The 83,468-nt window shown below is 63.1% G+C and carries 77 protein-coding genes and 11 pseudogenes (1 of these 88 only partly in view); 45 read left to right on the top strand and 43 right to left on the bottom strand.

What is annotated here, in order from left to right:
• Nucleotides 1-95: 95 nt before the first annotated feature.
• A pseudogene (locus QN084_RS23370) lies at nt 96-700 on the bottom strand (IS6-like element IS6100 family transposase); the annotation flags it as partial.
• Nucleotides 701-850: 150 nt separating this feature from the next.
• Between QN084_RS23370 and QN084_RS23365 the strand changes: the two are divergent.
• Both QN084_RS23365 and QN084_RS23360 read left to right on the top strand, forming a co-directional pair.
• Nucleotides 851-2,088 (top strand): annotated as a pseudogene (locus QN084_RS23365) (IS256 family transposase).
• A 120-nt stretch (nt 2,089-2,208) separates the two neighbouring features.
• Complete coding sequence (locus QN084_RS23360) at nt 2,209-4,449, top strand: class I SAM-dependent DNA methyltransferase (RefSeq protein WP_069696669.1); 2,241 nt, start codon at nt 2,209-2,211, stop codon at nt 4,447-4,449.
• 53 nt (nt 4,450-4,502) lie between these two features.
• On the opposite strand, the gene QN084_RS23355 is transcribed toward QN084_RS23360, so the two are convergent.
• The 3 genes from QN084_RS23355 to QN084_RS23345 form a co-directional block, all read right to left on the bottom strand.
• On the bottom strand, nt 4,503-4,838 hold the full coding sequence (locus QN084_RS23355; RefSeq protein WP_139126909.1) for a hypothetical protein: 336 nt from the start codon (nt 4,836-4,838) through the stop codon (nt 4,503-4,505).
• Nucleotides 4,835-5,065 (bottom strand): hypothetical protein, encoded by a 231-nt coding sequence (locus QN084_RS23350; protein WP_069696671.1) that lies wholly within the window; start codon nt 5,063-5,065, stop codon nt 4,835-4,837. The genes QN084_RS23355 and QN084_RS23350 overlap by 4 nt, the downstream gene beginning before the upstream one ends.
• Before the next feature lie 73 nt (nt 5,066-5,138).
• Nucleotides 5,139-5,903 carry an IS6-like element IS6100 family transposase gene (locus QN084_RS23345; RefSeq protein WP_001389365.1) on the bottom strand — a complete coding sequence of 255 codons (765 nt, stop codon included), beginning with the start codon at nt 5,901-5,903 and terminating at the stop codon, nt 5,139-5,141.
• A gap of 491 nt (nt 5,904-6,394) precedes the next feature.
• Between QN084_RS23345 and QN084_RS23340 the strand changes: the two genes are divergently transcribed.
• Both QN084_RS23340 and QN084_RS23335 read left to right on the top strand, forming a co-directional pair.
• Complete coding sequence (locus tag QN084_RS23340; RefSeq protein WP_083262059.1) at nt 6,395-7,639, top strand: acyl-CoA dehydrogenase family protein; 1,245 nt, start codon at nt 6,395-6,397, stop codon at nt 7,637-7,639.
• Nucleotides 7,640-7,667: 28 nt separating this feature from the next.
• Nucleotides 7,668-8,228 (top strand): YceI family protein, encoded by a 561-nt coding sequence (locus QN084_RS23335; RefSeq protein ID WP_069694882.1) that lies wholly within the window; start codon nt 7,668-7,670, stop codon nt 8,226-8,228.
• 154 nt (nt 8,229-8,382) lie between these two features.
• Here QN084_RS23335 and QN084_RS23330 read toward each other — a convergent pair whose 3' ends face one another.
• Nucleotides 8,383-9,789 (bottom strand): IS1380 family transposase, encoded by a 1,407-nt coding sequence (locus QN084_RS23330; protein ID WP_069694881.1) that lies wholly within the window; start codon nt 9,787-9,789, stop codon nt 8,383-8,385.
• A gap of 55 nt (nt 9,790-9,844) precedes the next feature.
• Between QN084_RS23330 and QN084_RS23325 the strand changes: the two genes are divergently transcribed.
• The 4 genes and pseudogenes from QN084_RS23325 to QN084_RS24220 all read left to right on the top strand — a co-directional run.
• Nucleotides 9,845-10,858 (top strand): transposase, encoded by a 1,014-nt coding sequence (locus tag QN084_RS23325; RefSeq protein ID WP_318255052.1) that lies wholly within the window; start codon nt 9,845-9,847, stop codon nt 10,856-10,858.
• Between the two features lie 25 nt (nt 10,859-10,883).
• A pseudogene (locus tag QN084_RS23320) lies at nt 10,884-11,117 on the top strand (IS3 family transposase); the annotation flags it as partial.
• A gap of 64 nt (nt 11,118-11,181) precedes the next feature.
• Nucleotides 11,182-11,487 carry a transposase gene (locus QN084_RS23315; protein ID WP_069694883.1) on the top strand — a complete coding sequence of 102 codons (306 nt, stop codon included), beginning with the start codon at nt 11,182-11,184 and terminating at the stop codon, nt 11,485-11,487.
• 234 nt (nt 11,488-11,721) lie between these two features.
• Nucleotides 11,722-11,913, top strand: a pseudogene (locus QN084_RS24220) (IS3-like element ISAar24 family transposase); the annotation flags it as partial.
• Between the two features lie 98 nt (nt 11,914-12,011).
• Here QN084_RS24220 and QN084_RS23305 read toward each other — a convergent pair.
• Nucleotides 12,012-12,776, bottom strand: a complete 765-nt coding sequence (locus tag QN084_RS23305; RefSeq protein ID WP_001389365.1) for an IS6-like element IS6100 family transposase — start codon at nt 12,774-12,776, stop codon at nt 12,012-12,014.
• 150 nt (nt 12,777-12,926) lie between these two features.
• The gene (locus QN084_RS23300; RefSeq protein WP_001389365.1) at nt 12,927-13,691 is read right to left on the bottom strand and encodes an IS6-like element IS6100 family transposase; all 765 of its coding nucleotides are present in this window, start codon (nt 13,689-13,691) and stop codon (nt 12,927-12,929) included.
• A 491-nt stretch (nt 13,692-14,182) separates the two neighbouring features.
• Between QN084_RS23300 and QN084_RS23295 the strand changes: the two genes are divergently transcribed.
• Nucleotides 14,183-15,427 carry an acyl-CoA dehydrogenase family protein gene (locus QN084_RS23295; protein ID WP_083262059.1) on the top strand — a complete coding sequence of 415 codons (1,245 nt, stop codon included), beginning with the start codon at nt 14,183-14,185 and terminating at the stop codon, nt 15,425-15,427.
• A 28-nt stretch (nt 15,428-15,455) separates the two neighbouring features.
• Nucleotides 15,456-16,016, top strand: a complete 561-nt coding sequence (locus tag QN084_RS23290; protein ID WP_069694882.1) for a YceI family protein — start codon at nt 15,456-15,458, stop codon at nt 16,014-16,016.
• 154 nt (nt 16,017-16,170) lie between these two features.
• On the opposite strand, the gene QN084_RS23285 is transcribed toward QN084_RS23290, so the two are convergent.
• Nucleotides 16,171-17,577: an IS1380 family transposase gene (locus QN084_RS23285; protein ID WP_069694881.1), complete on the bottom strand. Its 1,407-nt coding sequence runs from the start codon at nt 17,575-17,577 to the stop codon at nt 16,171-16,173.
• Nucleotides 17,578-17,632: 55 nt separating this feature from the next.
• Between QN084_RS23285 and QN084_RS23280 the strand changes: the two genes are divergently transcribed.
• From QN084_RS23280 to QN084_RS23265, 4 genes and pseudogenes are all read left to right on the top strand, one after another.
• Nucleotides 17,633-18,646, top strand: coding sequence for a transposase (locus tag QN084_RS23280; RefSeq protein ID WP_318255052.1), 1,014 nt, complete (start codon nt 17,633-17,635; stop codon nt 18,644-18,646).
• A 25-nt stretch (nt 18,647-18,671) separates the two neighbouring features.
• A pseudogene (locus tag QN084_RS23275) lies at nt 18,672-18,905 on the top strand (IS3 family transposase); the annotation flags it as partial.
• 64 nt (nt 18,906-18,969) lie between these two features.
• The gene (locus QN084_RS23270) at nt 18,970-19,275 is read left to right on the top strand and encodes a transposase (protein ID WP_069694883.1); all 306 of its coding nucleotides are present in this window, start codon (nt 18,970-18,972) and stop codon (nt 19,273-19,275) included.
• Between the two features lie 297 nt (nt 19,276-19,572).
• Nucleotides 19,573-19,755: pseudogene (locus QN084_RS23265) on the top strand (DDE-type integrase/transposase/recombinase); the annotation flags it as partial.
• Between the two features lie 44 nt (nt 19,756-19,799).
• Here the strand turns inward: QN084_RS23265 and QN084_RS23260 are convergent.
• Nucleotides 19,800-20,564, bottom strand: a complete 765-nt coding sequence (locus tag QN084_RS23260) for an IS6-like element IS6100 family transposase (RefSeq protein WP_001389365.1) — start codon at nt 20,562-20,564, stop codon at nt 19,800-19,802.
• Between the two features lie 667 nt (nt 20,565-21,231).
• Here QN084_RS23260 and QN084_RS23255 point away from each other — a divergent pair.
• A complete protein-coding gene (locus QN084_RS23255) occupies nt 21,232-22,353 on the top strand; it encodes an acyl-CoA dehydrogenase family protein (RefSeq protein ID WP_083261919.1) in 1,122 nt (373 codons plus the stop codon).
• A gap of 332 nt (nt 22,354-22,685) precedes the next feature.
• On the opposite strand, the gene QN084_RS23250 is transcribed toward QN084_RS23255, so the two are convergent.
• Nucleotides 22,686-22,823: a hypothetical protein gene (locus QN084_RS23250; RefSeq protein ID WP_168529733.1), complete on the bottom strand. Its 138-nt coding sequence runs from the start codon at nt 22,821-22,823 to the stop codon at nt 22,686-22,688.
• A gap of 258 nt (nt 22,824-23,081) precedes the next feature.
• Between QN084_RS23250 and QN084_RS23245 the strand changes: the two genes are divergently transcribed.
• On the top strand, nt 23,082-24,281 hold the full coding sequence (locus QN084_RS23245; RefSeq protein WP_036299419.1) for an acyl-CoA dehydrogenase family protein: 1,200 nt from the start codon (nt 23,082-23,084) through the stop codon (nt 24,279-24,281).
• Nucleotides 24,282-24,604: 323 nt separating this feature from the next.
• Here the strand turns inward: QN084_RS23245 and QN084_RS24215 are convergent, their stop codons facing one another.
• Nucleotides 24,605-24,931 (bottom strand): hypothetical protein, encoded by a 327-nt coding sequence (locus QN084_RS24215; RefSeq protein ID WP_036299416.1) that lies wholly within the window; start codon nt 24,929-24,931, stop codon nt 24,605-24,607.
• 1,117 nt (nt 24,932-26,048) lie between these two features.
• Here QN084_RS24215 and QN084_RS23235 point away from each other — a divergent pair.
• A complete protein-coding gene (locus QN084_RS23235) occupies nt 26,049-26,633 on the top strand; it encodes a flavin reductase SulR (protein WP_036299413.1) in 585 nt (194 codons plus the stop codon).
• Nucleotides 26,634-26,706: 73 nt separating this feature from the next.
• Here QN084_RS23235 and QN084_RS23230 read toward each other — a convergent pair whose 3' ends face one another.
• A complete protein-coding gene (locus QN084_RS23230) occupies nt 26,707-27,390 on the bottom strand; it encodes an enoyl-CoA hydratase/isomerase family protein (RefSeq protein ID WP_069696851.1) in 684 nt (227 codons plus the stop codon).
• Between the two features lie 244 nt (nt 27,391-27,634).
• On the opposite strand from QN084_RS23230, the gene QN084_RS23225 reads away from it, so the two are divergent.
• The 6 genes from QN084_RS23225 to lpdA all read left to right on the top strand — a co-directional run bounded on the left by QN084_RS23225 (nt 27,635) and on the right by lpdA (nt 33,317).
• Complete coding sequence (locus tag QN084_RS23225) at nt 27,635-28,327, top strand: helix-turn-helix domain-containing protein (RefSeq protein ID WP_051513791.1); 693 nt, start codon at nt 27,635-27,637, stop codon at nt 28,325-28,327.
• A 125-nt stretch (nt 28,328-28,452) separates the two neighbouring features.
• Complete coding sequence (locus tag QN084_RS23220) at nt 28,453-28,839, top strand: RidA family protein (protein WP_051513789.1); 387 nt, start codon at nt 28,453-28,455, stop codon at nt 28,837-28,839.
• Nucleotides 28,839-30,221 (top strand): M24 family metallopeptidase, encoded by a 1,383-nt coding sequence (locus QN084_RS23215; RefSeq protein WP_036300216.1) that lies wholly within the window; start codon nt 28,839-28,841, stop codon nt 30,219-30,221. The genes QN084_RS23220 and QN084_RS23215 overlap by 1 nt, the downstream gene beginning before the upstream one ends.
• Entirely contained in the window at nt 30,218-31,081 is an 864-nt protein-coding gene (locus QN084_RS23210; protein WP_036300214.1) for an NAD(P)-dependent oxidoreductase, read from the top strand. The genes QN084_RS23215 and QN084_RS23210 overlap by 4 nt, the downstream gene beginning before the upstream one ends.
• A 69-nt stretch (nt 31,082-31,150) precedes the next feature.
• Complete coding sequence (locus QN084_RS23205; protein WP_036300211.1) at nt 31,151-31,855, top strand: SDR family NAD(P)-dependent oxidoreductase; 705 nt, start codon at nt 31,151-31,153, stop codon at nt 31,853-31,855.
• A gap of 64 nt (nt 31,856-31,919) precedes the next feature.
• Nucleotides 31,920-33,317, top strand: a complete 1,398-nt coding sequence (gene lpdA, locus QN084_RS23200; protein ID WP_056216905.1) for a dihydrolipoyl dehydrogenase — start codon at nt 31,920-31,922, stop codon at nt 33,315-33,317.
• A gap of 309 nt (nt 33,318-33,626) precedes the next feature.
• Here lpdA and QN084_RS23195 read toward each other — a convergent pair whose 3' ends face one another.
• Genes QN084_RS23195 through QN084_RS23145 form a run of 11 tightly spaced genes read right to left on the bottom strand, consistent with a single transcriptional unit; the run spans nt 33,627 to nt 44,326 of the window.
• Nucleotides 33,627-34,073, bottom strand: a complete 447-nt coding sequence (locus tag QN084_RS23195) for a single-stranded DNA-binding protein (protein ID WP_069696852.1) — start codon at nt 34,071-34,073, stop codon at nt 33,627-33,629.
• A 39-nt stretch (nt 34,074-34,112) separates the two neighbouring features.
• Nucleotides 34,113-34,601, bottom strand: coding sequence for a hypothetical protein (locus QN084_RS23190; protein ID WP_285751922.1), 489 nt, complete (start codon nt 34,599-34,601; stop codon nt 34,113-34,115).
• A complete protein-coding gene (locus QN084_RS23185; RefSeq protein ID WP_036300578.1) occupies nt 34,598-34,993 on the bottom strand; it encodes an HNH endonuclease signature motif containing protein in 396 nt (131 codons plus the stop codon). The genes QN084_RS23190 and QN084_RS23185 overlap by 4 nt, the downstream gene beginning before the upstream one ends.
• Nucleotides 34,990-36,804 carry a type IV secretory system conjugative DNA transfer family protein gene (locus QN084_RS23180; RefSeq protein ID WP_069696854.1) on the bottom strand — a complete coding sequence of 605 codons (1,815 nt, stop codon included), beginning with the start codon at nt 36,802-36,804 and terminating at the stop codon, nt 34,990-34,992. Before QN084_RS23180 ends, QN084_RS23185 begins: the two co-directional genes overlap by 4 nt.
• Nucleotides 36,805-36,817: 13 nt before the next feature.
• The gene (locus tag QN084_RS23175; RefSeq protein ID WP_036300576.1) at nt 36,818-38,107 is read right to left on the bottom strand and encodes a ParA family protein; all 1,290 of its coding nucleotides are present in this window, start codon (nt 38,105-38,107) and stop codon (nt 36,818-36,820) included.
• 2 nt (nt 38,108-38,109) lie between these two features.
• Nucleotides 38,110-39,720 carry a putative type IV secretion/conjugal transfer ATPase gene (locus QN084_RS23170; RefSeq protein ID WP_069696855.1) on the bottom strand — a complete coding sequence of 537 codons (1,611 nt, stop codon included), beginning with the start codon at nt 39,718-39,720 and terminating at the stop codon, nt 38,110-38,112.
• A complete protein-coding gene (locus QN084_RS23165) occupies nt 39,720-41,213 on the bottom strand; it encodes an SCO6880 family protein (protein ID WP_139128016.1) in 1,494 nt (497 codons plus the stop codon). Before QN084_RS23165 ends, QN084_RS23170 begins: the two co-directional genes overlap by 1 nt.
• Nucleotides 41,210-42,661 carry a hypothetical protein gene (locus QN084_RS23160; RefSeq protein ID WP_036300537.1) on the bottom strand — a complete coding sequence of 484 codons (1,452 nt, stop codon included), beginning with the start codon at nt 42,659-42,661 and terminating at the stop codon, nt 41,210-41,212. The genes QN084_RS23165 and QN084_RS23160 overlap by 4 nt, the downstream gene beginning before the upstream one ends.
• Nucleotides 42,661-42,957 (bottom strand): hypothetical protein, encoded by a 297-nt coding sequence (locus QN084_RS23155; protein ID WP_036300536.1) that lies wholly within the window; start codon nt 42,955-42,957, stop codon nt 42,661-42,663. The genes QN084_RS23160 and QN084_RS23155 overlap by 1 nt, the downstream gene beginning before the upstream one ends.
• 24 nt (nt 42,958-42,981) lie before the next feature.
• Nucleotides 42,982-43,593, bottom strand: a complete 612-nt coding sequence (locus QN084_RS23150; RefSeq protein ID WP_069696857.1) for a M23 family metallopeptidase — start codon at nt 43,591-43,593, stop codon at nt 42,982-42,984.
• Nucleotide 43,594: 1 nt separating this feature from the next.
• On the bottom strand, nt 43,595-44,326 hold the full coding sequence (locus tag QN084_RS23145; RefSeq protein WP_069696858.1) for a hypothetical protein: 732 nt from the start codon (nt 44,324-44,326) through the stop codon (nt 43,595-43,597).
• Nucleotides 44,327-44,710: 384 nt separating this feature from the next.
• Here QN084_RS23145 and QN084_RS23140 point away from each other — a divergent pair, with 384 nt between their 5' ends.
• Nucleotides 44,711-45,034, top strand: a complete 324-nt coding sequence (locus QN084_RS23140; protein WP_100813230.1) for an ArsR/SmtB family transcription factor — start codon at nt 44,711-44,713, stop codon at nt 45,032-45,034.
• Between the two features lie 199 nt (nt 45,035-45,233).
• Here QN084_RS23140 and QN084_RS23135 read toward each other — a convergent pair whose 3' ends face one another.
• Together QN084_RS23135 and istA are read right to left on the bottom strand one after the other, a co-directional pair.
• The gene (locus QN084_RS23135) at nt 45,234-45,977 is read right to left on the bottom strand and encodes an ATP-binding protein (protein WP_069696859.1); all 744 of its coding nucleotides are present in this window, start codon (nt 45,975-45,977) and stop codon (nt 45,234-45,236) included.
• Nucleotides 45,974-47,542, bottom strand: a complete 1,569-nt coding sequence (gene istA, locus QN084_RS23130) for an IS21 family transposase (RefSeq protein ID WP_069696860.1) — start codon at nt 47,540-47,542, stop codon at nt 45,974-45,976. The genes QN084_RS23135 and istA overlap by 4 nt, the downstream gene beginning before the upstream one ends.
• 135 nt (nt 47,543-47,677) lie before the next feature.
• On the opposite strand from istA, the pseudogene QN084_RS23125 reads away from it, so the two are divergent.
• A pseudogene (locus QN084_RS23125) lies at nt 47,678-47,995 on the top strand (TniB family NTP-binding protein); the annotation flags it as partial.
• Between the two features lie 712 nt (nt 47,996-48,707).
• On the opposite strand, the gene QN084_RS23120 reads toward QN084_RS23125, so the two are convergent.
• The 10 genes from QN084_RS23120 to QN084_RS23080 form a co-directional block, all read right to left on the bottom strand.
• Entirely contained in the window at nt 48,708-49,655 is a 948-nt protein-coding gene (locus tag QN084_RS23120; RefSeq protein WP_139128017.1) for a hypothetical protein, read from the bottom strand.
• 45 nt (nt 49,656-49,700) lie between these two features.
• Nucleotides 49,701-50,111 (bottom strand): helix-turn-helix domain-containing protein, encoded by a 411-nt coding sequence (locus tag QN084_RS23115; protein WP_083261921.1) that lies wholly within the window; start codon nt 50,109-50,111, stop codon nt 49,701-49,703.
• A gap of 509 nt (nt 50,112-50,620) precedes the next feature.
• Nucleotides 50,621-51,058, bottom strand: coding sequence for a GNAT family N-acetyltransferase (locus QN084_RS24135; protein ID WP_352231385.1), 438 nt, complete (start codon nt 51,056-51,058; stop codon nt 50,621-50,623).
• Nucleotides 51,059-51,572: 514 nt separating this feature from the next.
• On the bottom strand, nt 51,573-52,460 hold the full coding sequence (locus QN084_RS23110) for an AAA family ATPase (RefSeq protein WP_264398802.1): 888 nt from the start codon (nt 52,458-52,460) through the stop codon (nt 51,573-51,575).
• Between the two features lie 10 nt (nt 52,461-52,470).
• Nucleotides 52,471-53,934, bottom strand: a complete 1,464-nt coding sequence (locus tag QN084_RS23105) for a TnsB C-terminal domain-containing protein (protein ID WP_139126891.1) — start codon at nt 53,932-53,934, stop codon at nt 52,471-52,473.
• A 16-nt stretch (nt 53,935-53,950) separates the two neighbouring features.
• Entirely contained in the window at nt 53,951-54,529 is a 579-nt protein-coding gene (locus tag QN084_RS23100; protein ID WP_069696357.1) for a recombinase family protein, read from the bottom strand.
• Between the two features lie 128 nt (nt 54,530-54,657).
• A complete protein-coding gene (locus tag QN084_RS23095) occupies nt 54,658-54,879 on the bottom strand; it encodes an SOS response-associated peptidase family protein (protein ID WP_259362790.1) in 222 nt (73 codons plus the stop codon).
• 317 nt (nt 54,880-55,196) lie between these two features.
• Complete coding sequence (lgt, locus tag QN084_RS23090; RefSeq protein WP_069696356.1) at nt 55,197-56,087, bottom strand: prolipoprotein diacylglyceryl transferase; 891 nt, start codon at nt 56,085-56,087, stop codon at nt 55,197-55,199.
• Between the two features lie 121 nt (nt 56,088-56,208).
• Nucleotides 56,209-56,646 (bottom strand): response regulator transcription factor, encoded by a 438-nt coding sequence (locus QN084_RS23085; protein ID WP_083261924.1) that lies wholly within the window; start codon nt 56,644-56,646, stop codon nt 56,209-56,211.
• Between the two features lie 81 nt (nt 56,647-56,727).
• Nucleotides 56,728-56,985, bottom strand: coding sequence for a metal-sensitive transcriptional regulator (locus tag QN084_RS23080; RefSeq protein ID WP_050686490.1), 258 nt, complete (start codon nt 56,983-56,985; stop codon nt 56,728-56,730).
• 122 nt (nt 56,986-57,107) lie between these two features.
• Between QN084_RS23080 and QN084_RS23075 the strand changes: the two genes are divergently transcribed.
• From QN084_RS23075 to QN084_RS23035, 9 genes and pseudogenes are all read left to right on the top strand, one after another.
• Nucleotides 57,108-57,722, top strand: coding sequence for a rhodanese-like domain-containing protein (locus QN084_RS23075; RefSeq protein WP_069696355.1), 615 nt, complete (start codon nt 57,108-57,110; stop codon nt 57,720-57,722).
• A complete protein-coding gene (locus QN084_RS23070) occupies nt 57,719-58,477 on the top strand; it encodes a sulfite exporter TauE/SafE family protein (protein ID WP_069696354.1) in 759 nt (252 codons plus the stop codon). The genes QN084_RS23075 and QN084_RS23070 overlap by 4 nt, the downstream gene beginning before the upstream one ends.
• Before the next feature lie 22 nt (nt 58,478-58,499).
• Nucleotides 58,500-58,841 (top strand): rhodanese-like domain-containing protein, encoded by a 342-nt coding sequence (locus tag QN084_RS23065; RefSeq protein WP_069696353.1) that lies wholly within the window; start codon nt 58,500-58,502, stop codon nt 58,839-58,841.
• A 55-nt stretch (nt 58,842-58,896) separates the two neighbouring features.
• Nucleotides 58,897-59,193 carry a rhodanese-like domain-containing protein gene (locus tag QN084_RS23060; RefSeq protein ID WP_069696352.1) on the top strand — a complete coding sequence of 99 codons (297 nt, stop codon included), beginning with the start codon at nt 58,897-58,899 and terminating at the stop codon, nt 59,191-59,193.
• Between the two features lie 57 nt (nt 59,194-59,250).
• Nucleotides 59,251-59,613 carry a thioredoxin family protein gene (locus QN084_RS23055; RefSeq protein ID WP_069696351.1) on the top strand — a complete coding sequence of 121 codons (363 nt, stop codon included), beginning with the start codon at nt 59,251-59,253 and terminating at the stop codon, nt 59,611-59,613.
• Nucleotides 59,576-60,007, top strand: coding sequence for a rhodanese-like domain-containing protein (locus QN084_RS23050; RefSeq protein WP_069696350.1), 432 nt, complete (start codon nt 59,576-59,578; stop codon nt 60,005-60,007). Before QN084_RS23055 ends, QN084_RS23050 begins: the two co-directional genes overlap by 38 nt.
• A 100-nt stretch (nt 60,008-60,107) precedes the next feature.
• Nucleotides 60,108-61,520: an MBL fold metallo-hydrolase gene (locus QN084_RS23045; protein ID WP_069696349.1), complete on the top strand. Its 1,413-nt coding sequence runs from the start codon at nt 60,108-60,110 to the stop codon at nt 61,518-61,520.
• Between the two features lie 109 nt (nt 61,521-61,629).
• Nucleotides 61,630-61,761 (top strand): annotated as a pseudogene (locus tag QN084_RS23040) (MFS transporter); the annotation flags it as partial.
• A gap of 137 nt (nt 61,762-61,898) precedes the next feature.
• Nucleotides 61,899-62,477, top strand: coding sequence for a recombinase family protein (locus QN084_RS23035; protein ID WP_166842965.1), 579 nt, complete (start codon nt 61,899-61,901; stop codon nt 62,475-62,477).
• Nucleotides 62,478-62,491: 14 nt separating this feature from the next.
• Here QN084_RS23035 and QN084_RS23030 read toward each other — a convergent pair.
• The 4 genes and pseudogenes from QN084_RS23030 to QN084_RS23015 form a co-directional block, all read right to left on the bottom strand.
• A pseudogene (locus QN084_RS23030) lies at nt 62,492-62,731 on the bottom strand (IS21 family transposase); the annotation flags it as partial.
• An 845-nt stretch (nt 62,732-63,576) separates the two neighbouring features.
• Nucleotides 63,577-64,053 carry a signal peptidase I gene (lepB, locus tag QN084_RS23025; protein WP_259362791.1) on the bottom strand — a complete coding sequence of 159 codons (477 nt, stop codon included), beginning with the start codon at nt 64,051-64,053 and terminating at the stop codon, nt 63,577-63,579.
• 6 nt (nt 64,054-64,059) lie between these two features.
• Nucleotides 64,060-65,643: a multicopper oxidase family protein gene (locus QN084_RS23020; protein ID WP_259362793.1), complete on the bottom strand. Its 1,584-nt coding sequence runs from the start codon at nt 65,641-65,643 to the stop codon at nt 64,060-64,062.
• A gap of 143 nt (nt 65,644-65,786) precedes the next feature.
• Nucleotides 65,787-66,140: a hypothetical protein gene (locus QN084_RS23015; protein WP_259362794.1), complete on the bottom strand. Its 354-nt coding sequence runs from the start codon at nt 66,138-66,140 to the stop codon at nt 65,787-65,789.
• A gap of 270 nt (nt 66,141-66,410) precedes the next feature.
• On the opposite strand from QN084_RS23015, the pseudogene QN084_RS23010 reads away from it, so the two are divergent.
• Nucleotides 66,411-66,858 (top strand): annotated as a pseudogene (locus QN084_RS23010) (transposase); the annotation flags it as partial.
• 153 nt (nt 66,859-67,011) lie between these two features.
• Here QN084_RS23010 and QN084_RS23005 read toward each other — a convergent pair.
• Complete coding sequence (locus QN084_RS23005) at nt 67,012-67,455, bottom strand: SRPBCC family protein (RefSeq protein WP_166842968.1); 444 nt, start codon at nt 67,453-67,455, stop codon at nt 67,012-67,014.
• Nucleotides 67,452-68,114 carry a hypothetical protein gene (locus QN084_RS23000; RefSeq protein ID WP_166842969.1) on the bottom strand — a complete coding sequence of 221 codons (663 nt, stop codon included), beginning with the start codon at nt 68,112-68,114 and terminating at the stop codon, nt 67,452-67,454. Before QN084_RS23000 ends, QN084_RS23005 begins: the two co-directional genes overlap by 4 nt.
• Before the next feature lie 148 nt (nt 68,115-68,262).
• On the opposite strand from QN084_RS23000, the gene QN084_RS22995 reads away from it, so the two are divergent.
• The 3 genes from QN084_RS22995 to QN084_RS22985 all read left to right on the top strand — a co-directional run bounded on the left by QN084_RS22995 (nt 68,263) and on the right by QN084_RS22985 (nt 71,440).
• Nucleotides 68,263-68,898, top strand: a complete 636-nt coding sequence (locus QN084_RS22995; protein WP_166842970.1) for a TetR/AcrR family transcriptional regulator — start codon at nt 68,263-68,265, stop codon at nt 68,896-68,898.
• A gap of 333 nt (nt 68,899-69,231) precedes the next feature.
• Nucleotides 69,232-70,401 carry an ATP-binding protein gene (locus QN084_RS22990; RefSeq protein ID WP_166842971.1) on the top strand — a complete coding sequence of 390 codons (1,170 nt, stop codon included), beginning with the start codon at nt 69,232-69,234 and terminating at the stop codon, nt 70,399-70,401.
• Complete coding sequence (locus QN084_RS22985) at nt 70,394-71,440, top strand: TolB family protein (protein ID WP_166842972.1); 1,047 nt, start codon at nt 70,394-70,396, stop codon at nt 71,438-71,440. Before QN084_RS22990 ends, QN084_RS22985 begins: the two co-directional genes overlap by 8 nt.
• Nucleotides 71,441-71,501: 61 nt before the next feature.
• Here the strand turns inward: QN084_RS22985 and QN084_RS22980 are convergent.
• A pseudogene (locus QN084_RS22980) lies at nt 71,502-73,865 on the bottom strand (DUF4082 domain-containing protein); the annotation flags it as partial.
• Nucleotides 73,866-73,919: 54 nt separating this feature from the next.
• Nucleotides 73,920-74,684 carry an IS6-like element IS6100 family transposase gene (locus QN084_RS22975; RefSeq protein WP_001389365.1) on the bottom strand — a complete coding sequence of 255 codons (765 nt, stop codon included), beginning with the start codon at nt 74,682-74,684 and terminating at the stop codon, nt 73,920-73,922.
• Between QN084_RS22975 and QN084_RS22970 the strand changes: the two genes are divergently transcribed.
• The 7 genes from QN084_RS22970 to QN084_RS22940 form a co-directional block, all read left to right on the top strand.
• Complete coding sequence (locus QN084_RS22970; protein ID WP_502920613.1) at nt 74,661-75,632, top strand: ABC transporter substrate-binding protein; 972 nt, start codon at nt 74,661-74,663, stop codon at nt 75,630-75,632. The two genes, QN084_RS22975 and QN084_RS22970, sit on opposite strands and share 24 nt — an antisense overlap.
• Entirely contained in the window at nt 75,629-76,588 is a 960-nt protein-coding gene (locus tag QN084_RS22965) for a carbohydrate ABC transporter permease (RefSeq protein WP_028271804.1), read from the top strand. Before QN084_RS22970 ends, QN084_RS22965 begins: the two co-directional genes overlap by 4 nt.
• Nucleotides 76,585-77,490 (top strand): carbohydrate ABC transporter permease, encoded by a 906-nt coding sequence (locus QN084_RS22960; RefSeq protein WP_166842940.1) that lies wholly within the window; start codon nt 76,585-76,587, stop codon nt 77,488-77,490. Before QN084_RS22965 ends, QN084_RS22960 begins: the two co-directional genes overlap by 4 nt.
• Nucleotides 77,487-80,618 carry a glycoside hydrolase family 2 TIM barrel-domain containing protein gene (locus QN084_RS22955; RefSeq protein WP_166842941.1) on the top strand — a complete coding sequence of 1,044 codons (3,132 nt, stop codon included), beginning with the start codon at nt 77,487-77,489 and terminating at the stop codon, nt 80,616-80,618. Before QN084_RS22960 ends, QN084_RS22955 begins: the two co-directional genes overlap by 4 nt.
• On the top strand, nt 80,615-81,592 hold the full coding sequence (locus tag QN084_RS22950; protein ID WP_347877681.1) for an aldose 1-epimerase family protein: 978 nt from the start codon (nt 80,615-80,617) through the stop codon (nt 81,590-81,592). Before QN084_RS22955 ends, QN084_RS22950 begins: the two co-directional genes overlap by 4 nt.
• Nucleotides 81,589-82,611 (top strand): UDP-glucose 4-epimerase GalE, encoded by a 1,023-nt coding sequence (gene galE / locus QN084_RS22945; protein ID WP_166842942.1) that lies wholly within the window; start codon nt 81,589-81,591, stop codon nt 82,609-82,611. The genes QN084_RS22950 and galE overlap by 4 nt, the downstream gene beginning before the upstream one ends.
• 354 nt (nt 82,612-82,965) lie before the next feature.
• Nucleotides 82,966-83,468 carry the start of an ATP-dependent 6-phosphofructokinase gene (locus QN084_RS22940; RefSeq protein ID WP_028271809.1) on the top strand. Its footprint extends 523 nt past the window's final position, so the window shows 503 of its 1,026 coding nt (coding positions 1-503); its start codon is at nt 82,966-82,968; its stop codon lies beyond the right edge, outside the window.

Genomic DNA, 83,468 nt, shown 5'->3' with positions numbered 1-83,468 from the left:
CCGAGAGCTTGGCACCCAGCCTGCGCGAGCAGCTGTCGCGTGGCTCTGTTGCAAAGATTGGCGGCAGTCAGAGGTAGGCTGTCGCTCTGCGCCGATCAGGCGGCTGCTGCGAAATGGTGGTTGAGCATGCCCATGGCCTCCGTCAGCGCCGAGGGCCCAATGCCAAAAGCTCTCTCCACAAGGCGCACCTCGCCCCTGATGCCGGGCTGCAGGCACCAGGGGCGAGCCTGTCCTTTGCGCAGGGCTCGCATGACTTCGAATCCCTTGATCGTGGCATAGGCCGTGGGGATCGATTTGAAACCGCGCACCGGCTTGATCAGTATCTTGAGCTTTCGTGATCGGCCTCGATCACGTTATTGAGATACTTCACCTGCCGGTGGGCGTCTCCCGGTCCAGCTTTCCTTCGCGCTTCAATTCGGTGATCGCTGCACCATAGCTCGGCGCTTTGTCGGTATTGAGCGTGGCAGGCTTTTCCCAGTGCTTCAGGCCTCGCAGGGCCTTGCCCAGGAACCGCTTCGCTGCCTTGGCGCTGCGGGTCGGCGACAGGTAGAAAATCGATCGTGTCGCCCCGCTTGTCGACTGCCCGGTACAGGTAGGTCCACTTGCCCCGCACCTTGACGTAGGTTTCATCCAGGCGCCAGCTCGGATCAAAGCCACGCCGCCAGAACCAGCGCAGCCGCTTCTCCATCTCCGGTTTATGACGCGTACCTGACTTGTGTCTTTTGCCGCTCGTTGGCGACGAAATTCGATGGCTCATTGTTGGTCGAGCTGCCCAAATGGGGACTGTCTGATTAACGGTGGATCTGGTCTGGCCTGACCGAAAGGAAGGGCGATGACCGATGTCATCGAGATGATCGATCCTGTGACGGGAGAGATCATCGATGAGCAGCAGCTCGCGGAGCAGCTGCTGAAGCAGGCGAAGGAACAGGGTGTCGACCTCGTCGGCCCCGACGGGGTGCTGAACGGGCTCACCAAGCGGGTGCTGGAGACAGCGCTCGAGGCGGAGATGACCGAGCATCTTGGCTACGAGAAGCACGGCAACACGATCGCCGAGAACGCTCGCAACGGGATCCGATCGAAGACGGTGCTGACCGAGGTCGGTCCCGTCGAGATCGACGTTCCCAGAGACCGTGAGGGGTCGTTCGAACCGAAGATCGTCAAGAAGCGGCAGCGGCGCCTGACCGGCGTCGATGAGATCGTGCTGTCGTTGACCGCGCGGGGGCTGACGACCGGCGAGGTCGCGGCGCACTTCGACGATGTCTACGGGGCGTCGGTGTCGAAGGACACGATCTCGAGGATCACCGACAAGGTCATCGAGGAGATGACCGAATGGCAGAACCGTCCGCTGGATCGCGTCTACCGGTGGTGTTCATCGATGCTCTGGTGGTGAAGGTCCGAGACGGCCAGGTGCGGAACAAGCCGTTCTATATCGCCGTGGGCGTTACTGTGAACGGGGAGCGCGACATCCTCGGGATCTGGGCCGGCGATGGCGGGGAGGGGGCGAAGTTCTGGCTCGGCGTGTTGACGGAGATCAAGAACCGTGGCGCCGAGGACGTGTGCATCGTCGTCTGTGACGGGCTGAAGGGTCTGCCGGAATCGATCAACACCGCCTGGCCGCTCGCGACGGTGCAGACCTGCATCATCCATCTGATCCGCAACACGTTCCGGTTCGCGTCCCGCCACTACTGGGAAGAGATGGGCAAGGACCTGCGTCCTGTCTACACGGCGCCGACCGAAGCGGCCGCTCGTGAGCGATTCGTGGAGTTCGACGCGAAATGGGGTCAACAGTATCCGGCGATCAGCAAGCTCTGGCAGAACGCCTGGTCCGAGTTCGTGCCGTTCCTGGACTGGGACGTGGAAATCCGCCGGATCATCTGCAGCACGAACGCGATCGAGTCACTCAACGCCCGGTACCGCAGAGCAGTCCGGGCGCGCGGGCACTTCCCGAACGACGCCGCCGCGCTGAAATGCCTCTACCTCGTGACCCGCTCGCTTGACCCGACCGGGCGCGGCAGGGCACGCTGGGCGACGAGATGGAAGCCGGCGCTGAACGCGTTCGCGATCGCATTCGAAGGCCGAATCAACTAATGAACGCCAAACCAGATCCACCGTTTATCGGACACACCCCTCGCGTTCCTCGCCGGATACCAGACCCGCTCATTCGGGTCAGGTGAACAAGAAGCCGCGTCGATCAAAGCCGCCAGAATCATGGCCGACCTATACGAAGCGCTCGAAGGGTCAGGGTACGACGACCACGAAGCCTCGATCTTCCTCGTGCGCGTCCTGTTCGCTCTCTACGCCGACGACTCGGGCATATGGGAGCGTGACCTATTCACCGAGTTCATCGAGCTGCGCACCAGCACCGACGGCAGCGACCTCGGCGCACAGCTCACCATGCTGTTCCAAGTGATGAACCAGCCCAAGGAACGCCGCGCCTCCACCCTTGACGAACTGCTCGCACGATTCCCCTACGTCAACGGCCGCGTGTTCGCTGAACCACTCTCGATTCCCTCATTCGACCGAGTGATGCGTGACAAACTCGTCTCTGCGTGCGCGTTCAACTGGGCAAGCATCAGCCCCGCGATCTTCGGCTCCCTCTTCCAAGCAGTCAAGTCACCCGAGGCGCGCCGCGAACTCGGAGAGCACTACACCACCGAAACGAACATTCGGAAGACCATCGACCCGCTGTTCTTTGACGAACTCACCGAGAAGTTCGAAGCCGCACAACACGACACTAAAGCGCTCAAGAAACTGCGCGGCGAGCTGGCAGAGCTGCGGCTGCTCGACCCGGCGTGCGGGTGCGGTAACTTCCTCGTCGTCGCCTACCGTGACCTGCGCGCCCTTGAGCTGCGCATCCTGCTGCGGCTACAAGAACTCGGTGACACGTCGCAGATCCCGTTATTCTTCCAACGCGATGACCTCGCGGTGAAGCTTGAGCACATGGCCGGGATCGAGGTGGAAGAATGGCCTGCCAGAATCGCCTCGACCGCGCTGCGCCTCGTTGACCACCAAGCCAACATGCAAATGGAGCTTGCACTAGGCAAAGCCCCCGACACGTTACCGCTGGATACCATCACCGTTATTCACGTCGGTAACGCGCTGCGCATGGACTGGAACGAGATCGTTCCCGAGTCAGACGCAACCATCATTATGGGCAACCCACCCTTTATCGGCATGTCGTGGATGTCGAAAGAACAGCAAGCCGACAACCGGCACGTATTCGCACCCATCAGCGCCGCAAAAGGGCTGCGCACCGGCAGACTCGACTACGTGGCGTGCTGGTACGCGAAAGCCGCCGAGCTGGTCACCCTGCGCCCACAATCGCGGGTAGCGTTCGTGTCTACGAACTCAATCACCCAAGGCGAGCAAGCCCGCACCATGGTGCCACTGTTGGCCGGGATGGGGTGCGAAGTGGACTTCGGGCACCGCACCTTCAAATGGACTTCCGAAGCCCCCGGAGCGGCAGCGGTGCACTGCGTCATCGTCGGCTTTTCCAGCACACAACGCCCGAACAAGCGTCACCGCTTGTTCAGCTACCCCCGTATCACCGGGCAACCCATCGAGACCGTACCCGACCGGCTCAACTTCTACCTGTTCGACGGAGCCGACTACGTACCCGTGAAGCTCACCAAGCCGCTGATCGAGGGGATGCCGAACGCGCACAAGGGATCGCAACCGACGGACGGCGGGCATCTGTTGCTTGATGAAGCCGCGATGCGTGAAGCGGTGCAGATTCCCGAGGTAGCGCCCTACGTGAAGCGGTTCGTGCAAGCTCGCGACATGCTGCAAGGCTCACCCCTGCGCTGGTGCCTCTGGCTCGTTGACGCACAGCCTCAACACCTACGGCACCCGTTCATCCGGCAGCGCCTCGACCTCGTAGCCGAGTCGCGCCTGAAATCCCCCACCGTTTCGGTGCAGGAATACGCGGCCAAGCCCGCACTGTTCACCCAAAACCGTCAACCCGAGGGCAGCTACTTTGCCCTGCCCGAAGTGTCCTCAGAAAACCGGCGCTGGATACCCGGCCAGTTCTTCGACACCGACGTGATCGCAGGCAACAAGCTCATCATCTTCCCCGACGCGAAACCCTGGCACGCGGCACTCTTGCAATCGTCCATGTTCATGGCCTGGGTCGAAACCTTCGCCGGACGCCTTAAATCCGATATTTCTCTCTCGCCCGGCCTTGCGTACTTCCCGATCCCGTGGCCCGAACTCGACCAGCGGGCACAGCAGCAATTCACCGACCGCATCGACCAGGTATTCGAGGCGCGGGAGGCCTACCCCGAAGCGACGCTCGCAGACCTCTACGACCCCGCAGCGATGCCCGCGCAGCTCATCGACGCACACACCGCACTCGACCGCACCGTCGATAAAGCATTCGGTGCGGCCGCACTCCTGCGCTCCAACGACGAACGCCTTGCCCTGATCTTCGAGCGCAACAACACCCCATAGAACCGTGCTCATGTGCACGTGTGCACATGAGCACGGGCGAGTGTGGCAGCGCTCTACTCTCCCGCTGGTGTGAAGATTTCGCTAATCGGAATCATCGACCCCGCCCCGTCAAACGGGCACGCGCACGTCTCTTGCGTGAGCGCGGGAACCGGGGCAATGTAGATGCCCTTGATGCCACACGGCATACAGCCCCACAGCCGCACACCGTACCCGATAGGTTCAAGCCCGAGCTGCGCCAGACGCTCCGGCATGGCCGCGCAATCCCCCAGCGCAACCAGCATGCCCTCGTCTGCGTCGTCGGCCTCGACCTCGATCAGCACCGTCGGGTAGTGCGTTCCATCCGGAGCAACCGTGCCGCCCTCGTGAATCCTTCCCTTGCGCTCACTCATGAGTTCTCGCCCACCGGCGGCAGTGCTTCACGCAGCCGGGTAAACTCGTCAGTCTTCGCGCGCACAAGGTCTTTGTCTTGCGGGTCAACCGCGCGCACATCATCGTCGACGCGGTACTGAGCATCACGCCACCGCTGCTTCTCGGTGGCGTCCTGTGCGGCACGCTCGCGCGCCAGGTACTCCCCTTGCAGCCAGTTCGCCGCCTCACGCATCACGTCGTACACCATCGGGTTACGCGCGCTCGGAGGCTCTGTTGCAAAGATTGGCGGCAGTCAGAGGTAGGCTGTCGCTCTGCGCCGATCAGGCGGCTGCTGCGAAATGGTGGTTGAGCATGCCCATGGCCTCCGTCAGCGCCGAGGGCCCAATGCCAAAAGCTCTCTCCACAAGGCGCACCTCGCCCCTGATGCCGGGCTGCAGGCACCAGGGGCGAGCCTGTCCTTTGCGCAGGGCTCGCATGACTTCGAATCCCTTGATCGTGGCATAGGCCGTGGGGATCGATTTGAAACCGCGCACCGGCTTGATCAGTATCTTGAGCTTTCCGTGATCGGCCTCGATCACGTTATTGAGATACTTCACCTGCCGGTGGGCCGTCTCCCGGTCCAGCTTTCCTTCGCGCTTCAATTCGGTGATCGCTGCACCATAGCTCGGCGCTTTGTCGGTATTGAGCGTGGCAGGCTTTTCCCAGTGCTTCAGGCCTCGCAGGGCCTTGCCCAGGAACCGCTTCGCTGCCTTGGCGCTGCGGGTCGGCGACAGGTAGAAATCGATCGTGTCGCCCCGCTTGTCGACTGCCCGGTACAGGTAGGTCCACTTGCCCCGCACCTTGACGTAGGTTTCATCCAGGCGCCAGCTCGGATCAAAGCCACGCCGCCAGAACCAGCGCAGCCGCTTCTCCATCTCCGGGGCGTAGCACTGGACCCAGCGATAGATCGTCGTATGGTCGACCGAAATGCCGCGTTCCGCCAGCATTTCCTCAAGGTCGCGATAGCTGATCGGATAGCGACAATACCAGCGCACCGCCCACAGGATCACATCACCCTGGAAATGGCGCCACTTGAAATCCGTCATCGTTCCGTCCGTCCAATCTCCGCCAAGCATGCTCAAGCTTCACGATTTTTGCAACAGAGCCCTCGCCGCCGCACGGCGCGTCGGCGAACCCGACACCGAGGAGGTGATCGAACCCGACCTCCGAGCCCTCACCGCATAACCCCGAACACGAGGGATCACACGATCACCGATACACCCCGTCCGCGGCCTTGACCATCTGGCACGGATACGGATCTTGCGCCCAGCTCGGTTTAGCGACTGTGACATGAGTCGAGACGACGTGGCACCGCGAAGGCGAGAGTCCCACCTGGTTTGGTGGTTGGCTTCCCTCGTTAGCAGGCGTTCTGCGGCTGCTGCCCCAGCACGTTCAGCTCGCCTAACTAAATCTCGCGTTGAACACGAGATCGCCAGTAGACACTGACCGATCTGTTCATCTATCATAAACGTGATCAGTGTAGATTCATGCTGGCCGAAGATGATGGACGCGACATACTGCAGTTTCAAAGGAGAGAATGAAGATGGGATCGCCAGCCTGGACAACCGTGCCCGTAGATGTATCCGGTCCTGATTCAAGGATCTCGCAGCCGGATGCCGATCTAATGAAAAAAGCGCGGTCGCTATACCCTCTCGTTCGAGAACACGCGCTGGACAGCGATCGGGATCGCCGCGTGTCACAGGTTGTGATCGACAAGATGGAGGAGCTCGACCTATTCCAGGTTTGCACCCCGCGTCGGTACGGCGGATTCCAGGCGAACTTCCGGACCCTCTTCGACCTGACGGCGGAAATCGCGCGGGGAGACGGCGGGACTGCCTGGGCGTTCGGGTTGCTCAACTCCAATGCGTGGGACGTCGGCACCTACTCGCGACAGGCCCAGGATGAGATTTGGGGTGCCAACCCTCGCGCACGGATTACAACAGCGACCCGCCCGGCTGCCGGTCCTACTGCGTCGGCACGTCGGGTCGATGGGGGCTATCTAATCAGTGGCCGCTGGCCATATGCCTCGGGCTCGCTTCACGCGCAGTGGGCGGAGCTAGGGTTCGACGTCGAGATCGACGGTGAAACAGTGTGGATGATGACACTCCTGCCAATCAACGAAGTTACTGTCGAAGACACTTGGTACGTCGCCGGCATGCGCGGCTCGGGAAGCAACACGATCGTTGGCAGAGATCTCTTCGCGCCAGACTATCGAACTCAGACGTTCGTAGACCTGATGGAGGGTAACTACGCATCGGAGTTCGTCGACGAGGTTGAGTATCTCACGCCTCTCGCCCCCAACCACACCCTGATCCTCGTTGCGGCACAGATCGGCCTTGCGCAGGCAGCCCTCGACTTCGCCCTCGAAATCCTCCCCCAACGAGGTGTCACCAAAACGAAGTATCGAAAGGGAAGCGAAGCACCCTCCAACCAGATCGCAGTTGCCGAGGCTGCGAACGCGATCGACGTAGCACGCATGCTGGCTAAACGCGCGTGCTACGACATCGACGCGGCGGCAGTATTCAATGGCGGCGCCATCGATCTACCTACTCGCGCGCGAATTCGGATGGACACCGCATCTATCGCGGTGCAGTGTCGTGAGGCGATCGAGAGATTGTTGACCGCTGTGGGTTCGGCAGCATTCGCCTCAACAAGCCCGCTCCAGCAGATCTGGCGCGACGCAGGAACAGCGAGCCGTCATGCAATGGTCAACGTGGGTGTCTCAAAGGAGTGCTATGGAAGAACTCTCTTGGGCGACGAAGAATTCGTGATCGCAATCTGACATTCGCGTGTCTCTGAGAGGAAATAAGATGCAGAATACAGTTGGCGATCTACCCGGTTTTCGCCCGGGAGAGTGGGTTCTTGATCCCGATCACAGCGAAGTCGGATTCACTGTTCGGCACATGATGGTGTCGAAGGTGCGTGGCTCGTTCGGTGTGAAATCCGCTAGCCTGATAGCAACCGAAGACCCGCTTGTCTTCTCCCTCACGGCAACAGTCGACGCGGCGTCTGTCAACACGAATCTCGAAGCTCGCGACCTTCATCTTCGATCCGCGGAATTCCTCGATGTGGAAAACTTCCCAACCATCCAGTTTGAATCAAAGAGCGCAAGCCTTAGTAGCGACTGCTATATAGTCAATGGTGATCTGACCATCCGTGGCGTCACACGGTCTGTCGCCTTCAAGGTCGAATTCGGTGGATTCGGGCCTGACACGGACGGGCGGTATCGGGCTGGAGCATCCGCGGTGGCGACGATCAATCGAGAGGATTTCGGCCTCACCTGGAACGCAACTATCGAGACGGGTGGGCTGGTTGTAGGCAAGGAAGTGACCATCCTCCTTGAGCTCGAGGGATTCCTTTTGGAAGATTGATGACTACCACGGCTTAGCCTCGATCCACCGATGAACCTCGGTGGCGCGGTTCGTCGCGGGGGGCGCGCGGTGATGTGTTGAGGGCAGGGCTGAGTTCCGGGCATCGCATCCCGGTCGTCCACTGGGTTGTCGATCGTGCCGTGCGCGGCGATGGTCAGGTGGCTACCGATGGCGGTGGCGCGTGGGTGACGGCGAACAGTCGCGCGAACGCTGCTTCCCAGGGCCAGGTGCTCGGGAGGTGCAGTGTGATGCGGCGCGCGGAGCGCGCCAGCCGCGCCGGCACCGTGACGAGGGTGCGGCGGATGGTCGCGGTTGTCGCTTTCGCGAGCCGTCCGGCCCGGTCGGCGATGATCCCGGCGGCGCGGGTGAGGTTGAATGCGATCACGGCGAGCACGAGCCAGGCGCTGTTCGCGGTGAACACTCCGGACGGGAGGTGCGCGAGCGGGCCGGCTTTGAGGTCGGCGTGGACTTGCTCGATGATCGCGTGACCGCGGTGGGTCTTGTCTGCGACCACCGTGCCGATCGCGTTCTTCGCTGTGGTGGTGAAGAACGCGTGATGCCGGAAGACGTCGAACAGCGTCGGCTGCTCCACCCGCGTCGGGCCCAGGTCGGGGATGCGCCGGACCACGAGCCGGCCCTCGATGCGTTCGGCCTTCTTCCTCGACCGGAACGCGGTGAACGGGACCTCGGCGACCTCGGCTTTGGAGATCCACCGCCCGGTGGATTCGTCGCGGATCGCGTTCGGGTACTCGATCATCTCCCACGCATCCTCGGCGATGGTGGCGATCGCGGCTTTCACGGCCGGGTCCATCCGGACGGTGACCGACACGTCCGCGCCGGCGGTGATGGCGGTGCCGATGGTGGCGTGGCCGTAGAACGCGGAGTCCGCCCGCAGCAGCGGCCGCGCCCCGTTCCCGAGGCTCATCCGGCGCAGAGTCGCCAGGGCGTCGCCGACGATCCTCGCGGCACCCTTCGGAGACCCGGTCTTGCCCTGTCGGAGCCGCTGACCGAGGATCACCGGCGCCGACGATGACGTCGACGCTGTCGCGATCAGGGCGTTCAAGCCGCGCACGCCGGAGTACCCGAACCCCGCGCCCTGCTTCTGATACCCGTGCACCTCGATGATCGTGTCATCCAGATCCACCATCACCCGCTCCCCGTCTCGGAGCCGCAGAAGCGGCGTCTGACCGGCGAGGTTCTGAACGACGCGAGAGGAGACGGCGTCGAGCTGGCGGACGTGCCCGAAGGTGAACTCGCGCAGGAACGATCCCAGCGTCGACGGCGCATACGCCCGGTGAAACAGGCGGCCCATCCCGCCGTGGCGCAGCACGTTCATGTCGTCGATCGAGTCCGCCCCGGCGACCATCCCCGCCACCAGCGCCATCACCTTCGAACCGGCGTTGGAGCCCTTGTCCGTCGGCACGGTCAACCGCGCCTGCGCGAGCCGATCCACCCCCGCGTGCTGCGCGAGCCGGAGCATCGGGACCAGACCCGCGGCCGACACCAGATTCGGATCGTCGAAGACCGCGGACACCGCGGCCGGGGCGTGCTTGAATTGCATCTACGAGATGCCTCTCGGATCGGGCGAATAGGACCTTAGACAAGCTCTATTCTTCCTGATCAGAGGGGCATTTCCGTGTCACGGCACCCGCTCAGAACCCCGCCGCACCGGTGGATCGAGGCTTAACCACGTCGGGGCAGACGGACGGCTGATCGCCTTCGGCGTCGAGGGCACCGGCTCCTATGGTGTTGGGCTTGCCCGCTTCCTTCGCCGCCACGGCACCACGGTTCGTGAGGTTCACCGCCCACCGCGCCGCGGGGAGCGTCGCATGTCTGGCAAGAGCGACACTGTCGATGCCGAGCACACCGCCCGCCAAGTGCTTTCGGGCATGACGATGGCGCAGCCGAAGACCGCGGACGGCGAGATCGAAGCGCTGCGGTTGATCAAGATCGCCCGCGATACTGCGGTGAAATCGCGGACCACGGCGATGATCACGCTCAAAGCGACCCTCGTCACCGCGAGCGACGAACTCCGCGCCGAACTCGAGCACCTGACCGATTTCAAGCTCGTCGCCGCATGCGCGCAACTCCCGTCAAACACCTCGCTGACCGACCCGGAAGCAGCGATGCGGCACGTTCTCGGATCGCTGGCACGACGCTGGTTCGACCTCCACGAGGAAGTGAAGATCCACAGCCGGCACCTCAAGAAGCAGACCAGAGCTATCGCGCCACGCCTGGTCGAAGCCGTCGGGATCGGCCTCGACATCGCCGCCGAGATGCTCATCACCGCGGGCGACAACAGCACGCGCATCCACTCCGAGGCCGCGTTCGCGAAGATGTGTGGTGCGTGTCCCATCCCCGCCGGATCGGGCAAGACGAACGGTCGCCATCGCTTGAATCGTGGCGGTAACAGGCAGGCCAACGCCGCGCTTTATCGTGTCGTGATCGTGCGGATGCGATGGCACCAGCCAACGATCGATTACGTCACTCGACGCACTGCGGAGGGACTCTCGAAGCGGGAGATCATTCGATGCCTCAAGCGCTACCTCGCCCGCGAGATCTACCACCTGCTGCCGCCTCCGGACAGCGCGGCCACACGAGGAGAAATCGCGCTCACGTCTGCCGCCTGACAGACTTGCGAAATATAGGAGCATCAACGCGATGGCCGAGGCCGTCAACGGGCTTTATAAGACCGAACTGATCCGCCGCTGCGGCCCGTGGCGCACGGTCGAGCAGGTCGAACTCGCGACGCTCGAGTACGTGTGGTGGTGGAACAACCAGCGCCTCCACGGAGAGCTCGACATGCGCGCCCCTGCCGACGTTGAGGCCGACTACTACGCTGGCCTCGACACACCCTTGGGAACACCCGCCTCCCAAGCCGCCCGATGACGTCTAATGAGTTTCGTTCCGCTCTGTTGTGCGAATCTGGCCCCGTAGAGAGAGCCTTACGTCCATGCCTCGTCAGTACTCACCCCAGTTCCGTGAGCGCGTGCTCGCGCTTGTTCACGACGGCCGCGACGCAGGAGAGCTGGCCGCAGAGTTGCGGATCTCGGCAGCGACGATCTATCGATGGCGCCAGGAGCGCATCGATGCTGGCGATATCCCTGGCGTCGACAGCACGCTGACCGCGGAGCTGACTGATGCGCGCCGTCGAATCCGGGAGCTTGAAGAAGAGCTCTCCGCCACTCGTCTTGCCGCGTCAATATTGAAGGACGAGAGGATCCGCCCAAAAGGCGGTTCCCGGTCGTCGCGGCCCTGACCGGGCAGGGCATCAGCATCGCAACCGCTTGCCGCGTGCTCCGCGTCACCGACCGCGGCCACCGGGCAGGCGCGACAGACCGATGAGCCAGCGCACGATCTGCCACGAGATGCTCGCCGAGACGATCGCGAACATCCACCGCGCCTCCCGCGGCTGCTACGGCGCCCGCCGTGTGCACGCCGAACTCGGGCACGGGCGGAAATCCGCGTCGGCCGGGACCAGGTGGCGCGGGTGATGGCACGCACGGGCTTGCGCGGGCTGGCCGGCACCCGCAAACGGTATGTAAATCGCGAACATCTCGTAACGACCGAGGATCTGGTCAACCGCAACTTCACCGCGACCGCTCCTAACCAGCTGTGGTGCACGGACATCACCGAGCACCCCACCCGCGAAGGGAAGATCTACTGCTGCTGTGTCATCGACGTCTACTCGCGCAAGGTCGTCGGCTGGGCGATCGACATGCGCCAGACGGCTCTGTTGCAAAGATTGGCGGCAGTCAGAGGTAGGCTGTCGCTCTGCGCCGATCAGGCGGCTGCTGCGAAATGGTGGTTGAGCATGCCCATGGCCTCCGTCAGCGCCGAGGGCCCAATGCCAAAAGCTCTCTCCACAAGGCGCACCTCGCCCCTGATGCCGGGCTGCAGGCACCAGGGGCGAGCCTGTCCTTTGCGCAGGGCTCGCATGACTTCGAATCCCTTGATCGTGGCATAGGCCGTGGGGATCGATTTGAAACCGCGCACCGGCTTGATCAGTATCTTGAGCTTTCCGTGATCGGCCTCGATCACGTTATTGAGATACTTCACCTGCCGGTGGGCCGTCTCCCGGTCCAGCTTTCCTTCGCGCTTCAATTCGGTGATCGCTGCACCATAGCTCGGCGCTTTGTCGGTATTGAGCGTGGCAGGCTTTTCCCAGTGCTTCAGGCCTCGCAGGGCCTTGCCCAGGAACCGCTTCGCTGCCTTGGCGCTGCGGGTCGGCGACAGGTAGAAATCGATCGTGTCGCCCCGCTTGTCGACTGCCCGGTACAGGTAGGTCCACTTGCCCCGCACCTTGACGTAGGTTTCATCCAGGCGCCAGCTCGGATCAAAGCCACGCCGCCAGAACCAGCGCAGCCGCTTCTCCATCTCCGGGGCGTAGCACTGGACCCAGCGATAGATCGTCGTATGGTCGACCGAAATGCCGCGTTCCGCCAGCATTTCCTCAAGGTCGCGATAGCTGATCGGATAGCGACAATACCAGCGCACCGCCCACAGGATCACATCACCCTGGAAATGGCGCCACTTGAAATCCGTCATCGTTCCGTCCGTCCAATCTCCGCCAAGCATGCTCAAGCTTCACGATTTTTGCAACAGAGCCCGACTGCGAGCTGCGCGACGAGCACCTCGCCGGCGGGCTCTGTTGCAAAGATTGGCGGCAGTCAGAGGTAGGCTGTCGCTCTGCGCCGATCAGGCGGCTGCTGCGAAATGGTGGTTGAGCATGCCCATGGCCTCCGTCAGCGCCGAGGGCCCAATGCCAAAAGCTCTCTCCACAAGGCGCACCTCGCCCCTGATGCCGGGCTGCAGGCACCAGGGGCGAGCCTGTCCTTTGCGCAGGGCTCGCATGACTTCGAATCCCTTGATCGTGGCATAGGCCGTGGGGATCGATTTGAAACCGCGCACCGGCTTGATCAGTATCTTGAGCTTTCCGTGATCGGCCTCGATCACGTTATTGAGATACTTCACCTGCCGGTGGGCCGTCTCCCGGTCCAGCTTTCCTTCGCGCTTCAATTCGGTGATCGCTGCACCATAGCTCGGCGCTTTGTCGGTATTGAGCGTGGCAGGCTTTTCCCAGTGCTTCAGGCCTCGCAGGGCCTTGCCCAGGAACCGCTTCGCTGCCTTGGCGCTGCGGGTCGGCGACAGGTAGAAATCGATCGTGTCGCCCCGCTTGTCGACTGCCCGGTACAGGTAGGTCCACTTGCCCCGCACCTTGACGTAGGTTTCATCCAGGCGCCAGCTCGGATCAAAGCCACGCCGCCAGAACCAGCGCAGCCGCTTCTCCATCTCCGGGGCGTAGCACTGGACCCAGCGATAGATCGTCGTATGGTCGACCGAAATGCCGCGTTCCGCCAGCATTTCCTCAAGGTCGCGATAGCTGATCGGATAGCGACAATACCAGCGCACCGCCCACAGGATCACATCACCCTGGAAATGGCGCCACTTGAAATCCGTCATCGTTCCGTCCGTCCAATCTCCGCCAAGCATGCTCAAGCTTCACGATTTTTGCAACAGAGCCCTCGCCGCCGCACGGCGCGTCGGCGAACCCGACACCGAGGAGGTGATCGAACCCGACCTCCGAGCCCTCACCGCATAACCCCGAACACGAGGGATCACACGATCACCGATACACCCCGTCCGCGGCCTTGACCATCTGGCACGGATACGGATCTTGCGCCCAGCTCGGTTTAGCGACTGTGACATGAGTCGAGACGACGTGGCACCGCGAAGGCGAGAGTCCCACCTGGTTTGGTGGTTGGCTTCCCTCGTTAGCAGGCGTTCTGCGGCTGCTGCCCCAGCACGTTCAGCTCGCCTAACTAAATCTCGCGTTGAACACGAGATCGCCAGTAGACACTGACCGATCTGTTCATCTATCATAAACGTGATCAGTGTAGATTCATGCTGGCCGAAGATGATGGACGCGACATACTGCAGTTTCAAAGGAGAGAATGAAGATGGGATCGCCAGCCTGGACAACCGTGCCCGTAGATGTATCCGGTCCTGATTCAAGGATCTCGCAGCCGGATGCCGATCTAATGAAAAAAGCGCGGTCGCTATACCCTCTCGTTCGAGAACACGCGCTGGACAGCGATCGGGATCGCCGCGTGTCACAGGTTGTGATCGACAAGATGGAGGAGCTCGACCTATTCCAGGTTTGCACCCCGCGTCGGTACGGCGGATTCCAGGCGAACTTCCGGACCCTCTTCGACCTGACGGCGGAAATCGCGCGGGGAGACGGCGGGACTGCCTGGGCGTTCGGGTTGCTCAACTCCAATGCGTGGGACGTCGGCACCTACTCGCGACAGGCCCAGGATGAGATTTGGGGTGCCAACCCTCGCGCACGGATTACAACAGCGACCCGCCCGGCTGCCGGTCCTACTGCGTCGGCACGTCGGGTCGATGGGGGCTATCTAATCAGTGGCCGCTGGCCATATGCCTCGGGCTCGCTTCACGCGCAGTGGGCGGAGCTAGGGTTCGACGTCGAGATCGACGGTGAAACAGTGTGGATGATGACACTCCTGCCAATCAACGAAGTTACTGTCGAAGACACTTGGTACGTCGCCGGCATGCGCGGCTCGGGAAGCAACACGATCGTTGGCAGAGATCTCTTCGCGCCAGACTATCGAACTCAGACGTTCGTAGACCTGATGGAGGGTAACTACGCATCGGAGTTCGTCGACGAGGTTGAGTATCTCACGCCTCTCGCCCCCAACCACACCCTGATCCTCGTTGCGGCACAGATCGGCCTTGCGCAGGCAGCCCTCGACTTCGCCCTCGAAATCCTCCCCCAACGAGGTGTCACCAAAACGAAGTATCGAAAGGGAAGCGAAGCACCCTCCAACCAGATCGCAGTTGCCGAGGCTGCGAACGCGATCGACGTAGCACGCATGCTGGCTAAACGCGCGTGCTACGACATCGACGCGGCGGCAGTATTCAATGGCGGCGCCATCGATCTACCTACTCGCGCGCGAATTCGGATGGACACCGCATCTATCGCGGTGCAGTGTCGTGAGGCGATCGAGAGATTGTTGACCGCTGTGGGTTCGGCAGCATTCGCCTCAACAAGCCCGCTCCAGCAGATCTGGCGCGACGCAGGAACAGCGAGCCGTCATGCAATGGTCAACGTGGGTGTCTCAAAGGAGTGCTATGGAAGAACTCTCTTGGGCGACGAAGAATTCGTGATCGCAATCTGACATTCGCGTGTCTCTGAGAGGAAATAAGATGCAGAATACAGTTGGCGATCTACCCGGTTTTCGCCCGGGAGAGTGGGTTCTTGATCCCGATCACAGCGAAGTCGGATTCACTGTTCGGCACATGATGGTGTCGAAGGTGCGTGGCTCGTTCGGTGTGAAATCCGCTAGCCTGATAGCAACCGAAGACCCGCTTGTCTTCTCCCTCACGGCAACAGTCGACGCGGCGTCTGTCAACACGAATCTCGAAGCTCGCGACCTTCATCTTCGATCCGCGGAATTCCTCGATGTGGAAAACTTCCCAACCATCCAGTTTGAATCAAAGAGCGCAAGCCTTAGTAGCGACTGCTATATAGTCAATGGTGATCTGACCATCCGTGGCGTCACACGGTCTGTCGCCTTCAAGGTCGAATTCGGTGGATTCGGGCCTGACACGGACGGGCGGTATCGGGCTGGAGCATCCGCGGTGGCGACGATCAATCGAGAGGATTTCGGCCTCACCTGGAACGCAACTATCGAGACGGGTGGGCTGGTTGTAGGCAAGGAAGTGACCATCCTCCTTGAGCTCGAGGGATTCCTTTTGGAAGATTGATGACTACCACGGCTTAGCCTCGATCCACCGATGAACCTCGGTGGCGCGGTTCGTCGCGGGGGGCGCGCGGTGATGTGTTGAGGGCAGGGCTGAGTTCCGGGCATCGCATCCCGGTCGTCCACTGGGTTGTCGATCGTGCCGTGCGCGGCGATGGTCAGGTGGCTACCGATGGCGGTGGCGCGTGGGTGACGGCGAACAGTCGCGCGAACGCTGCTTCCCAGGGCCAGGTGCTCGGGAGGTGCAGTGTGATGCGGCGCGCGGAGCGCGCCAGCCGCGCCGGCACCGTGACGAGGGTGCGGCGGATGGTCGCGGTTGTCGCTTTCGCGAGCCGTCCGGCCCGGTCGGCGATGATCCCGGCGGCGCGGGTGAGGTTGAATGCGATCACGGCGAGCACGAGCCAGGCGCTGTTCGCGGTGAACACTCCGGACGGGAGGTGCGCGAGCGGGCCGGCTTTGAGGTCGGCGTGGACTTGCTCGATGATCGCGTGACCGCGGTGGGTCTTGTCTGCGACCACCGTGCCGATCGCGTTCTTCGCTGTGGTGGTGAAGAACGCGTGATGCCGGAAGACGTCGAACAGCGTCGGCTGCTCCACCCGCGTCGGGCCCAGGTCGGGGATGCGCCGGACCACGAGCCGGCCCTCGATGCGTTCGGCCTTCTTCCTCGACCGGAACGCGGTGAACGGGACCTCGGCGACCTCGGCTTTGGAGATCCACCGCCCGGTGGATTCGTCGCGGATCGCGTTCGGGTACTCGATCATCTCCCACGCATCCTCGGCGATGGTGGCGATCGCGGCTTTCACGGCCGGGTCCATCCGGACGGTGACCGACACGTCCGCGCCGGCGGTGATGGCGGTGCCGATGGTGGCGTGGCCGTAGAACGCGGAGTCCGCCCGCAGCAGCGGCCGCGCCCCGTTCCCGAGGCTCATCCGGCGCAGAGTCGCCAGGGCGTCGCCGACGATCCTCGCGGCACCCTTCGGAGACCCGGTCTTGCCCTGTCGGAGCCGCTGACCGAGGATCACCGGCGCCGACGATGACGTCGACGCTGTCGCGATCAGGGCGTTCAAGCCGCGCACGCCGGAGTACCCGAACCCCGCGCCCTGCTTCTGATACCCGTGCACCTCGATGATCGTGTCATCCAGATCCACCATCACCCGCTCCCCGTCTCGGAGCCGCAGAAGCGGCGTCTGACCGGCGAGGTTCTGAACGACGCGAGAGGAGACGGCGTCGAGCTGGCGGACGTGCCCGAAGGTGAACTCGCGCAGGAACGATCCCAGCGTCGACGGCGCATACGCCCGGTGAAACAGGCGGCCCATCCCGCCGTGGCGCAGCACGTTCATGTCGTCGATCGAGTCCGCCCCGGCGACCATCCCCGCCACCAGCGCCATCACCTTCGAACCGGCGTTGGAGCCCTTGTCCGTCGGCACGGTCAACCGCGCCTGCGCGAGCCGATCCACCCCCGCGTGCTGCGCGAGCCGGAGCATCGGGACCAGACCCGCGGCCGACACCAGATTCGGATCGTCGAAGACCGCGGACACCGCGGCCGGGGCGTGCTTGAATTGCATCTACGAGATGCCTCTCGGATCGGGCGAATAGGACCTTAGACAAGCTCTATTCTTCCTGATCAGAGGGGCATTTCCGTGTCACGGCACCCGCTCAGAACCCCGCCGCACCGGTGGATCGAGGCTTAACCACGTCGGGGCAGACGGACGGCTGATCGCCTTCGGCGTCGAGGGCACCGGCTCCTATGGTGTTGGGCTTGCCCGCTTCCTTCGCCGCCACGGCACCACGGTTCGTGAGGTTCACCGCCCACCGCGCCGCGGGGAGCGTCGCATGTCTGGCAAGAGCGACACTGTCGATGCCGAGCACACCGCCCGCCAAGTGCTTTCGGGCATGACGATGGCGCAGCCGAAGACCGCGGACGGCGAGATCGAAGCGCTGCGGTTGATCAAGATCGCCCGCGATACTGCGGTGAAATCGCGGACCACGGCGATGATCACGCTCAAAGCGACCCTCGTCACCGCGAGCGACGAACTCCGCGCCGAACTCGAGCACCTGACCGATTTCAAGCTCGTCGCCGCATGCGCGCAACTCCCGTCAAACACCTCGCTGACCGACCCGGAAGCAGCGATGCGGCACGTTCTCGGATCGCTGGCACGACGCTGGTTCGACCTCCACGAGGAAGTGAAGATCCACAGCCGGCACCTCAAGAAGCAGACCAGAGCTATCGCGCCACGCCTGGTCGAAGCCGTCGGGATCGGCCTCGACATCGCCGCCGAGATGCTCATCACCGCGGGCGACAACAGCACGCGCATCCACTCCGAGGCCGCGTTCGCGAAGATGTGTGGTGCGTGTCCCATCCCCGCCGGATCGGGCAAGACGAACGGTCGCCATCGCTTGAATCGTGGCGGTAACAGGCAGGCCAACGCCGCGCTTTATCGTGTCGTGATCGTGCGGATGCGATGGCACCAGCCAACGATCGATTACGTCACTCGACGCACTGCGGAGGGACTCTCGAAGCGGGAGATCATTCGATGCCTCAAGCGCTACCTCGCCCGCGAGATCTACCACCTGCTGCCGCCTCCGGACAGCGCGGCCACACGAGGAGAAATCGCGCTCACGTCTGCCGCCTGACAGACTTGCGAAATATAGGAGCATCAACGCGATGGCCGAGGCCGTCAACGGGCTTTATAAGACCGAACTGATCCGCCGCTGCGGCCCGTGGCGCACGGTCGAGCAGGTCGAACTCGCGACGCTCGAGTACGTGTGGTGGTGGAACAACCAGCGCCTCCACGGAGAGCTCGACATGCGCGCCCCTGCCGACGTTGAGGCCGACTACTACGCTGGCCTCGACACACCCTTGGGAACACCCGCCTCCCAAGCCGCCCGATGACGTCTAATGAGTTTCGTTCCGCTCTGTTGTGCGAATCTGGCCCCGTAGAGAGAGCCTTACGTCCATGCCTCGTCAGTACTCACCCCAGTTCCGTGAGCGCGTGCTCGCGCTTGTTCACGACGGCCGCGACGCAGGAGAGCTGGCCGCAGAGTTGCGGATCTCGGCAGCGACGATCTATCGATGGCGCCAGGAGCGCATCGATGCTGGCGATATCCCTGGCGTCGACAGCACGCTGACCGCGGAGCTGACTGATGCGCGCCGTCGAATCCGGGAGCTTGAAGAAGAGCTCTCCGCCACTCGTCTTGCCGCGTCAATATTGAAGGACGAGAGGATCCGCCCAAAAGGCGGTTCCCGGTCGTCGCGGCCCTGACCGGGCAGGGCATCAGCATCGCAACCGCTTGCCGCGTGCTCCGCGTCACCGACCGCGGCCACCGGGCAGGCGCGACAGACCGATGAGCCAGCGCACGATCTGCCACGAGATGCTCGCCGAGACGATCGCGAACATCCACCGCGCCTCCCGCGGCTGCTACGGCGCCCGCCGTGTGCACGCCGAACTCGGGCACGGGCGGAAATCCGCGTCGGCCGGGACCAGGTGGCGCGGGTGATGGCACGCACGGGCTTGCGCGGGCTGGCCGGCACCCGCAAACGGTATGTAAATCGCGAACATCTCGTAACGACCGAGGATCTGGTCAACCGCAACTTCACCGCGACCGCTCCTAACCAGCTGTGGTGCACGGACATCACCGAGCACCCCACCCGCGAAGGGAAGATCTACTGCTGCTGTGTCATCGACGTCTACTCGCGCAAGGTCGTCGGCTGGGCGATCGACATGCGCCAGACGGCTCTGTTGCAAAGATTGGCGGCAGTCAGAGGTAGGCTGTCGCTCTGCGCCGATCAGGCGGCTGCTGCGAAATGGTGGTTGAGCATGCCCATGGCCTCCGTCAGCGCCGAGGGCCCAATGCCAAAAGCTCTCTCCACAAGGCGCACCTCGCCCCTGATGCCGGGCTGCAGGCACCAGGGGCGAGCCTGTCCTTTGCGCAGGGCTCGCATGACTTCGAATCCCTTGATCGTGGCATAGGCCGTGGGGATCGATTTGAAACCGCGCACCGGCTTGATCAGTATCTTGAGCTTTCCGTGATCGGCCTCGATCACGTTATTGAGATACTTCACCTGCCGGTGGGCCGTCTCCCGGTCCAGCTTTCCTTCGCGCTTCAATTCGGTGATCGCTGCACCATAGCTCGGCGCTTTGTCGGTATTGAGCGTGGCAGGCTTTTCCCAGTGCTTCAGGCCTCGCAGGGCCTTGCCCAGGAACCGCTTCGCTGCCTTGGCGCTGCGGGTCGGCGACAGGTAGAAATCGATCGTGTCGCCCCGCTTGTCGACTGCCCGGTACAGGTAGGTCCACTTGCCCCGCACCTTGACGTAGGTTTCATCCAGGCGCCAGCTCGGATCAAAGCCACGCCGCCAGAACCAGCGCAGCCGCTTCTCCATCTCCGGGGCGTAGCACTGGACCCAGCGATAGATCGTCGTATGGTCGACCGAAATGCCGCGTTCCGCCAGCATTTCCTCAAGGTCGCGATAGCTGATCGGATAGCGACAATACCAGCGCACCGCCCACAGGATCACATCACCCTGGAAATGGCGCCACTTGAAATCCGTCATCGTTCCGTCCGTCCAATCTCCGCCAAGCATGCTCAAGCTTCACGATTTTTGCAACAGAGCCTTGCAAGCTATTCCGCATCGAGACACGTCTCCTAACCGCTTCAGCCAGAAAGCGATGGGGCCCGAGAAGAGCGCCCGCAGCGGCAAGTGGGGGCGAGCTTGTCGTAACCGGCCGCGGGTTCGCGCCATCGCCTATCGTCTTCGTTCATCCTCGTTCGACGGTGTTTCGGGCCATGTAGTTGTCGACGTCGTCGTTCACTGGCCGGCCACCCTTCAGTCCGCGGCGTGTGCGGTGTCCGTGCTGAGGAGAGGGTTCGAGGTGTCGGCGATGATGCTGCGCCCATATAGATGCCTACGGATCACGCTCGACGAGTGTGCCTTGTCGCGGCAGACGCGATCCGGCTGTTTGTACGGCCGATCCGGCCGGCGCCTGGCCGCACGGAACTGATCGCTCAGGAGCGAGCAGCGTCGGGAATCGCCGGCTTGAGCAGTGCTGACGCGCACAACAAACGGCAGTCTTGCACAGGTCGGCGATGGACTCTTCGCGCTCAAACCACCGCATGATCGGCCAATCGGGTCATCCGAGGGATCGATACGCAGATCCTCGCAATTCGATTCGGTCGCCCTCCGCGCGTGGTGGATTCGTCGCGCAATTGTGGGGCGGTCGATGGTTAAATTCACACGGACGGCCCACGAGGTCTCGCCGGCGGAGTCCGCGTCGGAAGGAATCCTTCTTGACCTCTTCCAGGTCTGCACTCCTCGTCGCTATGGCGGATTCCAGAGCAATTTTCGAACGCTGTTCGAGCTCACCGCCGAAATCGCACGGGGAGATGGGGGTACAGCTTGGGCGTTTGCGTTGCTCAACTCAAACGCCTGGAGCGTCGGCACCTACTCACGCGAGGCCCAGGACGACATTTGGGGCGCGAATCCGCGTGCACGCATCACCACTGCATTGAATCCTGCTGCCGGCCCTACCGCATCGGCGCGCAAGGTTGACGGTGGCTATGTAATCAGCGGCCGTTGGCCGTACGCGTCAGGGTCCCTCCACGCACAATGGGTGAATCTCGGGTTCGTCGTCGAGATTGATGGCGCACCGGTACGGATGATGACTCTCGTTCCGATGGACGAGGTCACGCTTGAAGACACGTGGTATGTCGCAGGAATGCGTGGCTCTGGGAGCAACACAGTCGTCGGCACAGAGGTTTTCGCGCCGGACTACCGCACTCAAAGCTATGACAATCTAGTCGAAGGAAACTACGCGTCCGAGTTCACCGATGAGCTCGAATATCTCACGCCTACGACCCCCAACTTCGATCTAGTGCTCGTTGGGGCTCAAGTCGGACTTGCTCAGGCAGCTCTGGATTATGCTCTCGAAAAGCTTCCGACGCGCGGCGTCACATACACAAAGTATGCAAAGGGGAGCGACGCGCCGACGAACCAGATTGCGGTCGCCGAGGCTGCGAACGCGATTGACACTGCACGCATGCTTGGGCGGCGAGCTAGTTATGACATCGATGCCGCCGCGGTAACCAATCGTGGTCAAATCGATCGGGCAACGCGCGCACGTATTCGGATGGATTCGGCGACCATAGCGGTGCTATGTCGAGAGTCCATCGATAAAATGCTCACTGCTATCGGTTCGGCCGCCTTTGCCTCGGTGAACCCACTTCAGCAGGTATGGAGGGACTCGGAAACGGCAAGCCGTCATGCGATGGTGAACGTGGGCGTTTCGAAGGAAACGTACGGGAAGTCGCTGCTCGGCATCGACGAGTTCGTCATGCCGATTTAGCGAAGGCTCAACCGCTGAGGGCATGGACGCCGCTTCGGTCGTCGACGCGGTGGTCGTGCCCTCAGCCATTGAGTTTCTCAGCGGTAGGCCACGCGTCAGACCGAGGGTCCGGTATTGCAGGGGCCAGCAATTGGTCATCACTCCATCTCGATGCATAGCACACATCCTGTTCGAATGGTCACGACAGTCACTTGTGCCGATTGAACAGCAGGGCTTCGCGGTCGAAGCTCCTGTACAGGTTCAGAGAGCGACCCGCGTGACTCCACAGGGGTGTCAGTCGAGGCGATCCGGCCTGGTGAACTGCTGCCGAAATCGCGCCAGACTAACGGCCACTATGCGATGTTGATCGGCGCGAGGACCACCAGGCCGCTCGCTTCGGGAAGCTCGGAGATGAGCTGCCTTGAACCGGCGGCGACTGACCCATGAACGGGGCGGGCTGTAAAGCCGAGTGTTGCTTTCGGAACTTGCACTCGTTTATTGTGACTACACAGGCTGTGAAAACGTCAGGTAGGACTAAAGTGCATCCGTGCGCTGAACCTGACCTCAGGGTTGAGGAAGGAGGCGTCGATGCGCCGACAACGCTGCCCCGATCCTCCTCGGATATCCAGTAGATCGCGGGAGGGCGAACCGAGACCCTGTCCGAACCCGGTGCGAGCTGAACGGTGTTCCACTGCAGTGAGCTACAGAAGACTTCACTAACCATTTCAGAGCGAAAGGAAGACCGTTCCATGGTCGATAGCAGTTTGCCCCCTGACATCTCCGCCCTCCTGGAGAGGATCGATGAGATCCGCCCGCTGATTGAGAAGAACGCAGCGCAAGGCGAAGCAGAACGACGCGTGTCGCAGGAGTCGATCGATGCCCTCGAGGCAATCGGAGCCTTCCGGGTGACGCAGCCAGCCAAGTATGGAGGATATGAAGGTGATTCTCGTGCGCAGGTCGACGTGGGCGCAGCCGTCGGCAAGGGCGACGGCGGGACTGCCTGGGTCGTCGCGCTCACCAACATCGCGAACTGGCTGACCGCGCTTTATCCCGAGAAGGCGCAGGATGATGTGTGGGGTGAGGATCGCAACGCAAAGGTCTCCGTGGTCCTAGCCACAAACGGTAAGACCCAGCGCGTTGATGGTGGGTACCTCGTCAGCGGGGAGTGGAGCTACAACTCGGCATCGTGGCACACGCAGTGGGCGATTCTCGGGGCCGAGCTCGTCGACGAGAATGGTGACTTCGTTGACACCGCGCAACTGCTGATCCCGCGCTCGGATCTCGGCTTCAAGGACATCTGGCATGTGGCCGGCATGCGTTCGAGCGGAAGCAACGCGCTCAGCGCGACTGACGTTTTCGTTCCCGATCACCGTGTGATGCGTGGGGAACCTGCCTTGCGAGGCACCTACCCTGGCACGACCGAGGACACTCCCGCGGTCTACCGGGCGGGGTGGATTCCCGTGCTGAACATCATTCTCGTCGGCCCGCAGCTCGGCATGGGCCGTGCCGTGCTAGAGAGGGTGATCTCGAAGGCAGACTCGAAAGCCATCGCATACACAAGCTTCGAGCGACAGAGTGACTCGATCGCATTCCAACTCGACATCGCCAAGGCCGCGCTGCTGCTGGAAGCTGCGGAAGGGTTCGCCCACCGCGCCACTGACGAGATCGACATCCCCGCTGCTCAGGGCGTCTATCCGGACTACTTGACCCGAGCTCGAAATCGTGCGTACGTGGGCTGGATCGTCGAGCACACCGCTCGCGCCATTGAGATGTTGCTCACCGCGCACGGGTCGGGAGCTTTCGCGGAAGTGAACCCGTTGCAGCGCCTTTGGCGTGACCAGGCAGTCGCGTCACGGCACGCGTTCGTTCTTCCGGCGCTCGGTTACGAGCTTTACGGGAAGGCCCTTCTCGGCCGCGAAGATGGGGATTCCGTTACGCCTCTGGTTTGAGCCCCCGGCTGGTTCGGGATGGGAGCCACTTCGATCCCGAACCAGCCCCTCCCCCAACAATCGGCATTTGGATCCATATGGCCGAACGAGAAGGGAGACGTCCAAAGCAGTAATCGCTTCTCCTCGCCGGACTGGGGTCTCTTCGCCCGCACACTCACCGCATAGCGATCCAGCGAACTCGCATCGCTGGTGAAGGCGGGCCAAACTGCGTGCGCACTGGGTACCGCACGGCATTTTGTCAGGGGCATCCTTCACATCGTGGTGGTACAGCGAACCGAGGTGCATCATCTCGAGTGCTGTCGCGTCCTCGATGACATCGATACTCAACATCGTCCAGCTGCGGTGATGAGCGCCAACGCCGGCCGCACCCGCTTGCCGACGGCTTCATAGAGGTAGCGGCTCGCGGCGTCGGCAATTCGGTCGGTGACGCCCACCTCTTTGACGAGGCGGTCGACGCGCGCGAGGGCCAACAACGTCGCGATCCTCACCGGCGACTCGCTGTTCTCTCGCGCGAACCAGATCATCGCTCGGCAGGGCGAGCGATGAATTCGCGTCCACGACCATGTTTTCGAGCCGTCGAGCAGCTGGAACGCGACCCCGTCCTTCTCCCCAAACACGACGACCGGCCGCTCGAGCTCTGCCGGGCCCATCGCGAAAATCAGACCCGATTGCGCAGCCGCGGCGATGAGCGAACCAGTCTTGTCGGTGAGTACCTTGAGGTAGATGCCATTGACCTCTCGTCCGACCCGGACGAGCCTGGCAAGATGCCGGGCACCGGATAGCGAACTGGTGCGATGACGATGTCCTACCTCCTGCTCGGATAGCGGACGGATGCAGCACCCGTCTCCCTGCTCGCGCGGATCGACGAGGGATCGAGCGCGTCGCCGGGGTGAAGATCCCTCGATTCTCGACGCTGAACTCCTCGAACTGCGCGAGCACGAAGCGACCGGCGCCACGCTCGACCTTGCCGGCTCCTGGTCGTACGAGGCCGTCGCGGCGCTCGAGGCACTTCCCACTGTGTGGTGGGAGTGGCGCTAACGCGCTTCGCGCAAGCGGTCGGCGATCGTTCCAGCTGATCCAGCCTTGCGGGCGCGCGGGGACGGCCTGGCGCAGAAACGGCTTCCGACTCTCCTGGCTTCGGGTGCTTCCATGCGGCGGCGAACGCAATTGCTTCGCGTGTGGGGTTGACTGCCTCGAGGCGGTCGGGCGCAGCCAAGACGACATCGAGTGTGTCCTGTTCGCGGGAGCGGCCCCGGCTGGTAGGTCTTCGTGGTGTCTATGACGCATCGTCACCCGCAGGGCAGAGGCGCTCGCTATCGGGCGGAGAGTCATGGGGCGCCCCGTTTCACGTCGTCGCCCGACGCTAAGGGACACCCAGGTTCTCCCGTGTGGACGCCGATGATCTGGGCACCGCGGTTCGTGACGGGACCGCCCCTGCGTAGACAGCCGGCCCCAACCGGACTCGCGTCGACAAGCCCCGAGTAATCGTCGCCGACACCATCCTGATCGGTCAGATCAACAGTCCGGCGACTAGCGGGAGGGACGGCCCTCACAGCGACCTGACTCGGTGATTCGTCAAACTCAACCCCGCGCACAAGGCTGGACTTCCGATAAAAAGTAAGTCAGAATAAACACAGGTCGCTGCGACGAGCCGGTCTTGAAATGCTGGCTGGACACAAGGCCCGGATGTGAGAAGTCACAATAAAGTGTTCGCTGCGATGGCACATACGAGAACCGGCTGGACACACACCAAGGATGGTAGAAGTCATGACGTCAGAAAGCCCTACCCCGAAGCACGCGCAGGAGTCGAGCAGTGGGGGTGGCGCTCTGGTCCTGGACACGCTCTCCGCAGACGATTTCCGGGCGATCTTCCGTCGGCATCCTGCTGGCGTGACCGTCGTAACGGCAGACGCAGGAACCGGCCCAGTCGCCCTCACGGCCACATCGGTCGCCTCTATGAGCGCCGATCCGCCGCTGCTAATCTTCTCCGTGTCATCGTCGTCCTCGAGTGCGCGCATCCTGAAAGATGCCAATACTGTCGTCGTCCACTTCATCGGCCCAGACAGCATCGAGATCGCCAAACTTGGCGCGACGAGCGGAATCGACCGATTCGCGGACTCGACCATCTGGTCCCGCCTCCCAACCGGGGAAGTGGTGTTTGATGCGGTTCGCACGTGGATCCGCGCGCGGGTGGTGAATCGGCTGGAGGCGAGCGGATCGACCATCGTGATCGCACAGGCGATCGAGTCGAACTACACGGCGGCAGAACTCGATCAGCAACCGGAGCGCGAAGGACTCGTCTTCATGAACCGAAGCTGGCACCAGGTCGGAGAGCGCTCAGCAATTATCTGAAATCAGGATTGACCGGTAGCACCCACGTTTCAGGCGGTGGACGAAAGCTCGTCCACCGCCTGAAACGTGTGTGCTACTTGGCGTAGGCCGCAGTGATGCTGTGCAGCGCCGCGTCCAGTGCATCGCCATAGGCCATCTCTTCGACCTGATAGACAGACGGGCGCCCGCCGGCAACCGTGGCACCGCCGCGGGCGACCAATCGAAGCCAGTCCTCGGTTGCCTGGATGACCCTGTCAGCAGGTGCGAGCGCATTGACCAACCCGACCTCCCGCGCGCGTTCCGCCGTGAACGGCTCGCCGCTGGCGATGTTCTCGATCGCAGCACGGGCCCCAAGCCTCTTGATGAGGGCGACTTGAGCGACGATCGGCCATACTCCGACGCTGACTTCGTAAGAGCCGATCTTCGCGTCCGGGACGGAGACGACATAGTCAACGGCAGCAACGAATCCTGCGCCGCCCGCCAGAGCGTCTCCGTTCACGGCTGCGGCAACGGGCTTCGGCAAGGTCGGCAGCAGCTTGAGCACGCGGATCAAGCCCTGGTAAAAGGGAACGGGATCAGCGCCGGCCTTGATCGCCGGCACATCAAGGCCGCCGCAGAACGCATCGTCGCCGGCTCCGGTCAGTATGATGCCGGCCACCGCCGCGTCATTTGCCGCAGCGATTAGTTGGTCCTCGATGCTCTGGAGCACCTCGGGATTGAGAAGATTCCGCCCGGGGCCCGCGATTTCCACGGTCGCAATGCGAACATCGTCAGTCATTAGTCTCTCCTTCGATGAGATTCCTCCGGGCCACGCAACGCGCCCAGTAGCCCGTCCAGCCTCGCAGAAGGCGTTCGGTGCGTCAAGGAACACTGAACGCCTGGACAGTTCTACGACAGCAGGACGCTATTCTCGGAGTGTGGACACCGCCAACCAGCCCGAACCGCCGAAGTCCGGAAGCGACACTCAATACCTTCCGTCTTCCGCACCTGTGATCGAACCGACCAGAGATGGAGGAGGAGACATGAAGGAGCAACTGGGCCGACGACTCCGCGCAACACGTGAAGAGCAGAAGCTGAGTCTGCGTGCGGTTGCCTCAGCGATAGGGGTCTCCCCGAGCATGCTCTCGCAAGTAGAAACTGGGAAGATCCATCCTTCCGTCACGACGCTGTACGCACTTGTGTCGCACCTCAACGTATCCCTGGACGAGCTGCTGGGGATCGTCCCGTCGGATGCCGCGCCGACCGCTGCGCTGCGGGAGATTCAGCGCCTCGGAGTACAACGCGCAGAGGCGAATCCCACCATCGAGATGGAAAACGGTGTCACCTGGGAGCGACTCGCGAATGCCGGGCACCGTGGGGTCGATCCGCTGATTATGACGTATGAGCCGGGTGCATCCAGTTCAGCCGAAGGCAAGCTCATGCGACATTCTGGGACCGAGTACGGGTATCTGATAGAGGGTGAGTTGACGCTCCTCCTCGATTTCGACTCGTTCACATTGCATGTGGGTGACTCAATATGCTTCGACTCGCACCGTCCGCACCTGTACCGCAACGACACGGACCGGGCGGCTCGTGGGATCTGGTTCGTGACAGGGCCGCTGGGCGAGAGTCCTCTACAGTTCGACGGGCAGCCGGCACCCGCGCACATCAATCGACTGCAATCCGTGCGTCAGGTTCTGCGCCAGGACGACACGATAATCCCACCGCGGGCCTGAGGGGGATTTGAGTACCACTTCACAATTGGATCCATGTATGATCGTTCTGACTGAACAGATCTAGGGAGCTATCGAGTACGTCGACGCGGCGGACGGTCCTCCCTCTCACCTTCTGAGGAGTGGACATGGCCAACGGACGAATCACTCACAATCCAGCGCCCGTCATCCCGGGTATCGCCGACAGTGTCAAGGTCAGCGCCGGGGACTTGCTATTCGTATCGGGCGCGGTGGGCTTCGAAGAGGACGGCTCGGTGCCCGCGGACTTCGCGCGCGCGATCGAACTCACCTACCTTGAGCTCGAACGCGCTCTCAAGGCGGGCGGTGCGTCATTCGATGACCTCGTCCGCGTCAATGTCTACATCACCGAACTGGATCAGGAGAAGCTGGGGATCTGGCGGGACACGCGCGACCGGGTTGTCAGAGTCGACGAGCCGTCTGCGAGCACCGTGATCGGGGTGTACTCGCTCTTCAAGGGCGCCTCCATCGAGATTGACGCGATCGCTGCAATCTGATGAAGAACACCGGAACAACAGGAACCAATGCGGTCGACTGGGAAGCGCGTGTTGACTTCGAGCGACTACGGGATGCGCGCTTAAGAAGGCTGAAGGAGCAACTCAATCGATCCGATTTGGGCGCAGTCTTGGCCTTCGACTTCTCGAACATCCGCTATATGAGCGCGACGCATATCGGCACGTGGGCGATGGACAAGTTGATCCGGTTCGCCCTACTCACCCGTAACACCGATCCGATCGTGTGGGACTTCGGTTCGGCGGCCAAGCACCACGCACTGTACAACCCCTGGTTGGACGTAACGACATCCGAAATGGACGCGGACCCACACGCGCCCCACGAGGGCGCCAAGCGGCCACGACTGGAGTCAGGCGCACGAGCGGGTCTTTCGACGCTGCGAGGCGCCTTCCCGCCGGACGCCGAGATGGCGACCGATCTGGCAAAGAAGATCAAGCGCGAACTCGAGAAGTTCGGACTCGCCCACGCGCCCCTCGGGGTCGACGTGATCGAGCTTCCTGTGCTGATCGCCCTGCAGAAGGAGGGCATCGAGGTCGTCGACGGCCAGCAGGTGTTCATGGAGGCGCGGCGCATCAAAACACCCGACGAGATTCGCTTGCTCACCCAGGCTGCATCGATGGTCGATGCCGCATACGAGGAGCTACACCGGTTCCTACGTCCTGGCGTGAGGGAGAACGAGGCCGTCGGGGTGGTCGCAAAGACGCTTTATGACCTTGGCTCGGAGTACGTCGAGGGAGTCAACGCAATCTCGGGTGAGCGCTGCTCGCCGCATCCGCACGTCTTCTCGGACAGGCTCATCAGGCCCGGCGACCCGGCGTTCTTCGACATCCTGCACAGTTGGAACGGCTACCGCACGTGTTACTACCGCACATTCGCTGTGGGCTCCGCCTCAAGCAAGCAGCGCGACGCCTACACACGTGCTCGGGAGTATATGGACCGCGCGATCGCCCTCGTGAAGCCAGGGGCGACGACGGCCGACATCGTGGCAGTGTGGCCCGAGGCACAGGAGTTCGGCTTCGCCAACGAGATGGAAGCCTTCGCCTTGCAGTACGGGCATGGCGTAGGGCTGTCGATCTGGGAGAAGCCAATCTTCTCACGGTTGACCTCGTTCGATCATCCAGAGACGATCGAGGAGGGCATGGTGTTTGCGCTGGAGACCTACTGGCCTTCAGCGGATGGGTGGGGAGCCGCGCGGATCGAGGAGGAGCTTGTCGTCACCGCCGATGGATGCGAAGTCATCACCAAGTTCCCTGCGGAGGAGCTCATCGTCGCCGGCCGTCAGTACTACACGATCGATGGTCCACTCAACACCAATCGTGATAGTCAGTCGCACCTGAACACGACATGGGGACGCGGTCAGTCGTGACGACTCTCGGTTTTCTCGGAGTCGGCGCGATGGGGTCAAAGATCGCGGCTCGACTCATCGCCGCAGGAAACAGTGTGTTGGTCTGGAACAGATCCCCCGGCCCCCTCGCAGATCTCGTGGCCATCGGTGCTGTGCCGGTGGCGACGCCGTCTGAGGCGCTCGCTGCAGATATATCCTTCAGCATGCTCGCCAACGATCAGGCTGCAGAAGAGGTTCTGAACGATGGAACGACAAGAACGGGCCGCATCCATGTGAATCTGGCCTCGATCAGCCCGACAGCGGCTGACCAACTCACGGGAAGATTCGCCGCGGCCGGCGCGGGATATGTGTCCAGCCCCGTTCTCGGTCGCCCGTCCGCGGCAGCCGCAGGGCAGCTGCACCTGCTCGCCGCGGGTGCCAGCGACCACATCGACGCGGTGTTGCCTCATCTGAATCAGATAGGCAAACGAGTCTGGCGGATCGGGCAAGTCCCCTCCGACGCGAATGCGGTCAAGGTCGCGGTCAATTACAACCTCATCCACGTGTTGCAGGCTCTAGGCGAATCGGTCACGATGGTCGAAAGGCGCGGCGTCGATCCCTCAGTGTTCGTCGAGTTGCTCACTAGCAGCCTCTTCGCCGGCGTGGCCTACACAGAGTACGGGCGAGAGATCGCCGCGCACAGACACACGCCGCCGGCCTTTTCGATGGCGCTCGGGTACAAAGACCTCGGCCTGGCTCGAGACCTCGCCGAGGCCGGCGGCGTGAAGCCCGCCACGATGCCCGCCCTGTTCTCGGTCTTCGAACGAGCCCTAGCCGATCCTGAGCTCGCGACATCCGACTGGGGCGCTATCGCAGAAGTCACGAGACGAAACCTACTGTGATGCGTTACCCGAATTGCAGAGGGATGCTCCCGGATGTCAGGGAGCAGTCGTCCAATCAAAGGAGAGATCGTGACTGATCGTACGGTGCTCATTGCTGGGAGTTCGAGCGGGATTGGGCTGGAACTAGCAAAGGACCTCGTGGCCAGCGGTGACCGTGTCATCGTGACCAGCCGAAGTAGACAGACAGCTGAATCTGTCGCGGCCGAGCTCGGCCCCTTGGCGCACGGAATCGCCCTGGACCTGTCCGAGCCGGAAGGCATCGCTGCGCAACTGGACGGCATCGGCCGCCTTAATGGAATCGTGCTCAGCGCGATCGAGCGCGATGCGAATACCATCCGTGACTACAACCTCGCTCGTGCGAGGAGACTCATCACCCTTAAACTGATTGGCTACGCCGAAACCGTCCACACACTCGTTGACCGCATCGAGCCGTCAGTGGACTCCGGTATCGTCCTGTTTGGGGGCCGCGCCAAGGACGCACCGTACCCGGGATCCACCACAGTGTCCACGGTCAATGGCGGCATCGATGGGCTAATGAACACCTTGGCGCATGAGCTTGCACCCATCCGGGTCAACGCTCTCCATCCGGGGATAATCGGCGACAGCCCCTTCTGGGCTTCGCGACCTGAAGCGGTTGCAGCATACGAAAGCCGGACCCCCGGTGGGAAGCTCGCAGAACTTCACGACGTCATCGACGCCGTGAAGTTCCTCCTGTTCAACCGGGGTGTCTCCGCGCACAGCCTTAACGTCGACCGTGGCTGGCGCATCGGCTAACATGCCCCCGTTGTTCAGGGCAGGACGAACCTATTCGAGAGTCGAAAGAAGCAAATCACGGGTCATGCCTCATTACGATGTCGTCATTCTCGGCGCGGGCCCCGGCGGGTACGTCGCAGCCGTCCGCAGCGCTCAGCTCGGCCTCTCGGTCGCCATCATCGAGGAGAAGTACTGGGGCGGTGTGTGCCTGAACGTCGGGTGCATCCCCTCGAAGGCGCTCCTGCGCAACGCCGACCTGGCCCACGTCTTCCACCACCAGGCCGAGCTGTTCGGCATCTCCGGTGACGTGACGTTCGACTTCGGCACCGCGTGGGACCGCAGCCGCACGGTGGCCGAGACGCATGTCAAGGGCATCCACTTCCTCATGAAGAAGAACAAGGTGACCGAGTACGAGGGTCGCGGTTCGTTCGTGGACGCGCACACGATCACCGTCGCGAAGGCCGACGGCTCCACCGAGCAGCTCACCTTCGACAACGCGATCATCTCGACCGGCTCCAAGGTGCGCCTGCTTCCCGGCGTCACGCTGAGCGACAACGTCGTGACGTACGAGGAGCAGATCCTCACGCGCGAGCTGCCGCGCTCGATCGTCATCGTCGGTGCCGGCGCGATCGGCATGGAGTTCGCCTTCGTCATGGTCAACTACGGCGTCAAGGTCACGATCATCGAGTTCCTCGACCGGGCGCTCCCGAACGAGGATGTCGACGTCTCCAAGGAGATCGCGCGCCAGTACAAGAAGTACGGCGTCGACATCCTCACCTCCACCAAGGTCGAGACCGTCGTGGACTCGGGCGACAAGGTCACCGTCACCTACACGCCCAAGGACGGCGCGCCCGCGTCGATCGAGGCCGACAAGGTGCTCATGTCGATCGGCTTCGCCGCGAACGTCGAGGGCTTCGGCCTGGAGAACACCGGCGTGAAGCTCACCGACCGCGGTGCGATCGACATCGACGACTACATGCGCACCAACGTCCCCGGCATCTACGCCATCGGCGACGTCACGGCCAAGCTGCAGCTCGCCCACGTGGCCGAGGCGCAGGGCGTCGTGGCCGCCGAGACCATCGGCAAGGCCGAGACCCAGACGCTGGGCGACTACCGGATGATGCCCCGCGCGACGTTCTGCTCGCCGCAGGTCGCCTCGTTCGGACTCACCGAGCAGCAGGCGCGCGACGCCGGCTACGACGTCAAGGTCGCGAAGTTCCCGTTCAGCGCGAACGGCAAGGCGAACGGCCTCGGCGAGCCCATCGGCTTCGTCAAGCTCATCGCCGACGGCGAGCACCTCGAGCTGCTCGGTGGCCACCTGATCGGCCCCGACGTCTCCGAGCTGCTCCCCGAGCTCACGCTCGCGCAGAAGTGGGACCTCACGGCCCTCGAAGCGGCCCGCAACGTGCACACGCACCCGACGCTGTCCGAAGCCGTGCAGGAAGCCTTCCACGGCCTCGCCGGCCACATGATCAACATGTGACCGAAGAGTGGCAGCCATCGCCAAAGCATGACATCCCTGAGCGCACGTTCTATGCGGGCGCGGGGGGTGGCGCGTGATGGACACTCCGATGCGCTTGCGGGAGTCAATCTGGTCCGCCGCTTGAGGCACGGCAACGGGCTGTGTGGGTGGCCCCCCAGGCAGCCGACTGCGTCGGGGAGGTCTTGTCTTTGACGTCTTCAAGACCGAGTCGGGGTGGCATCTACATCACGCGTACGGCTGGGAGCGTTGGATATGCAGCGGAGCGGGGCGAGAGTACAGTGACTCTCACCCCGCTCCTGTTGGTTCAGGTCAGCGGATCACTCCGGTGCCGGCGTACGAGGCCGGTACTGCTGTCGGGCCCGTAGCGTCTGCTGCGGGCCTTTCAGCTTTTGGGGTGCGGTCCACCTCGACGCTGGAGAACTTGAGGGACGCGCCGACGTTGTCCGCGACGATGTCGCGGGTTTCGCGGGTCTGCCCGGTTTCCTTGTCGGTGTAGGTCCCGAACCGCAGGTCCCCGGCGACGATCACGCTGTCGCCTTTGCGGAGCGAGTCGGCGATATGCCGGGACTGTTGGTTGAACGCGACGACCCGATGGAACACGGTGCCGGCGTCTTCCCACCGGTTCGTGGTCTCGTTGAGGCGCCGGTCGTTGACCGCGACGGTGAAGCGGGCATACTCGTTGCCTGATTCGCCGGTGCCGTGTTCGGGGTCGCCGGTGAGGTTCCCCTCGATGGTGACCGGGATCTTGGTGGTCATCTCTGCTTCCTTTCATTGGTGAGACGCCCGGGTGGGGTCTCAGTGGGCGTGGGCCTGGCAGGTCCACGCGTCCCATTCCTGCTCGTTCGTGTTCCAGGAGCGGGGTTTTGCGGGGTCGTGTCCGCGTGCGCATCCTCCGAAGTACGCGCGGGATAGTCGGGGGATGGCGAGGCTGAGGCGTTCGTGGAACCCGATCGGCCCGAACCCGGTATCGGACCGGTCGAACGCGGCCGTGTGCGCGGCCGTGTGCGCGGCGTGCAGGGCGGAGAGTTCCTCGACGAGATGCCCGTGCTGGTACCAGCACGGCGGAACCACGGACTCGGAGATCCGATACCGAACCGTGAACCATTCCACCCACGCCCGCAACGCCTGCCATTCAGTGCGGGCATCCCGATCGGTCAGGGTGCGCCAGTCCACGACGTGCCCGCCGATCGGGGCGGAGCCGGCGTAACGGATGTCGGGTTCGAGCTCGGATAGGTCCGCGGCGATCGCATCGTCCAGATCGATGGGGTCTTCGTAGTCATTCATGACGGGCTCCCGTCAGGGGATTGCAGAGCGGGGCGGAGGCGTTCCAGGGCGAGGCGGGTGGCGTCTCGGCGGGTGCGGTTGCGGGAGAGGACCACGTCGCGGTCGATGAGGCGGTGCAGCAGGTCATGGCAGTACGCGTGCAACGGGATGAGGTCCTCATGCGCCTCGAGCGCCTTGTACCGCCCCTGGATGATCGTCACCCCGGTGTAGTCAAGGTGGTGCAACTGCAGCTGCCTTTTCGACGCGGGACGACCGCAGGCCGCGCAGACCAGTGGCCACCCGAGCGCTGCCTGTTGGGTGAACCAGCGGTCCCGGCGGGCGAACCAGGCCGGGGAGCGGAGGAACCCGGACCGGTACAGGTTCATGATCGGGGGTTTGCGGTGGTTGCTCATTCGTCGATCACCGCCTCCGTTGCATCCGCCCGGGAGGGGGCGGACGGGCGTCGTGTCTCGAACACGTCGCGTTGCTCTTGCTCGGTCTGGTGTTTGCCGGTTTGGATGGTGGCGGCGTCGCGGCGTTCGTCCCACCCGGTGAGTTCCAGCAGCACGCTGCGCCGGTTGCGGTAGGCGAGCAGCCCGGTGCTGGGCGGGAGACGCCGGATCTCATCCACCGACATCAGGGGGCGGCGTTCGTGGTGCTCGTTGGTGGAATGCCCGGCATCCCGTGTCGTCCAGGACCGTAGCGTGCGCTGGGTGTCGCGGGTGCCGAGCAGGGATTCGATGTCGCGGAGGTGGTTCACGTGGCTGGCCCCGCCGAGGAGCACTTTCGCGGTCGCGGCGGCCCAGATCGTGTCGGCCTCCGCCCGGGACCAGGATGTCTCGGCTTGGGAGAGAGCCTGCAGGACGATGAAGGTGCAGATTCCGCGGCCGCCGCCGTCGGCCATGATGCGGGGCAGGTTCCCCCATCGGAACATGTTCGCGATCTCGTCGAGGATGAGTCCGAGCGGGTGGGTCAGGCGGGAGCCGGGGGAGGCGAGCGCCGTGGTGCGGGCGACTTCGACGATGTCATCCAGGAGAGCGCTGAGCCATCCGCCCATCGCCGATGCCCCCGACGAGGACCCGATCAAGTACAGGGTGTTCGCGGCGTTGAGGAATTCGCGCGGGTCGAACGTCGGGTCGCCGGGGTGTGGGAGCAGGGTGTCGCGGATCTGCGGGACGGCGAGCGGGGCGACGGCGCCGTGCACGCCGAACCAGATGGAGGAGACGAGTTTTTCGTCCCCGCTGATGGTGGCGTCGAGGCTGTCTCCCCACCCGGGTGTGCCGTCGGCTTTGAGGATGTCGACCGCGTCTCGCGTTTGGGCGGGGCTGGTGCCCCAGTCGTAGAGTTCCGCGATCGACTTCCCGCCGACGGCGGCGGCGTGCAGCAGCCGGCCTAGGACGACACCGGAGGCTTGGGCCCATTCCCCGTTTGTGGTCGAGGCGCCCAGGGCGGTGCCGGTGATGATCGCGGTCCCGCGTTGCATCGCTACCAGGGGGTTCTCGCAGCCGACGATCGGGGAGACCCGGAGCGGGTGACGGATGCCGGAGAGCCCTTGCGGGTCGAACACGTGCACGTTTCCGCGCGCCTGCCGCATCCGCATCGTCGCGGTGAGGTTGTCGTTTGTGGTCGATGTGGTGATCAGTGGTCCTGACCAGTCCACGATCGCCGAGATCAACACCCGATACCCCTTCCCGGACCGGGGCGGCCCCTCGAGGGCGACGGAGTCTTCGATGGAGACGTATACGTCTTGGCCGCGGGCGCGCCCGACCCGCCACCCGACGTCGGTGGGCGTGGGTCGGGCCAGGTCGGGGCGGAGTTGCTGGGCGCGGCGCAGGACGGCGCGGGCGGAGAGGTGGTCGCGGATTTCGGAGGTGCTGGCGAATCCGGGACGGGTGCGGAGGTCCGCGATGAATGCCCGGTCCGATTCCCGGTACCGGCGCACCGCCCTCACCAGCCACACGGCGAGCCCGGCGACCAGTAGGACCGCGGCCACGTCGGCGACGCGAATCCACCCCACCGGCATCGCGCACCCGGCCGGGATTGCGTACCCGGCCGGGTTGCCGGTGATCGCAAGCCCGAGGCCAGCGAACAGGCTGTCCGGTGTGGGGCGGGTGCCGCAGACAAGCCCGGTGATCGCCTCAGCGAGGAAGCCGAACGCGACCGCCAGGATGACCCCGCCGGCGATGGTGATCGCGACCGTCTTCCCCAGCACACCCTGCGACATGACCGACTCTCTTTCAGAGTGCCTCGGCTGCCGCCGCGGCGGCACCCAGCCAGGCGTCCCGGGTGCGCCGGTGTAGGGCGTCGAAGCGGAGCTGCCCGGCTTTGAGGGCGGGATCGAACGGGACGATCTGGACGGCGCGGACGTGCGGGGCGAACCCGTCCGCGATGCGACGGGCCACGGTCAGAGCAGGTTCGGATTGGGTGACGATGACGACGGCATTCGCGGCCAGTGCCGCGGAACGCTCGTCACGCCCATGGAGCGCGTCCAGGAGGAGGGCGGCGGATTCGGCGGACTCGGGGGTTGCGAGGGTGGGGATCACGAGTTGGTAGGAGGAGTCGATCATCCGCAGCCACCGTTCGGCGGATTCATCGTTGCCGGAGTCGAAGATCACGAGCCGGTAGTAGCGGGCGGCGACCTGCATCAGCAGGTCGAACTCGGCCGCTTGGATGCGTTGATCGGTGGCGAGGAGTTCGGGGTTGGAGCGGAGGACGTCGTACCGGTCGGTGGCCTGGTGGTGCACGAACCGGGTGATGTCGGACACTCCTGCGGACGGGCTGAGGAGGGTGGGGGCGGCGGGGAGTAGGTCGCGGAGGGTGGTGTCGTAGAGGCCTTGTTCGGTGCGCCAGCCGAGGGTGCCGCGGGTGTCGTTGTTGTCCCAGGCGAGGACCTGCCCGCTGCCTTCCCTTGCGTAGACGGCGGCGAGCATCGCGCACGTCATCGTCTTACCGACGCCGCCTTTGCCGTTCGCGACGGCGATCGTGCGGCATCCCGCCCACTGCCGCGATACGGTCGCCGTCCACGCGGCCCGCTCGCGCTGTGCCGCCGAGGGGCGCACGGTGATTCCGAGGCGGGCGAGCGCGCCCCGCCACCAGGCAGAAGCGGCGGGAGTGTCGATGGTGGAGGTGAGGAAGGTGGGGCGTGTGGGGGACTCCACAGCCGGCAGCGGTCCTGCGCGGAGGCCATCCGGCCGTGGAGTCTGTTCCCTCACCTCCTTTCCCTGCCCCCTGTTGTGGGCGTCGTCGGAACTGCTCGTGGAGTCGGATGCGGTGGTGACAGGGGTGACCGGGGTGAGGGCCCCATCGGTGCCGATGAGGAGGTGGTGGTCGCCGCGGTCGCCGGAGGTGACCAGTTCGACCGGGGTTCCGGTGCGGCGGGCCTCGTCGGTGGCGCGGCGCAGGATCGTGTGCCGGATGTCTTCGCCCCCGGTGGCGGTGATCGGTTCGGTGTGCCCGTCGAGCGTGACGAAGGTGGCGTGGGGGCCGGTCACGGTCGCGTAGGTGCGGGGGTGGGTGACGGTGCTCATGATCAGAGCTCCTCTGTGAGGTCGCGGGTATCGGGGAGGAGCCACCCGTCCAGGCTGGTCTCCGGGATGGGGTCGGGGTCGGGCCAGTAGGTGTCGAGGGTGGTGGGGTCGATGAGTCGGAGCTCGGCGTCGTCGTGGTCGGCGGGGGTGACGGCGTCGTCGGTGGCGAACAGGTCGTACTCCCACGGGGTGGAGGTGGCGAAGCAGTCCACCAGGTAGGAGTACTGGCCGACGTAGGCGAGGAACTCGCCTTTGCGCAGCAGCCGGGCCATCTCCACGTGCGGGGCGGGCAGGTTCAGGCGGGTGCGGAGCGCAGTTTGTTCTTGGTGGTTGACGCGGAAGATGAACTTGTTTTCGATGTCCCCGACGATCGAGTACGCGAGGGATCGTTGGAGTGAGTCGGCGTCGCCGACCGCGTCCAGGTCGCCCATCTTGTGCAGGATCACGATGTTGCTGATCCCGTAATGCCTGCTGAGTTTGAGCCACTGTTGGAACATCTGCAGGGATGCCAGCGAGGTCATGTCCCGCCATCCTTCTTCGCGGACCACGTATCGGGTGCGGTGGGCGGCTCGGTCGCTGATGACGGCTTGGATCCACGCGGTGGAGCACACCTGGGTCAGTTGCGCGGCCAGGTCGCCGCGGGCGAACAGTTCGCTGGTGTCGGTCACGACGATGGGGGCGTCCTGGTCGAATGTGACGGTGGAGGCGTCTTCGAACAGGCCGGACAGGTCGCCCTCGACGAACCGGCGCAGCACGAACCGGGGTTGGATGGCGCCGTCGGCGGCGTGGAAGGCGGCATCCGTGTCCGCGGCGAGATGCCCGAGTTGCTCGTAGACGCCGCGCAGCGTCGGCTGGTCGCCGGTGTGTTCGATGCACCGGTCGAGGGCGTCGAGGATCGCGGCATGCTCGACCGCGGTCAGTCGGCTCCCGAGGGTCATTTCGATGAGGGCGATCAGGGTGCCGATGCGGCGTTGCTTGACCATCTGCTCGTGCTGCTCATCGGTCGTGTCCGTGCGGCGGGGTCCGCGGTCGAGGGGGTTGAGGCGGGTGCCGGTGCCGCCGCCGAGGCGGATCACCCGTCCGCCGGGGATGGCTTCGGCCACGGCCACCCATTCGCCTTTGGGGTCGGAGGGGACGACGACCTGGTGCCCGAATGCGATGGAGCGGGTCGCGAGGGTTTTCACGGTGGCGGATTTCCCGCCCCGGTAGGCGCCGAGCACGAGGATGTTGGTGGAGAAGGTGCCGCGTTCGGTGGAGTCGACATACGCCTCCCATGGGGAGAAATGCCACAGCGCGTCCGCGTTCAAATCCACCCCCAGGATCGGGCCCCGGTGACCGAGGCCGGAGTCGGCTACGAACGGGTAGATCCCGGCGATGTGCTGCGAGGTGGCCTGATGGGCCGGGATGACCGCTTTCGCGAGATTCCAGTACCCGCCCTGCACCAGCCCCGGCCCGAACGGACCGGGCACCGCCGCCTCCGGGAGAGACCGGTCTTTCCTCGACGACCGTGCTGGCCTCTCGGGCGGTGCCCCTTGGGCGATCTGGCGGCGCAGTTCCTTCTTTTGCCGGCGGGTGAGGTCGGCGGGGGTGAAGGTGGCGGTGTGGCGGGTCATCACTTCATCCCCAACCCGATGGGCAGGGCGTTCACCATCAACGCTTCGGCCTGCTGGCAGTACAAGACCTGCGCCTCCATCCCGGCACGTGACAGCGCGTTGCGCATCCCGGCCAGGGCCTGGTCGAGGCGTTCCTCGTCGGGGGCGGTGATGGTGAGGTAGGCGCCGTAGTGGAACTCGCCGTGCCCGTTCGCGATCTCCTGCTCCTGCTGCTCCAAGGCGCGCCAGTCCGCGGCATCCGCGGCGGACCCTTCCGCGCCGCGTTTCGCGCGCAGCGACTCGTTGCCCCGCCATACCTTCTTCTCCTCCCGGATCCGCTTCAACGCCTTCGACACCGGCACCGGCGTCAGCACGATGGACAGGATGTGGGTGATCGCCTCCCCGGTGTTCGGGTGCCGGGCGAACACGATCGGGGCGAGGAACCCGACGGGCGAGTCCGAGCGCGGCCATTCGTGCACCCACAGGGTGGTGTGCACGCCCGAGTCGGTGACGACAATCCCGTTGCGGTGCGCGGGTTCGTCCAGATACATCGGCCCAATCGCCACCGGGTCCACCCCGGTCAGGGCATCGGGACGGTTCTGCACGACCGCCGCGAACTCCGGGTCGAACGCGAGCCGCCCCAGAGCGGCGACGTCGCGCGGGGTCAGCCAGCGGCGCACGGTGATCTTCGCCGCCGTCAGGGCGTCGGCGAGGTTGCCGGCTTCGATCTGCGCCAGGGCGAGAATCGCGTCCTGGCCACCGCCGAGCGCCTTCAGCTGTGAGCCGAGGACGACCAGGTCGAGGGTGAGGATCAGGTAGTTGCGGTGGGCGACCTCGAACCGTTCGGACCGGTCCATCACATCCTGATAGTTGTGCGCGACCGGGGAGTCCGGGTTGAGGTCTTGGACGCGGCGGACGGTGTCGTAGTGTTCCCGGGCGGCGCGGATCGTGGTCGGCAAGGTGCGTTCCTGCAACGTCACTCGCTTCACCCCCGGGCGTTGCGTGAACGGGCCCAGGACCCGGTCGAACTGCTCGGCCAGGTCGAACCGTTCCGGCAGGTCATGCATCAAAAACCCCTGCACCTCGAGCTCTGCGATCACGGACACGGACCGGTCGTGGGGGTTGTAGACGGCGCCGGCCTGGCCGGTGTCCCACAGCTGGATCGAGGCCCGCGTACCGGGAAGGTTCAGCGTCCCGGCCAGGCGTGGCCGTTCGGGGCGGAACGTGTGCGTGGTGGCGCCGCCGGCGTGCCGGACTTGCTTCATCAGCCACAGCCCGGCCATCCGCGGGGTAGAGACCCCGTGGATGCTGGTGAGCGCGGTCACGCCGAACCCGAGATACAGCGGCGCCCCATACAACAGCCCCAGCGGGCCGAACCTGTTCACGAACACCAGCAGGATCAGCGCCGCCGTGGCGAGGAAGGCGAGTTGCCAGGGGTCCATGCCCATCACGACGCCTTGCCGTGACCGGCGCGGCAACCGGACAGGGCGCGCGTACTCGGGTGTGGCGGTCATAACGATCTCCCATCCGTGGTCGGAGGTTGCGGCGACGTCGCCGGCGGACGTGACGGCGCGGGCTTCCCGGCACTACCGCTCGACCCAGGACCGCTCGACGGGGCGGTGCGGGTCTGGGCGGGAGAGAGCGCACCGCGCGGCGAATCCGCCGACGTCGAGCGTGTCGAGGCGGACCTCGGAGAGGGGCCGGTGGATGCGGACGAGCTGCCGGCCGGGCGCACACCGGAGGGTAGCCCGCCCAGGCGGGTGGGGATCTGTGCAGCGGAGCGGGCGGCGCCGGTGGCCATCCGCCCGCCGTGCGAGCCGAGACGGGACCCGACACCGTCGGCGGCGACCGCACCGGCGAAGCTGAACAGTCCGAAGATCGCGAACGGCGCGAACGCCACCAACACGAGCCCGACCAGCAGCGGCCAGGACTGCGGGTTCCAGATCGTCTTCACCCCGGCGAGGCCGTTGATGATGAGGGTCACGAACCCGATCGTGAGCGGCCCCGTCAGCAGCAGTACGATCACCGCGGATACATACCGGACCACCCATTGCGGTCCGATGCCGCGGACCGGGAACAGCATCCATGCAACCGGACCGACCATGATCAGCGCGGCCAGCACGATGTTGCGGAACGCGAACACCAGCATGAGCAGCAGCATCCCGAGCATAAGGAGGAAGTGGATGAGGAACGCGAAGAAGTAGTTCGCCTGTCCGCCCGCCCACATCACCGACTGCAACGTCGAGTACATGCTGGCGGGGCCCTCGCCGTTGAGGATGTACCAGGTCATCTCATCGACCGCGTTCAACAGATGTCCGGTCAGCCACAGCGTGATCGCGACTGCGGGGATCGCGATGAAGGACCGCACCAACGCTCCGACCAGTTCGGCCCGGTCGCCCGAGACGACCGCGGCGGCGATGGCCCACACCATCGCCCCGAACGTGATGATGAGGATCGCCCACTGCCAGAACGACCACTGATCGACCGCCGCCGTCCACAACAGGCTGCTGGTATCGAAGCGCATGTTCTCCGCGACGAGGAACATCATCCCGGTCGCCGCCAACGCCATCCCGCGACCGGCATTCTCGAACGTGACGCAGACGGCATCGCCAAGGCTGCACCCGTACTTCACAGTGAGCGCCTTGCCTCCGTCGGATTGGATCGCCCGCGCGTGCCCCTCGTAGGTCGTGCAGACCGTCGCCTTTTCGCCGCCCAGAGAGACGCCTATGAAGCACTGCTGAGGTGTGACGTTTCCTGGATCGGTCGGTGTGCAGGTGACTTGTCCGCTGGCGATCTGGCAGTCGACGGGATAGGCGGGAGCCGACCACGGTTCTCCGCCAACGACCTCCATCCGCACAGGGCTGGGGGCATGCGTCGTCATCGCTTGCGCGGCGGTGCCGGATCCCACGGTCAGCGCGATGCCCACGACGATGCCGAGACGGAGAACGCGCGACAGGTTCATCAGAAACCGAAGTCGAAGTTCACGAACCAGGCGAATAGACCGGATGCGGCGCCAAGCACGGCGGCGGCGATGAAGATCCAGAGGATGTTCTCGCCTGCCCAGGTGCGGACCCGGTCCGATGCCAACCCGCGGAATGCGAGGGCAGCGCCGGCGATGATCAACATGATCAGCACGACCAGCATCGCCCCGGCCAGGATGTAGGACGCGATGACTTGGAAGCCTTGGAAGAACGGGGCCGAGAAGTCGGGTTGGATGTCGGGGATGTCGACATTCCCGGGAGTGGTGCGCCTGGACATGATCGTGCTCCCTTGCTCGGTGGCCTACATCAGGGGGAGGCCGCGGGCGGCCATGAACGGCTCCGGGGCTACCGGAGTTCCGGAATCCCGGACTTCGAAATGCAGATGGCAGCCGAACGACTTCCCCGTGTTGCCTTCCGCGCCCAGCGGGGTACCGGCGGTGACCGCCTGCCCGACGGTGACGCGCAGCGAGTCCCACTGCATGTGGCCGTAGAGGGTGACGATCTCGCCGCCGTGGTCGATGCGGACCGCGTTGCCGTAGCCCTGATAGGAGCCGGCAGTGATCACTTCGCCGGGCCCGGCGGCGTAGACGGTGGCTCCACAGCCTTGGGCCATGTCGTAGCCCTGATGATCCGTGGAGCAGTAGCTGCATCCCTGCACCGGGTTGTACCCGAACCCGCGACCTTTGGAGTAGTCCCCGGCGAGCGGAAATCCCCACTCGCCGCTGACCGCTGGAGCGGCACCGGACCCAGCCGAGGTGGTGCTGACGATGCTGCCCGCGACGGCGAACGGGACGGCGATCAGCGGCGTCAGCAGGAACGCGACCGCTAGGAGGGCAGCGAGGCTCGCCCCGATCAGGATCTTCCGGCCAGTCCTCGTGTTGAGGGCTGCGGCGGCGATCATCGGGGCTCCCATGTCAGGGCTCCAACGGCTCCGTGAAGTAGCGGACCACCTTGCAATCCCCAGCCTGTTGCGCCGACTCGAGTGTCGGCACCGATGCCGGCCCGCAGAGCACCTGGACGCTCACCCGCACCGGTTCCTCGTACGCCGTCTCCCCTCCGTCGCCATCTGACCGGGTGAACGTCAACGTCACGTCCGAAGTGCCGATCGACATGTCACCGGATGCGTCATCGCTGACGGCAACGTAGATGACGTCCCCACTCGTCTTCGCTACGACGCGGCCATCCTCGCGGGCGAGCGAGTCCCACTCCTCCTGAGGAAGGACAACACCCGTCCGCAACTCGACCTGCGCGTCGTCTACCGATGACTGTTGGTCGGCTTCCGACGTGTAGCGGGTGTCTGGCGTGAACCAGCTGTCGAGGTAGTCCAACCATTCTTCGCGGGTGCTCAATGTGGTGTCGAACGTGGAAGCCGCTTCGAGCGCGGCCCGGATATAGGTCTCGGGGTCAGTTGTGATCGGCTCCGGTACCCATCCACGCTCAGAGACCGCAGGATCCACGAACTCACCGCCCGCTGATTCCGTTCCACCCGGGCTCGGAGTATTCGAGTTTCCGCCGGGGCTACCGGTAGGGGATGGGGAGGAGAGGGTGGAGCTGACGATGATCGCGACAATTCCGGCGATCAGGACGAGGCCGCCGATGATCGCCCACGCGAGTCCGCGCCGCCCTGAAGCCTGATTTGTCGTCATTGGTCAGCCCTCCTGATCTTGCAGGATGGCCACCGTGCACGGGGAGAACGGCTCGCGCGACGGTCGCCGTGGCGGCATCTTACGCATCCGGGGGCAGCACGGAAAAGGAACCGACCCAAGGTTGTGGACAACTCGGCACAAATGCGTGCGTGTGGACACCTCGCGACAGAGCCGAGTTGGGTGAGCGAATTTTAGGCCGTGAATGAGCGAGTCGTCTGTAGGAAGTTTGGGGGACAAGGCTGCGAGCGCCGCGTTCGACCGCGGTGCCTGTGGCTTGCTCAACCCGACCATGACCACACGGTATAGCAGTGTTGTCTTCGAGTAAACCCCTAAGTCGTATTGTTTGCTGGACGTGTGCACGGTCGGTGCAGCAGAATGGACCTCATGCCTCGTATCGCTCAGCCAGCGGGTTCCGAGGGTTCCGAGGAGCCGATCGCGCTTCTCGGGAGCCTCGTCAAAGCAGCGGTCCTGCGATACCTGCGATCGAACCCGGACGTCACCGCCGGCCCCATCTGCGACGCACTTGAACTTGGTGCGTCGACGATCAAGCCGATCCTCGACGAGCTCGCAGCGGCCGGCCTCGTCATCGCCGACCCACCCCCGGTAGAGGGGCAGTCCCGGAGAGGGATCTGGATCAAGTACCGCGTGAACGACGAGGCCGTCACCGACCTCTACCTCCGGTTGGGAATGGCGATCGGCGAGTTCTGAGCGGCCGCTCGCCGGTTCGCACCTTCCGGAGATCTGGGCGCTCTTGGGGATCGCGACGAGATAGCGTGCCAGGACTGAGTATTCGGAGGCTTGAGCACCGGCATTATTGCGATTGAGCACCGGCGAATAGCGTTCGGCGAGCACCACCGGGCAGCGCGGGTGAGCACCGCTGGATCACGACACCCACCCGCGCCGGGCGCTACCTTCGGGCGGAGTGCTCGCGCATGTTCGCATCCCCGGTCTCTACCCAGATCGTGCGATGCACGATTCGGTCCATGATCGCGTCAGCATGAACATCACCACCGAGCCGCTGATGCCAGTCCTTCTTCGCATACTGCGTACAGAACACGGTCGAGACCGCGTCGTAGCGTCGTTCGAGGAGCTCGAGCAGCATCCCGCGGAGCGCTTCGCCGGGCTCGTCCAGAAGCCACTCATCGAGAACAAGCAAATGGTACGCGGTGTACTTGCGGAGGAATTTCTCCTTCCCGCCGGGCTTGTCATATGCCGCAAGCCAGGCCTCTTCGAGTTCAGGCATCCGAATGTAGAGCGCCCGGAAACGATGCTGGCAGGCGGCCTTCGCGAGTGCTGACCCCAGGTACGTTTTCCCTGACCCAGTGAACCCTTGGAACACGACGTTCTCGCACCTCGGGATGAACGTGCAGGTTGCGAGGTTCGCGATCACACCCCGATCGATGCCGCGCTCCTCGATAAGATCGAGTCGGCGGAGCTCCGCATCAGGGTAACGCAGGGCAGCACGTCGGATCAGGCCGGTGATCTTCTGCCCCGTGAACGAGGCATGCGCATCATCAACAGCGAGCTTCAGACGTTCCGCGAACGGCATCCCGACGGTGATGACGTCGTCTTGCATCTCGAACGAGTCGGCCAACGCCCCGACCCCCATCTCGCGGAGTTTGTGCTTGGTGTCGGTATCGATCAACGTCACTTGTTCTCACCCCCGTAGTAGGCCGCGCCTCGCACATATCCGGCAGGAGTCGGCGTATCGGTCACGCTTGTAAACCTTGGAGAACGTCGGCCTCGCTCGTCTTGTTTTGACTCGAGAATTGGCCGCAAGTGCGCATACCTGGGCGAACGCACCCGACTGGCAAGGGCAAGCTGGCAGGCGTTCTCAACGCGCGCGTGTGAGTATCGACGAGTGAGGCGGAGCACCGCCAACGCAGGGTTCAACGCTTGCTCGGCGACGGGCACGGACGTAAAGATTCGGTCGATCACTTGCACGGTGTGCTCGCCGATCCTTGCCGCCCAAGCGCGCACGCGCGCCTCGTCCCATTCCTGGTACCTCGGTCCGTCAGGCAGGTCGCTGTCACGGGTGCGATACTCACCTGTGACACCTTCCGGGGCGAGCGGGTGCGAGGCCAGCCGGTCACCGCCCAGGTAGATCTCGACCGTCCTGGACGTGACGCGCAGATCAACGAGCTCGCCCACATGCATGTAGGGGGCGGAGTAGTGGTTCTTCTCCCACACGATGTGCCCATCGCGGCCGACTCTGCGCTGATAGATCCATTGGCTGATCTCGTACGGCACCTGAGGGAGCGGCCGCAACAGCGGTCGTTCTTCTGTGTCGAACACGCTCCGTCTGGAGCCTTGCCGTTTCTGGAACGGCGCGCTGTTGAGCTGGGTGACTTGCTCGTAAATTGCAGCTCGAAGCTCCGGGAGCGTTGCGAACTTCTGGTGTCGGAGCGCTGCGATCACCCACGTCGCGATCGACCACACCGTGTTCTCCACGCTCGGTTTGTCCTTCGGTTTCCGGGGTCTGCCAGGGAGTACCGCTGCGGAGTAATGCGCGGCGAGTTCCCGATAGGCGTCGTTCAGCACGATCTCGCCCTCGCGAGGGTGCTTGATCACTCCGGTCTTGAGATTGTCCGGCACGATCCTGGGGGCCGAACCGCCCCACCATTCGAACATCGCCACATGGCATTCAAGCCAGGTGTCCTGGCGCATATCGAGTGCGGGTTCGACGAACGCGTATCTCGAGAATGGGAAACACGCGACGAAGAGGTAGACCTTGCGGGTGTCACCGGTAACCGGGTCGGTGAGTTGCATCGTGGGCCCTGACCAATCGACCTCGATCGTCTGCCCAGCCTTGTGACCGACCCGGGAAGTCACGCCGAGGGTCCGCACGTGCTGGGCGTAGTTCTTACAGAACCGGTCATACCCCATGCCCGCAGCACCAGCGGCAGCGCAGGTATCGAGATACTCGGCATGGAGGAGTTTGAGGGTGACCCCAACCTTGCCGAGTTCGCCATGCACTTCGTCCCAGTCGGGCTGCAAATATCCGCTTTCTCGGACGCCGACGCCGGGGAAGAGTTGTTCGTATACCTCCCGGTCGGTCATGCCTGCAGCTGTCGCCCATTCCAGGCCCTCACGAGCGGCTGCGCGTTCAACCTTGATCACGCTATGACGAGAAACGCCTTGCGCTTCGATCTGCGCGAACGAGAGGCCCTGGGATCGGAGTCTGAGCACCAGTCTCGCGTTGATCTTTCGTACCATCAGAAATGCTCCTTCTGCCGCGCGGATAGGACACGCGGCAGAAGGAGCCTGCCAGGCCGGTGCTGAAACAAAATACTGCTATCACGGCGCGCCGGTGCTCACCCGCGATAACGCTGGTGCTCAGAAGACCAAATACTCAAGAAGCAGTTCAGTCACTACCCGCAGTTCTACAGTCGTGTCGGCTTCGCCCACCAATACCGACCCCTGGGCACGGACGAGCTGCTGTTCGTCCTCCAGCGTCACTGGCGCTCCCTGGGCAAGACCCTCGACCCCGAAGACTTCACCGACGCTCAGGCCATCGCAGCCATCACCCGCATTACCCGCGGGAACTTCCGACTGCTGGAGAGGCTCTTCCCGCAAATCGAGCGCGTCATGAAGATCAACGAGCTCGACACCATCACCAACGATGTCATCGAAGCAGCCGCCAGCACCCTCGTTATCGGTACCACTTGAGGCCGCTACGAACCATCAACAGAACCCCGCCATTTACCGGCAAGAGTCACACAGGAAATGAAGCGTGCAATTCTGGGACTCGACTCCGCACTGCTTGTCTCAGTAAGTCATCTCGCCACGAAATGTCTTGCTCGACCGGGATAGGGGAGTTGATGAGGTACTTGACTGAATGAGGATGCTGCTCGGGTATGCACGAGTCAGCACGGGCCGTCGAGGTTGCGCAGCTGCAGCTGGAGTCATTGCTGTCGCCAGCGCGCTACCGTGGGATGCTTTTTCCGATGTGACCTCGGGCCGTAGGGCCGCGGTTGAGTGGCCGTTGCTGAAGAAGCGTCTCGATTGGGCCCGTGCCGGAGGGCGTTTTTGCGGTGTGTAGAAGTGGCCAGCAAAACGCTCACGAATTCGGTGGGTGCATCCGGCGGGGCTCATTTGTCCGGGCACTATCCATCCTTGATGAGGCGCTGGGTATGCCTCTGAAAGGGACTTGGGATTGTTGGCGGCAGGTTGTTTCTTCTGATGGATCTAAACGGCAGCTTCCGAGTCGGCAACGAGAGGGCGCCGGGGTGTGGTCGAGTGTGAAACGCTATTCACCGTTCGAATTCGTGGACTTGCCCTTATCGAGGATGCCGGAAGGGGGTCGGCTGACGCGGCCGGCAGCATACTTTCGTCGGTTCGCCCAGCTCAGGTCTCGGACAGCGTCCCAGACGGGCGGAATTCAGATGGCATCGACGATTTCTTCGACAATCCATTCCGACCACTCAAGCAAATCGGCGGCTGAAGTCGAATGGAGAGTACGTGGTTCCACTGAGCAGGTGTATCCGGCGTTGGGGGGCAAGGATGCACGCAGTTTCCTGGCAAGGCGTTCTGTCGCGGCCTTGATGGTTTGTTCATCGAAGGCTCCGGCCTTGTTATCCCAAAGTCCGGCCACCCTGGCTGACGCCTCGCTGATCATGGGAACGTAGACAACGCGTTTGTCGTTGCCTCCTAGGTACCAGCCCCTGGCAGCACCCACTAGGCGAACTTCGGGTTCGTTCGTGTTTCCGGCAGCAAAGCTCTTGGCGAGTTTTCGTATGAGAGTTGCCGCCTTCGGCAGTACTTCCTTTTCCAGCTTGTCGGGATGAGGGACCCTGGCGTACCGCGAGCCTATGCAGCGCCCGAAGGAAGCCCTCTGAGGAGCTGAAAGAGGATGGAGAATTTTGACGCTGGGGTGGAGTAGAGCCGTCTTGTCGACACTGGTAAGGAAGCGAAGGTCTGCCACGGGCAGTTTGCCGTCAATGCCGGGGAATTTTCCATCCGGCAAGGGGAAGTAGCGCGGTGAACGGGGGCCGGAGGCTAGTGCCTGCCATTCACCCGCTGAGACATATTTGACGGGACAGACTACCAAACACGGTTCAACATGTGGCGCGCGGACAATATCGCAATCTTGCGTAATTACGGCGTACCACCCGACATCGCTTTCGATGCTTAAGGACCAAACTTCCTCGCCGGGTTCGCGATCGGTAAGTCCCTCGTGTTCCGCTGTGGAAGACCAAGCAGCGCTGGGTCCTACACCTACGATATTCACAGCCCCCAACGAGATGACGTCACCCTGGGATATTGTGCCTAGAAGGGTCAAAACCCTTTCCAAGTCGATGGACGTCTGCTGAGGGGCTGTCTCGTTCACTGTCTTCACTTTCAGTTGGGACGGCCTGAGGTCAGCCCGCCATATTTATTTACCTGCCGCAACCAGCACCCGGCGGGCGTGGCCTAATACTTCGTCAAACGCTGAGTCGCTGCTGCGATCTTCATCTTGTTCATTTGGACTGTCAGATAACTCGACCGTCCGGGTGGCCCTAAGATTCTCTCGAAGTCGTGACTGTGGACTTACGTTGACCTCCGGGCCGGCGACCAATCCTCTGCCTTGAAGTGCAGGAGAAGCGACGAGCTGCAGAGGAGCTGGGGTCAAGGTTTGGGCCAGTACCTCGCGAACTTCATCGAGGTCGTAGCGTCGGTGGCCTTTGGGCGTTAAATCAAATGGAATGATCCCTTCTCGGGCATAGCGGGCAACCGTATCAACGGAGACGCCCAGGGCGGTTGCTACTTCCTTCGGGTAGTGGGAACGTGAAACTGAAGCACTCATGTGAGTCCTCTTTGGTGTGGTGGGTCGCTTTTTGTGAGTAGTCGAGGTGTGTAGTTGAAATATCTATGTATTTTGATTTCGCGGTAACGCGCTTAGTACGATCCGGGCCGTTACAGGGCGTGCGGCTTTTGCAGGTTTCGCGGGTTTTGCACGTTTTGCATGGTTCCAGCATGGTGGAGTGTTCCGCCGCTGTCAATACGCCTAGTCGTGGCGCCTCGCGAGGCAGGCTCAAGTCGTGCGGCAATCGCCATCGAAGGCCGTGCCTCACGGTCCTGACGGCAACTCGGCTAGGCGTCTGTAGGTTACTTGAGCTGCATGCGCTCCGCGGCCGTCTCAAGAAACAAAATCTTGAGACGATACAGGGATCGGAACTCGTCTCAACCCGGCGTTGCGTGTTTCTGAGTCTCTTGTTAAGTCGGCTCGCCGTGTAGTGTCTCAAGGTCCGCGATCGCGGGGTTTCAGGGCAGACTGGCGGGCTGGGCGACGGCGGAAAGCCAACGAAGGGGCCGTCAATCAGCTTTCTGTTGACGGTCGATCATCCAAGGACGATGACGCTCGCCTGACGCGAATCCTAAATCGGACCGCCGAAACCGCCTAAGGGGGACCCGCTGAAGGCGCCCACCGATTGATCGCGCAAAACTCGCATTCAACCTTCGCGCGGCGCCGTTGTCGTCGAGAGTGGCCATTGCGATGTTGCGCTCCGGCTGCCACTCGGCGGCTGCATTAAGGAGCGCAAGACCTATCCCTCGTTTCTGGGCTAAGGGAACAACTGTAACCTGCTGAATGAACAGCGGGTCCGAGCTGGTTCGACCCGCAAGTACACAACAAAATCCGACAGGGTAGTCGGCAATCTCGGCAAGCAAAACGAGCTGCTGCCCAATTTTCGCGATGTTGGACTCAACAGAGTGAATGTTCGTTGACTCGCAGTCCGCTTGGACCCATCGCATATTGCGACCGTCATCCTCTGTCTGTTCCGCCTCACGGATCAAGAAGTCTGCGGTATGCGACGCCTCTAACCTTTGTTTCCATGCAACGAAGCCTGGTTCGAGGTAGGGGGAGTCTGGAATGAACATACGCGAACATTATCAACGACGATTGCTGCTCTGGGAACGGTCTGATCGGGTGGCGGTGTGATCACCTATTAACTGCGCCGTAAGGAGGCGGCCAGAACGGGCTCTCCTTGGTTCGATAGGAGTCGCCAGAGTGCCAGGTGAAACCTTCTTCCAGGGTTCATACTGCTGGAGGGACAGGAGTTGTTTGTAAGAACTGCACGGCGGGTGACGGATTGGTGCAACTCGTGGTGACTTCTGACCATCTCATGAATGGATCCTTTGATAAGAAACGCAGGCTGGGTCTAGTTGAGGATTCGGGCTCGCGGATTTCCGGTACGTCGCTTGTCCCAACAATGTGTCTCACTAGGGTTGTGAACCGCAGCGCTATTTGGCTTGGAATTTGTCGAACTTAGTGACCGATCAGGAGTGTTTCTCTGGCTGCGTCGACGACCTCGGGTGTTAGCGCGTCGACGTGGTTGAGTGTTTGGATGCGGTGTACTTGGGTTAGAAGCCGGTCGACGAGTCGGAAGTTGCCGCCCGTTATTCTGGCGATTGTCGCGACTGCTGTCGTGTATCCGAGGTTTTCTTCCGGGTTTTGGGGGCCTGAAGGGATCCGTTGCGAGAGCACTGCCGTGAGCTCGTCGGTGGTTAGGGGCCGGAATTCGTGGGCGAACCCGATTCGGCTGTAGAGCTGGGGGTAACGGGCAAGCCGTTTTTCGATCCCGGGCATGCCGATGAGGATTACTCCCATGGTGTGGCGGTCGTAGTAGTCCCGTACTTGTTCCAGGCCTGTGGCTTTGAGACGGTCGGCTTCGTCGATGATTAGGAGTTGGGTGTGTGCGCTGGATCGGGATTCGGTGTGAAGGAAGGGGTCTATGACTCCGTGTTCGGCGTAGTCCACTGCGTAGGAGATCTGCTGGCAGGCAGTGGGTAGTCCCTGGTCGATCTGCCGCACGGTCGCTGCGACTGTGGGTGTGTAGAAGGCAGTCCGCGCGTCAAGGATTCTTTGCGGGACGGGTTGGGCCTCCTCCGTGAGCGTGGCTTGCCAAGCATCCCATTCATCCACTGCTGCGTAGTGACGTGCCGAGAGTGTCTTGCCGACGCCGGCCGGTCCCCAGCAGAGACCGATGTAGCGGTGGCGACGAACCGTGTTGGCGAATTCGGTGAAGCGTCGGTGTTCTCTGGTGGCCAGGAAGGCAGGTTTATCTGCTGGCGGCGGTGGGGCTGCGCTGTTGATTTCACCGAACCTGTCGGTGAGGAACCTTCTGCCGTCGTCTTTTCCATCCAGCAGTGTCATCTTGATGGGTCTAATCGGTTTCATACACACGCAGCTTGTGTTGTGGGGTGGGTTCGGTGGCGGGTGCCGGGACTTCGGCGGGTGGAATGACCGCGTTGGTTGAAGGGGTGTAGCGGGCGTCGGTTGGGAGGGCATCGGCCAAGCTTCGTCGTTCTCGTAGCTGCTGTTTGAGCTCGCGTCGTCTTTTCGTTCTGGCGTTTTGTAGCTGCTCGAGTGTTATCGACTCGCTCGCCAGTTCGGGGGCTATGGCGCGGCAAAGAAATTCGTCGTTGAAGTAGACACGGATTTCACCTGCGTCGCGCGGGTCGTATCGGACAGTGACGTTTTCGCCGACGTAGGCGGCCAGTACTGGTGAAACGTAGCGGGTGGACGCGAACCGGATCCCATCGCGTTGCACCTTTCTGGCTGCGGCCACGGTCAACAGCAGCAGGTCGAGGTCTTCCGGGTGTGCCGGTGTTCTCGGGATGAAGCCTGATGCAGACCATCTTTCGGCCGGGGCCTGGTTCGTGGATGAGTGAGGACGATGGTTGTATTCCGTGACGATGAACTTCTCAAGGATCTGATCAAGCTGCTCCAGCGTCAGTTCAGCCGGCCTGCTTGGTCGGCCACGTGTTCCGTGCGGGATGTAACCAGGAAGGTGCGGCAGCAGTTCGGTGGTGATGGTGAGATAGAACCGTTCTATCTTCCCGCGGCCTTGGGGTACCCCGGGTTTGGAATGGATCAGCTGGATGTGGGTATCGAGGCAGACGCGTTCCAAACGGGCAGAGGTGAAGTCGCTGCCGTGGTCGCTGTAAAGCATGTCCGGAAGTCCCATCACTGGCCATGAGGGGTTTGTCTTTCCACGGATGGCTTGGTGTAATGCCAAGGCTGTTCGCTCCGCACTGGGTGCGCCGACGAAGATTGAGTAGCCGGCGGCGGCCCGGGAGTAGTCATCAAGGATGATGGTCAGCCACGGCCGACTGGCATGGCCTTTTGGGTCGATGATTTCGAGATCGAGGAGTGTATGGTCGGCCTGCCATTGCTCGTTGGGCCGGGTCGCGGTGCGGCGGTAGACCAGCTCAAAGGTGTCCCGGTAGGCAGTTTCTCCTTGATGTGCGAGCATCTTCAATCCTGGATCGATGCCCGCAATCACAGCCCGGACGGTGGAGTATCCAGGGACGGGGTGGCCACGGGCTGAGGCTATGTCGGCGATCCGGCGATGGATGAACGCAGCTGTCGGAGCGGGTCGCCGGAGCGCCAGTCCTTCGATTGCTTCAATGAGGTCTTGCGGAATGGCACGTTTGCCCCGATCCGACCTGGGCTGGCGTTCCAGGCTTTCGACCGTGCCGTTCGCGCGGTATTGGGACATCCAGCGGCTGAGCGTGCGGACGGGAATGCCGGAATCGGTGGACAGCCGGGTGAGCGGGATCCCCTCATCCAAATGTCGGCGCAGCAGGATCGCGCGGTCTTCGGCTGTGAACGCTCCCCGTGACACCGCGCATGCCCCTTGCTTACCGAACCGCTCCCGGCGCGCCCGCCGAGGACTGCAGATGCCGGTAGATCGTTGGCCGGGAGACGCCGAACGTGTCAGCAATTTCCTGCACAGTGTGTTCCTTTGAGTCATACATGGCCCGGGCCTGGGAAATCTTGGTTGCCGTCATCTTGAACTTACGCCCACCCTTGCGACCGCGGGCCCGGGCAGCGGCAAGACCATCATGGGTTCGTTCGACGATCAGATCATGCTCGAACTCTGCGATCGCTGCGAGCATATGGAAGAAGAGCCGACCACCAGGCGTCGTCGTATCGATTCCTTGAGACAGAGCGCGCAGACCAATGCCGCGCTCTTGCATGTCCTCCGCGATCTGTTTCAGATTCCTGACCGAGCGACCCAGCCGATCCAGCTTCGTCACAACCAAGGTGTCGCCCGCACGGACATACTCAAGCATCTGGTCAAGAGCCGGACGCCGCGCAAGTGTGCCGGAGGCGTGGTCAACAAAGACCTTCTCGCAGCCGGCAGCCTCCAGGACGTCCGTTTGTGCTTCCGTGTGTTGATCCCGTGTGGACACCCGGGCGTAACCGATCAATGCCATGCTCAAATGTAACGTAAACGCAGCTCCTGATACATAGATTGCGGACACGGCTTGCGAGACGTGAAACGGCGCTTCTGACGGAGTGTGCTCGATCCGTCTCATATACGGTCGTTTGTAATGCCCAATTACTAAGCCCGGAAATCTGCCATGGATCTCGCCTGAGTACTCCGGAGAGTACTCCGATGAGGCATGCGGGCGGATCCTCTGACTACGGCTGCGGTCATACCTGGCAGGTCGGGGTTCAGCCAGTCATTGAACATGTCTTTGGGGATGACGACCGGGGACCGGTCATGGACGTGACCCAGCGCGTCTTGTGTGGTGGTGGTCAGGACCATGCAGGTAGCAGCCACCGGGTCCGGCCAGAACGCATATGGTCCGGCGAAACCCAGCAAAGACTCCTCTCGGAGAAGTGGAATTCGGGATCTTCTTCCCGCCCTCAGTTTTCTGCCACTCGTAATATCCTTCGGCGGGTTATCCGGTAGTCAGGAGAGACCGGGTTGAGTTCCCGCAGGTCGAACGTCTGCACGAAGGCCTCGTGGTTTGCGTCAGGAAGATCTAGTTGGCTGGCCCAGGGGCAGTCAATGGTTCCCGCTGCCCCACGAACGTACTTTCTTCGCAAACGGTCATGGTTTTCGTCCTGGCCGGGGGGAGGGTGCGGAGGCAGCGGCTATTCAGGTGTTGTTTGCCTCTCGTTATTGGGAGTCGAGGTGGGTTGGCGGGGCACAGCAGAGCGGGGATACGGCCTGACTTTCAGGAACAAGATCAGGCCGATAAGGAACATGAGTCCGCTGGCCCAGGTATTCACGCGCAACCCGAGGATGGTGTTGGCGTAGTCGGAGCGCATGAGTTCGAACACGAACCGTCCGGCGGTGTAAAGGGAGATGTAGAGGGCGAAGACGGCTCCGGCGCCGAGTTTGTAGCGGCGGTCAAGGAAGATCAGCAGTCCTGCCGCGGCAAGGCACCATAACGATTCGTAGAGGAATGTTGGGTGGAAGTAGCCAAGTACTACCGGTGTGCCGTCTGCGTTGAGCTGCGCCTGCCCGGTGGCGGGGTCCATGGCGTGGATCTGGAGCTTCCATGGCAGGTCCGTGGGTTCGCCGTAGAGTTCGTTGTTAAACCAGTTTCCCCAGCGTCCCAGCGCCTGGGCCAGAAGTAGCCCCGGGGCAGCTGCATCAATGAATGCCGCGAAAGGAACCCCGGCCCGCCGTGCTCCAACCCCTGCTCCGACCAGGCCCAAAGCAACGGCTCCCCAGATACCGAGGCCGCCTTCCCAGATGCGCAGCGCGCCCCAGGGGTCTTTGCCGGGGCCGAAGTACAGCTGGTTGTCCGTGATGACGTGGTAGAGCCGACCACCAACGATGCCGAACGGCACCGCCCACATGATGATGTCCAAGGTCTGGCCTTCAGCGCCGCCGCGGGCGCGTAGCCTGCGTGCGGTCAGCCATGTCCCGAGAATGATGCCGGCCAGGATCGCGAGAGCGTAGAAGTGGATCGTCAGAGGACCAAGTTCAAAGGCGTTGCCCGTCGGTGACGGCAGGAAGAAATCGGTGGTAGTCATAAGCAACACACTGTAGCGCCAGTACCTGCAAAAGAGTCGGTTTATGCCACGAAGCTGGATGGAGACATCCAATGCGTCGGTAATGGACACGGGTGGCAGCCACAGGATGCCGGGCACGGCTCTAGAGTGTGCCCCGATCAGGGCGCTCTGTCGGTTCCAGCTTCGATGTTGGCGTGCTGAGCCGGGTGATCTCCGGGTCTGGGCAGATATTCTGCACGATGGCTCTTAGCTGGACCGGGTGGAAAGGTTTGATCAAGTAGGCGCTGGCCCCGGATGCGATGCCGTTCAGTTCATCCTCAGCTTGGGCGTAGGCGGTGATCATCAGTATAGGAACGGCCGTAACGTGCCGTAGTCGGCGCGCGACGTCCCGGCCGTCCATGTCCGGCAAACCAAGATCGAGAGTGATCAATGACAGGGCCGACCCGGAAGCAATCAAGAGCGCCTCGGCCCCTGTTTCTGCGAAGTGAACGTCGAAGCCCTGGCCTGTCAGGATCACTCCGATGAGGCCGCTGGTATCCTCATCGTCTTCAATTACCAGGCACTTGCCGCGTGACGCCATAGCCTGCCTCTCTTTCCCGACATTCTACGACTGTCACTCTACGACTGTTTGCGGGGAGCCGGGGGCATCGCATCAGGCCGATCAGGCAAGCGAAAGGAAGAGCTTTTCCAGCTCTTTCTTGTCCATCGTTGCGTCTTTCTGGACGATGCACTGCTCAAGGCCCGTGGCGATGATGGCGAATCCGGCGCGGTCCAGCGCCTTCGATACGGCTGCGAGCTGGGTGACGACGTCCTTGCAGTCCCGGCCTTCTTCAAGCATGCGGGTGACAGCGGACAGCTGGCCCTGGGCGCGCTTGAGGCGGTTGATGACAGGGGTCAGTTCTGAGGGATTGAGTTCCAAGAGTTTCTCCAAAGATCGATGGCCTCTCTCCATCTTATACCCCCTAGGGTGTTTTGACTACCCCCGGGGGTATCTGGAATACTCGGTGGGGTATCCACCCGCCCCCTTCCGAGAGGCCACTCATGACTTCCACTTCCACGGCGCCGGCCGTTACCGCACTCGCCCCTGAAACCCTTCAAGCCTGGTTCACCGAGCACCGGGATCTTGTGGTGATCGATGTGCGTTCCGCCGCGGAGTTCGAGTCCATGCATATCCGCGGTTCTTACAACGTGCCGCTGCCGCTTTTGTCCGAGCACACTGACGAGCTCGCCTCCCGGCTGGGTTCCCGCGTGGTCTTGGTATGCCAGTCCGGTGTGCGCGCCGAGCAGGCCCGTCAGCGCCTTGCCAAGGCCGGGATCGACACCGCCTACGTCCTGACGGGCGGGGTGCCTGGTTTCGCCGCTGCCGGCGGGGACGTCGTTAAGGGTAAGGACCGCTGGGACCTTGAGCGGCAGGTCCGCCTTGTGGCCGGCTCCCTCGTGGTCCTGGGCCTGGCTGGGGGCAGGTTCGTCTCTCCGAAGATCCGGACCCTTGCCGGGGTCATCGGCACCGGCTTGACGTTCTCGGCCGCGACCAACACTTGCGCCATGGGCAAGGCCATCTCGGCCATGCCGTGGAACAAGGCCGCCAAGGAGCCCACCCGTGAGAGCGCCATCCTGCAGCTTCCCCTGCAGTCGGTTGAGGGCGCAGCGGCATGATCCCAGCCCTGGCTTTGGGGCTCGTCGTCGGTATTGTCTTGGGGGTGGTGGGCGGCGGCGGGTCCATTATCGCCGTTCCGGCCCTGGTGTACGGGGTGGGTATGAGCCCTGCGCAGGCGATCCCCACCTCGCTGCTGGTAGTGGGCGTATCCTCGCTTGCCGCGCTGCTGCCCAGGGTCCGGGAGGGCCTGAACTGGCCCGTCATCGCCCTGGCCGGGGCTGCCGGCATCCCGGCAGCCTGGGCAGGCGCGGCCGTGGGCAAACTGCTGGACCCGAACATCCTGATGCTCGCCTTCGCCGTCATCATGGTGGCGGCCGGCATAAGGATGCTCATGAAGCCCCGCGAAACTGAGGGCTCCTGCAGTGCTGGGCCGAACAGGGCCTTCAGGACCTGCGCCCCCAAGGCTGTCGGCGTGGGCCTGCTCGTCGGGTTCCTCACAGGACTGCTCGGCGTCGGCGGCGGCTTCCTCATCACCCCCGCGCTGACCATCTTCTTGGGCCTGCGCATGAAACAGGCTGTAGGAACCTCGCTGGCCATTATCGTCATCAACTCAGCCGCAGGCTTCAGCGCCCACGCTGCCGGCTACACCATCAACTGGGCCACCACCCTGGCCTTTGCCATCCCGGCCGTCTCGGGATCACTGGTTGCCGCACGGCTTGCCCGCCACCTGCAAGATACGCACATCCGCATCTCGTTCGCGGTACTCATCTTTGCCGTCGCGGCGTGGGTCACCACCGGCACGGTCACCGCCTGACCCATCCATAGAGGAGAGCACCATGGGACTTTTCGATTCCCTCAAGAAGGCCTTCAGCAAGCCTTACAAGACTATCTCCGTAGCCCAGGCCAAGGACCTCCTGGGCTCCGGGGCCACGCTCATCGACGTCAGGTCAGCCCAGGAGTGGCGGACCGGCCGGGCTCCCCAGGCCAAGCATGTCCCCCTGGACAGGCTGCAGGCCAGCACCACCGGCATCCAAAAAACCCGTCCCGTAATCGCCGTCTGCGCCTCCGGCGTCCGCTCGGCCTCAGCAGCCCGACTCCTCGCCACCAAGGGATACGACGCCTACTCAGTGCGCGGCGGCATGGCCGCCTGGCGCCAGGCCGGCGAACCCGTCCGTTAGGCAAGCAAGCAACAACTTCCACACACCCAGCCGAACCACTTCGAAGGAGAACCCCATGGCTGAAATCACCATCACCGACACCGACCAGCGCCGCTCCACCGCCCGCATCCTCGATGTCCGCGAGGACTTCGAGGTCGCCGAAGGCATGATCCCCGGCGCCCTGCACATCCCCATGGGCCAGCTGCAGGCACGCCTGGCCGAACTCGACCCCGCCGTCCCCGTGATCGCGGTCTGCCGCAGCGGCAACCGCAGCGCCGCCGTGGCCGATGCCCTGAACGGAGCCGGCTACACCGCGGACACCATGGCCGGCGGCATGACCGCCTGGACCCGCGCCGACCTCCCCACCACCTGACCCGTCAGCTTCGCCACTCTTCGCCCCACACCACACCCCGAAAGGACACGAAAGACGATGGCAACCATCGACATCACCGAACAGAGTTTCGCGCAGACCCTGGAGAACAGCGAGATCGTCTTCGTTGACTTCTGGGCAGCCTGGTGCGGCCCCTGCCGCCAGTTTGCACCCACCTACGGCGCCGCAGCAGAACGGCACCCGGACATCACCTTCGCCAAGGTCGACACCGAAGCCGAACAGGCCCTCGCCGCAGCAGCGAACATCACCTCCATCCCGACCCTGATGGCCTTCAAGAACAAAACCCTGGTCTTCTCCCAGCCCGGAGCCCTCAACGCCACCGGTTTCGAAGAAGTCATCCAGGCCGTCAAGAACCTGGACATGAATGACCTCCGCTCCCAGGCCGGACACCAGCACGCCTGATGCCATGCCAGGCGACCTCGCGTACCGCACTGTCACGGCAGACGAACTTGCTACGGTCTGGCCCTGCGCCACACTGGTGGGCGTGCGGAGCAGGGAAGAGCATGCGACCGCGCACGTCCCCGGGAGCCTGAACATCCCCCTGGACGAATTGCTCTCCCGGCTTTCCGACCTGCCCGGCGGAACGCTCCACCTCATGTGCGGGTCAGGGAAACGCAGCAGCCAGGCCGCGCGGATCCTCACCGACCGCGGATACCACACCGTTAACGTGGCCGGAGGAATTACCGAGTGGTACCGGGCAGGTCACCCCGTCACCTATCACCACACCCCGGAAAGCCATTCACGGGAACGACCCGGACCTGCCCGTGCAGGCCCGCACAGACTGTTCCACAGCTAAAACGGCGAGGCCGCGACCGGCTTGCAAGATACCCCCGGGGGTATCTACACTTGATTCAGAACAAATCTCCAAACCCCTTTCAACTGAAGGAGAGCACCTGATGCTTATCGAGCGCATTTACGACGAAGACCTCGCCCAGGCCAGCTACCTGATCGGCTGCCAGGCCAACAGCACCGCCGTCGTGGTGGACGGCCGCCGGGACATCGCGGTCTACCAGGAACTGGCTGAGAAGAACGGCATGAAGATCATCGCCGTCACCGAAACCCACATCCACGCCGACTACCTCTCCGGCACCCGTGAACTGGCCGCTGCCACCGGCGCGAAGATCTACGTCTCCGGCGAAGGCGGCCCGGACTGGCAGTACGAATTCGACGGCGAACGCCTCTACGATGGCGACAAAATCACCATCGGCAACATCAGCATCCAGGCCCTTCACACCCCGGGCCACACCCCGGAACACCTGTCTTTCCTGGTGACCGACGGCGCGTTCAGCGACCAGCCCGGCTACCTGCTTTCCGGTGACTTTGTGTTCTCCGGCGACCTGGGCCGCCCGGACCTGCTGGACGAGGCAGCCGGCGGCATCGACACCCGCTTCGAGGGCGCAAAGCAACTCTTCGCCAGCCTCCGAGACAAGTTCCTGACCCTGCCGGACTACGTCCAGGTCCACCCCGCCCACGGCGCCGGCAGCGCCTGCGGCAAGGCCCTCGGCGCGATCCCGTCCTCCACTGTGGGCTACGAACGCCTCTACGCCTGGTGGGGCCCATACCTCGCTGCGAACGACGAGCAGGGCTTCATCGACGAACTCCTCGACGGCCAGCCCGACGCCCACGCCTACTTCGGCCGCATGAAGCGCGAAAACCGTGAAGGGCCCGCCGTGATGGGCGAACGCACGCCGTTGCCCGAAATCGCTACCGCCACCGTGGCTGCGGGCCTGGAAGCGGACACCCTGACCTTCATCGACACCCGCCCCAACGCCCAGGTCCACGAAGGCACGGTAGCCCGGTCCCTCAACGTTCCGGCCGGGAAGTCCGTGGCCAGCTACGGCGCCTGGGTCGTGAACCCGGAAACGGACAAGAACCCCCTGGTGCTCCTGGCCGACGGTCAGGAACAGGCCCAGGACATGTGGGACCATCTGGTCCGCGTAGGCATCGACAACGTTGCCGGCTACGTCACCAGCCTCGACGGGCTGCCCACGTTCACGCCGAAGCTGATCCAGCCCGAGGAACTCGAGGGCTTTGACGCCGCCATGGTCCTCGATGTCCGCAACAAGACCGAGCACCAGGCCGGGCACGTCCCGGGCTCGCACCAGCTCTCCGGCGGCCGCGCCATGTGGCACCTCGATGAACTGCCCACTGAGGGGACCATCGTCTCCTACTGCCAGTCCGGCGTCCGGAACTCCGTAGCCGCCAGCGCCCTGCGCCGTGCCGGATACGACGTCGTCGAACTCGACGGCAGCTACGCAGCCTGGGACGCTTTCCAGCAGACACGACAGAACGCCGTCTCAGCAAAGTAACCCCACAGACCGCCCGGGCAGGACCCCCTCCTGCCCGGGCCCGCCAGGACGCGTTCCCCCACGCGTCCTGGCACCTTTATGTCTCCGGAATGAAAGCGAGTACCCAAGAGTGGCCAGAACAAAGGAGGGAAGCACCCTGGACTCCACCTGCGCCGTACTGGGCCTGCGGCAGAACCTGCCGCAGTTCATGCTGCTTGTTGCCGTCAACGCACTGGTGGGCGGCACCCTGGGCCAGGAACGCAAGTGGTCGGTAGCGCTTGGCGGTGAGCAAGGCGACACTTAGCACCGAAGAAAGACCGCCATTTACCGCCAACATTCACACACTAGGGTATTCTCAACATCACTTGTATTTGTCCTTTGATAAGACCCGGAGAAGTGATGGCACGCCTTGGATACGCCCGCGTCAGTCTGGCTGACCAGAACACCGATCTGCAGATCCGGGAACTGGAAGCAGCTGGGTGCGAACGAATCTATAAAGACCAGGGGATAAGCGGAACGCGGGTACGTCGTCCGGAGCTGGACCGGATGCTGGACCGTCTCGGTCCCGGGGATGAAGTCGTGGTGTGGAAGCTGGACCGGTTGGGACGCAACACCCGCCACCTGCTCGAGCTCTTGGACGACTTCAAGGCAAGGGGAATCAAGTTCCGTTCTCTAAGGGATGGCATCGCCACTGACCCGGCCAGCGAGGTCGGGGGAGCGATGGCTCAGGCGATGGTCACCATCATTTCCGCGTTCGCCCAGCTTGAACGAGACCAGCTTTCCGAGCGCACCAAGGCCGGCATGGCGGCTGCAGCTGCTAGCGGAAGGAAAGCGGGACGCCGGGAGATCACTACAGACCACGAGAAGGTCAAGAGGGCATACGAACTGAAAGCTCGCGGCCTCAAGCCGACGGACATCGGAAAGATCATCGGAGCCAGCCGCGCGACCGTCTACCGATACCTAGGTATGGACTCTTGAGGCCACAGAGCTAGTTGCTGTTTTCGTGGAGAGTTCAGATCAGCGAGTAGCATCTCGTCAATGGCTGCCTTCAAGGGACCCAGCTTCGGTGCTCGCCGCGCCGGGGTCTTCCGTTCAGGCGGTTCCGCGGTCGCCAACGCCTGACGCACCGTTCTTCTCGAGACGTTATGCGCCCGGGCCAGAGCACGGATCGATAAACCACGTACCCTCGTGTCCCGGCGGATCCTCGCGAACAGCTCCACTCTCAACTCCATCACTGCCTTCCACTGTTGGAAAAACACTCCGATGGAACCAACGGTGGGGTGGGCTCAAACGAAACTGCCATTAATCAACCGGCGAGCCGTGAAGTGGGCCCGATTCAAACTGCAAAACCGGGTCTCAACTCGAACTGTCATAATCACAGCCATGTTGATCTCGTAGTCGTAGCGCGTCTGGGCTTGAGGTTCGTTGATAACAGTCACCGCACGAACAGCACCGTCCTCCAAAGTTTGGACACCCACATCCACGAGACCGTTTCCGTCCTCGAAGAGAGTGGTCAGTCTTGAGCTGTCTGGGCATCTTCAGCCTTGTCAGCTGCCGGCAGACCGAGAGACAACCGGAGCCCATCGGTTCCGCCATCGAGCACCGATACGGCCTCATAGCCCCGAAACGAAGCTGGTCGAACTGCTGCCCGCTGCCGAATGAAGGCTCCGTTACTGCTTGCCTACGGCGTTCGGGTGCACCTCAAAACCAAATATGGTCCCGGTCGCCGGCAGCTCCCGAGGGCGGTCACGCACTCGGCCCGACCGGGTGCTGGAAGATAAGGCGTACACTTCCGGCGCCAACCGCGGCTATCCAGCCGGCAGGGGAATCAAAATCACGATACCCGAGCGGTCAGACCAGATTGCAGGACGGGCGCGGCGCGGTTCCAGAGGCGGACGGCCCCGATCCTTCGACAAGGTGGCCTACAAAGGCCGAACGTCGTTGGACGCTGCCTCAATCGGTTCAAACAGCGGCGTGACATCGCGACGAGAAGTGACAAACGGCACGCAGCTACCTCGCTGGCGTCACCCTCGCCTCGGCACTGATCTGGATCAAGTCAGGGGTTTAGCAACACACCCTAGGGCACTCCGATGACCCTTCCTGTAACGGCATCCGTGCTGACGGGCCCGAAGTGGCGGGAATCGATGGAGGCTTCCCGGTTGTCGCCGAGAACGAAAATTTCGTTTTGCCCTACTCGGACCTCACCGAAGTACATTCCGTCGATGGTTTTCTGGTCGACGAAAGGTTCGCGCGTGGGGATACCGTCGACGTTGAGGACACCGTCCTGCATGGATATGTTCTGGCCCTCGACTGCGACAACGCGTTTGACGATCAGTGCGCCATCATCAGGACTGCGCAGGGTCACTACTTCGCCAATGCGGGCACCGGCTCTGCCAACCGGGCTGACTTTGTTGATCCAAACGATGCTTCCGGGCGGGATAGTGGGGGCCATGCTGGTTGCTGTGACCACGACCGGCTCTAAGAACCACAGGCGCAAAATCAGCAGGAGTACCAGGCAAAGGCCTGCGGCAGCTCCGATCCTTGTCGTCCTCACGGCAGGTTAGTCGCCCTTGTCGTCCCAAGCGGGCCGGGCAGTCAGGATGGGATCGTTCAAGTCAACCTCGGTCGGTCCCAGACCCACGCTGAATTGCGCCATCATGGAGTGATCTTCGTGGACGAGGTTATGGCAGTGCACCATGTAGCGTCCCTTGTGCGGGCCGAATTTCATCACTGCCTTGACGGTTTCGCCCTCGCCCAGGTACATCACATCCTTTGGTCCCTTTTCATAGGCAAACGGGGCTTTACCGTTGCGGCTCAGGATCTGGAAATCGATGAGGTGGATATGGAGGGGATGATTCCAACCGCCTGAGGAGTTTTCGAACTCCCAGATTTCCGTGGCATTCAATGCTGGGTTGGCCATGACTTCCCTGAAGTTGCTCGCGATCACGTCCTCCCAGGTCCGGTCATCGATGGTCCATGCGTTGGTAACGTCATTGTGCTTAAGCCTGAAGCGCCTTATTTTAGTGGCGGCGGCTGCTTTAAGGTTCATCACTTCGCTAGGGATGAGGGTCGTCGGGAGGCGGTTCCAGGTCGGGTCGCTCTTATCGATGGGATCGTCCACAACATCGAAAGCCATCACTTTGCTGGTGTGGTCGTAATCCCGGTTGTTGTCGTTTGACAGGTTGCGAAGCTCCACCCTTTGCCCTGTGCCATATTTGCTGAAGTCAATGAGAACTTCGTAGCGCTCAGCGCCGCCGTGCCGCCAGTTAGCCACCGTTTGGGCCACCGGCATCAGGCCCCCATCAGTGGCGACCATTGTTACGGGAGCGCCGGTGCTGAGGTAGAACCTGTAGGACCTGGAGATTGAGGCGTTGAGGACGCGAAAGCGGTACACGCGCTTGCGAACTTTCATCACCGGCCACGGCTGACCGTTAACCAGCACGACATCACCAAAGAGTCCGGACTGCTGGCGGGTATCGAAGCCGAGCTTGCCGTCAGCGGCGAACATGGCGTCACTGACTGTCAGCGGGACGTCATAGGTTCCTTGAGGGAGAAGACCTTTTTCTTCCGGATCGGTGAGGTGATATTGGCCGGCAAGCCCCGAGTAGACGTTTTGCGCCGTGAAGTGGACGGCATGATCGTGATACCAGAGGGTGCGGGCCGGCTGGAAGTTCGGAAATTGGTAATCCTTGGCGAATCCCGGAAGGCATAGATCGTTCGCGTAGCCATCGAATTGAGGCAAGGAGGCGGATCCGTGAAGGTGCGTGGACATGGCTAGGGTGTGGCCGAGCGACGGGTGTGTGGCGGGAAGACGGTTGCGCATGCGAAGGATGGCTTTGGTTCCGCGCTCGATTTTGATGGTGGGGCCAGGAAAAGTCCCGTTGTATCCCAGGATCGGAGTGGAAAGGCGGGGCAGGATTCTTGCCATTCCCGCCTGCTGGGAGAGTGTGTAGTAGTTTGTCCTCACGCCGTCCACGACGGTGGTGTTGGTGGGCGCGAGAACTGGAGGGATGGTCAGGGCGGCGCTGTACGGGCGGGGCATGTCACTGTCGCGCAGCGCACTGGCGGACTTCGCACTTACGCTGGCGATTGGAACCGTAACCAGTCCTGCGCCTACCGCGCCGAGGCTGGCGATGCCACCCATGAGGATGGCCTGCCTTCTTGTTATATCCATGACGATCCGCCTTTCAGGTACTGCGTGCTTGCTCTGCCACAGTGTTCCGTGGAGCTTGTGAAAAGGTTGTGTAAGGTTCGCCGGTGCCTGTCCTCTGCGGTCCCGGCAAACGGCTATTTGCCATGGTGGGCTTGCCCGAGTGATAGCCGGGTGCCGTCGGGCCCTTCAAGGACCAACGCAATCGCCTGGTCCGGGAGCTCGAAGACAAGCGTGGCCTCCAGGGTTTTTCCCTGGCCTATCGTTGAGTCAACAGAGCTCCAGAGGGGTTGCACATTTCGTGAACCGATGCCCGTGACGGTGAAGTCCGGGCTGGTGAATTCGAGCCCGCCGGGCTCCAACGCCGTTAGCTCGACCAGCAGCCGCACCCGGTGGGTTCCGATCGCGGGTTCCTGATAGAGAGCTTCCCCACGTTCCGGCGGCAGCCAACCGTCGTTTTCCAGCGGGGCAATGGCGCTGATCCGTGCCATGCCCCCTGGGTACAGGCTGGAGGCACCAAGCGGGGTACTAGTGCGGGGCGGTGCAGTCAGGGCAAGGTAGCCCAGAGACATGGCTATCGACAGAAGGAGTCCAACCGGTATGAGCATAAGCTTTCCCGGTCGCCGTTTGGTGAGGGGGAGTTCCATCGTGCCGATGTTTGTCATGCCGACATTTTGATTGCGGCAGGTTGTAAAAAGGTTGTCGGTTGCGATCCACAGTGGACCCAGTGGAATGACGGCGATTGTTTCCTATGCCAGAAGAGCGCTCTGGTCGCCGGCGTAATCATCGCCGAGACTGGCGCGGATATGGACATCTTCCCCACCTCGGCACATCTGGCCTCATGGGCCGGCGTCTGCCCTGGCTCGAATGAGTCCGCTGGACACATCAAATCCACCAGAACCAGACGGGGCAATAACTACCTGAAGGCTGCCTTGGGCACCTCTGCGCTGACGGCAGCCCGGCTCAAGGACACGTTCCTCTCCCAGAAATACCGGCGGATCGCTGCCCGACGGGGTCCAAAGAAAGCACTCGTCGCAATTGAACGCGTCATCCTCACCACAACATGGAACATGCTCGCCAACGGCGAGATCTACACCGACCTAGGAGCCGACTACTACCTCAGGCGCGATCCCGACAAGGCCAGAAACCGAGCCGTCCCAACTCAAAACCCTCGGCTACGAGGTCAGCCTCACGCCAGCGAGCGGGTAACTCACCATCTATTTACGTACTAGGAAATGGGACACGTCTGAAGCGGACTCCTGCTAGCTGCCGGATTCCGAGACGAGTTGGTTGCGCTTCGGGCGAGGAATGGCTTCTAAGGTGCCGGGTTGCTGAGCGATTGCGAGTCGGGACTGCCCTGGCTTAGGGATGGTCCATCAGGACCTTGAGGGCGGCTAGTGCCTTCTCGTCGTCTCGCTTGAAGATCACCGTCAGAAGGGGCACTGCGAACCGGGCCAGACCGCCCACGTGGAAATCTACATTGCTGGTGAGCCGACAGGTGCCGGCGCCTGTGGGCTCTACCAGATAGGAAGCGACACCGGTCATCTTGCCCGATGGGATCTCAAAGGCGACGAAACGGCCAGGCTCGTAGGCGATGAAGCGGTTGCGGGCGACGACTCTCATTCCCGCGAATCGCCGCGTCAACTCATGTTCAGTGCCAACACGGAGAGGACCCGGCGTGATGCGCCTAATATCGTGGATGCCGCTCTGCCATCGGGGCGCGTTCGTGTGGTCTGCAACGAAGTCGAAGACCTTTGAGGCCGGAGCCTGCAACTCGGTGCGCATCTCCAGCTGAAGCCGTCTCATGAGGTGTCCTTTCCAAGGCGCGGACGCACGCCAGGGCCTGCAAGTCCGGTTGATTGCAACGGGACGAGCGAATCCGCGGCTGGTGCCACAGCCCTGTGTGGGATCGACGAGGCGAGGGCTAGGACAGTCACGAACGACGCGGCCAGGACGGCAACCCACGCGCCGCGGGGCTCCGTAAGAGCGAGTGCAGGGCCGGCGATTCCGGGCCCGGCCAGAGCGAGGGCGGCAAGGAGGGCTGCGCTGGTGATTCCACAGGCTAGCCTGCTCCAAAGCGGTCCCCGGCGCGATACAGCGTAGCCTCCACCGACTGCCATCAGAGCCACTGCGATCGCTCCTCCGCCAAGGCCCTGAGTTAGAAGTGCAGGAACCGCGCCGGGGAGGAGCATTGGAGCTATGGCAAACGCCAATGGTGCCAGAGCCAGCCAGCGCCAATACTGTCGTCCGCCGGTCCGTCGGAGGGCTTCCGCCCAGCCTAGAAGTCCGCCGGCAACGGCACCGGGAAAGATGAGTGCTCCGAATGTTCCCCACCAATCGAAAGTGGATGCTGGACCGGCGAGCTCCACCATGTATCCGCGGAAGCCGGCGGCCCAGGCAATCCCGCAGGTCGTGCCCAGTGCGATGAGAGTCACCGCTTGTCTGCCAAGGAAATGGCTGTTCATGATGGCCTCGTTAGCTACGGTGCCAGAGAGGGCGAGAAAGGATGTTGGGTCGACTGCCGGTGAGGACGGTCTGGGGGTTCTGGGTTTCCATGACACGGCTCTAATCTTGAAGCAAACTAGAGTTCTGCTTTAGTGAGATACTCTAAATATGGACCCGGACACACTGCACGTCAAGAGCACCCGCAGGCAGAAATCGGACGCCACCCGGCGCAAGATCATTACGGCGGCGCACCAGGAATTTATCGCCCGAGGATTCCACGGGGCCACCATGGCTGGCATTGCTGCCCGTGCTGGAGTAGCTTCGCAAACCGTGTACTTCGTGTTCCATACCAAACCCGAGCTCATCAGTGCCGTAATTGACTCCGCCGTCCTGGGCGAAGATGATTCCCGCCCGCCGCAGGCCCAGCCGTGGTGGACAGCGATGATGCAGGAACCTGACGCTGCTGAGGCATTGCGAATCTTCATTCGTGGAGCAGGCCCCTTATTTGCGCGCGCGTCGGCTATCTCGGAAGTTCTTCGCGCAGCCGCCCTGACCGATATCGAGGTGCGCCGAACACACCAACACCATGAAAACCTTCGCAGGGACGGGTTCGGACAGGTCTTGGAGATATTGGCGGAAAAGGGGCCGCTCCGTGCCGATCGGCCAACCGATCAGCTCACCGAGGCGTTCATGACTGTCTACGGTGACAGCACGTACCACCAGCTCGCTGTTGAGCGCGGCTGGAGCCACGACCAGATCATGGCATGGCTCTGCGACGTCCTTCCAGACATGTTGCTCTCTTGAAAGAGTCCCCGCCTACCCCTGCCGCCCTCCCAGCGAACTACAAGCTTAGTGTGGACATAATGCGATCGGAGCTTCGGTCAACCGCTATTTGACCGGGGCTTCGCCAATTCGGGGACCAAGCAACGAATGCCAGGGTCCTGCTGCTGTCGCTACCCGGCGGGGCCGTCCCATGTCTGGCCAAACAGGGGCGCACGACGGTGCGGGAAACGGGCTACCGGGCAATATCATTGTGGCCAGGCGGTCTGCGCTGGCGATCCGTGCCCACCCAAGCCTCTGTATCCACGACTATAAGTGCATATCCAAAATGCTGGATACTGCCTTATAGTTCTTGATATGGAAAGTGCTTTGAATCCGTATTCGCCCGGTTCGGGCCGACGGCCCTTTGAGTTGGTTGGGCGCCAGAGTGAGATCGATGCCTTCGATCTGCTGCTGGCCAAGACCCGGCAGCGACGGCCCGACCGGGGGATCGTCCTGCATGGGCTTCGCGGGGTGGGAAAAACGGTGCTGCTGAACGAGTTTCGTCGGCAGGCCGAACACGCAGAATTCATGGTGGTTTTCCTGGAGGGCAGGGACGCTGAGGGAGGGCCGGAAGCCGTTCGGGCCAAGCTCGCCCGGAGCTTGCTGCAGGCAGGGCGGAAGCTGAACCGCCGCGGTGCGGGGGAACGGCTCGTGGCGGCGCTTGGCAGCATCGCCTCCTTCTCCGCGAAACTCGGCGTGACCGGCATCGATATCGGGGTGAACCTCAATCACGGCCGCGCCGATTCCGGGTCGATCGAAGTGGATCTGGAAGAACTGATTGAGGATCTGTGCCTGGCGCTGGCGGAGAAGCGTTCTGGCCTGATCTTCATCATCGATGAGATGCAGGACCTGGACGAGGGACTCATCGCCGCTCTCCTGAGCGCCCAGCACCTGGCCGGCCAACGCGAATGGCCTTTCTACATCGCGGGGGCAGGGCTGCCCAATCTGCCCTCGGTACTCAGCGAAGCACGCTCCTACGCCGAAAGGATCTTCAACTACCGCAGCATCGGAGCTCTGTCGAGGGAAGCTGCCGAGGCGGCACTGGTCGTCCCGGCCCGAAGGTTTGGGGCATCGTTCGTACCCGAGGCCCAAGACCTCCTCCTGAGCGCCTCGGGCGCCTACCCGTACTTCCTGCAGGAGTACGGCTACGCGGCCTGGGAAACAGCACCAGAGAAGACCGTGACCTTCGACGACGCCAAAATCGCGGTGGAAATCGGCCGCGCGCAACTGGACCAAGGGTTCTTCCCGTCACGCTGGAAACGGGCCTCGAAGGCTGAGAAGGAATTCCTCCGCCTGATGGCGATCGACGGTGATGAAGGATCCAGCACCGCTGAACTTGCCGAACGGGCGCACAAGAAGCAAAGCTCCATGACCATGACCCGCGCATCCTTGATCGACAAGGGGATCATCTACGCACCAGCACTCGGTGTCGTGGCGTTCACCGTTCCGGGCATGGCTGACTACGTCAAACGCCTACATGAATAAGACGAGCGCAGGAACCGGGACCATTGCAGGTGGGAGGTTGCGGTGGGGAATTCTCTTGGCTGTTACCGCGCTGGTCCTTGCCGGGGCCGGGATCTACGCGGTGGGAGCGTACCAGCGCTTCGAGGAGAGCCGCAGGGCGGCCTCGTCGGTAGAGGTCACTGCAGGCCAGCCCCAACCGGGGGTCCCTTTCGTTCTTTTCAGGAACACAGCCGATGGGCAGGGGTATGGCAATGCGGCCACGGTGCCTCTTTCTGCCCCTGGCGGCACGCGTGCCGTCAGTGACCAGGCCTGCGACCGGGTCTATGGCGCTGCCGCCACGGTGGTCTGTCTCAGATCCAACCGTGGTTTGGTGACTACTTACGAAGCATCTGTCCTGAACCGGGAATGGCAGCAGGAGCGTTCGTGGCCTGTGCCCGGCATTCCGAGCCGGGCGCGTGTTAGTGCGGACGGGTCCCTGATCGCCACCACGGTGTTTGTCTCCGGTCACTCCTACACTCAAGCGGGGTTCTCCACAGCAACCGAGATCACGTTGCCCGGCGGCGGTACAGGAAACCTCGAAGACTTCGGCCTCATCGTGAACGGCGACCGGCTGATTGCCAGTGACAGGAACATTTGGGGTGTGACGTTTGCACCCGGTCGGAGTGATGTCTTCTACGCCACGGCCGCGTCGTCAGGGCGGATCTGGCTGGTCCGGGGGAGTGTCGCGGCTAGGACGCTGACGGCCATCCATGACAACGTTGAGTGCCCGTCGGTGTCGCCGGACGGCACCAGGATCGCGTATAAGAAGAACGTCGGCGGGCCCTTGGCCGCGCATTGGAACGTGGCGCTGCTTGACCTTGCAACCGGCACTGAAACGGTGCTGTCGGAGAAACGCAGCGTCGATGACCAGATTGAGTGGCTGGATGATCAGACTCTGTTGTATGGTCTGGCGGACGACACCACAGAAGGTGACAGCAACATCTGGAAACTGCCAACCGATCCCGCGTCCCAGCCGAGCCTGTTCATTGAGCACGCGTGGTCGCCGAGTGTGGTCCGCTGACGTCCGGCCCGGAAACCGGGGGAGTGGCCGGACGTCAGCGGTCTGAATGTCCTTCCACGCCTCAGCAGGTTCCCAGCAGGCCGCACAGCAGGCCGCCGGACTGAGTGGGGCTCGGCGAGGGGCTGGGTGAGGGGGTGGCGGTCGGACTGGGTGAGGGTGTCGCTGTCGCCGTTGCGGATGGGGCCGGCGTTGCGGTCGGGGTAGGCGTGGGCGTTGGGCCGGGCGTCGCCTGTGCCTGTGCCGGTGCCGTAGCCGAGTAGAGGACGTCGACGAAGTAGTTCGTGGAGTTCCACGAGTTCGTTGGGGCAGCACCGCCGGAACCGTACAGGTAGCGGCCGTTGTTGGGACCGGCGGCGGTGAACACGCCGCTGGCCCAGGTTTGGGCGAAGAACGCAGGCGTGTAGGCGTAGCGGCCGTTGGGAGCCAGGTATGAAACAACGTATGTTTCCCCCGGAATTACGGCTACCGGGGAGGACAGCATCGCGGTTTGCCAGCCGTTCGCTGTTTCATTCGCGAAGGTCACTTGGGCCAGCCGCGTTCCCGCGGCGTTCCACAGGGAGCCAACATGGGTTCCGGTGTTTCCGGTTCCCTTGTAGAACCGGATGCCGGTGACATTGCCGGCTTCGGAGACCGTGAACGCCGTTCCCAGTTCAACCGATGACGCATCATCGGAAGCTGCTGTCTGGGGTTGGAGTTCCCCGAACATGGAGGTTTGCGCGGCATCAGGGTCGGCAGTGGTGAATTGCCAGGTCGTGGTCGGCAGCGTCTGGCCCTGACGGGATTCGACGTTGCTGACGTTCACGGAGATGGCGGTGGTGCCCGGCAGGACGGCCGCCGGGGTGAACGTCAGGGTGCGGCCGTCGGTGGACAGTGCAGCACTGCCGTCAACAGGTGCCCCGTTCGCTCCCAGCGTGAACGAGGCACCCGGCTTGATGGCGGAGGAGAGCGTCAGCGCTGGTCTGACATCAACAGAGACTCCCGTGGCGTCCGGTGCAGGGGACCGGTCGGTTATCGTCAGCGGGGGCACGGCGGCCATGAAGACCAGGTCCACCAGGTAACTCGCCGTCGAGGCCGTGCCGGGGAAGTCTGCGCTGTAGCTGAACGCGCCGGAATCCGGGGCCGTGCGCAGCGGCCCGCTGGCGAATCCGTCCCCGAAACCAGCCGGAGTGTAGGAGTAGGTTCCGGCGGGAGCTTTGTACGCCACGACGTATTCGGTGTTGGCCGTGATCTCGACCGGTTGGCTGAACGTTGCTGTCTGCCAGCCAACACTGGTTTCGTTGGTGAAGGTGACGGTGGCCAGAAGCTGCCCGCCGGCCGTGTACAGGGAGCCGGTGTGCGTTCCGGTGTTGCCGGCGGCCTTGTAGAACCGTACGCCGGTGACTTGGCCTGCGGTGTCGCTGGCGAACCGGACGCCCAGGGTCAGGGGCATGCCGTCGTTGACCTCCGCGACGGTGGGCGTAACGGAGTCCTGGTAGAGCGTGCAGGGGCACGTCCCGGGCGTCCTTGGGGCAGGGACAGTGGCAAACGTCCAGGAAGCGTTGCTCAGTGGTTGCCGGGACACGGCGGTTGCCGTGACGGTGGATGTGTACGACGTCCCTGCCGCCAGCGGCGCTGCCGGGCTGAACGTGACCTTCCGTGTCTGGGTGTCGTAGCTGGTGGACCCGGGAACGGTTGCACCGTCGGCGTCTTTTACCGTCAGACTGACGGAGGATGCCTCAGCCGGTTCGGACAGTACCGCACTGAGCTGGCTGTCCAGCGGAACGCTGGACGCGCCCGGATGCGGGGACTGGCCCGTCGGGGTGAATGCCGGTGGTGGGACCATCACGATGACATCCACCAGGTAGCTTGCTGTTGATCGTGCTCCAGGAAAGTCGCCGCTGTACGTGTAGGCGCCCGCATCCGAGGCAGCCCGCAACGGACCAACGCTCATGCCGGAACCGAATCCATTGGCCGTAGCAGAATAGGTGCCTGTCAGTGACTTGTAGGAGACGATGTAGTCCGTGTTCGCAGCCATCTGGACCGGTTGGCTGAACATCGCTGTCTGCCACCCCGAGGCGCTTTCATTGGTGAACGCCACCGTGGCCAGTTGCTGCCCGGCCGCCGTGTAGAGGGCACCGTTGTGGGTGCCGGTGTTTCCTGCCGATTTGTAGAAGCGCATACCGACTACTTCACCGGCGGAAACGCTGGAGAACCGTACGCCCAGCGTCAAGGGAACGCCGTCCTGAATCTGAGCGATGCCCGGCGTGACGGAGTCGTCAAAGAGGCTGCACGGGCAAGATCCCGGAACCGGCACTGTTGCCCCTGTCGTGAATGCCCAGGTCCCGCCTGCTGTCACCGGACCACCGAGGGTGTCTGTTCCGGCGAGCGTTGCGGTGTACTGAGTGCTGAACGCCAAAGCGTTCGCCGGGGAGAAGGTTGCCCGCCGGGCTCTGTTGCAAAGATTGGCGGCAGTCAGAGGTAGGCTGTCGCTCTGCGCCGATCAGGCGGCTGCTGCGAAATGGTGGTTGAGCATGCCCATGGCCTCCGTCAGCGCCGAGGGCCCAATGCCAAAAGCTCTCTCCACAAGGCGCACCTCGCCCCTGATGCCGGGCTGCAGGCACCAGGGGCGAGCCTGTCCTTTGCGCAGGGCTCGCATGACTTCGAATCCCTTGATCGTGGCATAGGCCGTGGGGATCGATTTGAAACCGCGCACCGGCTTGATCAGTATCTTGAGCTTTCCGTGATCGGCCTCGATCACGTTATTGAGATACTTCACCTGCCGGTGGGCCGTCTCCCGGTCCAGCTTTCCTTCGCGCTTCAATTCGGTGATCGCTGCACCATAGCTCGGCGCTTTGTCGGTATTGAGCGTGGCAGGCTTTTCCCAGTGCTTCAGGCCTCGCAGGGCCTTGCCCAGGAACCGCTTCGCTGCCTTGGCGCTGCGGGTCGGCGACAGGTAGAAATCGATCGTGTCGCCCCGCTTGTCGACTGCCCGGTACAGGTAGGTCCACTTGCCCCGCACCTTGACGTAGGTTTCATCCAGGCGCCAGCTCGGATCAAAGCCACGCCGCCAGAACCAGCGCAGCCGCTTCTCCATCTCCGGGGCGTAGCACTGGACCCAGCGATAGATCGTCGTATGGTCGACCGAAATGCCGCGTTCCGCCAGCATTTCCTCAAGGTCGCGATAGCTGATCGGATAGCGACAATACCAGCGCACCGCCCACAGGATCACATCACCCTGGAAATGGCGCCACTTGAAATCCGTCATCGTTCCGTCCGTCCAATCTCCGCCAAGCATGCTCAAGCTTCACGATTTTTGCAACAGAGCCTCCCCCAGGACTCGGGGCCGATGGCCACGTTCTACCGCCCCGACGTCCTGGCCAAGGTAGGCGCGGCGGCACCGGTGACTTGGGAGGAGTGGGCAGCCGTTGGGAAGGAACTCCGCGGTGCCAACGCCTACATCGACTGCTTTTCTCTCGCGGACACCTCCTACTTCGTCTCTTTCGCCGCACAGGCTGGCGCTTCCTGGCTGCGCCCAGCCGAGGACGGATGGGTCATCAACATGACCGACGACTCAACGCTGAACGTCGCGCGTTTCTTTGACCGGGCAATCGACGACGGCATCGTCACCACCGCCTATGGACCCTTCACCCCCGGCTGGTACGCGGCGGCTGCGAAGGGGGAGCTCGCGTCGCTCACGAGCGGCAGCTGGGCCGATGCCCTTGTGCAGAGCGTCAGCGGCGGAGCGGGCAAGTGGCGCGTGGCGCCCATGCCCATTTGGGACCCCAGAGGGTATGGCTCAAGCTACCTCGGCGGCTCCACCGCGGCGGTCCTGGCTAACAGCAAGCACCCCCGCGAGGCCCTCGAGTTCGCTGTCTGGATGACGTCCACGCAGGCCGGCATCGACGCCGAGATCGCCAACAGTGGCATCGGATGGTCGCCCGTGCCGGGCATCATCGGTGCAAAGCGCGAGAGGCCCTCCGACTTTTTCGGGGGGCAGAACTACAACCAGGACGTGATCGTGCCGGCGAGTAAGTCGCAGAACATGGACTGGTCTTGGTGGCCCGTCACCACGCAGTCTTTCAACATCCTGGGCGACGGGTTCCGCCGTAAGGCATCGGGCACGAGCCTAGTCGACACCGTAGCAGCCGCCGAGCAGCAGATCATGACCGCCTTCAGGAACAAAGGTCTGACGATTAGGAAGGAGCAGGCATGAGCGCCACGGCAGATACCGCACAAGCACATCCGTCAGCAGTCCAGCGGGAGGGGCACGGACGGGCAAGGCAGCAGCGCCGCGTCGTCACCCGTGCACCCTGGATACTGCTCGCGCCCTTCCTGGCGCTCTTTGCCCTCACGTTCATCTTCCCGATCATCGCTGCTGTCGGTTCGAGCTTTACGAAAGTGACCCGCAGTGGCCTCTTCGGCGAGACGGGCGTCCACTCCGGGTTTGCGGGGTTCGAGAACTATGCCCGCGCCCTCGGGGACGGTAGCTTCCTCGCCTCGATCGGCCGCGTACTGCTCTTCGGCGTGGTCCAGGTTCCTGTCATGATCGCCCTATGTACAGTCCTTGCGCTCCTGCTGGAGTCGGCCTCGGCTAAGTGGCCCGGGTTCTTCCGCGCGGCCTACTTCATGCCGTACGGCGTGCCGGGTGTCATCGCGACCATTCTCTGGTCTTTTCTCTACGTCCCGGGCCTGAGCCCGCTCGTGGACGCTGCCACGTCCGTAGGCCTCACCGTGAACTTCCTCGGCCCGGACACCGTGCTGTGGTCCATCGCCAACATCGTTACGTGGAGCTACACGGGCTACAACATGCTCATCGTCATAGCCCAGCTTAAGTCGATCCCCGGCGAGATATATGAAGCTGCGCGCGTGGACGGTGCCGGGCCCTTCCGTGTCGCGTGGACCATTCAGCTGCCGCTTATCCGGCCCGCTCTCGTGCTCACAACGGTGTTCTCGATCATCGGCACGCTTCAACTTTTCGCCGAGGCGCAAGTCCTTCAGACTGTGGCTCCGGCCGTCGACAGCCAATACACCCCGAACCTCTCCGCCTACACCACTGCCTTTGCATACAACGACTACAACGTCGCCGCAGCCCAGGCCGTGCTCATTGCCCTCGCGGCCTTCATCCTCTCCTTCACCTTCCTCCGGTTCACGAACAGGAAGTCCTCATGACTGCCACTCCCAACCTTAGCCGGCCCCAGAGCGTCGCCGGGGAGCCACCTGTGACGCGGCGCCGACGCCCGGGCTCCACAACGATTCTTGTCACGGGGCTGCTTGTCGTAGCCGCGCTCTACTTCCTGGTCCCGGTCTATTGGGTGGTGGTCGCTGCGACCAAGACCAGCGGAGACCTGTTCGCGACCAACGGTTTCTTGTTCGCGCCTAATTTCGTCCTATGGGACAACCTGGCGAACGTCCTCTCCTACGGGGACGGCGTCTTTGTGCGCTGGTTCCTCAACTCAATTCTGTATGCAGGGGTTGGCGCATTGGCCGCGACGTACTTCGCCGCTGCTGGCGGCTACGCCTTGGCCAAGTACAACTTCCGGGGCAACAGTCTCATCTTCGGGCTCGTCCTCGGAGGCGTCCTCGTCCCCGGCACCGCCACAGCCCTGCCCCTGTTTCTGTTCTTCAGCCAGCTCGGCATCGCCAACACGTACTGGAGCGTCCTGTTGCCCTCACTCGTCTCGCCGTTTGGCCTGTTTCTGTGTCGGGTTTATGCGCAGGCAACAGTGGATCCGGCGCTGTTGGAGGCTGCGCGAATCGACGGCGCGGGCGAACTTCGCATCTTCCACTCCGTGGGGCTGCGGGTTCTCACTCCCGCCCTGGTGACGGTGTTCTTGTTCCAGCTCGTGGGCATCTGGAACAACTACTTCCTGCCGCTGGTGATGCTCTCCGACTCGAAGCTGTTCCCCATCACGGTAGGTCTGAATAACTGGCTTAGCCAGGCAGACCGGCTCCCGGAGTTCTACCAGCTGACCACCGGCGGCGTACTGCTGTCTGTCATCCCGCTCGCCATCGCCATGATCGTCCTTCAGCGCTTCTGGCGTGGAGGCCTCACAGAAGGAGCCGTCAAATGAGCCCCCGTCCAGCGGAGGCCACAGCCTCCACCGCCTACGTCACCGACCCGGGCCCGGGAGAAGGACGGCGAGAACCGGCCCGTTCCTGGCTTCACACCGACGCCCCGTCCCTGTCCCTCGACGGGCAATGGCGATTCCGACTCCTCAAGGGAGTCCCCGGAACACCCGGCGGGCGTGGGGTGCTGTCCCCGGGGGAGGCCGCGGAGGCGATGGCCGCTGCGGAGTACGACGACTCTTCGTGGGAGTCGCTGACCGTACCCTCCCACTGGGTGCTCCAGGGCGACGGATCGTACGGCCGCCCGATCTACACGAACGTGCAGTTCCCGTTCCCAATCGACCCGCCGTTCGTCCCCGACGAAAACCCCACCGGGGACTATCGCCGTACGTTCGAGCTGCCCGACGGCTGGAAGGCCGACGACACAGGCGGCGAGAGCCGCGTCGTCCTGCGCTTTGACGGCGTCGAATCCCGGTACAAGGTATGGGTCAACGGCACAGAGATCGGATGGGGCGCCGGAAGTCGCCTCGCCCAGGAGTTCGACGTCACCGACGCCGTCAGCACAGGTACCAACACCATCGCAGTCCGCGTCCATCAATGGTCCGCTTCCAGCTACCTCGAAGACCAAGACCAGTGGTGGCTGCCGGGAATTTTCCGATCGGTGACCCTCTTGTCCCGCCCGGTCGATGGCATCGAGGACGTGTGGCTCCGGACCGGCTACAACGACGGGGCGGGGACCCTGGAACCGGAAGTGAAAGCGCCGGCATCGTCGTACCCTGTTCGCCTCCGCGTACCCGAGCTCGGCATCGACGTCGAGTGGGCCAATCCCGGTGATGTTGCACCGGTACCTGTTTCTGCCGTCGAGCCCTGGACCGCCGAAACCCCGCGGCTCTACGATGCGACCGTGGCCAGCAAGGCCGAGACGGTGTCACTGCGGATCGGCTTCCGCACCGTAGAAATCGTGGGAGACCAATTTCTGGTCAACGGACGCAAAGTGGTGTTCCACGGTGTCAATCGCCACGAGACCCACCCCACGCTCGGCCGCGTCTTCGACGAGGACTTCGCCCGCGAGGACCTCGCGCTCATGAAGCGCTCCAACGTCAACGCAATCCGTACCAGCCACTACCCGCCCCACCCGCGACTGCTCGAACTCGCAGACGAGATGGGCTTCTGGGTAATCCTCGAGTGCGACCTCGAAACGCACGGGTTCGAGCGGCACGGCTGGGCCCGGAACCCGAGCGACGAGCCGATGTGGCGCGAGGCGCTCCTTGACCGGATCGAACGGACCGTGGAGCGGGACAAGAACCGACCCTCGATCGTCATGTGGTCCCTCGGCAACGAGTCCGGCACAGGACAGAATCTCGCCGCTATGTCCGCGTGGGTGCATGCACGGGATGCGGGCAGACCAGTCCACTACGAGAACGACTACGCCGGCGCGTACACCGACGTGTACTCCCGCATGTACGCGACACTGCCCGAGGTGGAAACGATCGGACGCGACAGCGACACCACACCGCTGCTGGGCTGCTCCCCTGCCGAGGGGGCGCGGCAGCGGACCAAGCCGTTCCTTCTGTGCGAGTACGTCCACGCAATGGGCAACGGGCCCGGGAACATATCGCTGTACGAGGACCTCGTCGCGAAATACCCGCGGCTGCACGGCGGGTTCGTCTGGGAGTGGCGCGACCACGGTATCGCCGCCCGCACTGCGGACGGCACCGAATACTTCGCCTACGGCGGCGACTTCGGCGAGGAAATCCATGACGGCAACTTCGTGCTCGACGGCCTCATCCTCTCCGACTCCATGCCCTCGCCGGGACTGTATGAGTTCAAGACCGTCGTGGCGCCCGTGGGACTTGCCTTTGACGGGCTCGAGCCGGGCGGCAAGCCCTGTGTACGGGTGACAAACCTCCGACACAGCGCGGATCTGGGAGACCTGCTCTTTCGCTGGCGGATCGAGGACAACGGCGAACCAGTCGCCTCCGGTGAGCTCGCCGTCGAGGGGCTCGACGGTAGTCCACTCGCCCCTGGCGCCTCGGCCGCCGTCCCCCTTCCAGTGTCCGCCGAGGGATGCACTGGAGAGGTATGGGTGACCGTCGAGGCGGTCCTCGCTCAGGATGCCGGGTGGGCCCCTTCCGGGCACGAAGTCGCCTCAGCACAGGGCCGTCTCGCGTCGCCCGCGAAGCGCCCGCTGCCGTCCGCAGCCGGGCTCCCGGGCGGAAATTGGCCGCAGGGAGAAGGCGCCGGGCTACTGGAGCTCGGGCCGGCAGTCTTCGATGAAGGACGGCTCGTTAAGCTCGCTGGCCTCCCTGTGGATGGGCCCCGGCTTGAGCTGTTCCGGGCGCCCACGGACAATGACCGCGGCGAATCCCGGGGCGGCTACATCGACACCGACCCTTGGGTGCCAGACGCAGACGGCATCCCGGGCGTAGGAGCTCCCGGGCCGTCGTCGGCAGCGCGTTGGCACGCGGCCGGTCTGGACCGGCTGCACGGGCGTGTTGAGGCAGTCGAAGTGCTTGATGACCGCGCCCTCCGTGTACGCACCCGGTACGCCGCGGCGGACCAGGTGCGCACCGTCACCGTCGAGGAGCAATGGATTCTTGACCCCGAAGGTTTGTGGCTGCGGGTGGACATTCTGCCATCCTCCGATTGGGACGGTGTGTGGCCCCGTGTCGGTGTGCGGTTCGGGCTGCCCGCCGACGTGGACGCGGCGTCATGGTTCGGGCTGGGACCGCACGAGTCCTACCCTGACAGCCTCGAAGCTGCGCTTGTGGGACGGTACGCAGCCGGGATCGATCAGCTCGCCGTGCCGTATGCGCGCCCGCAGGAGACCGGTCACCGCGGGGGTATGCGCTCCCTCGACCTGCTCCGGGGCTCGGAGCCGTGGGTACGGGTAGACGCGTTCGCGGACGCGCGGGGCCGCCTGCCGGGATTCACACTGAGCCGGTACACGGCCCAGGAGCTCGCCGCGGCCCGGCACCCGCATGAGCTGCCTCCGGCCACGCGTTCATGGTTATACCTCGACGCGGCTCAGCACGGGCTCGGCACCCGCTCGTGTGGCCCTGATGTCTGGCCCGAGTCCGCCTTGGCGCCGGAGGCGCGGACGCTCACCTTCCGCCTGGCGGCCTCCGAATGACCAGCCTCGTGATGTCCAGGATGAGCGCCGATACCGTTCCGATCTCAGGTAGGCAGACCACGCTGCGCTGCGGCCCCTACACCGCCGAAATAGCCAGCGTCGGTGCATCGTTACGCTCCTTGCGCTACAACGGCAGGGACCTGATTCTCCCCTTTTCGGAACATCAGGTCCGCCCCGCCTACCGAGGGGCAGTATTGGTGCCTTGGCCTAACAGGGTTATCGCGGGACGGTATGAATTCGAAGGTGTGGAATACCAGCTCGGTGTCAACGAACCGAGCCGGGGCCACGCACTTCATGGCCTATTGGCCTGGGAAGACTGGTGCCCGGTTAAGTCGGACGAGTCCTCGGTCATTCTGTCCACCGTCGTTCAAGCGAGGAGCGGTTACCCCTTCCGCCTGGACGTACAGGTGTCCTACCAGCTGGATTTTTCCGGGCTGCACACCACTGTTACAGCCACCAACACCGGCCCCGGCTCAGCACCTTACGGGGCCGCCGGGCACCCATACTTGGTCGCCGGGGAGGGCCGGGTCGACGACTGGATTCTCGAGCTGCCCGCACGAAAAGTGCAGCAAGTCACCCCGGACCTTTTGATACCTACAGGAGTTAGCGACGTTTCAGAGGACCGACACTACGACTTTGTTGCCCCCCGCCCCATCGGTTCCATAACACTCGACCATGCCTTCACTGATCTCGTACGTGACAACGAAGGTTACTCAACCGCACGCCTGACTACATGGGACGGGTCCGGAACTTCGATGACATGGGGTCGGGACTGCCCCTGGGTGCAGATACACACAGCCGACCTCCCAGATGCGGAATCCAGCAGAGCCGGCCTGGCAGTAGAACCAATGACCTGTCCGCCTAATGCCTTCAACACCAGGACAGACCTCATAGTCCTCCTCCCGGGGCAGAGTCATACCGCGAGCTGGAACATCGAAGCGATACCAGCCAACCCAACCCGCACCCGCTCATGAAAATCCTGGTCACAGGGGGCACGGGCTACATCGGTTCCCACACTGTTTTGTCCCTGCAGGAAGCCGGCCACGACGTGGTCGTCATCGACAACCTGGTCAACTCCAGCGAGGAGTCGCTGCGCCGCGTAGCCGAACTCAGCGGCAAGACCGCAGAGTTCCATCAGGTAAACCTGGTGGACGAGGCCGCCATCGACAAGGTCTTTGCCGGCGCAGCCATCGAGGCCGTCATCCACTTCGCTGGCCTCAAAGCGGTGGGCGAATCCGTGCGGAAGCCGTTGAAGTACTACTACAACAACCTTGTAGGCACTCTGAACCTGATTCGTGTGATGGACAGGCATGACGTCCGGTCCATCGTGTTCAGCTCGTCGGCCACCGTCTACGGGGAGCACAACCCCATCCCCTATGTGGAAAAGATGGAGATCGGGGCCAACAACCCCTACGGGCGCACCAAGGAACAGATCGAGGACATCCTCTCCGACCTCGGCGCCGCCGACCCGCGCTGGCACATAGCCCTGCTGCGCTATTTCAACCCGGTGGGTGCACACCCCTCCGGACGGATTGGCGAGGACCCGCAGGGTATCCCCAACAACCTGGTGCCGTTCATCGCCCAGGTGGCCGTGGGCCGCCGAGAGAAGCTCATGGTCTTCGGTGGCGACTACGACACCCCCGACGGCACCTGCCTGCGCGACTACATCCACGTGGTGGACCTGGCGGAAGGGCACGTCGCGGCCCTGAACCATATCGCGGACACCACCGGCGTGTTCCGCTGGAACCTCGGCTCCGGTAAGGGTTCCTCCGTGCTGGAGGTCCTGCGCTCCTTTGAGAAGGCCGTGGGCAAGCCCATCCCCTATGAGCTCACCGGCCGCCGCGCCGGAGACCTCCCTGCCTTCTGGGCAGATGCCACCTCCGCGCTGGCCGACCTCAGCTGGTCCACCACCAAGACCGTGGACCAAATGTGCGAAGACCACTGGCGCTGGCAGAAGAACAACTCCCAGGGCTATATATCCCACCGCGAATGAACTGTAGGAGCAGTGGATAAATGCAGACAGAGAATTCCACCTGCACGGACTTCCACGAGCATGAACGCACGCAACACGATTCCATCACCATCCACGCACACACGCGATCCCATTTGGAGGCCGCCGTCCAAGAACTCTCTGTTTGTGCGAGGCATCGGAAGCAGGGAATTCTGGTAACCCGGACGGCTCCGGGAACGGTCATCGTAAGCCTTGACCCAAATGTTCCCTGCGGCATGAGCTACGAACGAACAACCTGGTAGTACACGAAGGCGATAGGCGAAATCAGCCTCATGCCTGTCTTGGGCTTTTCTGATGGCCCCTTTCCAACATGGCAACTGAACCTAGGAATCACGCATGAAAATTGGAATCCTCACCAGCGGTGGTGACTGCCCCGGACTGAACGCGGTCATCCGCGGCGCCGTACTCAAGGGCATCGCCATCCACGGCCACGAATTCGTGGGTTTCCTCGACGGCTGGCGCGGCGTGGTGGAGGGCGACATCATCGACATCCCCCGCACCATGGTCCGCGGTATCGCCAAGCAGGGCGGCACCATCCTTGGCACGTCCCGCACCAACCCCTTCGACAACGGCGGCGGCCCGGAGGTCATCAAAGCCCACATGGACCGCCTGGGCATCGACGCCATCATCGCAATCGGCGGTGAGGGCACGCTGGCGGCCGCCAAGCGCCTTACGGATGCCGGGCTGAAGATCGTCGGTGTTCCCAAGACCGTTGACAACGACCTGGACGCTACGGACTACACCTTCGGTTTCGACACCGCCGTGCAGATCGCCACGGAGGCCATCGACAGGCTCCGCACCACCGGCGAATCCCACCACCGCTGCATGATCGCCGAAGT

The organism is Paenarthrobacter sp. R1, assembly GCF_030264015.1.
Taxonomy (GTDB): domain Bacteria; phylum Actinomycetota; class Actinomycetes; order Actinomycetales; family Micrococcaceae; genus Arthrobacter; species Arthrobacter ureafaciens.
The sequence above is the reverse complement of the archived record's forward strand: the minus strand, read 5'-3'. Positions and strand labels throughout refer to the sequence as shown.

Bases quoted from the DNA above. Each gene is read 5' to 3' on its own strand.
- QN084_RS23035 (WP_166842965.1), top strand. From the start codon at position 61,899: ATGGCACGCCTTGGATACGCCCGCGTCAGTCTGGCTGACCAGAACACC.
- QN084_RS23300 (WP_001389365.1), bottom strand. From the start codon at position 13,691: ATGACGGATTTCAAGTGGCGCCATTTCCAGGGTGATGTGATCCTGTGG.
- QN084_RS23015 (WP_259362794.1), bottom strand. From the start codon at position 66,140: ATGGCACGGATCAGCGCCATTGCCCCGCTGGAAAACGACGGTTGGCTG.
- QN084_RS22990 (WP_166842971.1), top strand. From the start codon at position 69,232: ATGGAAAGTGCTTTGAATCCGTATTCGCCCGGTTCGGGCCGACGGCCC.
- QN084_RS23085 (WP_083261924.1), bottom strand. From the start codon at position 56,646: ATGGCGTCACGCGGCAAGTGCCTGGTAATTGAAGACGATGAGGATACC.
- QN084_RS23175 (WP_036300576.1), bottom strand. From the start codon at position 38,107: ATGAGCACCGTCACCCACCCCCGCACCTACGCGACCGTGACCGGCCCC.
- QN084_RS22995 (WP_166842970.1), top strand. From the start codon at position 68,263: ATGGACCCGGACACACTGCACGTCAAGAGCACCCGCAGGCAGAAATCG.
- QN084_RS23235 (WP_036299413.1), top strand. From the start codon at position 26,049: ATGACGTCAGAAAGCCCTACCCCGAAGCACGCGCAGGAGTCGAGCAGT.
- galE (WP_166842942.1), top strand. From the start codon at position 81,589: ATGAAAATCCTGGTCACAGGGGGCACGGGCTACATCGGTTCCCACACT.
- QN084_RS23315 (WP_069694883.1), top strand. From the start codon at position 11,182: ATGCCTCGTCAGTACTCACCCCAGTTCCGTGAGCGCGTGCTCGCGCTT.
- QN084_RS23195 (WP_069696852.1), bottom strand. From the start codon at position 34,073: ATGACCACCAAGATCCCGGTCACCATCGAGGGGAACCTCACCGGCGAC.
- QN084_RS23165 (WP_139128016.1), bottom strand. From the start codon at position 41,213: ATGACCGCCACACCCGAGTACGCGCGCCCTGTCCGGTTGCCGCGCCGG.
- lpdA (WP_056216905.1), top strand. From the start codon at position 31,920: ATGCCTCATTACGATGTCGTCATTCTCGGCGCGGGCCCCGGCGGGTAC.
- QN084_RS23260 (WP_001389365.1), bottom strand. From the start codon at position 20,564: ATGACGGATTTCAAGTGGCGCCATTTCCAGGGTGATGTGATCCTGTGG.
- QN084_RS24215 (WP_036299416.1), bottom strand. From the start codon at position 24,931: ATGGGCCCGGCAGAGCTCGAGCGGCCGGTCGTCGTGTTTGGGGAGAAG.
- QN084_RS23290 (WP_069694882.1), top strand. From the start codon at position 15,456: ATGCAGAATACAGTTGGCGATCTACCCGGTTTTCGCCCGGGAGAGTGG.
- QN084_RS23355 (WP_139126909.1), bottom strand. From the start codon at position 4,838: ATGAGTGAGCGCAAGGGAAGGATTCACGAGGGCGGCACGGTTGCTCCG.
- QN084_RS24135 (WP_352231385.1), bottom strand. From the start codon at position 51,058: ATGCGATGGGTCCAAGCGGACTGCGAGTCAACGAACATTCACTCTGTT.
- QN084_RS23350 (WP_069696671.1), bottom strand. From the start codon at position 5,065: ATGGTGTACGACGTGATGCGTGAGGCGGCGAACTGGCTGCAAGGGGAG.
- QN084_RS23140 (WP_100813230.1), top strand. From the start codon at position 44,711: ATGCCTCGTATCGCTCAGCCAGCGGGTTCCGAGGGTTCCGAGGAGCCG.
- QN084_RS23115 (WP_083261921.1), bottom strand. From the start codon at position 50,111: ATGAGTGCTTCAGTTTCACGTTCCCACTACCCGAAGGAAGTAGCAACC.
- QN084_RS23180 (WP_069696854.1), bottom strand. From the start codon at position 36,804: ATGTCGCAGGGTGTGCTGGGGAAGACGGTCGCGATCACCATCGCCGGC.
- QN084_RS23225 (WP_051513791.1), top strand. From the start codon at position 27,635: ATGAAGGAGCAACTGGGCCGACGACTCCGCGCAACACGTGAAGAGCAG.
- QN084_RS22970 (WP_502920613.1), top strand. From the start codon at position 74,661: ATGGCGCCACTTGAAATCCGTCATCGTTCCGTCCGTCCAATCTCCGCC.
- QN084_RS22965 (WP_028271804.1), top strand. From the start codon at position 75,629: ATGAGCGCCACGGCAGATACCGCACAAGCACATCCGTCAGCAGTCCAG.
- QN084_RS23155 (WP_036300536.1), bottom strand. From the start codon at position 42,957: ATGTCCAGGCGCACCACTCCCGGGAATGTCGACATCCCCGACATCCAA.
- QN084_RS23305 (WP_001389365.1), bottom strand. From the start codon at position 12,776: ATGACGGATTTCAAGTGGCGCCATTTCCAGGGTGATGTGATCCTGTGG.
- QN084_RS23160 (WP_036300537.1), bottom strand. From the start codon at position 42,661: ATGAACCTGTCGCGCGTTCTCCGTCTCGGCATCGTCGTGGGCATCGCG.
- QN084_RS23270 (WP_069694883.1), top strand. From the start codon at position 18,970: ATGCCTCGTCAGTACTCACCCCAGTTCCGTGAGCGCGTGCTCGCGCTT.
- QN084_RS23170 (WP_069696855.1), bottom strand. From the start codon at position 39,720: ATGACCCGCCACACCGCCACCTTCACCCCCGCCGACCTCACCCGCCGG.
- QN084_RS23145 (WP_069696858.1), bottom strand. From the start codon at position 44,326: ATGACGACAAATCAGGCTTCAGGGCGGCGCGGACTCGCGTGGGCGATC.
- QN084_RS23330 (WP_069694881.1), bottom strand. From the start codon at position 9,789: ATGCAATTCAAGCACGCCCCGGCCGCGGTGTCCGCGGTCTTCGACGAT.
- QN084_RS23335 (WP_069694882.1), top strand. From the start codon at position 7,668: ATGCAGAATACAGTTGGCGATCTACCCGGTTTTCGCCCGGGAGAGTGG.
- QN084_RS23110 (WP_264398802.1), bottom strand. From the start codon at position 52,460: ATGACACTGCTGGATGGAAAAGACGACGGCAGAAGGTTCCTCACCGAC.
- QN084_RS23215 (WP_036300216.1), top strand. From the start codon at position 28,839: ATGAAGAACACCGGAACAACAGGAACCAATGCGGTCGACTGGGAAGCG.
- QN084_RS22975 (WP_001389365.1), bottom strand. From the start codon at position 74,684: ATGACGGATTTCAAGTGGCGCCATTTCCAGGGTGATGTGATCCTGTGG.
- QN084_RS22985 (WP_166842972.1), top strand. From the start codon at position 70,394: ATGAATAAGACGAGCGCAGGAACCGGGACCATTGCAGGTGGGAGGTTG.
- QN084_RS23245 (WP_036299419.1), top strand. From the start codon at position 23,082: ATGGTCGATAGCAGTTTGCCCCCTGACATCTCCGCCCTCCTGGAGAGG.
- QN084_RS22955 (WP_166842941.1), top strand. From the start codon at position 77,487: ATGAGCCCCCGTCCAGCGGAGGCCACAGCCTCCACCGCCTACGTCACC.
- QN084_RS23050 (WP_069696350.1), top strand. From the start codon at position 59,576: ATGACCTCCGCTCCCAGGCCGGACACCAGCACGCCTGATGCCATGCCA.
- QN084_RS23000 (WP_166842969.1), bottom strand. From the start codon at position 68,114: ATGAACAGCCATTTCCTTGGCAGACAAGCGGTGACTCTCATCGCACTG.
- QN084_RS23295 (WP_083262059.1), top strand. From the start codon at position 14,183: ATGAAGATGGGATCGCCAGCCTGGACAACCGTGCCCGTAGATGTATCC.
- QN084_RS23070 (WP_069696354.1), top strand. From the start codon at position 57,719: ATGATCCCAGCCCTGGCTTTGGGGCTCGTCGTCGGTATTGTCTTGGGG.
- QN084_RS23345 (WP_001389365.1), bottom strand. From the start codon at position 5,903: ATGACGGATTTCAAGTGGCGCCATTTCCAGGGTGATGTGATCCTGTGG.
- QN084_RS22950 (WP_347877681.1), top strand. From the start codon at position 80,615: ATGACCAGCCTCGTGATGTCCAGGATGAGCGCCGATACCGTTCCGATC.
- QN084_RS23190 (WP_285751922.1), bottom strand. From the start codon at position 34,601: ATGAATGACTACGAAGACCCCATCGATCTGGACGATGCGATCGCCGCG.
- QN084_RS23060 (WP_069696352.1), top strand. From the start codon at position 58,897: ATGGCTGAAATCACCATCACCGACACCGACCAGCGCCGCTCCACCGCC.
- QN084_RS23045 (WP_069696349.1), top strand. From the start codon at position 60,108: ATGCTTATCGAGCGCATTTACGACGAAGACCTCGCCCAGGCCAGCTAC.
- QN084_RS23185 (WP_036300578.1), bottom strand. From the start codon at position 34,993: ATGAGCAACCACCGCAAACCCCCGATCATGAACCTGTACCGGTCCGGG.
- lgt (WP_069696356.1), bottom strand. From the start codon at position 56,087: ATGACTACCACCGATTTCTTCCTGCCGTCACCGACGGGCAACGCCTTT.
- QN084_RS23230 (WP_069696851.1), bottom strand. From the start codon at position 27,390: ATGACTGACGATGTTCGCATTGCGACCGTGGAAATCGCGGGCCCCGGG.
- QN084_RS23360 (WP_069696669.1), top strand. From the start codon at position 2,209: ATGGCCGACCTATACGAAGCGCTCGAAGGGTCAGGGTACGACGACCAC.
- QN084_RS23340 (WP_083262059.1), top strand. From the start codon at position 6,395: ATGAAGATGGGATCGCCAGCCTGGACAACCGTGCCCGTAGATGTATCC.
- QN084_RS23255 (WP_083261919.1), top strand. From the start codon at position 21,232: ATGGTTAAATTCACACGGACGGCCCACGAGGTCTCGCCGGCGGAGTCC.
- istA (WP_069696860.1), bottom strand. From the start codon at position 47,542: ATGGTACGAAAGATCAACGCGAGACTGGTGCTCAGACTCCGATCCCAG.
- QN084_RS23075 (WP_069696355.1), top strand. From the start codon at position 57,108: ATGACTTCCACTTCCACGGCGCCGGCCGTTACCGCACTCGCCCCTGAA.
- QN084_RS22960 (WP_166842940.1), top strand. From the start codon at position 76,585: ATGACTGCCACTCCCAACCTTAGCCGGCCCCAGAGCGTCGCCGGGGAG.
- QN084_RS23065 (WP_069696353.1), top strand. From the start codon at position 58,500: ATGGGACTTTTCGATTCCCTCAAGAAGGCCTTCAGCAAGCCTTACAAG.
- QN084_RS23285 (WP_069694881.1), bottom strand. From the start codon at position 17,577: ATGCAATTCAAGCACGCCCCGGCCGCGGTGTCCGCGGTCTTCGACGAT.
- QN084_RS23100 (WP_069696357.1), bottom strand. From the start codon at position 54,529: ATGGCATTGATCGGTTACGCCCGGGTGTCCACACGGGATCAACACACG.
- QN084_RS23005 (WP_166842968.1), bottom strand. From the start codon at position 67,455: ATGAGACGGCTTCAGCTGGAGATGCGCACCGAGTTGCAGGCTCCGGCC.
- QN084_RS23150 (WP_069696857.1), bottom strand. From the start codon at position 43,593: ATGGGAGCCCCGATGATCGCCGCCGCAGCCCTCAACACGAGGACTGGC.
- QN084_RS23220 (WP_051513789.1), top strand. From the start codon at position 28,453: ATGGCCAACGGACGAATCACTCACAATCCAGCGCCCGTCATCCCGGGT.
- QN084_RS23020 (WP_259362793.1), bottom strand. From the start codon at position 65,643: ATGGGTGGCATCGCCAGCCTCGGCGCGGTAGGCGCAGGACTGGTTACG.
- QN084_RS23055 (WP_069696351.1), top strand. From the start codon at position 59,251: ATGGCAACCATCGACATCACCGAACAGAGTTTCGCGCAGACCCTGGAG.